The following is a 108,266-nucleotide window of genomic DNA, read 5'->3' as shown; positions in this document are numbered from 1 at the left end:
TTTCTTCACCTGGCTTTTCTGTTTCTTCACCTGGCTTTTCTGTTTCTTCACCTGGCTTTTCTGTTTCTTCACCTGGCTTTTCTGTTTCTTCACCTGGCTTTTCTGTTTCTTTTTTATTTGTAATTTGAAGTTTTACAACTTCAAATTTTTGATTAGAAATCGTAAATTCGATTTCCTTATCAGATAACTCATAACCTTCTGGCGCTTGAACTTCCTTTAAAATATAATCTCCTGGATCCAGTTCTTTCGAAGTTGCTTTACCATTTGCATCTGATGTTAATGTATCGATTTTTGTTCCGTCTTTCCAAATTTCAAACACTGCACCTGCTAATGTTTTATTTGTATCATTAGCATCTACCTTTGTAATTTCTAATTGCCCTTTAATTTCTTCTTTCACTTTTTCATTCAACACTTCTTGTTTTACTACTTCATTCGCTACTACGTTTACTTCGACTGTTACTTCGACTGCTTTGTAGCCTTCTGGCGCTTTCGTTTCTTCTAACGTATATTTTCCTGGCACTAAGTTTTCGAATTTCACAACACCGTCTTTATTCGTTGTTTTTGCTTCTCCAACTACTTGACCACTTTCGTTCTTTAGTCTAAATTCTGCGCCTTCTAGAACTTTTCCACTCTCTGCATCCTTTTTGATTACTTGTAAGCTTCCTAGTTCTTTCGCATTTTCTACTTGTACTTGTACTACTTTGTTTGCTTCCACAACGACTTCAATTTCTTCTTTCAGCAATTTATACCCTTGTGGTGCTTTCGTTTCTTTTAATGTGTACTTTCCTGGTTCTAATTTCTGAGAGATTACTTTACCTGTTTCGTCTGTTCGTAATGTCTCTACTTTTTTACCATCTTTGTACACTTCAAATTCTGCATCTGATAATGCTTTCGTTTTGTCTTGAGCATCTACTTTCACAATTTCAAATTGACCTGTTACTTTTTCATTCGTAACTTCTTGTTTTACTACTTCATTCGCTACTACGTTTACTTCGACTGTTACTTCGACTGCTTTGTAGCCTTCTGGCGCTTTCGTTTCTTCTAACGTATATTTTCCTGGCACTAAGTTTTCGAATTTCACAACACCGTCTTTATTCGTTGTTTTTGCTTCTCCAACTACTTGACCACTTTCGTTCTTTAGTCTAAATTCTGCGCCTTCTAGAACTTTTCCACTCTCTGCATCCTTTTTGATTACTTGTAAGCTTCCTAGTTCTTTCGCATTTTCTACTTGTACTTGTACTACTTTGTTTGCTTCCACAACGACTTCAATTTCTTCTTTCAGCAATTTATACCCTTGTGGTGCTTTCGTTTCTTTTAATGTGTACTTTCCTGGCTCTAATTTCTGAGAGATTACTTTACCTGTTTTATCTGTTCGTAACGTCTCTACTTTTTTACCATCTTTGTACACTTCAAATTCTGCGTCTGATAATACTTTCGCTTTATCTTCTGCATCCACTTTTACGATTTCAAATTGACCTGTTACTTTTTCGGGGATCTTTTTATTCACCACATCTACAGTTACTACTTTATTAGCCTCTACATCAACAGAAACTGAACTAGATGATAATTCATATCCTTTCGGTGCTTCAACTTCTTTTAATGTATATGTTCCAACTGGAAGTTGTTTTGATAAAGCTTCACCTTTATCATCTGTAATAATTGTTTCGACAACGTTCCCATCTTTATCTATAACATCAAATTTTGCACCTGGTAGAAGTTGACCAGATTCACTATCTTTTTTCAATAATTTAAATTGACCATTTTCTACTTTTTTCGTATTCTTCATAACAAATTCAATTATGTTTGTATTATCAATTGTTACTTTTACTGGTGTATCAACTTTTATATATCCTTCTGGTGCACTAATTTCTTTTACAAAATAATCACCAAATGGTAAATCTTTAACTTCCGCAATACCCTTTTCGTTTGTTGTAACCGTATCTACAACATTATTCTCTTTATCTATAACATCAAATTTTGCGTCTTTTAAAACAATGTTTTCATCGTTTTCATCAACTTTTTTAATTTGTAAATTTCCTTTTTCAGCTGCTGGATTTTTCCACTTTGGCCAGTTAAATTTAAAGTTATGAACCTCAAATCCATCTCTTTGGTGTAATCCTCCAACATAGGCTTGTCCATTAATAGAACCACCTTTTGTTTCTACAACTGCATTAGGTGCAAACACACTACCTACTACACCATAACCTTTAGTTGTTATCTTTGTAGCATTAGGAAATACCCAAATTACCTTACTAGCTAACTCAGTAAAAGATGAATTAGGGTCGTATGCTTGAGATGTATTAATTAAATCCGTCGCCATCCCAGTATTTCTTGTATCATACAAAATTGCACCGCCACCAAAACTCACTTCTTCTGCATCTGAATAAATAACAATAAAGTCTTTATTCTCTACATTCGGAAGAAAAACGTCTTTTACATCAAATGCTTTCTTTCCCGTTTGGCCTGAAGAGACATAAATATTAGGGTTGTTTACATCTTCACCGATTCCAAAGCTCATATTAGGTTTTGGCTTATCAGTCTGTAGTTTACTTGCATCCCCAATTACACCATCAACGTCTTTTCTAAATTCTTTAAACTTAGCATCAATCTCCGCTTGCTCTTTATATGAGATACGGTCATATGATGATTTCATTGCACCTTCTGGATCACCATCTTTTGTCATTGCCACTGTTCCATCTTGAATAATTACTTGTCCTGTTCCCGCTTTCGTAAATTGACCGCCTAGTAATAATGATGGGTATCCTTCATCTACCCAAGTTGCTCCTGCTAAGTTATGTGCTCCCGTTGCAGCCGCTAAGACTGTATAACTTGATGCATTCATATTTTTTTGAATAGCCATCGCACCCTCAATATCCGCACTCGTTGCACTATGATCTCCAAAAATGATTGCATTGTAATAAGATACATCACCTAAACCTTTTAATTCTGTTGTAGCTGCCTCTGCTTTATATGGTAAATGGATTAAAAAATTCATACATACTAGTAACACGACTATAAAACTACTACTTAATTTTTTGATTTTTTGATTAAATGATTTCCTCAAAAAATTCATTCCCCCTTTTATAATTCCTAAATTTATGAAAAGAAGTACTTTTCATATGTACCAATCCTTACTGACATTAACTTAAAATAATCCATTTAAATAAACCAAAGAAACTCTACAACTAATTAATATAATTACTACAATTCATTTTTGAGATAATACGTGAATGAAACTATCATGCGGGAGTATTTTTTTGCATACGGAGCTCAACAAAATTAATCTGGAGAATATTTCATATGGTGTAACTATTTTGGCAACATCATTCACTTTACAACAGTTTTCTAAAGGATTCAAGTGAATTGTATAGATTCCAGACACAATTCACCTTTATAGAACGCTTTCATTTTCAAAATAAAGTGAAACTTTAATCAGTGGGGGTTCTGTTCATCCCCCACCTAACTTCTTTGCTTCCGCTGAATTTTGAGGTGGGGTCTTACTGTCCGTTAAAGCGGGATAAAACTAATAAAAAAACGTAGCCAAAAGCTACGTTTTTCCTTTATCGTTTCGGTGTATTTTTATGATTTTTCAAAAACGGAAGCGGGAATTGCTTGCGGAAATGTTCTTTAATCATATATTCTACGCCGTTCTCACTATTTGAACGTGTAATCCAGTCGGCTGCTTGTTTTACCTCTACAGGCGCGTTCCCCATCGCTACCCCGAGACCCACATTTTCAATGACCTCTAAATCTTCCATGCTATCTCCAATCGCAACCATTTCATTTAGCGAAATATTCAAATGCTCTCCAACCAATTGTAATCCGCGTAATTTTGATACATTTTGCGGCAAAATTCCTATTCGTTTTGAATCACATTCAATATACTCTATATCTTGAAACGCTTTTCTTAATGTATTGAGCCCTCTTTCTTTTTCACCTTTCGTTTGGAAAAGAACATCAATTTTTGGCGCCGCGACTGGATGATCACGAAGCGCATCACCTAACGAATCTACAAATTGAACTGGATAAAATAACGGGTCTGCACTTGATAATACAGTACGTGCAATTAAGTTTGGTGTATTTCTCTCACGATTTCCGATTGAAAACCGTTCATGAGAGATGCGGACGTTACAATCAAAGTGCTCTAATACTTGCACAATGTTAAATGTCTTCTCTTCCGATAATCTTCTTTGAACATACGGCTTATCTAACGTTGCTGAAACGAAAGCACCACCATGTGTCACTAATATAGAATCTAATTTTAACGCTTTTGCTACTTTATGAGCAGATTGAAAATTACGGCTCGTAAATAATGTAACGTATACGTCTTTTCTTTTCACAAATTCAATTGTTTCACGTAATCCTTTTGCAATTTTTCCGTTGTTGTATAGTAGTGTCCCATCTATATTAAGAGCTAGTAAGCGATAAATCATGTCGCACTCCCCCTCTTCGCTGTTGTACTCTATCCATAATTTATGAAATAAATGTAGCAAATAGAACGAGTTAGAATTTCTACTGAAAATTTGGTTTACTATATACATATACACTCAGTAAAGGAGATAGTACAATGCAGGCACCTCCTTCCTTTTATGAAGGCGATACGTTAGAAGTGGCAAAGAAATTACTCGGACAAAAACTTGTTCATATTGTAAACGGAATAAAGCGAAGCGGAATCATTGTTGAAGTAGAGGCATATAAAGGTCCCGATGATAAGGCCGCACATAGTTATGGCGGCAGACGGACGGATCGCACAGAAGTCATGTTTGGTGCACCGGGACATGCTTACGTATATTTAATTTACGGTATGTATCATTGTTTTAACGTCATTACAGCACCAGTTGGTACCCCGCAAGGAGTGCTCATTCGAGCCCTTGAGCCAGTAGATGGAATAGAAGAAATAAAACTAGCGCGCTACAACAAAACGGACATTACAAAAGCGCAATATAAAAACTTAACGAACGGACCTGGCAAACTATGCCGTGCCCTCGGCATTACGTTAGAAGAACGAGGTGTATCCCTACAAAGTGACACATTACATATTGAACTCGTCCCCGAAGAAAAACACATATCATCACAATATAAAATAACAGCAGGTCCTCGTATTAATATCGACTATGCAGAAGAAGCTGTACATTATCCGTGGCGTTTTTATTATGAGGGGCATCCGTTTGTTTCAAAGAAATAAACATATGTAAAGGGAGAGACTATGAGGGGTAAACCTGAACTAAAAATAGAATCAGAAAAAGTATATAAAACGAAGAAAAATCCAAATGGAATGTTTGTAGCAAGAATACTACAAATTCCAAAAGAAGAAGATAAACTAGACTTTGTCCTTATTTTATAAAATATAAAAACGAAAAATATTACTTATAACAAAGTTTTAGTAACAACAGATAACGACTATTATTCTTTCCGACTCGCTCGTGGGAATATTAAATGGTCATCCTTATATACTGTTACAGTATGGGATGGGCTTGGGCATCAATTAGTAGAAGTATCAGCCTTAACTGGTAAAGAGAACTATTCTATTTCTGATGAGCATTGTTCCACATATCGGGAGTAACCCAAAATAAAAGAGAAGCCGAATCGGCTTCTCTTTTTACTCTGCACCTTCCGCAGTCGCAATATTATCCTCTAAGTTTTCTCTTGATAATTCAGCCGCCATAAAATCAGCTGTTTCTGGAAGTGCTAAATGCATATGAGCTTTTTGACAAATTTGGATCGTACAGTTTTCAACAACATAGTCGAAAACATGTCCGCCCCCGCTTCTCTCATCATCAATGTAATGTAAATGGAATCCAGCTACACCAATACCTTGCGCATAATCTGGTGTCCAAAATCCAGCAAGCGTACCTTCTGTATTTTCAAATGAGAAGATTGGTTGTGATTTCGTCACTTCAACGAGTGGTGTATACGGTTTTTCTTGTCTTGGAACAGTTCTCGTTCTTACTTCACGGAACGTACCATCCATTCGAATCGCATAAAATAGGTTTTTACTCGGCATTAATTCATGTAATAATGCTTCCACTTCTTCACGATTCATCGGACGCTCTATCGTATAACTCATTTCTTTCTCAAAAAACGTTACAGTCGCAAACGGTGTTGTTTCTTCTGGCTCTACTTTTTCTGCTGAACCGTCTGAACGTAAATGATAAAATTCATTATCAAACGCGATCATTTCACCATCTAATTGATCAAATGTGCCGATACCGAAATCACCACGTTCTTTTAGTTCCTCAAAGCTAATCACACCATCATATATACCATCTAATAGCGCAAGCATTGTAGATGTTTGATATACTTCATTACTCGTTTTCGTTTTTTTTGCATCAATATCCATTAATTGCGCAACAGTCATCTCAAATCTGCCTCCATTAGTTTAATTGGTTTGGTAATAATTTTTCGCTTAATTTAATGTTGTCACGATAGTCAATTGGAATATCAATAATGACAGGACCATCTGCTGCTAATGCAGATTTTAATACCCCTTCTAATTCATCAGGCGTGTTAACACGAAGACCTAACGCCCCGAAACTTTCCGCATATTTCACAAGATCAACATCCCCAAACTCTGTAGCTGATGTTCTGCCGTATTTCATCATTTGTTGGAATGCAACCATATCATATGTGCCGTCTCTCCAAACGAGATGGACGATTGGAGAATTTAAGCGTACCGCCGTTTCTAACTCCATCGCTGAAAATAAGAAACCACCGTCACCTGATACGGAAACTACTTTTTTACCTGGTTCTACTAAAGTAGCTGCGATTGCCCAAGGGAGTGCAACACCTAACGTTTGCATACCGTTACTAAATAATAATCTACGTGGTTCATAAGAACGGAAACATCTCGCCATCCAAATAGAATGGGAACCGATGTCACATGTAACAGTTGTATCGTCACTAATTAAAGAACGAAGTGTACGAATCACTTGAAGTGGATGCGTAACACCTTCTGAAGGACGATTTGGAACTTCTGCTTGTTCTGATAATTTCGCACGTAATCGTTCTAATACTGCTTCTGATTTCGTACTTAACACAAGTTTCGGTAATTTTTCTGCGATACTATTTACTGTTAAGGCAATATCACCAATTAATTCACGCTCTGGTTGGTAATCATGATCGATATCTGCTTGATGGTCATCAAGATGAATAATCGTTCTGTCCCCAAGTTTATTCCAGAATTTCGGATCATACTCAATTGGGTCATAACCGATAGAAATAACAAGGTCCGCTTCTTCTAGTAAAATATCACCTGGTTGGTTACGGAATAAGCCAACGCGGCCGAAGAAATGATCTTCTAATTCACGTGAAATCGCACCAGCTGCTTGATATGTTTCAACGACAGGAAGTTCTGTATCCGCAATTAATTCACGAACAGCTTTCGTCACTTCATTTGTGCTTGCTCTCATACCGAGTAAAATAACCGGCAATTTCGCTGCTTTTATTTTTTCTACTACGTATGTAATATCATGTGTGGGAGCGATTCCAAGCTGTGGCTTAGAAAGCGCACCGATAGACTCTACATTCGTTTCCGCAGTCATAACGTCTTGCGGAAGACTTACTAAAGTAGCGCCTGGATTTGTGGAAGTCGCACTTCGGAATGCATTTGATAATGCTTCTGGCACATTATCAGGATGCTCTACTTCTACGCTATATTTTGTGATTGGTTCGAATAGTGCAGCATTATCCATAGATTGGTGCGTACGTTTTAATCGATCTGTACGTGGAACTGCACCAGCTAAAGCAACAACGGGATCACTCTCCGCATTCGCAGTAACAAGACCTGTCGCTAAATTTGATGTCCCTGGTCCTGAAGTTACAAGACATACGCCCGGTTTTCCTGTTAATCTACCAATCGCAGCTGCCATAAATGCTGCATTTTGTTCATGACGACAAACAATTAACTCTGGTCCTCTTTCTTGCAGTACATCAAATACAGAGTCAATCTTCGCTCCTGGAATACCGAAAACATGTGTAACACCTTGTTTAATTAAACAATCAACAACAAGATCTGCTCCTTTTGTTTTTGTCTTCACGTCGTTTGCTTTTACACCTGTACTCAAACTAACCATTCCTTTGTTTCATAATTTGTGTAATAAAGATTTTAAACTTCACCTGGTTAATTAATGTGGTGAAGTATTATTTATCATTATATTACAAATGCATTATTTTTCCAACGATATGAATTTGACAGTTTTATGACACTCATTAAGGAATACGCTTACAACCCTTTATTTATCTTAAAATAATATTTTCATATTTTCTCGAAAAAATCTAAAAAACTTCCATCTCATCACGGTACCAAAATGTTTACAGTACCTTGCAAAGAACACTACTAAATGATATATTTGTAAATATTGGAACACCCATTAATTGGAATAACATTCGTAGTTAGTATATCCCCCTCTCAAAAAAGAGCGAATTCTCAGCTATAATTCATTATTTTATAAAGGGAAGTGATTACAATGAACAAAAGTGAATTTTTAAGCCAACTTAGTTCCTCCCTACGGAATATACCTAATTCAGAAAAGGAGGATATCATCTCAGAGTACGAAACTCATTTTATTAGTGGTAAACAGGATGGAATATGCGAAGAAGAAATTTCTAAAAAACTAGGAAACCCTAAAGCTATTGCTAAAGAACTTAATGTTTCCTATGCAATAAGCAATGCTGACAAGAAACGAAGCTTCAAAAATATGATAACTGCACTATTTTCTGTTATGAGCTTAAGTGTTTTAAACTTTGCCTTTATCTTTATCGCCTTTTTCGTACTACTCTTTTTATTACCTTTTCTTCTAGCACTTATCATTGCCACTCCAGTATTAATTATTTCACCTATTTTATTAATAGGATTAGGATTCTTTAAAGGGTTTCATCAAATTAGTTATTCCGATGTTTATAATGTGTTCATCGCTTTTTGCGTCGGTTTACTCATATCCGTCATATCTTACCAAATGGTCAAACATATATACGCACTTTTAGTAAAGTATTTGAAATGGAATATTGCTATTTTACAAAGACACTAATGAATGTAAAAGGAGATTAAAATGAAGAAATATACTTTATATTCACTCATGCTACTTACAGTTTTATTTCTATCAGCTTGTTCAAACAGTGCACAACCTAAGGAAGAAAACGATGTACAATCTATTAAAGATGTTACGGTTAAAATTCCGGAAACGATATTTACTTCCTCAAAAAAGAATGAAATGATTAATGAAGATGAAATAAAACAAAATATAAAAACTTATTTAGATTATAGCGGAGAGTTATACGAAAACATCGTTCCACTTTCGTCAGTCATGTCTGACGAGAAGGTTACGGAATCCGACCGAGAGAAATTACAAAAACTAATAGATTTAGCTCAACAAAACGATGCGAACTTCCATCATTTTATTAGTAACAATACGCTTCCTGATGATTACAAACAGCCTTCAAAGGAAATTCATGATTACATTTCAGCGTCTACGGCACTTTCAGTAGAACTAGAGCAAGAATTAGACAAACTCGCTGAAGATGGTAACTTGTTCAAGACTGATTTTTCTTTTACAAAGCGCTTTGAGAAAGTGAATGGAAGAAAGCAAAAAGAGATTGAAAAGTTTTTGAGGGAAAAGAACATTGAGACTGAGTATTTCAAAAAATAATTCAAATTGTATTAAAACATAAAAAAAGGACCTTCATAAAGAAGGTCTCTCCAGAATTAACAACAAATAACAAAGGACAATAAAAATCACTATATTGACAAGATATAGGACTTTTATTATTGGAGTAACTCATCACTAAAAGTTAATTTTCACTTCTCTAACGATGATTAAAACATAATAAAATGACTATTTTACTCATTGTAACTAAACACAGTTCCAGTTGACTGTCTTTCAAAACATTCTACCTATTAATACTATCTTGATATATCTAAAAATAACTGAACAACTTAATAAAAGGCAATATATTAAGTGATCAGCCCTCGCGAGTTTTATTTTGCCTTTAATTAAACTATAATACATTATCCATTCTGTTTCACCGAATGATTCCCTCGTATGAACGCAATTTTTCTTTCGGTAATTCAAAAATTTTTTGCTTACAACGATAAAAGATGTAAAACTGTAGATAAATGCGTAAAAGGCTCCTTACATGTAAGGAGCCTTCCAACAATTAATACTAATGGGGTAAGGGTAAAGCTTCGCGCTATTCAATATTTATAAAATAGGTACACAGAAAAGCGATAACTAAAACTATGTGCTGAAAAATAATAATTGAGAATTAATACATGAAATAGCGTGAAGCAGACTAAATAAATACTTAACTACAAACAAAAGTTAAATTATTTATTTCCCTGTAAGTATAGTATAAATAATACTTTTGCTATTTTCACCGAAAAACCTTATCGTTTAAACGCAAATTTGCTTCGCAAAATGTCTAACAGTACATAAATAAAAAGCACTGTCTTTAAGTAACAGTGCTTTTTATATATTCTCCAACCTTATTCATCCTCATTCTCTTTTTTCTTTGAACGTCTTCCTAATAAAAACACTAAAACTAGCAATGCAATCAGTAGTAAAGTACCACCAATAATATAGTACAAAGTATAATCCTTTTTCGCTTCTACTGCTGTATCATTTAACTTCTTTGCTTCTTTTCCTTCAATCGTGAACTTTTTCGTCCATTCCCATTTTTGATCACCATCAGTTGCTTTCATTTCGAGGCGATACGTTCCTGGTTCTAAAGCTTTATTATCCCAACTAATTGCATAATCAAAATTAGAATTTGGTGCCATTCTTAAATTTTCTTTTTTCGTTTCATGTAATACATCTTTACCTTTTTCTGTATAAACTTTTGCATCTACACTTAAATTCTTTAACATTGCTGGCTTTATATTTTGCAAATTCGCTGTCACTACGTTACGCGCATTTACTTGTCCCGGTTTTACTTCATTTAATTTCATATCTGGCTTTACTTGGGCGTCCGTTTCCCTTAAGACAACACCAATTGCATATGCATATTTATTTTCAATCTGCACTTCTTTTGCGCTTTTCTTTTCTTTATCATTTTCTTTCTCTTTAAAATAAAGTCCACCTAAAATGACTCCATCAAAACTTTCATTTGGCATTTCAACATTTACATCTAATGTAATTGTACTTTTGGCAGGAATTTTTGTTTCTTTTTTTACTTTAGCAATTTTAGAAAATGGGATTTTAAGAGTAGAGTCAAGTTGGGGATCAATCACGCTATAATCTGTAATTCCATTACTATTTGTAATAGCTGTATTTGCATGTGTTTCTACGACAACCTCTTTATCCGTATCATTCTTCATTTGCACTTGAAGCGTTTGTTTTTGTCCTGGTTCCATCTTTAAATCAAAATATGTTTGGTTTTTATCAACTTGATTCTCTGGAATTACTGCGTTTACAGCAAATTTCATTTCTGCCGCATTCGCTTTAAGATTAAAAACGTTAAAAAGAAAAACAAATACTAATAAACTACTTACTATTTTCTTTATAGATTTCATATTAAATTCCCTTCGCATTCATAATTTTAATAGACAAACGAAAGAGATAAAGATAGTAAATCTACCCTTATCTCTTTCTTAAAATTTTCCATGTAAACCAATATTACATTGGAGCGTCTTTTAATTCCCAAGTTAGAGAAGTTGTGTACTGTGCTTGTTCTTTCTTCGTTTTACCTGGCACGCTTAACTCTACGCTCTTTTTACCTTCTTCTACTGATTTACCGAAAGCATTTGTCCATGTTCCCATACCTTGCTCTTCTTGAGCTGTTAAAACATCTGATGCTTGTCCTGGAACTAATGTAATATCTTGCGCAGCTGCTGGAGCATCGCTACCTGAAGCTGAATTTGGAGTTCCATTTTTCAATGTTAATGTAGCACCTGTTAATTCTTTGCCATCAGCTGTTTTAAACTGATCATTTTGTGTTACTGACAATTTCCATCCTGCATTTGTACCACGGTTATCTGTTACTTGTACAAAATTTGGTACTTCTTTATTTCCATCTTTAGCTTTTACTGTATCTAACTTTGCATAGTAAAGTTCATTGTTACCAGAAGCTTTTTGTGTTTCAAAGTTGAAGTTTGATACATAGTCAATACTTAATGGACCATCTGTACCTTTTTCATGTACATCATCTGGATTTTCTGGATCTACTACTGGTTCTACTACTTCATCTGGATTAATTGGATTCGTTGGATCTACAGTATCTGTGTTCTTTTCAAATTTGATAAATGCTTTTGAATTCAATGTTCCTCCATCTTGCTCAGCCGCTAATGCTGATGTACTTCCTGCTAACGCTGATAAAGTTACTGCTCCTGCTAATGCTAATTTTGTTAGTTTCATATTCTTTCTCCTTTTCAATCTCTATATTTTTAATTTTCTAAACACAAAACTTATTGAGGTGTATCTTCTAAAGTCCAAGTTAATGATGTTTTATATTTTGTATCTTTTACTTTCGCAGTTGTACCTGGTACAGATAAGCTAACGCTCTTTGCTCCTTCAACATTGTCTTTACCGTAAGCAGTCGTCCATGTTCCCATACCGTTACCAGCTTCAGCGATTGTTACTTCTTGCGTAGAACCATCTGGATTTAAAGTTACTTCTTTTGCCGCTGGAGCGAATTTTTTATCTGTTGCAGAATTTACAAACGGATTGCTTAACTTTAATTCCGCACCTGTTAATTCAGTATCTGCCGCTTTAAATTGACCATTTTGCTTTACCGTTAATTTCCACCCTTTGTTTGTACCACGGTTATCTGTTACTTGTACGAAGTTTGGTACTTCTTTATTTCCACTTTTTGCTTTTACTGTATCTAATTTTGCATAGTAAACTTGGTCACTACCAGAAATATTATGTTTACCAAAATGGAAGTTCGATACATAATCGATGCTTAATGGACCTTGTGTTCCATCTTCATGGTTGTTATCTTCTGGATTTTCTGGATCATCCGGGTTTTTTGGATCTTTTGGATCATCTGGATCATCTGGATTTCCTGTTGTTGTTACTTCTTCTTCTGAATCAATTGGGTTAATTGGCTTCGTAACTTCACTATTCTCTGTGAAAGTCACATCTGTTAAAGAATTCATTTTCCCAGCTTCTTCTGCAAATGTTGGTGCTCCTGCTGCTAATACTGTTGAAAATGATACTGCGCCTGCTAATGCTAATTTTGTTAATTTCATGATTTCCCTCCATTATTGTGAGTTTATTTATTGAATAGAAACATTGTTTCTATTTTCCCTATTATTATTTCTAACTACTAGAAAAACAGCCAAGGCTACTAACATAATTCCTACTCCCACATATTGAACTGGTGAGGATGAATGCCCACCTGTTTTTGGTAGTAACTTTTTATTCATACGGTCATCTGATGTATTATCTACTACTTTAGATCCATCCGGTATAATTGAATCGGTAGTTATATCTGGATTATAACTATTTGAAAAAGTTATTCCCGCTTTCGAATTCATGCTACCTGCTAAAACCGTTTCGCAATATACAAACATTGTTAAACAAGTAAATGTAACATATATCAAAAATAAGCCTCTTCTCATTACATTCTCTCCTTTTTAAGTTTTATACCTAATCTCTCACCTTAGATATAATTTTTTAAATAGGAGCATCTGTTAACGTCCACTGTAACTCACCTTGATATTTAGTATTAATTTTCACATTGGGACCTGGGGCCACTTGCAAACGAATCCCTTGATTTTTATGCCAAGAAACATCATAATCGTTATCGTCTTTTAAAGTTTGTGATAATACTTCCGTATTTTCCATATTTAACGTATGGTTGGTGCCTTTTTTATCTGTATAAATCATCGCACCAATTAACTGATCACCATTATTAGATGTAAGTGGTTTTATTTCCTTTACACCTAAATGCCATTTTTGCTTCTTCGCTCTCCCATCTACTACTGTTACTTTTCCATCAATGAAAGAGGGGGCATATATCGTTGGTTTAGATGAAATAACTAAGTTATTAAAAGAAATTGCTTTCGGGACATTTACTAGCTTCAAAGTTCCTTCTACAATTTTTATAGGGACTTTAACTTTTGCCTCTACCCCCTGCTTCGTTTTGATTATCGCTGTAACAGTATAATCACCCGGAGTATTCGTTTTTGGTATATCCTCTAATCGTACTACAGATATCGGTTTATCTATTTTCGCATTCGTATCCACAGATAAATTTGTTACAAATTTTGAAATATCCATTTTAGATATATCAGTACCAACTTTAACAGTTTGAGGAACTGCTTCTCCTGTAGGAATACCTTTATACTTTATTTTTGCGATATCCCGATTACTTGTTTGCCCTTTTTTGTCACCATCTACATAGTTCTTAGCTTCAACTGGAATTTCGAGATATCCATTTTTGTAATACTTCATAAAATCAGTATTTTCTACCAGTGAACCCGTTACTTTAATTCTGTAAAATTTATCATTGAATTGACTTGTTCTAACTATATTTGTTTTTGCTGTAGCAATAATTTTATTATTTTTTCTTGTTACATCAAAAAAGTTACTAACATCATTATGTTCTTCATCTGTTATCTTTACATTATTAAGCTTAAAACTTGCATCTACTTCACTTTCAATAGATAACGATTTTGCATAATAAGATGTCGCGGATTGAGAAGGCACATTTTGATAGATATAATAAGAGAACTCCTGTGAATCATCTTCTGTCGTGTTACCCTCAACATCTGGTGCCGGCATCTCAACTTTAGAAATCGCATCACGTTCATATTTTAACCACCCTGTACTTCTTTCTAAATTTAAGCGAACGGGTAACTCTTCAATCTCATCAAATGTAATCGACATATTCGTATTTGATTTTTCTCCACCGCCAGTACCAACAAAGTTATTTGTTCTATTACCATTATCTTTATACGCAATAGTAGTTGTATTATACGTATATAGATTAGTTAAATAATTTCCATCTGTCCGTAAATCTATCGACTTATAGCCATTTAGCCTTTTAAAATTCCACATTGATGATACTGGTGTTGTATGCCCTGTTTTATGATTGATAAATTCATAAGAAAGTTGTGCCGCAGAACCTTTAGAACCATGATAATTTATCCTTAAAAAGTCACCTGCACTCCTTTTACTCGTAGGCTTATATATATCAATATAACCACTACTAATATCTAGAACATTAATACGTAAATCTATCCATGATCCATTATAAAACCCGACATTTTTTATCAATACGTAAGACTGTTTATTAGCATTTCCACTATTGAATCTATAATATGCAGCATAAGTACGATTTTCCCCTGATACTTCGTAACTTACGTCTGGACTCCATCTTAATTGAAATGCATATTTCCCTGGAATGGAAGGACCCGCTCCTGTCCCCTCATTAATTACTTTAACATCGGGGTATTTCAAAATACTTTGATAAGAACCAGCAGCATACTCTGTCAAAGGAATTTCCCTTTCCTCTTTTTTATCTGCCACCACTGGATCCTCTATATTTTTCCGATCTAGTTCTACTTGATGAGCATTTCCATCTTCAGCAAATTGATTTGTTTTTTCATCATAAATCTTTTCATCCATTATGGATGGTGATTTTTTATTTGTATCCTCTTTTGTTTTTAGTTCATTATTGGGAATATCATCAGGTTCATTAAAGCCTTTTTGATTGATTGAAATATCCTCAACAATTGGATTCTCATTAATAGCCTTATTCTGCTCTACTAATGAATTTTCCGCTTGTTCTATATGCTTTTTATCACTAGTTGCTTTAATTTCATCTAAAACACTAAGACTGATTTTATTTCTTTTCACCTCAGTATTTCCATTTTGGCTCTTTACTTCAAACTCAAAATCCCCAGGTTTGGTCATTTTAGCTACTATAAAAACTTTTCCTAAAGCATTGTTTGATTCTTTTTTTTCAATTCGAACCCTTGAATTCTCTACTACACTGATGGTATCAACCATTACATTTCCCGTATTTAATTTCTTTGTAACTTCTTCATTAAAATCAGCACCATCTGGTAATGAAAATTCAATTGTTTCCTCCTCACTATTTAAACTTTCAATAGTAAAGATTGCTTCTTCATTCACCTGTTTTGTACTCTTGTCAATCTCCATTATAAAAGGTGATGTGTTTTTATCTACAATTGCATATGCAGTGCTTGAAAAAACATCAAGATTACTAAATTGAGTAAAAACAAGTCCGGTAACCAAACAAACTTTTCCAATGTTTGTGATCTTAGTTTTCAAATTCCTCCTCCTCTCTTTATTGTGTTAAAGATACCTAAATTCTAGGACTAATTTCCTAATTCAATTATCCATATCATATTCTTATTAAACACTCATTCTTACGAAACATTCATATTATTTAGATATCTCTTTTTAAAGAATCAATATAACTTTTCTAATCTCTATATCACATCGATTCTATACCTAGATTAACCATTATTTCCAAATATCGAAACGAAAAACTAGAGTGTCTTCACGCAAAATGAATTGCGCTAAAACGCAATCTCGATACTTCTCTTTATAAACAAATAGGTTTCTCTTCACTTTCGTGAAGAAAAACCTATTTGTTTATCATTATTACTTTAGTAAATTACAAATCAAGCGACGGAATCAACCACAATTCTTTCGCCTTCTGCACAGCTTCCATTCGAGAAGAAACTTTTAATTTATGGAATATATCCGTTAGCTTATACTCTACAGAACGTTGACTTAAATTTAAAATTTCAGCAAGCTCTTTATTTGTCTTTCCTTTACTCACTTCTATTAAGATTTGTTTTTCATCTTCATTTAATGAAATTTGATTCGTAATTTCTCCATCTTTATTCTTTATATTCGAAATCGCTTCTTTTATTCTTAACTGTCGAATAAGCTGATAAGATAAAACTACCTCTTTTTTCACCGCATGACGAATCGAATTAATTACCTGTTCTTCTGATGAGGTTTTACTTAATACGCCTAAAACACCATTTTCTATAAGTAAATTATAATGAGAAAATATATCAAACCCTGTAAAAATAAGAATCGATGCCTCTGGATGTAACTTTATAATTTTCTTAGATAAATCTAAGCCATTCACATTAGGCATTTGTAAATCAATTAAGTATACATCATACTTTTTATCCTTAAGCAATTGCTCTACTTCTGTACTATCATGTACTACCTCTACGTGCATATCATCATATTTTTCAATTAACGCCTTCGTCCCTAACCCTACTGCGACATGATCATCTACTACAAGTACCGAAATCATATTATCACCCTTTCAATATTATCGTATCATCTGATGATTCATCTAAAATTTAATAATTATTTGTAACCCACGATTAGGTTTTGATTCAACAGTCATTTCTCCATTCAAACTTTGGATTCTAGTAACAATCCCAGACAAGCCTAATGTGTTGTAAGAATAGTTTACTTCATCTAACTCAATCCCAACTCCATTATCTATATAAGTTAAATATAAATGCTCGTCTTTTTCAAATAATCTTACTGTTACGTTTGTTGCTTTTGAATGTTTCATAGCGTTATTTAATAACTCTTGCATAATTCGATAAATTGCTTGTTCATGTTCAACACTTGGTGCAACAATTCGTTCAGGAATATCATAATAAAAGAAAAATGTCGCTTTTAAATTAATTTGTTTAAATAAATTTATGAGTGCTTGTTTTAAACCTAACTCATATAGAAATGGTGGTCTCAAATTATTACATGTTTCCCGAATTGTATAAATATGATCTAATAGTTCATCTTCAATTTCATTCAATATTTTTTTCGTTTCTTCATCTTGAACACGAGCTTTATAACTCTCAAATTTTCGAGACAAACGTATTTGATTTTGTAAAACTCCATCATGTATATCACTTGCAAGATTCGTTCTTTCTTTTTCAGATAGTTTAAACATAAGCCTTGCCAACCACATTGGTGGTTGCTCAAAATCATTTATTTCTTGTAATTGTTTTAATAAATCTTCAATTTGATTAGAGCATTCTAATAGTAAATCTGTATAATTACATAATGTTTCTATCCAAACCATTTCATCTATATTTAAATTTTCTTTTTCACTATGATTACATACTAAAATAATCATTTTTTCTCCTGAAATAGAAAGAACACACCCAAAATGATTATCCAGCTGTATGATGGAACCTACTTGATACGTGTCCAACTGATGATTAAATAATGCTTCTATTGTTCTTCTTGGAATATATTCACTCTCGAGAACATGAATAGAATGTTCTCTCTTATTTATTTCCACACAACACGTTTCTTCAATTTTCAATATATCTGATATTTCTCTTCTTATACTATAAATAAGATTGGGCAATTTATATTCATTTTTCGCTTGGTGTAAGAAACGATGCAAACTAAATTGATAATTTTTTTGATGATGATACAAACTTTTTCTTAGCTTTAAATCTATATAATCTTTAATGTATAAAAAACAAATACAGATTATAATAGAAATTATTCTAAATTTAACCCATTTTAATAAATGGTCATCGCTGTCTTCAAAGATGACCATACCTAATACTGCACAGAACATGTTAACGCCTACTGATAAAACTATATAATACGGAAGTCGCTGAATAATAAATTTAAAATTAAACATCTTCCCTGAGATTACTAAATAAAAAATACAAATCGGAATAAATAAGAAAAATATGCCTGTCGTTTCGCTACTTATAAACTCTTCTCCATAAAACAAATTCGGAATTAAATATAAACATATAAATGGAATTGCTGACACTAAAAAACTAATAATAATAATTTTTAAATATTTAAAGTAACTGCTATTTCCACTTTTAAAATAAAATCTTACTAAAAGATACACTGTAAACAAAAATAGTAGCGCACTCAAAGTAATTGTAAATAAATTAGCCCATTCATTATATTTTATGTGTATAAGAATGCTTAATATAACGAGAAATATTGATATGAAATTTAAAATTTTTAACTGTTTTGGTGTTAAAAACTTTATTTGATTATTAGAGAAGTACATTTTCATAAATCTTATAAAGAAAGTAAATACACATACTAGTGAAAGTGACGCCACAATAAAGGATAAAGTATCTTTTCTTTGAGCAGCTATAATACTAATGAAACTAACTCCAAGTGAAATTAAAAAATATAATAAATCATTTGTACTACGATTTATTTCCGGAACAAATATTAATAGGTATAATACCATTAAAAGACATACTATATAAAAACCAATAGGAATAATAAGATGATAGAAAACTTGTTTACTATAAGGCGGGTACTCTATCTCAAACTCTTTTATTTCTCCATTCCTATTTAACGTTATTTTTTTCACCTGTTCAATTGAATGGTACGATGAAACTGTAAAATGTTTAGATGGCGGTTCACCATCAATCTGTTCTATAATGTCTCCAATTTGAAAATCTCGTTTCCCTGCCCAGCTATATTTCGAGAGATCACATATAACATACTGGTCAGAATTATATTTTACCGATATTCCAGTTTCAGGATAATTTTTTATTAAGCTAGCACAGTACCAACTAACTACAATCGTTAGTAATAAAATAAAAAACTGAACCTTAAATTTCCACATTTTCTTTATCATTGCATAACTCCTTTTCGAATACACACAATCCCCAAACAAAAATAGTATTTTACACCCTTAACGAAAAATTAAAAATAACCCCACTTCATAAAAGAAGTAGAGCCCTATAAAAATACATATACACTTTCATTAGACAAGGGAAAATTATAACATAAAGTATATAGAATTTGTAAGTTCCTACCACATTCTATATATTATATTAATATAATATAACTCTAGTATTATCCGCTTGATGCGTTAAATAATACTCATTATTTTTCTTATAAATTTCAATACCTTTTGTAAGTATCTTTACATTATTTATAAAAATAGTTGAATCATTCACCCAAACATTTTCAACCAATTGCGATCCTTGATAAAAGAAATCATTTTCTATCATCATATGAAGTACATGCTTCGCTAATATTTCCGTTCTAAAACTATTTAAATCTATAAGGATTCCCATCTACTCTTACCTCTCTTTTTTATTTTTATCCATTTCGTCATTAGTAAATATAGTATATGTAAGACTTACAATTATTTCACCGAAGAACTAATGCGTCCTTACGAAATAGATAAACGATTACTGCAGGATGATCCTAAAATACTTTTACAAACTATGATTTTTTTCAATAAATATTAGGAATACTTCACCGCAATACAAATGCGTTTAAACGAAAATATACGAAAGGTTTGATTATAAATTCTTGTAAGTAACAAAAAAGACGCCCCATACAAGGGGCGTCTTCCACTATTACGCTTGTTGTTGCGCGCTATATAATTCTTCAAGTGGCTTCATGATAATTTTGTTAACGTCGCCGATTACAACATTTAAGCGTTGCTCAGTTTCCATTAACTTTGTAATTTTAGCATCTTGTTGAATGCGAACTACAACTTCTTGTGCTTGTTGGTTGTCTTCTTCAGTGATTTCTTGGCCTTGCATCATTTTTTGTTGTAGGCTAAGTTGCATTGTGCGGAACTCATCGAATAAGTTCTTTGAAGCTGCATCAGCTTGAACTGCTGCGTAGCTCTCTTTTAACGTTTTGAAGTCATCGTTTTCAGCGATTGCTTTTTGTAATTCATATGCTACATCATGAATGTTTTTTGTCATTTTATTTTTCCTCCTTTAGAAGGCTAGCGCTTATCATACGCACTGCCTTTTACGTGCATTTACATACGCACCTCTTCTTACCATATCAAACTATGCAAGAGATGTGAAGAAATTTCACTTTTATTTGTATGTACATATCTTATTATTTCAGAAACAACAGTAATAACCCTTGCACGATTCCAATCATACCGCCTAATAAGGCACCTAAATACGTAATCATTTTCAGTTCATTTTTTGTAATGGACAGCACTAAATCTTCTAGTCTCTTCGTGGAAAATGTGGACACTTCTTGCTGCACAATTTCAGCCAAGTGGAGATTATTTAGTATACTCGCTACGTTTTCTGCTCCCCACTTCAAGCCTTTCGTTACTGCACTTGGAACTACCTTTTCCATAATTGTTTCTCGAACTGGCTCACATACTTGCTGCACAGATTGATTTAAAAATTTACTTACTGTTTCCTCAACTTTAACTGCTGACAATATAGAGCTTACAATCATTTCTTTTTCTACAAACGTTTCTACTTCTTTTACATCTCTTCCTTTTAACTTTTCCCACTCTTTTTGCAGTACTTCAGTTAAAAGCTGCTTTGTGCCATCTTGCCCTAAAAACTTAATGACCTCAGGCTGCACACGATCCACTACACTTACATTCCCTAAAAACATTCCGACTAAGTTAAGCAATGTCCCCCTAGAAGCAAAGAAATCATCAATCATTTTTGAAAGACGCGCTTTCCCTTCTTCACTTTCAAAAAAACTGATTCCTCGATCTAAAATAAACGCCGAGACATTTGGGATCGCATTCTCTATTTTCTCATGAACAGAATGAGGTAAAGCTTGTTCCCATGTATATGTATAGTACTCTTCTAAAAATGCCTGAATCTTTTCTGTAATCACCTGTTCGATTTTCTCAGTTGCTTCTTTTTCTACATGCGCTACGTCCCATTTTTCTAACATGTGTCGCAGTGACTGTTCATTCGTCATTACTTTATCCACTTCTACTTGTGCCCAGTGGATTAAACCTTTTTGAAACTCTTCATTTGTTAACTTCTTGCCGATTCCTTCTGGCGTTAACAAATGTTCTACAACCATTTTCCCTAATTGAACAGCAAGTTCATCGCGGCGCTTCGGAATTAATCCTGGTGTAAATGGCACTTGAAACTTCCCAATATACATAGGACGATGAGGACGAAATAACATTTTTATCGCTAAATGATTTGTAAATCCTCCAATAATCGCTCCGAGCCCTGTCGTCGTTAACATACTTAACCATATATTCATTACAATCAACCTTTCGCTTCTCCAAAACTATAGCATATCATCATACGGACAAAAGTATAATGGTATAAAAACGTATTTGCAATATATAGCTTCGCCTATTATGCCAACATTTTGTTAGTAAAGGAGTGATTTCGTTGGTTCTCGGTATTTTAACTTCTCACCCTCATTATGAGCAAACGTATTACACCGAAATCGCTAAACGCGCTCGGCTTTATCATAATGTCGTTGCCCAGTTTACGCCGTTTGGTATTGATCCTAAAACAGATCTTATTTCTGGTCTGATTTATGATACAGATACAGGAAAATGGAAAGAGCAAATATTCCCTATTCCTTCTTATATATACGATCGTTCTTCTTTTAACGAGGAAACAAACGTCGAAAAAGCAAAGTCAATTATTCGCTCATTACACAACCGTGCTTCCACTACCTTTTTAAATAACACACTCATTGACTTAAGCGAACTACATGATGTATTTCTCACGAATAAAAAATTATCTCCTTATATACCAAAATTTGAAATAGCAACGATACACAACGTTTTCAAACTGTTATTAAAAACAAAAGATATTATTATACGTCCTACTAACGCACATTCCAATGAAAGTTTGTACCGGGTCGTTTATAAAAATAAAACGTTTCATGTTGATACGATAAATAATGCTTACCATACTTCTACTCCAATTAAACGAACTGATGAATTTATATCTTGGTACAAATCTCATATACGATCAGCACGTTACATCACGCATACAATGCTGCAACCTCCAAATCAATTAACATACCCACTCCATATTCGAACCATTTTACAAAAAAATAAAGAACAGAAGTGGAACGTTATCGGTCAGTTTATACAAAAAAGTTCATTTCCGAATCAACTTTTACTATCGGCAACCGATGATTCCTCGCTGCATGCATTTTCAAAAATTAAATACGTACTATCTAGTACCGGTGTACAATTGTTACAAGACGCTTTACAAGACATTATAAATGAAGTGTTTCAAACGCTAGATGCATCTTATTCTTCATTATTCGAGCTAGAGCTTTCCACTATTATGGATCAAAAAGGGGCAATTTGGCTTATGTATGTCAACACGATTCCCCCGTACGAACATTACATTCGTCATAGTGATTCATTAGCCGAAAAAATATATCACGGACCATTACAATTTAGTCGCTTTACACCATAAAGAAAGGGGGTAAGTCTATTTTGAAAGAGCACATATATACGTTAAATATTTCAGATGAACATCCAAATAGTATTACTTTACCTTATATTTTTTCCATCACACCACCAATTACATCCCTTTCCTTCGGCCTACGCCATGTTGCAAGTGAAGAGGTAAAAATTCATTATTCCTTTACTCGCGAAATCATAATTGGAAAACAAATTGCTGAAAAACTTTTACTGCCTCATTCCACTACTATCCATGCATTCACACAAAATGAAACGATTATTTTCGGACCATTAATCGGGATTTTCACAACTGGTTTTAACGATGACGCTTCTAATCCTTTAGGGAACCGTTCAACTTCTCTTGGCGAGTTACTAACGCCACCATTCACCTTACGACCATTTGTATTCGTTTTTGGTGTGCAACATATAGACTGGGAAGACGAAACAATTGAAGGGTATTTCTTTCAAGAGGAAAAGTGGATAAAGAAAAAAGTCCCTTTACCGAATGTCATTTACGATCGATTACCAAATCGGAAAGCCGAAAATTATAAACCGATCGTAAGAGCAAAAAGAAAGCTAGAGCATGACTATGCTATTCCTTGGTTTAACCCAGGGTTTTTTAATAAATGGGAAGTACATCAACTTCTTATGAAAGATGAATCCCTCATGCCGTTATTACCAAACACAGAAACATTTCAGCACTTCGAACAAGTGGAACGATTTCTCGGAACGTATAAATCCATTTATATGAAACCGATTCATGGTAGCTTCGGTAGAAATATTCATCAACTATTTTATTCTCAAGCAGAGAATTGCTACTACTGTCGTTATCGCGAAAATGAAGAAAATAAACTAAGAAAGTACCAATCATTAGAAACGCTTCTGAACCATGTGTTAAAAGGACATGATTTAAAAAAATTTATCGTCCAACAAGGTATTTCCTTACTTCGCTTCGATGGGCAACCTGTTGATTTTCGCATTCATACAAATAAAAATCATTTCGGCCAATGGATGGTCAGTGCAATCGTAGCAAAAATTGCTGGCAAAGGTAGCTTAACAACGCATGTAAATAGCGGTGGCGATACGAAATTGCTGCAAGAACTTTTTCCTGATTCAACGAAACAAATTCAAATTGAAAATAAATTAAAACATACAGCCTTACAAATTAGTTACGCGCTCGATGAACAAGTAACCGGAAATATTGGAGAAATCGGTTTTGATATCGGTTTAGACACGCAGGAAAACCCATGGCTCTTTGAAGCAAACTCTAAACCAGGGCGAACTGTATTCCAAGATGCCAAGTTAAAAGAACAAAGTGAACTAACGCGCCAATTATTTTACGAATATGCCATCTACTTAACTGAACACTCTTTGCGCGATACAAAAGAAAAAATGTCTCAAATAAAATCAGAGACTTCCTCAAACAACGAGCATATTCCGTCTCCTATGATTCACTCACAAATACAAAAACAAAAACTTCCACCTCATTCATAAGGTGGAAGTTTTCTATTTACACAAGTTTTACTACAAACTCTGTTTCCACGTTACATACTCCGCAATAAAAAATATGATTGCAATATTCATTTGAATTATTATGTGTCAATCCATCTACTGCACTTAATAATTCTTGGTCCATATACGCACTATAATCGTCTATGTAATCTACAGCCTTCCCATAATCTTGGAGTATACTTTGGCAATTTTGACAAGAATATGTTTGTGATTCTAATGCGTTGCAAAGCGGGCAAATTCCCATCACGATTCCTCCATATAATTGTATCTAGCTACGTATAGGAGCGTCTTGCCCCGTTCTTACTTACATTTACCTCAAAATAGCAGGATACAAAAAGAAAAATATATTTCATATCGCTCTTAGTTTTACCTTCTTTCTAAAAAATAAAACGATTACTCTTATTTCATAATTTACGAAATCACTAAGATTTTTTTACAAAATTTACAAATTATTATTTCGTATATCTTTCTAGGTAACATCCATACTATGAGTACAAACTTAATTACCGATGGATTAGCGCCAAACGGGGCGATAATCTGGTTCAACTCCAGCTAGTCCAACCAAAAAAATTTTTATAACTCTAAGGAGGATATATTCCTATGGCAAACCAAAATTCTTCAAATCAATTAGTAGTACCAGGAGCAACAGCTGCAATCGACCAAATGAAGTACGAAATCGCTCAAGAATTTGGTGTACAATTAGGAGCAGATTCTACAGCTCGTGCTAACGGTTCTGTTGGTGGCGAAATCACAAAACGTCTAGTTGCAATGGCTGAGCAAAGCCTTGGCGGATTCCACAAATAAATATATATGGCAAAAAGGTCTCAAGGCATATGCCTTGAGACCTTCCTTCATTTATTGCAACATTTGTAAAAACTTCTTCGTACGTTCTTCTTTTGGATTTGTAAATACTTCTTCTGGTGTACCTTGTTCGACAACGACACCGCCATCCATGAAAATAACACGGTTCGCAATTTGATGTGCAAAACGCATTTCGTGCGTTACAATGACCATCGTCATACCTTCTTTAGCAAGTTCTTTCATGACCTTCAGAACTTCTTGAACGAGTTCAGGATCAAGCGCTGACGTCGGCTCATCAAATAGTAACACTTCTGGTTCCATTGCAAGCGCGCGAGCAATTCCAACGCGCTGTTGTTGTCCGCCTGATAATTGGAACGGATATAAATCCACTTTATCTGCTAAACCAACTTTTTCAAGGAAATAGTTTGCTTTTTTCTTCGCTTCTTCTTTCCCCATCTTTTTCACCGTAACGAGCCCTTCCATTACATTTTGAAGTGCTGTTAAATGCGGGAATAGATTATGGTGCTGGAATACCATACCTGTTTGCGTACGAAGGTTGACAATATCTTTCTTCGTTACTTTTTGAGAGAAGTTAAGCTCTTTATTACCGATACGAATATGACCAGCGTTTGGCGTTTCTAATACGTTAAGGCAACGCAGGAATGTCGTTTTACCAGATCCAGACGGCCCGATAATAACAACAACCTCGCCCTTCTCAACTGTTAAATCTATATGCTTTAGTACGGTATTATCTCCAAAACTTTTTTGTAAGTGCTGAATTGAAATCATAAAAACAAAAACTCCTTTTGTAAAAGGATTATTTTAATGTATAGCGTTCTGAACGCTTTTCTAACATCTGTTGTACGATTGATAATAAGAAACAAATAACCCAATAAATAAGACCTGCTTCAAAATAAACAATTAAAAACTCATAGTTCATTGCCGCAATTTCCTGCGCTTTTCGGAACATTTCTGTTACTAAAATTAACGATGCTAATGAAGTATCTTTCACTAAGCTAATAAATGTATTCGAAAGCGGCGGAATTGATACGCGCGTTGCTTGCGGTAAAATAACACGTTTTAACGCTTGCGGATATGTCATCCCAATTGTGTAAGCTGCTTCCCACTGCCCTTTCGGAATGGAAAGGATAGAAGCACGAATAATTTCAGATGCATACGCACCGACATTTAATGAAAATCCAACAACTGCTGCTGTATATGGCTCAACTTCAATATTAAGAGTTGGCAGACCATAGAAAATAATAAATAACTGTACAAGAAGTGGCGTTCCGCGAATGATAGATACATAGATACGAGCAATCCATTGTAAAATACGACTACCTGAAATACGTGCAAGCGCCGTTAACGTTGCCAGTATAAGACCGATAATAAATGTAATAAGCGTTAATGGAATTGTCGTAAAAACAGCTTCCTTCAGCATAGGCATGAAGGAAGTCTGCATAATATCCATCCAAGTAGACAATCGATCTGAAATCAATGCACTACTTAGATACATTTTCACCAAACCATTTTTTCGTTATTTTGTCATACGTACCGTCTTTTTTCATATCTTCTAACGCTTTATCTACTTCTTGTACAAGCTTAGTGCTACCTTTACGGAATAAGAATCCACTTTGTGACGCTTCTTTTTCTGTATCTACAATTTTAATTTTTGCATCTTTTTTCGTTTCTAAATAATTTAATACTGATAACTTATCATTAATTGTAAAATCAACGCGTCCTGAAGCTAATAATTCTGCCGCTTGGCTAAATCCTTCTACACCTTCGATTTCTGCACCGTTTTTCTTAGCAATATCTGCATAGTTACTTGTTAAAGATTGTGCTCCTTTTAATCCTTTTACATCAGCAAATGTAGCAGGTTTATCTTTATCTTTTGCGATAACTAATGCCGCTGAAGATGAAATGTATGGTTTAGAGAAGTCGTATTTCTTTTGACGATCTTCACGAATACCAACTTCGTTTGCAACCATATCGAAACGTTTTGCATCTAAACCAGCAAGTAAGCTATCCCATTGCGTTTCTTTAAATACAGGTTTTACACCTAAACGTTTTGCAACTTCTTCTGATAGTTCAACGTCAAATCCAGTTAATTTATTGCTTGAATCGTGGAACGTAAATGGTGGGTATGTACCTTCTGTACCAATTACAAGTTCACCGCTTTGTTTAATCTTTTGTAACGCGTCTTGACTAGCTGTATCTTTTTTCTCTTCTTTACCGCAGCCGGCTACAATCCCGATTGCTAATGTAGTTACTGCAAGTACTGAAAATAATTTCTTCATGATGGTAATCCTCCAAGTATTCTGATAGGAATTTAAAAACTATATTGATTGTATGCAATCTTGAACAATTTTTCAATGAAAATGTTCTTATTTAGTTTATCCTTTTTCTTCATAATCAAACAAAAAGGAAAAATAATGCTACATACAAAAAATAAGTAACATTTTTTAATATAGCATTTATTGTACGAAAGGTAAAATAATACTTCTTATTTAATTGCCGTGATTCACTAAAAAAGAACTTGTGAAAATCACAAGTTCCTCCCCATACCTATTAAGCGCTCTGATTCCCTTCCATTTGCGTTTTGTACATATCGTAATAACGCCCGCGCTTTTTCATTAATTCATCATGAGACCCTTTTTCTAAAATCGTCCCTCTATCAAGCACGATAATTTGATCTGCACTTTTAATTGTTGAAAGACGGTGGGCAATAATAAATGTCGTTCTTCCTTTTTTCACAACTTCTAGCGCTTGTTGAATCATCGCCTCTGTTTCTGTATCGATACTAGATGTCGCTTCATCTAATATTAAAATGGCTGGGTCAAAAGCGAGCGCCCTAGCAAACGATATAAGCTGACGTTCTCCGGTTGAAAGTGTACTTCCTTTCTCCGTAATTTCTTCATTTATATTGTTCGCAAATCTTTCAGCACCTACATCACGCAATGCTTTTACGATGCGCTCTTTTGAAATATTTTCATTTTCTAAACTAACATTAGATGCTACTGTTCCGCTAAATAAAAATGGATCTTGCAGTACAATTCCCATATGTTCACGAGTTGCTTGTTTCGGCATCTCTTTTACGTCATGACCGTCAATTGTAAGCTTTCCTTTTTCAAACTCGTAAAACTGAAAGAGTACATTCATAATGGAACTTTTTCCTGAGCCAGTATGACCGACAAGTGCGACTGTCTCGCCTTGTTTCGCTTCAAATGAAATATTTTTTAACACTTCATCTTTTCCATTATAAGAAAACGACACATTATCAAACTTCACATTTCCTTGTAAGCGAGGTATACGTTCTTCTTCTACTGCTTCCCCTTTTTCCTCTAATAATTCAAAAACACGTTCTGATGCAACGCGCGATTGTTCTGAGTTAGCAAGCTGATTCACCATATTTGTAATCGGTGAGAATAATCGTGTTAAATAATCAACGAACGCATATAGTATCCCTAAAGAAATGACGCCTGTAGCACTTAATGAAGCACCGCCGAAATACCAAATTACTCCTGTGAAAGCGATATTTCTTAATACGGCTACTAAGTTATGCGAAGTTGCTGCATTTAAATTTAAAATTTTATTTTGATACTTAAAATAATCGCCATTTAATTCTTCAAATTCTTTTTTCGTTTCACGCTCTTGACGGAACGCTTGAATAATTGGCATCCCTTGAATGGATTCATTCACTGTTCCGTTAATATCAGATAAACGCGAACGCATTTTATGATTGTATACAGACGCGTACTTTCTATATAAAATAGCCCAAACAATTAAAATTGGGATGATGAGTAAACATAACGTCGCCAATTTTACATCGAGTAAAAATAGCGCAGCAAATATCCCAATAATATAGATGATACTAGAAACGAATGTTGCCAGCACCGTTACATATAAATCACGAATGGCCTCTGTATCATTCGTTACACGCGACACAATTTTCCCTGCTGGTAAATGATCAAAATACCGAATCGGCAACGTTTGAATATGAGAAAAGACATCTTCCCTCATAATTTGAATAATTTTGTTCGCTGCTTTCTGCAAGAAAAATTGCTTTCCGTATGCAAATAATGAAACGACTACTAATAAAGCAAAATAGCCTCCACCAAGTAATAATAGTCGGTTTATTTCTGGTTTATAAAACGAAAACACTTCTTCTTTCGTCAATGCTTTCGCTTTATACACTTGCACCGCCTTACCATTTTGAACGGTAATCATATCACCTTTTACAGTCCGTGCCCCTTCTAGATTTACTTTATTCGGTACAAAGTAATATTGAAAACCGACTTGCATCACGCGTACTTCTTTTCCTTTTTTCTCACCTTCCTGGAAGCGATCGCTTCGCTTATAAAAGGCGCCATTATACGAAACAGCCTCTTCACTCTTTTCTGTTTCATACCAAGGCTTCTCTATTCCAACGATATGATCGTCAATCATCGTTTTCGCGACGAAAGGACCAGCAAGCTCTGCGATGACGAAAATAAATAACATTAGCATCGCTGCAAAAATCGTCCCTTTTACTTTCATTGCGTATTGAAACAATCGTTTTGAAACGCTCATATTTTCACCCCACTATCCGCACTTTCACTTTCTCCTTGTTGTCTTTCAAACTGTTCCGCATACCAGCCTCCCTTTTGAATAAGCTGATCATGCGTACCTTCTTCTATTACTTCTCCTTCATCCATCACGAGAATCCAATCCGCATGTTGTACGGCAGATAAACGGTGCGTCGTAATAATCGTCGTCTTTCCGCTTCTCTCTGTTCTTATATTTTCAATGATCGCTGCTTCCGTACGAGCATCAACAGCTGATAAAGAATCATCTAAAATTAATATTTCCGGATTTTGAATAACAGCTCGTGCAATCGAAATCCTTTGTTTTTGCCCTCCTGATAAGGAAACACCTTTCTCTCCGACGAGTGTTTCTAACCCTTCTGGTAAAAACTCTAAGTCTTTTTTAAACGCTGCAATTTCAATCGCTTTCTCGAGTTCCTCTTCCGTCGCTTCCCTATTTCCGAATAAAATATTTTCCCTCGCTGTTTTTGAGAATAAAATATGTTCCTGCGGTACATAACCAATCCACCCAAGCACATTTTCATTCGTCATTTGATCTAACGTCACATCAGAGACTGCAATATCTCCATCTCCAAGCGGATATTGGCGAAGAAGCTGACGTACGAGCGTCGTTTTTCCGCTTCCTGTTTTTCCAACAACACCAAGCGTTTCCCCTTGTTTTAAGGTAAACGAAACCTTTTTTAAATTTGTTTCAGTTGATGAAGGATATGAAAAGGTAACATCATCAAACTGAATATAATCCGGCTCTTGTACAAGCTTTGGATGTTTCGGATCCTTTACATCTGGTTCATACGCTAACGTTTCATTTACACGGTCGAGTGACGCATTGCCTCTTTGCATAACATTGATTAATTCACCAATTGCAAACATCGGCCAAATCATCATCCCTAAATACACGTTAAAGGAAACAAGTTCACCAAGTGTCACCTTTGATTGAAATACAAGATATGCGCCATACACTAAACCAATTAAATAACTAAGACCGACAAGCATTTTCACAGTTGGCTGGAATAGTGCATCAATTCTAGCTACTTTCATATTCTTTTCGTAGACGTCATCTCCTAATTGATGAAATCTTTCCTGATCTACATTCTCTTGTACATACGCACGAATAACACGCACGCCAGCAATCGATTCTAATACTTTATCGTTCATATCACCGAACGCATCTTGCGCAACTGTAAATCTTTCATGCAATTTCTTTCCATATATATTCATCGCATACGCCATAATTGGAAGCGGTATAAGTGCCGCAAATGTAAGCTCCCAACTAATTGTAAATCCCATCATAAAGACAATCGTAAGCATATATAAACTCGAATCAACGAGCGTTAATATACCGAAACCAGCTGTCATAGCGATTGCTTTTAAATCATTTGTCGCTCTCGCCATTAAATCACCAGTACGATTTTTTTGATAAAAAGTCGGCGTCATCTTAAGTAAATGCCCCATAAATTTAGAGCGCATCGTTTTCTCAAGCACGAATGCACCGCCAAACAATTGATGTTGCCATACGAAAGTGAGGCCATACCCAACTATCGTAACCCCAATTAAAATAAGAATAGACTGTATAATAGCTTCGTTCGATAACGTTCCTGTTTTTATATTATCTATCGTAACCCCTAACACTTTCGGGGGAATAACTTCAACTATATTCACAATTAAAAGAGCTCCAATGGCGATACTATATCTCTTCCAGTGCTCCTTAAAAAACCACTTTAACTTTAGTAATACTGAAAACAATGTAATCTCTCCCTTCTCGTTCTCGTTTATCTCTCATTTCTTTATCCGCTATCCAGACCCATTACATTTACATTTCGTAACCCATACAATCTCATCACATTTTTCCACCTTCCAAAGTTTTATTTAGTAACATGGAAAATAAACAAAAAAAAGCATACCGCCGCTTGACGATATGCACAAAAATGCATAAAAGCGTACGTTACGATATACGCAACGTACGCTTTTTATAAGACAAAAATGCCCTATATATCCGCACGGGTTGCGTAATGATATAAATGTTTTCTGCCATTTAACAGAGCTAAACCCATTACATTTACGATTACAATCATTACGCACACCCCCTTCATTTATTTTCCATTTATAATCTTATAACTTTATTGAGTATTCTGTCAATTGTTTTTTTTACAAATTGAATAAAAACATATGATCCATCATTTCGAAATAAGGGAATGTTCTGTAAGAAAGGGCATACAAAATAAAAACTTCATAAGAAATCGTTTTCACAAATATTTCATTTGAAAAATGTTATCAAACCCCATACAATCACCTTATACTCACTCTTACAAGTTGCTATTTTAGGAGGACTAATCATGACAACTAGCAATACGTACAAATTTTATTTAAATGGAGAATGGAGAGAAAGCTCTTCAGGAGAAACGATTGAAATTCCATCTCCATACTTACACGAAGTAATTGGACAAGTACAAGCAATTACTCGCGGAGAAGTAGATGAAGCAATTGCATCTGCAAAGGAAGCTCAAAAATCATGGGCGGAAGCTTCTCTACAAGATCGCGCAAAGTATTTATATAAATGGGCTGATGAGCTCGTAAATATGCAGGATGAAATTGCCGATATCATTATGAAAGAAGTCGGTAAAGGATATAAAGATGCGAAGAAAGAAGTTGTTCGTACAGCTGATTTCATTCGTTATACGATTGAAGAAGCTTTACATATGCACGGGGAAAGCATGATGGGCGATAGCTTCCCGGGCGGTACAAAATCAAAACTTGCGATTATCCAACGCGCACCACTTGGTGTTGTATTAGCAATCGCACCATTTAACTACCCAGTAAACTTATCTGCTGCAAAACTTGCACCAGCATTAATTATGGGTAACGCTGTTATTTTCAAACCAGCAACTCAAGGTGCAATTAGCGGTATTAAAATGGTGGAAGCACTTCATAAAGCTGGCCTTCCAAAAGGTCTTGTAAACGTAGCGACAGGACGTGGTTCTGTAATTGGTGACTACTTAGTAGAACACGAAGGCATCAATATGGTATCGTTCACAGGTGGTACAAACACAGGTAAACATTTAGCGAAAAAAGCTTCAATGATTCCACTTGTATTAGAACTTGGTGGTAAAGACCCTGGTATCGTTCGTGAAGATGCTGACTTACAAGATGCTGCAAACCATATCGTAAGCGGTGCATTCTCTTACTCTGGTCAACGTTGTACAGCTATTAAACGTGTACTTGTACACGAAAACGTAGCAGACAAGCTTGTTGGCTTATTAAAAGAGCAAGTAGCTAACCTATCAGTTGGATCTCCAGAACAAGACAGCACAATCGTTCCATTAATCGACGATAAATCTGCTGACTTCGTTCAAGGTTTAGTTGACGACGCTGTGGAAAAAGGTGCAACAATCGTTATCGGTAATAAACGTGAGCGTAACTTAATTTATCCAACATTAATCGACCACGTAACAGAAGAAATGAAAGTTGCTTGGGAAGAGCCATTTGGCCCAATCCTTCCAATCATTCGTGTTTCTTCAGATGAGCAAGCAATTGAAATTGCTAACAAATCAGAGTTCGGTCTGCAAGCAAGTGTCTTCACTAAAGACATTAACAAAGCATTTGCAATTGCTAACAAAATCGAAACTGGTTCTGTTCAAATTAACGGACGCACAGAGCGCGGTCCTGACCACTTCCCATTCATCGGTGTAAAAGGTTCAGGTATGGGCGCACAAGGTATTCGTAAGAGCCTTGAGTCTATGACACGTGAAAAAGTAACTGTATTAAACTTAGTTTAATCTTATACAAAGAAGCTGATCTAGTTTTAGATCAGCTTCTTTTCTATATATACTTCCAAAAAACAGAGTATTTCGTTCTACTTCCGATTTGGTTTTCCAAACCGAACTAAAACATGCCATAATAATTTTAATTCTTGAAGCACTTCCTCATAAGTTCCACGATCACTCCAAGATAATGGATTGCGTTTCAAATCCGCTACAGCAGAACCGATTATATTTGCATCGATACAATGATTCCGTGCAATGCGTCTTGCTAAAGATGGCATTTTTGAACCTCTAAAATCCATTGGAACGTCGTCTACCATAAGTACAAAACCTGTGTGCCAATACAAATCCATAGCATACTTCAGGCAAATTTCTTCTAAAGTTCTTCCTACATCCGTATCCTTAAATGAAGGATCTACAACAAGCGCCTCCACGTCTTCTTTAAGAGAAATCTCTCCATGAACTTGCGCTTCAATATAATGATTAAGATTACGGGCTGGCTCTTTGCTTACTAAATCTATAAACGGCCTTTCCATGTTAGCCAGTAAATGATTAACTAATCTTGTTGGAGTCAAATTCCCTTCACCAATTGCACACTCTCTTACGAATGTCTCTTCCAAAAGAGCAGCTAAAATCATATCAAACTCCTCATAAGTCCCCTTTTCTTTTGGATCTTGATGCGAATCTAAATACGTATATGTAGAGCGAGAAGAAACTTTTGGAGATAAGAGAAAATAACATGATCCAAAACGCGGAGCCGGCCCATCTGGATGTAACATCAAATTTAGCGCCCCATACTTTGGCCGTTGATCATTCGTTACACCTTCCAATTGATATGCTCCTCCAAATATTCTCTGTTCCCAAAGGTCACGTTCACCGCCAGGATAAGCAGATACGCTTCCGTTAGATAGCAATGTTTCAAACTGACTTTTATATATTCCTTGCTCAAACAATGCTTCAGCAACACTTTTCATACTCGAATCGAGTCTGTCTGGATGAAAGTGTAAAGCGATCCTTGCATGAGATTTTAAGTTAGCCACAGCTTCTTCAAATATTTCATCTGTAATATTACACATGTTAAGTATATGATTAATTGTTGCTTTCGCCTCACGTTTTTCGTTCTCTGCATATTTTGAAATATACTCTAAAGCAAATAATTGAGACCTTGATAATTCCATAATCCAATCTCCCCTTTAATTGAAATGACCTTAATCCTTTCAATTAAAAGTGCATTTTTTCCTTCTTATGCAACTAACCTAGTGTATTGAACAAAAAGTACTTTCATACAGTCTAATTACAGATGCGAGCATTCTTTACGGGTAAATCCACACATTCTACAGAAATGTGATATCCTAGCCAACGCTCAGCAATATGTTCAAATGATAAGGCAGAGCCTGTTGTAAAAAATCGATGCTCAGGATTCAGATTGTCAGACAAAATTCCTTTGTGCTGTAAAATTGTGCTTAACTCTATCGCTGTTTCTTCTGCAGAACTAATAATCGTTACATCCTCTCCTAGTTCCTTTTTAATATAAGACTCTAAAAGTGGATAATGCGTACACCCAAGAATTAACGTATCTATATCTTCTTTCGTTAATGGCAGTAAAGCTTGTTTCACTTGCTCGGTTACATATGCTGTATCTTCTAATTGATTTTCTACAACTGTAGCTAAGGTCGGGCACGCATGACTATGCACTTTCAAATATGTATCAAGCTCATGCAATGCTTTTTCGTACATATTAGATTTTATCGTACCTACAGTTCCAATTACTCCGATTTCCCCTTTCTTCGTCACTTTAATTGCCGCTCTTGCTCCTGGATGGATAACGCCAATAACCGGAATAGAAAGTGCTTCTTGCAGCGCAGTCAATGCAGCAGCTGCAGCAGTATTACATGCTACAACTAGAGCTTTTAACGGAAACTGTTTGAGGAACTCAACCATTTCAAATACGAAAGATTGTACCTCTTCTACACTTCTTGGCCCATACGGACAACGCTCATTATCACCAATATAATAAATGCTCTCTTTAGGCAATTGTCTTATAATTTCGCTCGCAACTGTTAATCCCCCAACTCCCGAATCTAACACACCTATTACTGAATGTTTATGACATACAGACATATACTTCATCCCCTTTTCAATCATCTAGCGCTAATAACATTTATTATATTATGAAAATTCAATATTACATAATAATCCCTCATAATTTTAATCACAAACTCTTCTCTATAATCTGATTATTACTATATCCATTGACGTATAAAAATTCATTTGTTACTCTTAAATACGTTAATTTAATATTTAAATCCTCATTCGTATCTCGGTGAGGTAGAGGTTGCAATCATTAAGAGTATCATTTCCGGAGATGTAGTGGCATTGATGAAGGAATGAGAAAGGAATGGTTGCCGAAGTAAGCCCGTGTCCACCATGCACGCTTGCTGGGTCTGCTACTTAATAAGTGCAGAACTGTCACAAACGTTTCGTTTGTGGAGAGCTATCGAGAGGTATGTCGTGGGTTTCTTATAAGATAGAAAGCATGTAGCGGCAAATTACGTGCTTTTTTTGTTTTGTTTGGGACTTCTCTTCCTGACTCAGGAAGACATACATATCTCCTCGCTTGACTTGGTTATACTAACTTTGGAGGTATTTTCTATGCAACAAAAAAAATGGGGCTTTTGGGTACTCACAGCTTTCGTTGTCGGTAACATGGTTGGCGCTGGTATTTTCATGGTGCCAAGTACGTTGGCACAAACAGCAAGCCCTCTCGGTGTCACTTTAGCTTGGTTAACAACAGGATTTGGTGTTTTAATGCTAGCTCTTGTTTTCGGTAATTTAGCAATTCGTCGTCCTGATTTAACGACAGGGCCACAAAGTCATGCATATGCTTTATTCTCAACACCAAAAAAGAAAAAAATGGCTGGTTTCAGTATGGTATGGGGATATTGGGTTGCAAACTGGGCAAGTAACGTTGCCATCATTACATCATTTGCGGGATATTTATCACTCTTCTTCCCAATTATGAAAGATACACGACTACTATTTTCAATCGGTTCTTTTAATGTAGAAGTCGGAAAACTAATTACATTTACGATTTGTTCCATCTTACTTTGGGGAACTCATATTATATTAACAAACGGTGTAAGCGGAGCTGGAAAGCTAAACTTCTTAGCAACAACAACGAAAGTAACTGGATTCCTATTATTCATCGTCGTTACATTATTTGCATTCGAAGCTTCTAAGTTTGGACAATGGTACACACCGATGATCGATAAATCAGGTGTATCACACGGCCTTCTTTCACAAGTAAACTTAGCTGCTCTTACGACGCTTTGGGCATTTATCGGAATTGAATCAGCGGTTCTTTTATCAAACCGTGCTGTTTCTCCAAAAACGGTAAAACGCGCAACAGTTGCGGGATTACTTATTACAGTTGCGATTTACTTAGGAATTACAATTTTAACAATGGGTGTACTTCACATTGATAAATTACAAGCTTCTGAACGTCCATTAGCAGATGCACTAAACGCTGCAATGGGTCATGGCGGCGGGAAACTGATGGCATTACTTGCTCTTACTTCCCTATTCGGTTCCATCTTAGGCTGGATTTTATTAAGCTCAGAAGTACCATATCAAGCAGCAAAAGAAGGTTTCTTCCCTTCCTTCTTCACAAAAACAAACAAAAAAGGAAGTCCAATTTATTCATTACGATTAACAAACATTATGTCGCAAGTGTTCTTATTCTCAACATTATCAGGAACAATTGCGGAAGCTTATACATTCGTTATTACTGTATCGACACTGGCCTACCTCATTCCATATCTCGTTTCACCAATCTTCCAGTTAAAACTAGTCGCAACTGGTGAAACGTATAAAAATGAAATGCGGGCAAGAATTACAGATGGCATAGTCGCAGTGATTGCACTTTGCTACGCACTGTGGGTTATTAAAACAGGAGCAGCCGATATAAAAACATTCCTTCTCGGAATTGGTTTATTCGTAATCGGCTTTGCCTTCTATCCATTAATGAATCGTGATCAGAAAAAAAATAACGAAAAGAAAAACGGGCAAGTTGCATAACGCAATTTGCTCGTTTTTTCTTTTACAAAACATATATAATAGAACAAAGAGGTGAAAAACATGTCAATCGAATCACTATGGAGCAGCCGTTTCCAACAACATATGCAAAATATCATTACATACTTTGCACGTATGATTAACGGTTTACTATATAGCTTTATCTTTATTTCATGCGTTGGCGCATACTACTATGCTCAGTTTCTAAAAGCATCTCCTTCTAAAGGAATATCTTTACTACTCATCACGATTGTACTTACATTCATTATAACGAGATGCCCTATTCGTACATTTATTCAAAAACCTGACGCTGTCTATTTACTAGCACTAGAAGAGAAATTAACTTCTTATTTCAAAAAATCTCTTCTATACAATTACATCATTCAGCTTTTCCCATTATTATTTACGTTCCTTATTCTCGTTCCGCTTGCACTGCAATCATTACAATTAACGATACCTTTCTTATGTACAATCTTTATCATTTTAATGGTTACGAAAGCTTGGAACATATACATACATTGGATGTGGCGTGATTGTCACGAAAAAAATATATGGCTGATTATTCGTATTGCTTGTAACGCCCTAGTCATTTATATGCTGTTTTATGTAGCAAATTTTCTCATATTAGGTGGATTACTCTTACTACTTGCTTTCCTACTTCTATACACGAAAAAACAGCCTACAAAACGAATACCATGGGATTACATAATCGAGCAAGAAGAAAAAATGAACGTTCGTTTTTATCAATTTGCTAGCATCTTCACTGATGTTCCGCAACTAAATAAGCAAGTAAATAAAAGAAAATGGCTTACAACTTGGATTGAACCTTTATTACATAAAAAACGAGCAACTTTCTTCTATTTACATACACTCGCATTTTTACGCGGGAATGATTATTTCGGTATATATATTCGCTTAGGGTTGATCGGTGCCTTCGCCTTATATTTTATACCAAACATATACGTAAAAGGCGCTATCGCATATATCGTCCTATATATGATTTCTATGCAGCTCCGTTCCCTATGGAAATATTTTTCGGGAAATATTATTGTAGCATTATATCCAATTGATACTGAAAAACGACTGAATCAATTTCTTCACTTACTCTTTATATTGCTAAGCATTCAGCTCATTATATTTTCAATTGTTATACTCATTGCTACAGGTCAATTTTTACATAGCCTTATCATTATGATTGTCGGGTTACTCTGGATTAAATTTATTATTGTACCAAAAACGAAACAACGCGTTTCTTCGTTTTAACGAAAAGAATTATCTTAAAAGGCAAGGAGAAAATAAATTCTCCTTGCCTTTTTTATTTTTCCTCCACAAACAAGAATCACCGGCACAATCGATATTTTATAATTTTACATAGAAAAACGATAATACATGTTTACGTCCTAATAAAAAGGGTATCTATTAATTAACAGCGTAAAGGAGGGGCCTATATTGTGAATAAAAAAACGGAACAATTGGAACACCACGTTACGGATAATCAACGCAAACATGCTTTAACAACAAACCAAGGAGTAAAAATAGCCGAAGATGAATTCTCTTTAAAGATGGGCTTAAGAGGCCCAACCTTAATGGAGGATTTCCACTTTCGCGAGAAAATGACCCACTTTGATCATGAGCGAATTCCCGAAAGAATTGTTCATGCACGCGGAGTTGGCGCTCATGGTTATTTTCAGCTTTATGAATCGTTAGAAGCATATACGAAAGCAGATTTTCTTACTAATCCTTCAAAGAAAACGCCTGTATTTGTACGGTTCTCGACCGTTCAAGGTTCTAAAGGATCAAACGATACAGTAAGAGATGTACGCGGATTCGCCACAAAATTTTATACAGATGAAGGTAACTATGATTTAGTGGGTAATAATATGCCTGTATTCTTTATCCAAGATGCTATTAAATTCCCTGATTTTGTCCATGCAGTTAAACCAGAACCACATAATGATATTCCTCAGGGAGCTAGCGCTCATGATACATTTTGGGATTTTGTTGCGCATAATCCCGAGTCTACTCATATGGTTATGTGGCAGATGAGCGACCGTGCTATTCCGCGTAGTTTACGAATGATGGAAGGTTTTGGGGTTCATACATTTCGACTTATTAATAAAGAAGGAAAAGCCCACTTCGTAAAATTTCATTGGAAACCTACCCTCGGGGTTCATTCATTAGTATGGGATGAAGCTCAAAGGATTGCTGGGAAAAACCCTGATTTCCATCGTCAAGATTTATATGAAGCAATTGAAAAGGGCGATTATCCAGAATGGGAGCTTGGATTGCAGCTAATTCCAGAAGAAGATGAGCATGCATTTGATTTTGATATTTTAGATCCAACGAAATTATGGCCAGAAGAAGAAGTTCCTGTAAAACTAGTTGGTAAAATGACATTGAACAAAAATGTTGATAACTTCTTTGCAGAAACGGAGCAGGTAGCTTTCCACCCTGGCCATGTCGTACCAGGTATTGATTTTTCAAATGATCCTCTTCTGCAAGGAAGATTGTTCTCCTATACAGATACACAATTATCTCGTTTAGGAGGCCCTAATTTTCACCAAATTCCTATTAACCAGCCCGTATGTCCTTTTCATAATAACCAACGTGATGGCATGCATCAAATGCAAATTCATCGCGGTCAAACAAGCTATCATCCTAATGGCTTAAATAACAATCAACCAGCAACCGTGCAAGCTGAACAGGGCGGATATGAGCATTATCAAGAAAAGATTGATGGACATAAAATTAGGGGGCGCAGTAAAAGCTTTCTTAACTTTTATTCGCAAGCTAAACTTTTCTACAATAGTATGAACCCTATTGAAAAGCAGCACATAAAAGATGCATTTTGCTTTGAAGTTGGGAAGTGCAAATCAGACATGGTGAAGGCAAATGTAATTGCTCTTTTAAACCACGTCGATCGTCAATTAGCAAAGGAAGTCGCTAACATGATTGGAGCCCCTTTACCTAAAGAAAATCACGAAATAAATTCGGATGCAAAATCACCTGCACTAAGTATGTCCAACACTATTTTTAAAGCTGATTCCAAAAATGTGGCAATTCTATTGAATGGTGACCCAAGCGTCTCCCTTCTGTCCGAATGGATTCAAGCTTTTGTACAACACCGAATGAACTATAGCATCATAGATAATAAAATTCATCAATTCAATGATTCCATTAAAGTAACGGATACTTATACAACAGCAGACTCTGCACTTTTTGATGCGGTATTAGTGTTTAGTAGCGAATCTGTCATTCAACCCCCTGTTTTAGAATTTGCAGAAACTACTTTTAAACACTTTAAACCGATAGCCTATGTCCTTAGCGATCCTCATGCTTTAGACAATAGTAAAATCAAATTAGATGGAGCAGGAATTTACAACTTAACAAACACTTCAATTGAGTCATTTATAGAAGGCATTGCCCAAGGACGATTCTGGAACCGATAATATAAGGAGCGGATTAGAATGAGTAAAAAAATTGCTATTTTAATAACGGATTATTTCGAGGACACAGAATACACAGAGCCAGCAGAAGCTTTTAAACAAAAGGGATATGAATTAACAACTATTGAAACAGAAAAAGGTAAAACGGTACACGGTAAACAAGGAAAAAGTGAAATTGTAATTGATAAAGGTATCGATGACGTTTCTCCAGAAAACTTTGACGCACTCTTCATACCGGGTGGATTTTCTCCAGATATACTTCGTGCGGATGAGCGTTTCGTTCACTTTAGTAAAGCATTTATGGATGCGGAAAAACCTGTTTTTGCTATTTGTCACGGACCCCAATTACTCATCACTGCACAAACACTTGAAGGACGCGATGTGACTGGATATAAATCTATTGAAGTCGATTTAAAAAACGCCGGCGGAAACTTTCACGATAAAGAAGTAGTCGTATGCCAAAATCAGCTAGTAACAAGTAGACAACCTGAGGACATCCCGGCGTTTATTGAAGAATCGTTGCGTATATTGGGATAGTTATTAAAGATTAATCAAAGTAGCTATTTAGCTACTTTGATTAATCTTTTTATTTGTATGAAAAACAAAAAAGAACCTTATTTTTAATGATCTTTTCATACACCCTCTTTTCTCTCCCCGGAACTTCTAATCACTTTTCATAAGCAGTTCTCATATAGTGAAAATGACTATACAATTCCTATCCATAAGTTAAATAATGATTTTACACATATATAAATACAAAAGATGGGAGCCTTATTTATGAATAACAATCCACCTTCAACGCCCCCAAATCCAGCGGAAACGAATAATAATGAAGTGAGCTTACAAACGTTACGCGTCATCGGACTTATTGTACTGATTAGTGGCTACATATTAGTCACTCTTTCTGAAGTAGGAACGTTAAAAAATCTTTTACTACAACCGAGCACCACTCCAAATTTAGCTGAAGTTGATCCGTTTTAAAAGCCATATGAAAAGCGATTTCTAGCATCGCTTTTCATATCGTTTTATCCAATCTGAGAAACCTCCCCCTCATACTTCTCTCTCCCAATCGCCTTCATAAATAATAAAATACTGCTCATACCAACGATAAAGTACAGAGCACTCATGCCCCAAGATGCGATAAATGAACCTAGCATAACACCCAATGCCCCGTTCATTTTTGCTACTTGAAAGACCATTCCGTTAATCGCCATATATGAACCTCTCGCCTCATTTGGTACCATATCTGCCATAATAGATTGACGCACTGGCACATACATCATCTCTCCTACCGTTTGGAAAAGCCCTGCAATTAATAAAATCCATAAACTATTGCTCGTTCCGAGTATTGTAAATCCAATTGTATAAATGAATAAGCCTACATATAATATTTTCAAATCGTTGAAGCTTTTCAGCATTTTAATAAGAAGTGCTGAACATAATACAACTAAAATTGTATTCTCTGCAGAAATCCAGCTCAGCATGCGAATACCTGTTAAATCAAACGTAACACCATTCCCGAATAAAAAGTGCACCGTTTCAAATTCCTTCTGCAAACGTACTCCTAAATAATTATTAATTTGAAACTCTAACGATAATGTACATATACTTGCTGCACAAAAAATTAAAAATGCTTTATCTTTCATTACGACTTTATAACTATCCGCCATATCTTTTAATACATTTTTCTTCTCTACTATTTTTCTAGCTACATACACCTCTTCCATATATACAGCCATCACATATAAAGTAATAACTGCAATCACTGTTAATCCGATAAACAATTGCAATCTATAGTTCTCAAATAGTAATCCGCCAAATATCGCTCCAATCGCAATGGATAAATTAATTGCCCAGTAGTTAATGCTGTACATCACTTTTCGATTCTCAGGTGTACTCACATCAATTAACATCGCCTCTGTCGCAGGATTCATAAGTCCAGATCCTAAACTATTCACTAGCATAAAGATAAATGTTAACCAAGGTGAATCTACATAATCGGAATTTGCAATCCCCATACAAGCAATGGAAATGACTTGTATACTTTGACCGATAATCATAACCTTTTTACGACCAAGCCGATCTCCAACATACCCACCGTACAAACCAATTACTAATGAAGCTATGACATTAATAAGTAGTAACGCACCAGCAATCGCACTACCTAACTTTATTGAAAAATAAATCGCCATAAATGGAAAAATCATCGTGGATACAGTACGTGTTAAAAACGAAGTTATAATTCTAATTTTTATATTTCGATGCATACTCCAAAATCCCATTGTTTCCCCCTCCTTATGCTTACTTATTTTACTTTGAAAAAAAGGAAGAAAAAGGTTAGAATATTCTAAAGAGTTTCCCCTTTTATAATAGAAGGAAGTGTATATATGAAAATTATGGACTATTACATTAGACTAAGACTACATGCACAAGATCGACAGCATATGCGAAATAGCTTACAAGAATTAGCGGATGTTTTATATTGCAGTACGAAAAACGTAAAGATTTTATTAAAGAAAATGAGCGAGGAGCAATTAATTAGCTGGACTCCAGGGCGAGGTCGCGGGAATAAAACGGAAATTCTATTTATACATAATTTCGTAGAAGCGATTGAGTCCTATACAGATGAACTGTTAGCGCAAGAAAAATTAAAAGATATCTTTCTTCTTTTAAAAGAACCCCTACCCCTTGCACTTCAAAAAAAGATAGAAAATAAACTACATCATCATTTTGGATACGAACCTTCAAATGATATGTACGACATACTAAAAATTCCTATATCGAGAAAGATAGTCCCATTAGATCCGGCTTTTGTGGCTGTAACTACAGAAAGCCATCTTACAAGTCAAATTTTTGATACGTTAGTCGTTTATAACGATGTTACGGAAAAAATGGAACCACACATTGCGCATACGTGGGAATTAAGCGAAGACGGGCTTACGTGGACTTTTTATTTACGAAAGGATGTATATTTTCATAACGAAACAGTTTTAACTTCTAAAGATGTACGATTTTCATTTGAAAGACTAAAAGAAGTTCACTCTCCTTTCGAATGGTTAACAGCAGAAATTGTTCAAATTGAAACGCCATCACCACTGCAAATTCGATTTCATTTAGCAAAACAAAATTTATTTTTCTTACACTATGTAAGTTCCATACAACTAGCAATTTTACCGTGTGATGCAGTTATTCAAAATCACCATTATATAGGTACTGGACCTTTCAAACTTGCCCATTACTCTGAAGATAATATCGTGCTCGAAGCGTTCACTCATTATTTTAAAGAGCGCGCTTTATTAGACCGTATTGAATTTTGGGGTATTCCTGATCATGTACAAATCGATGCTGATTATGAACTACCAAATGAAGAAGAAAATGAAAGGCATAATATACAAATAGAAGAAATAGGTTGTATTTATGCTGGCTTCAACTTTACAAAACCTGGTCCTCATCACGACATTTACTTTCGAAAGGCTTGGAGAGAACTATATGATGTTGAAATGATACTTCGTAACATAGAAGGAAGACGAACAATTGCTGCATCAAGCTTTTTCCCTGAAAGAAGTCGCCAAGCTTCTAAAAGGTCTTACTCTTTAGAAAAAGCAAAAGAGTATTTAAAAAAGAGCACTTATAATGGAGAGACGATACATATTTACTTCTTCGCATTTAAAGATAGTGCAAATGATGCATATTTCTTAAAAGAACGATGTGATGGTCTAGGTATACAAGTAGAGCTTCACCCATTTCTCGTTTCAGATTATATGAACCGTTCTATCGATCAGCATGCCGATATTATTTTCATGGGAGAAGTGTTTGCTTCCAATCACGAACTTGCATTCTTAAATGTATTTAAAAATAAAAGTTGCTTCATAAACCGGTTCATGGACCCGCACTATGAAAAACAAATTAACTGTTTACTTGATACATTTTTATTAGAAGAAAATAAGGAGAAGCGCTATGAGCTCATGTATGAGATCGAAGAATTTTTACAAACAGAACACATCATTTTATTTAACTATCACGTTTTAAAAAGAAAGACATACCCTTCTTCTTTGAAAAACGTAACAATTGATTCATTCGGTTGGGCAAATTTTGCGAAGTTATGGATACAGCCGTCCACGTATTAACATGCAAGTTTTTATAAAAGGAGAAGGTACTACATCCTTAGTAGTACCTTCTTCACATACAAATACAAACTATTATTTAATTACTTCATCTAAGTGATCTTTCAAGTTCAATAAATATTGCTCAATATCCGGATTCTTCACCACATCATAACAAGCAAAACTCTTTAACGGACTCATCCCAAGAAACTTCTGCACGCGGTGTAAATGACTAAGCGTTGATTCTAGACTTTCCCCTTCAAAGAACTTCGTCTTATCTCCAAATGAATTTTCAGGTGCATTCCAAGTTGTAGAGAACATATACTCTTTCTCTGTTAATAAACCACCTGTTCCATATTCATCTGCACCTTTAAAGAACAAACCGTATTCATATACTTCATCCATATACGTTTTAAATAATCCTGGAACACTAAACCAATAAATCGGTGTTTGATAAATCACAACATCAGCCCATAAAAATTTATCTTGTTCTTCTTTTATATTGTATCCATCTTGAATCGTTGTTGTTTTCACTTGATGGTTCTCGCTTAATACCGTCACCATATGATTCACTAACGTTTTATTTAATCGTCCTTCCTTTGTACCGTATTTTTCATGTCCATTTATAATAAATATATTTTTCATCGTTTTTCTCTCCCCTACTCTATTCCTCGTTTATTAACCCAAGTTGCTGTTTCAACGTAAGATTATCTTCTAAATGCCAGTCTTCCGTAATCTTTCCGTCTTTCACATGCAAAATATCTATTGCAGAAAAGCTAATATTTTTACCGTTATGCGTTCCTGTAAAAGAAAGACGAGCTGTTACTTTATCACCGACGACTAATAAATCTTCAATCTCGCAATGTATATTAGGAACGACTTTACGAAAATTTTGTGTTGCAAACTTTAACCCTTCAACACCTTGTGGTCGCCCTTTTGGCAACGTATTATCGAAGAATTTTTCAGTAACAGTCTGCGAAAGAAGCTCCTCTTTACCTGTATCCCAAAATGCATAAAAACGCTGCGCTGCATGAACAATTTCGGTCGCTTCCATTTTACTTAGTGAAGGATCGATTGTCATTGTTTTTGCCTTTGGCATTTCTTTTAATAACTGTACTTCAGTTTTTCCCTCCACGCCACATGCTACAAGCAAAATACAAATAACAAACAAACTAAGAAATCCAAACAACTTTTTTACCCCCATGAAAATCACCTCCCCCTCATAAAAAACTTTATATTTCGTATTGCTATTGTATATACACTAACTTCCTTTATGGAAGTAGTGATATTTTTTTCATATAGTTACCAAAAGTACAGTTTTGTGATACTATAAAGCAAATTCATTCAAAAAATTTTATGGAGGCTAGTTCCATGAACAATATAGATCCAGTTGAATTAACGAAAGGTTTACCTGGCATACCTTGTCCCATCGCTAAAACGCTTGATGTAATTCGTACAAAATGGACGTTTTTAATCATTCGCGACCTTCTTATCGAAGGAACATTACGCTTTAGTGATTTACAAAAATCAATGGACGGGATTAGCCCGAAAACATTATCGCTTCGACTAAAAGAATTAGAGTCTCAAGGCATTATAACGAGAAAAGTATATCCAGAAGTTCCGCCTCGTGTAGAGTACACATTAACGGATAAAGGAAAGCAATTAGAGGGGATATTTATTGAATTAAAACGGTTTGGATTAAGCTTATAAACCAAAAAACCTTACCATCGTTAAACAGGCTATAATTAGAAGTAATTATAGCCTCATTGAAACGTAAGATTAAGAAGTTAGCAGAAGAGAAGAAACAATTACGTGAGCAATTGAAGATTGCTTATGCAGATATATACAAAAAGAATTTAGAATATGAGGGGGAACTTTGTCCACCTTTATTCTGTCACTAAGTAGCGTATAAATTTATATTTTATTAGTTTATCTTCACACTATTAAACGTCTCCATATGTGTGCATCAACTTAAGAATTCAGAATTACCCCAAAATGAAAAAAGAACTTTTTGTTACAAATTAACACAAAATGAAAAAAGAACTTTTTGTTACAAATTAACACAAAATTTCGTTCTGGAGATGATCACGAATAATAAAGTTATTGAAAAATAATAAAGTCGTTTAATTTATAATAAAATCATGTAAAAAAATAATTTAGTTTCTGTATGCGTGATTTTTCTTTTTCTATAAAAGGACATTGTGAAAAAAGTTGGCAACATCAAGAAGATGATTTCTGTATCCAACAGGAGTCATTTTTATAAATTCCATTGATATCTATTCCAAATTTTCCTTTTATTATACAAGAAATACCCTATAGAATATCCTTTTTTTATTTTATGGTGAAATATTATCTAAGATTTTTTAGAAACGGGTTTTGTTTTCGCTCAGTCTGAATATCTGTGATGTCTCCATGCCCACTTAAAACAAGTGTTTTTTCAGGCAGACTAAATAGTTTTTCCTGAATTGTTTTCATTAATCTATTTTGATCTCCTCCGATTATATCCGTTCGTCCAATACCACCTTTAAAAAGTACATCTCCTGAGATAATAATACTTTCATCTTTTATATAGTAAGATATACTTCCAGGTGAGTGCCCAGGGGTAAACAATACTTTGAATGAAAAGGAATCGATATGAATCTCTTCTTCTATTTCAATCAGATAATCTGCTGATTTTGCCGTAGTTTTAATTCTACCAGGTAAAGCAGAACGATTTAATTCTGTGTTAGTGAGCCAATCCTGTTCTGCCTGATGAAGATACAAAGGGATATTCCACTTGCTTCTTACTTCATCTACTGCCCCAATATGATCAAAATGAGCATGAGTTAAAAGAATAGCTTTGGGGATTAAATCATGTTTTTTTATGTATTGATTAATTTTGTCTGATTCGCCACCAGGATCAATTATTACGCATGCTTTATCTTCATTAGATAAAATGTATGCATTTGCTTTAAGTGGTCCTACAGGAATTCGTATCCATTTCATGTTGTACACTTCCTTTGCGTTTACATTACTGAAGTTACTATAAAATACAATTAGAACTTTACATTTAAAAACATCTTTATTCTATCTAAAACTACTATTATCATTTAACACAATATTCTTGTAAACCTTGTCGGAAAAAGAAAGGTTGTTTAATAATTATTCTACTGAAATTGAACAACTTTATTATCCCTACACAGGAGGTACTAAAAAAATTTTGCCTGATAGTAATAGGATGGGGCCTCTATATAAAAAACCACAGTTTACACTCAAACTGTGGTTTTTCGACGTACAATGATTTATCAACATCTCGTTTTATTCTTTAAAATTTGCAACTGAATCAGGATTCCCCTCAAATTATAAATTTCAAGGGGAGATCCGTTTTTTATTTACTTATATACGTACAGCTGTACCACTTACAGCAACCATTAACATTCCATCACGAACTACTTCGTAATCTACGTCAACACCAACGATAGCGTTCGCACCTTTTTGTTTTGCAAGTTCTTTCATTTCGTCCATCGCAATATCACGAGCATCTTTTAGCTTACTTTCATAAGAACCAGCACGGCCACCGACAACATCACGAACTGAAGCGAATAAATCGCGTACAATGTTGGCCCCCATAATAGCTTCACCATTTACAATATCAATATACTCAATAATTTCTTTACCTTGAATTCCAGAAGTTGTTGTTACAATCATGTTTGACACCCTCCTATTTTTTACAATCTTCAATTACATGTGTCTCTCTATCACATATGTAATTAAAAAATAGCATTAAAATTGTTTAACATATGTATCGCTATAACATATGCAAGGGATCTATTAGAAATAAGATAAGCCGCAGTAAGCATCACCGTGCCAGGTAAATATATAGCAAGATCCGAAAGTTGATTTGAATGAAGACCTGCAAAAATTATAATCGAAACGATGGATGCAATAGCAGTACCAATATATTCTGAAAAACGATTTACTAATATATGACGAAATATAATTTCTTCAATTATTGGTCCTATAATCCCAAATAGAAGTACTGTGAATATAATAGGCACCTCTGCGCCCTTTGAAAGGACCTGTTCTTGGTTCTCTAGCTGACCTATGTTTAGAAAATGCATAATAGAATTTTCCACAATTACCATAAGTAAAACCACCATAGGAACGCTTACTATTTTCAAAATTGTTTTCTCTTTAAAATAAGTAAAACTTTCAATAATTTCTTTCCTAAAGAAAATGATTCCTACAATAGCAGGTACAGTCAAACCGATGGCACTAAGAGCAAATTCTGATTCAACTAAGTTGCTGTTAGTTAAAAGGGATATGCCAAATAATATGAACAAGCCAATTTGAAGTAGTGCAAACAGTATATAAACTATTAGCATAACAAGTTCTTTTGTATTCATTTTTATAAAGCTCACTTTATTACCTCCATAATGAAATTACTTAGAATCTTTGATTTTTCTTGTTGCATTAGGTTCTCCTTCTAAAATATAATTATATAAATACCAAACCGGACGGTTCGGTTCGAAAACTAATGATACTATAAGTTTCTAATTTTTTAAACCCCTTTTATAAATTATTAATAAAATAAAAATAAAAGCAAAAATATTAAGATGTTCGCATAGTTAAGAAAAGGGTAGTTTTTAATGTTGTTGTAATAATTGAATATGAATTTGAAAGGATGTACATCATGATTTTAGTTAGTTCTTGCTTAGCTGGAAAACCAGTAAGATATAATGGTACTGCATGTTTAAACGATACAATTCAAAAATTAATTGATGAAAAGAAAGCGATACCTGTTTGCCCGGAGTTATTAGGTGGTTTTGTTACACCGAGAGAACCAGCTGAAATCTTGGGCGGAGATGGATATGATGTTTTAGAGGGCAAAGCAAAAGTAATGGAACGTTCCGGTAATGATGTGACGGAATTATATATAAATGGTGCCATGAAGACTTTAAATTTAGCACAAGAAATGCAAGCTAGCCATGTAGTTTTAAAAGAATATAGCCCTTCTTGTGGCAGTAAAGAAATTTATAGTGGTGAGTTTGTTGGAAAAAAGGTAACAGGAGTCGGCGTAACGACTGCTCTATTAGAAAGTAAGGGCATTAAAGTTATATCTGAATTAGAATTAGATAAATTAATTAATAAAATATAATATTAGAGGGCAAATTTTAACAATTCGCTTACCGAAATTATCAAACTTTATTATAAAAATAAATAGCTTGTAAAATTTCAACACACGCATTTTAATCAAATTTTTTTCAAAATGCGTGAGATTTTTTTGTGATGAAATCAATGGTTTCGCTTAAATTTTAATCAAACTTAATTTCAAACCAACAAATTCACTTATTTTACATGGATAATATAATTTGATTAACTTCTTTTCAAACTGTATTGTTTGAGATTTTCATAAGATAGGGATTGATAAGATATTTCTGTTCCGAACTTATTTATACTTACAAAAAAATCAAGAAAATAGAGGGTAAACATTACCTAGAATATTAGGATCGTTTTCATTAGGAGGATTACAAAGCATGACTAAAGTTGATAAGGTAAAAGAAAAAATTATTGAAACATCTTTATATTTATTTAATACTAATGGGATAACTCGCACATCCATTCAGGATATAATGACAGCCACTGAACTACCGAAAGGATCTATTTATCGTAGATTCAAAAATAAAGAAGAAATTGTTCTTGCTGCCTACGACAAAAGTGGTGAGATTATGTGGAGTCATTTTCATAAAGCAATGGAAAATAAAAAAACAGCAATCGATAAAATCCTTGCAATTTTCCTTGTATATCAAGATGCAGCTAATAATCCTCCTATTGCTGGAGGCTGTCCATTACTTAATAGCGCCATTGAAAGTACTGGCGTATTTCCAGAATTACAAAAAGCAGCAGCAAAAGGCTATGATGATACAGTAATGTTAATGGCCTCTCTCATAAAGGAAGGAATAGAGAAACAAGAACTTAAAGAAGATATAGACATTATATCGCTCGCTTCTTTTCTTGCCTCTTCAATGGAGGGAGCTATTATGGCAAGTCGAGTATCTAACGATAATATACACCATCAATATTTCATTGAACAAATAAAGCATCATCTTTACTCTTATTCTAAATAAGTGAGAACTTGCATCGCCTTCATTCAATTTTTATAAACTTAAATTCAATAAATACTCCTCATAAAAAGTATCTTCTGTTTATGAGGGGGAGATATTTTTTTAGCAGAGGTAGCTTACAGAAGAAATAGGGTTGTTTAATTCGAAGTACATAAACACAAAGTGGCCCATCACATACCCACTTGGACCTATGTTATCTGAAAAATGGTTAGGCAAAATATTCATTAGACGAATAGCAATTACAGGTATTTTTGAATTTGGTTTCAGTTTATCACTCACTGTATTTACATAATACGAAACTTAGGGCAAGTAATTGGAATTTCTGTACCTAGTTTATGGCTAAGTGACCAACTAAAGAAATTCAAGCTAACTTTGTATCTATATAACGAAAAAAACGCTATTCTTTTTGTAGAAAAATACAGAAAGGATGGCGTTTTGTATGACTCTATCGATTCAATATGAGTTTCATTTATTCGCTGAAGAATTACAGCGATATCTATCCCCAAGCATCCTTCAACAGCTCGCACAGGAGACGGGTTTCGTAAAACGTAAAAGTAAATATGGCGCACGTGATTTGGCCGCTTTATGTATTTGGATTAGTCAACACGTAGCAAGCGATTCTCTTACTCGATTATGCAGTCAGCTTTATACAAATACAGCTACACTCATGAGCCCAGAAGGACTGAATCAACGCTTTAATCCAGCAGCTGTCGCATTTCTTCGAGAAGTCTTTACTTCTCTTCTCAAACAAAAACTCTGTTCAAATCAATCACTTTCTGCACATATGATCTCTACTTTCAATCGTATCCGTATTTTGGATGCAACAGTGTTTCAACTGCCTGATCAATTGGCTACTGACTATCAAGGTTCAGGTGGGAGTAGTAATACGGCAGGCGTAAAAATCCAATTGGAATATGATTTACTTAGTGGTCAATTTCTTAACGTGCAGCTTGGACCAGGAAAGAATAATGATAAAACATACGGTACCATCTGCCTTGAGACCGTAGAGACCGGCGATTTGTGTTTACGTGATCTTGGTTACTTCGATTTAGGAGACTTACAAACTATTCATGATAAAGGGGCTTACTACATCTCGCGGTTGAAGTTGAATACGCGCATTTATATCAAGAACCCTGAACCAGAATATTTCAACAATGGTATGTTAAAAAAGCAAACAGAATACATCCAGCTTGATATGACACAAATGCTGTCTGGTCTAATCCCTGGTGAAACGATGGAAATCCCCGAGGCATACATTGGTCAAAATCAGAAACTTCCAGCACGTGTTATTATCCATCGTTTAACCGATGATCAAACGCAAACACGTCTGAAAAACCAAGCGATACGTGAAAAGAAGAAAGGCATTGTCATGAAGGATAAAAGTAAACGTTTAATGGGCATGAATGTATATATCACGAACACGTCGCTAGAAGAAGTACCGATGAACTACGTGCATCCATTATATTCACTTCGTTGGCAGATTGAAATTTTGTTTAAAACGTGGAAGTCACTCTTTAAAATTGATGAATGTCAAAATATAAAAAGAGAACGCCTAGAGTGCCATTTATATGGACAACTCATCGGCATTCTCCTCTGTTCTTCTACGATGTTTCAAATGCGTCAGTTTCTGCTTGAAAAGAAAAAACAAGAGCTGAGTGAATACAAAGCGATTTATATGATTAAAGATTACTTTCCATTACTGTTTCAAGCGATAGCCGTTGGCACAGAAAAACTTTTAAAAATTTTGCATCGCCTTTATCAGCTGCTCAAAAAGAACGGTCGTAAATGTCATAGGTATAAGAAGATGACCGTCTTTGATATTCTAGGGATTGTGTATAAAACGACAGTGAAGCATAGATAAGCTGCCTAGCGAAAAAATCACGTTTTAATAGGCTTCTTTAGCATGCCTATTTTTCTATCAATTACTAGTTTTGAACCAAGAATCGTTTCATATCTAGTAAGTTACTTGTTTAGCTTGATGGACATGGGGTATACACGCAAAGCAACTAAATCTTTGGCTTGTTATTTACTAGTTCGTTGCACAAACCCTACATTTCTAGCAGGATCTCGTAAAATATTAGAGGATAAAAGAATTGAATTTCTTGAGTAAATAGTTAAGAGTTCTCTATATTTTTAATTATTTCTTTTTCAATCTTCTCAAGTTATTTTATCTAAAATATGATTAATGTGCGCCACTTAATTTAACTAAAATTTTTGCTTGCGCTTTATCATGAATTAACGCTTCAAAACCTTGTTCAGCAATATTATCTATATCAACTTTGCTTGTAATAATGGATTGTGCAGGTAATCTTCCATTAGCGAGTAATTGAATGACCTCATTATAAGTTTCATTACTGTACCCCACAGATCCCAATAATTTTACGCCACTAAAGAGTAAGGAAGCAGGAGCATTAAATTGGATATCTTGAGTATGGAAGCTGATAACCATCATTGTGCCACGAACTTTAGTTGATTGAATGGCTTGATTAAATGTTGACTCAACACCTGCAGCTTCAATTGTCACATCTGCTCCATCTGGGAATAATTTACGAATTTCTTCTACAGGGTTTACTTCTTTAGCATTAAAGACATGCGTCGCACCCACTTCGGTTGCTTTGGCAAGCCGACTATCAAATAAATCAACAACAATAATATTAGAAGCACCTGCAGCTTTTGCACCTAAAACAGCAAATAGCCCAATAGGGCCGGCGCCATAAACAACAACAGTATCTCCTTCTCCTACATTTGAATCCTTAATTGATTGGAATGATACAGCTGCTGGTTCTACCATTGCTGCTACTTCTAGTGATAAATTATCTGGAATTTTAAAAATCGTTTTTTGTGGAAGTATCACGTATTCAGCAAACCCTCCGTCGATTTGTGCACCTACTGCGTCTAAAGTGATAAAACGTTCAGTTTCAGCATTTGAAGGATCTTTAAGCATCATTGGATAAATACATACTCTGTCCCCTTCTTTAAATTTTGTTACCAGGGAACCAACCTCTGCAATTTCACCAGAGAACTCATGTCCGATTACCATATTCTTATTCATTGGTACTGAATCTGGATGCAAGTATGCATGTAAATCAGAACCACAAATACCAGCCCATGCCACTTTAACTTTTACATCATTGGGTTGTAACTCTTTTGTTTCTCTTTCCTCGATACGAATATCTTTTTCACCATACCACACTGCGGCTTTCATAAAAAATCCTCCCTCAAATAATTGGAATATTATATATAATTTTCATTTAATATTAGATCGTAATTCGTTTTTTAAAGCATAACGGTAATTTTATTTTGCTCTTTAACCTTACTCATTCCTCCTTTGCTATGTTCAATAATCTATCATAGGTTTTTAAGGAAGACGATGAGCAAAAAATAATATACGTCTCGAATTGAGACATTTGTTTTAATTTGGTTCATTTATCAATAAGTTCTTAGAAATCTGAATCAACTCTTCTTTTGTATAGGAATATTCATTGCTTAACCATTTTTTTATAATCTCAAAAAAGCCACTACAGTAAAAATCACACAGTACCATTGGATAATCTGAGTTTTGGATTTTTTTCGAAAGCGGATCATTATATTCCATTGAGTTTTCATATAAATTTTCTGCACCAAATCGAATCAATTTTTCGTATAACTCAAGGCTATTATTTTTACTAGTAATATTAAAAAACAATGCACGATTAACATCTATGTATTCAATTATTTCCTCAAACAATGTATGTTCTAAATCCAATCCTTCTTTTGTTTGTTCAAAAAGATTGATTGCGATGGAATTTGATACATCGCTAAATAATTCATATTTATCCTCATAATGACGGTAAAATGTGCTTCTATGAATCATTGCTTTTTCACAAATATGATTGATTGTGATGGATGAAAATGTTTTTTCTTTTAATAAATCCATAAACGCATCTTTTATTATGTTTTGTGTGCGTAAACGTGTGAAATTACTCAATTTTAGTATCCTCCTATATTGAATCTAAGTACTGCATGAATTTGTAATTGTTTTCCTAATCCTTATCTCCTTTTAGTATGCCTAAATTAATGATAATCTGGCATTTCCCCACGAATATAATCCTTTTATGAAACTGAGATGGATCATATAAATTTGGCTCTGGCGCGAATATACCAGAGCCAAAATATTTAATTTAGTTCACTTTTTACAGGGAAAGAATGTAATCCATATATAGAACTACTATTTGAGATAGGAACAGGAAGATCCTGGTCAATAAATGAAAATGATTTATATCTTTTTATTAATTCCGTTAATACAATTTTCGCTTCTAATCTAGCTAGAGGAGCACCTAAACAAAAATGGATGCCATGTCCAAATGTAAGATGAGGATTACGTCTACGATATATGTTAAAACTATCGACATCTTTGAATTGATGCGAGTCACGGTTAGCTGATCCAACCCAAGCTGAAATGATTTGGTCTACTTGTAAAGTTTGTCCTTTTAATTGAATCTCTTTTTTTACTCTGCGTACAATTCTTTGAACTGGTGAACGATACCGCAATACTTCTTCAATTGCTTTCGGAACAAGAGATACATCCTGTTGTAATTGATCATAAACATTTGGATGTTCTATGAAGCAATATAAAGCGTTTCCAAGTAAATTGGTTGTTGTTTCATTTCCCGCTACTAAAAGTAGTTTACAAAACGGTACTATTTCTTTTCCTGAAATATTTTTGTCCGCTTCACTTTGAACTAATAAAGAAATAATGTTATTTGAATCTTTTTTGGATTTCCCTCGATTGGATTGTATAATTTCTTCAAAAAACTCTCCTAATTCATTTTCTGCTTGTAAACGTGTATTAAAAAATTCCTCCAAATAATCCGAATCATCATGACTCGGTGAACTTACGATAATATCAGACCATCTCTTAAACCTTTCCATATCCTTAGCAGAAACACCTAACATTTCAGCAATTACTATAACTGGTAACGGATAAAATAACTCTCTAACAATATCAAAAGTTTCACGATTAGATAATTGATTGAGTATATCGTTTGTGATTTGCTGGATTCTAGGTTCCCATTCCCTTAATGCTTTAGGAGTGAAAGACCGATTTACAATAGACCGAATTTGCGTATGCTTTGGCGGATCCATCCCAAGAATACTTTGTGGAAATGGAGACTTTTTCTTCTCAGGCATAATACTAGAAAAGTACTCTTTATCCTCTAAGACAGTTTTTACATCTTCGTACAAAAAAACATTCCACATGTCTGCCTGATGATTAAAACAAATAGGCTCCTTTTCTCGCATCTCTTTATACCATGCAAATGGTTTATACGGATCTTCTAAAGCCTTTTTTCCCATCAACTTATTTGTAGGAATCATAACAACTGATTGATAAGGTGTTTTCATATACAACAATCTCCTCTCAAAAAAATTTCATTACACCGAATAATATTCACCGAATGTCATTCGGTGTAATGAGGATTATACAACAAGAACCAAAATATTCAAACTACTTTTTCGGTTTTAAAATATCCGTTAATATATAAATAAGGGGGAATAGACATTGCACAAAAAAACTCTGACAAATAGAAAACAACAAGCTTTACTAACACAGAACAATATATTTCATGTGTTTTTAAATTTAATGAGAGAAAAGAAATTTGAAAATATAACAATTGAAGATATTTGTAAAAAAGCAAATGTATCAGTAGGAACTTTTTATCATTATTTCACTTCCAAAGAGGATATTTATAAAAAATTATTTCAACAAATTGAAGAAAATCTACATGTTGAATTAGAAAATATAGATCAACATACAACAATGCAAACAACTATTTTAACTTTCTTCCAATGCATAGCTGAATATACAACTAAATTAGAGTTACATATAAATCTTCTTAACGATTTCAACAAAAGGTCATTTATATATGAGCCTTCACTCATTTACGAAGCTCTAAATGGCTTTGTTTACAAAGGACAACTTGAAAAAGAATTAACAAATGATATGAGTGTAGAAGAAATAACAACGTATCTTTTTACAATTGCTAGAGGACTTATATTAGATTGGTGTCTTTTAGATGGAAAATACTCACTAGAACAGAGAATGAATACTTATATGAATTTAGCATTGAAATCTTTAAAGCCTTAAATTTTAATCAAGCCCTACGCTTTGTTGCTTCATTTTGTACATTTCATTCAGTTTTATTTTTTCCAGGTGTTAAAGCAGCTGGAATAAAAGAAAAAGCATGCCCCTTCTTTATACTGCGAGAAGGGCATGCTTTTTCTTTTTTTACAATACAACTTATAAATCCCACATCAATCCATTTCAAGATAGTTAATTTCCCTTTTCCTATCCCCTCGGAAAAGGAGAATAACAGTCAAAATACATATAAAAAATCAAGAAAATGAATATTTCATACAGGCTAGTTTTAGTACTGTGTATACTTTATATCGTTAAAAACCCATTAAAAAATGAACCACTTTGAGATATATGTCGCATTTTGAAACACATAAACATTTTTGATTATCGTTTTCCTCTAATGCCTATGATAAATTGCTATACATAGCTAGCTTACAATTATATTTCTAAAAATAATATTTCACCTTTCATAAAAAATAAAAAGGAGTTTTTAAAATGAAGAACCGAGTAAACCCAGCATTATTACCAGGCTTAGAAATGTATCCAGATCAAGATTTACGCCCAGAGTGTTTGCCAGTAATGAGAGAAGAAGCATCAAAAGTCTTCCCTCCTACCATTGTTGATGAAACTCTTTCTGTAACAAATGAAGTCATTGAGGGACCTGATGCAAATCCATTACGATTAAAAATTTATCGTCCAAAATCAAATAATGAATCCTTACCTGCTCTGTTGTGGATACATGGTGGCGGATATATCTTGGGATCTATAAATGATAACGATGATCTTGCTGTAAAAATTGCAAAAGAGGCTAACTGTATGGTCGTTTCTGTAGATTACCGTTTAGCTCCTGAACATCCTTATCCAGCTCCAATTGAAGATTGTTATGCAGCATTAAAATGGATTGCTGATAACGCGGAGACATTGAACATTGATTCGAATCGAATTGGTGTTGCAGGAGTGAGCGCTGGTGGCGGACTAACAGCTGCATTAACATTATTAGCCCGTGATCGCCAATATCCTTCTATTTGTTTCCAAATGCCGCTTTATCCAATGATTGATGATCGTAATAACACACCTTCTGCCAATGAAATTAAAGAAGGGTTTGTTTGGAATCAAAAATCAAATGAAGCTGGCTGGAAAATGTATTTAGGAGAATTACATGGAACGGATCATATTCCCGCTTATGCAGCCGCTGCTCGAGCAGAAGATTATCGTAATTTACCACGTACCTACACATGCGTTGGTCAATTGGACCCATTCCGTAGTGAAACATTAACCTATGTAACCAAACTTGCAGAAGCTGGTGTTGATGTCGAGTTCCATTTATATCCTGGAGCTTATCATGGGTTCGAAATGATGCATCCGGATACTGATATATCTATTCACGCTTGGAATGATTATGTGCGAGCAGTTAAAACTGGTTTCGCAAGAAAGTAACTAAGGTAGCTACAAAAAATTTCATAATAAAGGAGAATTTTTAATGAAGAATAGAGTTCATCCAGAATTAAGAGAAATGTTTTCTGTATTACCTGAAGTAGATAATAGTCCGGAAAATTTCCAACAATATAGGAAATGGGCTAAAGAATCTTTTACTGCAACAGTTCTATCATCGAATGATGAAGTTACTGTATCTAATCGATTTATACCTGGGCCTGAAAGAGCGCCTGAAGTTAGAGTTCGCATTTATGAGCCAACTAAAAAAACAAAAGCTTTACCTGGGGTCCTTTGGATACACGGTGGTGGATATCAAGTGGGATCACCCGAAATGGATGACAAACTTTGTGAAAAGTTCGTATTGGAAGCCAACTGTATAGTGGTTTCGGTTGACTATCGATTAGCACCGGAAAATCCATTCCCTGCACCACTTGAGGACTGCTATGCAGCTTTACAGTGGGTTTCTAATAATTCGGAAGATCTTGGTGTCGATTCTTCTCGAATTGCAATTGCCGGAATGAGTGCGGGAGGTGGACTAACAGCAGCCCTTGCCCTTTTAGCAAGGGATAGAAAGGGACCTTCAATTATATTCCAAATGCCACTATGCCCTATGATTGATGATCGTAATATAAAACCTTCTGCTTTTGAGATAACGGATTCAAAATTATGGAACAGAAAAACTAATATCTCTGGGTGGAAAATGTATTTAGGTTCAGTTTACGGTGAAGAGGTATCCCCATACGCTGCTCCAGCTCGTGCAACTGACCTTACAGGACTTCCACCAACTTATACAATGGTGGGTGAAATAGACTTATTCCGAGACGAGACAATTGAATATGCGAATAGATTAATGCAGGCTGGAGTACCAACAGAATTTCATGTTTATCCTGGTGGCTACCATGGATTCGAATTAATAGTGCCCAATGCTGAAATTAGCCAAAGAGCTGAGGAAGAATATATCGGTGCATTAAAGCGAGCATTACAAAAAACAGAAGTTTAAATATATATGAGGATTTTATATAGCATATAGTAAAAAATAAGAGAAAGAGTCTATGAAGAGAGCAGCTCCTCTGTCACTAAGTCTTATAGAGATAAAAAAGTACTGGCAATGCCAGTACTTTTTTATTATTATGCTCGCTGTTCAACATTGACTCTTTTAATAAAGAACGAGATTATTAATCCAACAATTACTACAATGATAGCAAAGATAAAGGTATTTTGAACACCGTTTGTAAAGGCCAGAACTTGGTTTAATGGATTTTCTTTATCAGATACTGTCTGAAGGAAGCTTCTTGAACCTGAGGAAAGAATTGAAATTCCAACAGCTGTTCCAATAGCACCAGCAACTTGTTGTAAGGTGTTCATAATCGCTGTTCCATGCGGGTATAGTTCAGGTGGCAGCTGATTTAATCCGTTTGTTTGAGCTGGCATCATAATCATTGAAATTCCAACCATAAGTGCAATGTGTAGTGCAACAATAAATCCTGTAGATGTTTCCAATGTTAAAGTTGAGAAACCATACAGTGCACATGCTACAATGACAAGTCCAGGAATAACTAGCCATTTAGGACCAAAACGGTCAAATAATCCCCCCATAACAGGCGAAAGAATTCCATTAATAATTCCTCCCGGTAGAAGCATAAGACCCGCTGCAAACGTTGATAACGCTAATGATGTTTGTAAGTATAATGGTAAAATCATCATCGTACAAAGCAGCACCATCATGCATACTAAAATTAAGAGAAGTCCAATAACGAACATTGGATATTTAAAAGCCTTAAGGTCTAACATTGGCTCATCCATCTTCATTTGACGAAGGGAAAATGCAATTAATCCAACGACTCCAATAACAAGAGAAAGAATAACGTGTGAGCTTCCCCAACCTCCACTTTCTCCAGCGCTACTGAAACCAAATACGATACCGCCAAAACCAATTGTTGAAAGAATGATTGAGAAAATATCGATTCTTGGCTTTGTTAGTTTTGTTACGTTTTGCATGAAGAATGTACCAAATACTAATGCAATAATTAATAATGGGAGTGAAATCCAAAAAATCCAGTGCCACGTTAACGTTTTTAGAATCAACCCTGAGACGGTTGGTCCAACAGCTGGAGCAAACATAATGACAAGCCCGATAATTCCCATAGCTCTTCCACGCTTATGTGGTGGAATAATAACAAGAATGGTGTTAAACATAAGTGGTAAAAGTAAAGCTGTTCCTACTGCTTGTACAATGCGGGCAATCATTAATACGCTAAATGTTGGTGCAATAGCTCCAATTAATGTTCCGATAATGGAGAATACAAGAGATGCGATAAAAAGCTGTCTTGTTGTAAACCATTGAAGAATTAAACCTGAAATTGGCACAAGAATTCCTAATGTTAATAAGTAGCCGGTTGTCAGCCACTGTGCTGTTGTCTCTAGAATATCAAAACCTGTAATTAAATCTTTTAACGCCATATTTAAGGCTGTTTCACTAAACAAGCCGATAAATCCAGCAATAAGAAATGACGTAATAATCGGGAGAGCTCTGATGTTAGAGTTCTCTGCTGTTGTTTGTTGATTCCCCATATTAAATTGTCTTCCTCTCTCTTACCTAATTCTTTTATTTGAATTTTCGATTTTAATAACCTTTCCTTAACACCTCGTGGCACTCCCAAATCAGCTCTTCTATTCCCGTCTGGCCTTTCAGCCTACGGCGAACGATTTCTGAGGATAGATTCTGGACTTTGAGCGCTCTTGGTGCTCTTCTTTCGAAGTATGCCTGAAAGGCTGCTTCAATGTCATTATTGTTTTTGAGCTCTTCGGCGAGAACGATTGCATCCTCAATAGCCATGGCTCCTCCTTGCGCAAGAGTCGGAGCTCCGACGTGGGCGGCGTCTCCTCCAATGACGACGCGGCCTTTGTACCATGGCTCTTGCACTGCGACTTGTTCCAATTTGTTAAAAATAACAGGGTAATCTTTTGACATATGCTTTGTAATAAAATCAAGTCCCGGAAAGCCTAAGAGAATCTCTTTGACTCTATTAAACCGGGTATCTTCCTCATCCCAGTAATCGCTGGCGCAAGGCTGGAGCACAAAGACATAGCCGGCGCGTTCAGCTAATGGTACGACGCCGATTTGCGTTTCTCCGCTTATATACATCAATGACGAATCCTCAAATTTGTAATCAGGAAGCTCGAAATAAAATCGCCACGCTCCCATACCGAGATGCTCTTTTTCTATTTCCTTTTGCAGCATCATATTCCTTACAGTTGAATGAATGCCGTCAAAACCTACTAAAATATCAGCCTTTATCTTTTCTCCGTCGTCAAATATGGCAGAGACCGATTCAGCCCTTTCTTCATAAGCAACAACCTTTTTCCCCCACTTGATATCTACACCCGCTGCATCAGCATGCTTGATGAGAATATCACTTAATGTTTTTCGCGGGATATTATTGCGCCCTGGAAGTGTGTCGTCTAAAAAGGATTCACTGACTTGAAACTGCAGATTCCCCTGTGCATCAAATGTTTTCAGCCATTTTGTTTGAAAGCCATGTTCACAACACTCTTCAAATACATCCAATTCTTTCAAGACAGCCAGTGCGTTTTGCGGCATAAGAATCCCCGCACCGGTTTTGCGATTTTCTAAAGCCGCCTCGCACAAGGTAACAGAAAACCCTACTTTACTAAGGGAAATAGACGCTGACAATCCGCCAATTCCCCCACCAGCTATCAAAATATGTTTCATATAAATAACCCCTTTTAGTTCTTTAAAAATAGTTAGGCGCCTAACTACATTACTTTACTACATCCTCAGAAAAATTGTCAATCATCTTTAAGTCAGGTTGTATTATGATATTAACTCCTTTATAATCGTGTCATAACTAACGAACGGGAGCTTATTTTAATGGAATTAAAACATTTACCTAAATATAAATATTTAACAGAACACACCGAGACGTATTCCAATATAGATGCCAGTTCTCTTGAATTGTTTTTATCTCTATTTGATATATCAAAAAAAATGAATCATGTGATGGAGCGTTACTTTGCAGGCAGAGGGCTGTCTGAAGGAAAATTCAAAATCCTGATGCTACTCTTCGACGCAAAAGACCACTCGTTAAGTCCGACAGAACTTGCAAAGCAATCAAACGTTACGAAAGCAACGATTACAGGTTTGCTGGACGGGCTGGTGAGGGACGGTTTTGTCAGCCGCACGCATCAAAATAAGGATAAACGAAAAATCAGCATTGAACTGACAAAAGAGGGAAAAGAACAACTGAAACAATTTCTACCCGGTCATTTCAGTAAAATCTCTGCGGTAATGGAAAACTACAGCGATGAGGAAAAAGAAATGTTTATCAATATCCTGGGAGATCTATTTGAAAAACTGAGCGTGTTTAAAGACTAAAACGCATTTTTTTGGTCCCACCACATCGTTATTCAGCTAAAATTTTATAGTATATAGTACCCCTAGAACGAAATTTTGTACTAACTTGTAATAAAATATTCATTTTTTCATTTTGAGGGTATTTGTATTGCTTAGGTTGATGGCGGTGAGACTAGTTCCATGAACGATATAAATCCAGTTGAATTAATGAAAGGTTTACCTGGCATACCTTGTGCCCTATCGCTAAAACGATTGATGTAATTCGTACAAAATGGACGTTTCTAATCATCCGTGACCTTCTTATCGAAGGAACATTACACTTTAGTGATTTACAAAATCAATGGACGGCATTAGTCCGAAAACATTATTGCTTCAACTAAAAGAATTAGAAGCTCAAGACATTATAACGAGAAAAGTATATCCAGAAGTTCCGCCTCGTGTAGAGTACACATTAACGGATAAAGGAAAGCAATTAGAGGGGATATTTATTGAATTAAAACGGTTTGGATTAAGCTTATAAAACAAAAACCCCTTACCGTTGTAAGGGGTTTGATTACTTCGCAAAACTTTCAGCTAACTGTTTTTCTCTCCACATAAATGTAATAGCGAGACCCACTATTAAAACAACTCCTGAAAATGCATATGGATAATGAATATTCATATCAAATAATATTCCGCCCATCGCTGGTCCTGCTATATTTCCTAAACTCGTATAAGTCGAGTTCATACCAGCAACGAATCCTTGCTCTTTTCCAGCTGCTTTTGATAAAAACGTCGTTAAAGCTGGGCGAAGCAAATCAAATGCAAGGAAAATGAAGCACGTAACGAGAAGTACAATCCAATAATTAAAGACTACAGTTGAAACGAACGCTAATACTGCACCTACAATTAAACAGATTTGAATTAACACTTTTTCACCGAATATATCAACCAATTTACCAAACATAAATACTTGCACAACTACCCCAAAGATTGAACTAATTGTAATAATTGCCGCAATATCTTTCGGTGTGAACCCAAACTTATGATCAGAAAACAGACTGAACACCGTTTCATACGCCGATAAACCGAACGCAAGTACAAATACGATAATAAATGCAATTGCATACATTGGATGTAATGATTTCTTTAAATCACCAATAAAGCTTGATTCTTTCGTATTAGAAGAAATCTCTGCAAGCTCTTCTTTCGTTAACGGTTCTTTTAAAATAAAGATCGAAATGACACATGCTATAAAAGCAATTGCAGCTGCAACGAAAAACGGTACACGTATACCGTATTCTGCAATAAATCCGCCGATTCCAGGTCCTATAATAAAGCCGGTACTAATAGCAGCAGATAAATATCCCATCGCCTTTGGACGTTCCTGTATAGATGTAATATCCGCAACATATGCCGTAACACCAGGCATAATAAACGCAGCACTAATTCCGCCTAACACCCTCGCTGCATAGAGCATCCATACATCTGTTCCTAATCCAAAAAGAAGCTCTGAAACACCAAAAATAAATAATCCAATGATTATCATTTTCTTCCTACCATAAAGGTCGACCCACCGGCCTGTAATAGGTGAAGCAATAAGCTGAGCCATTGCAAACACTGCAACGAGATATCCCATCGTCTTACCTGTTAAACCCATATCATTCATAAAGGACGGCATAACCGGAATGATTAATCCAATCCCTAAAAAAGCGATAAATATATTACTCAAAAGAATGACCAATACCATCTTTTGTTCTTTTATCGGTTTCTTCACTTTCAACACCTCTTCCCGTAAGCTCCCCTCAAAAAAATAATGCCCAAGAAGCTTTTTCTTTATCCTGCTATTTGTGGGCTAATCATGAGTAGAGATGCCCCTACTCGTTAGAATTTCACTGTATCCTTCCACACATACATACGCATTAGGTGAATGACTATCATTCAGTTTTCCTCAAAAATGAACCTACCTTCTCAGACAGGTTCATCTCACTATTTCTTTATATGTAATGCATGTGTTAAAAAATCTAGTACTTCTGCCTTTTGTAGCTCAACTTGCTCATCATCTTTATGATCATATAAATACACTTGCTCCGCTGCTGATTCAACTAGAGCGATAAATAACTTCGCTGTTCGCTCTGCGTGAACCGAATCACGAATTTCACCCGCTTCTTTCGCCTCATTTAAAAATTCACTTAGCCACATATAAAGAGGCTCATACACAGCTTCCCATTCTTTTATATGTTCTGTAGATGCAAGACCCGCATACATTAAAGCTTGTATTTCACGATATTCAGCTATGAAGTGAAACACCGCATCTATTACTTGCGTTACTTTACTTGAGAAAGGCGCATCGTTTTGCACTTTTTCTTTTACTGCAAGTATCATCTTTTCAACCATCACTTCTGCTATTGCAGGCATAACAGATAACTTAGAAGGAAAATATAAATAGAAAGTTCCTTGTGCAATGCCAGCTAATTTCACGATATCAGAAATCTTCGTTTTTTCAACGCCCTTTTCCTGAAACACTTCAATCGCTGCATAGACAATTTTCTCTTTTTTATTCATCATCTAAACCCTTTCACACGCGTATTGAATGACTGTCACTCATTTTATAAGATAATCGATTGTACTGTCAATGATAGTGAACTTTGCGAGGAAATCATTTTTTCATAATAAAATCTCCTAACAAAAAATTAGGAGATAAAAATGCCAAATACCTTTAAGAAAGAGCCTTTAACCCTGTCACGCCGCATACAATAAGAGCTACACTAATGATACGTGCTTTACTTTTCGACTCACCAAACAGGAACATGTTTAATAAAACGGCACCTGCTGTTCCAATACCAATCCAAACCGCATACGCGACACTTACTTGTAAAAATAAGAAAGATGTATACAAGAATGCAAAGGATGTAGCAAACCCACCTATATAAAGAGCCCCATTTGCTAATGTTTTATCTTTACTATACATTTTAAGACCGATTACACCGACTATTTCACTAATTGCAGCACAAAATACGAAAAACCACCCCATCTTTAAGCAGCTCCTTCCATAGTATCTTCTTTATTATCAGCTAGCTTTAAACCGATAACGCCAGCTACAACCATCACGATAAAGAATAATTTTCCTACACTGAAACTCCCGCCGAAAAGGAATACATCCATTAAGAAAGTACCTACCGTACCAGCTCCGGCGAAAACAGCATATACAGTCCCTGTTGCAAGATGTTCACACGCTTTAGAAAGGAAGTGAAAATCAACAGCGATAACTCCTAAAATAATAATCCAATGCCACCAAGTATTGGCTGTATTAAAACCAAACACCCAAAAAATTTCAAAGATACATGTTAATATGACATATAACCAAGCTTTATTTTTCATACCTCTCACCTCTTATGACTGACTATCAGTCATTTTTGTTTTAAAAAAAATATGCTCTTTCATCCCTACTATATATAAACAACTATCATCCTCATTTACCTTTTATATTTGTTCCGTTTTCAAACTAACTACATCCTTCCAAAGAAGAAATGACTGAATGTCATTCATATATATTGTACATGAATATTTTAAAAACTGTCAATGCCGAAAGTTTATTTAAAATTTCTTTCATCCGATTTGTATATTTCCTAATAATCTGTCAATACTGCTAGTAACATAATATTTTCTCCACTCCCCCTTGGAGAGATCCCTTGAATAGAGCAGTTAGCTTTTGCTAGCTGCTCTTCTTTATTTGCCAACACACTATGAGATCAAATCCATGTTTATCCTATAACTAAGGAGCGAATTTTGTTTTCTATTTATTTTCCAAAGAGGCCTTGTATGCAATAATTTTATTCTCAAGCATCTTCTCTGTAATTACTAAATTTTCTCTTTGATCTTGAATAGATCTCCTATGATCTTCTAGGAGCTGTAAACGAGCTTCTGTTGTATGCTCCCCTTCTGTATATAATCTAGCGTATTCTCTTATTTTCGCTATTGGCATTTGCGTTTGTTTTAATTTCATTACAAACTGCAACCACTTTATATGTGACTCTTCGTAAAGTCGATTTCCATTTGTATCACGATTTGCAATTAATATATTTTCCTTTTCATAATAACGTAGTGTATGTGTGCTCACGCCTAATAATTTTGCTACCTCGCTAATTGTGTACATACTAAAACTCCCTCCACATGCTTACCCTCATATATTTTACGGCCTTATCAAATTTATAAAAAAACATTTGACTTAGAGTATACTCTAACAAATAAAATCTAACCATAATAAATTCATTTGAACTTAGGGGGATTTTATATGAAATACACGGTTATTACTGGTGCAAGTTCTGGAATCGGTTATGAAGCGGCTTTAGCCTTTGCATCTCGCGGAAAAAATTTAGTACTTGTAGCTCGAAGACAAGAAGAGTTAAACGAATTAAAATTGAAAATTAACGAAATGAATCCAGCATTGGATGTTGTCATTCGAAGAACGGATTTGTCCATCACAGAAAATGTTTATAAGCTTTATGAAGGCCTACAAACTTTTCAAATTGAAACGTGGATTAACAACGCAGGTTTTGGTAATTTCGCCTCAATTGCTGAACAAAATTTAAATAAAATCGAAACGATGTTACATGTAAATATAGAAGCACTAACGATACTTTCTTCTCTTTTCGTTCGAGATTATTCCGTGGTTGATGGCACACAACTTATTAACGTTTCATCAGGCGGTGGATACACAATTGTTGCTGATGCTGTTACGTATTGCGCTACGAAATTCTATGTAAGTGCATTTACAGAAGGGTTGTCTCACGAATTGAAGGAACAAGGCGCAAAATTGCAGGCAAAAGTTTTAGCACCTGGTGCAACTGAAACAGAATTTGCAAAGCGTTCATTTGATATTGATGAATTCCAATACGATAATGTTGTACCGAAATTCCACACTGCAAAACAAATGGCACAATTTATGCTCGACCTTTACGATAGCGATAAAGTTGTAGGGCTTGTCGATGGTTCTACTTATAACTATGAACTTAAAAACCCCATTTTTAAGTTTGCAGTAAGAAAAACGAATTCAAGTTCTTAATTTCCCCTAAAACACAGATGCCCACTATTACGTAAATAATAGTGGGATTTTTTCTGTCTGAAAAATTCACCCAACATACCGAATCATCGCCACCTCATCACAATAATCAACCTTTGGACAATGCCTACAATCAATCCATACTTTCTCTGGCAATGCATCTCTATTCACAAAATCAAACCCGCACTTTTGAAAAAATTCCGTTTCATATGTTAAAGAAATAACTCTACTCACTTTTATTTTCGCAGCTTCATTCATGACATGATTCACTAACATACGTCCAATCCCTTTTCCTGCATATGTATGCGAAACGACTAACGACCGGACTTCTGCTAGATCCTCCCCTAATACATGTAAACCAGCAACTCCAACAATTTCTTCTCCATCTTTCATAACATATAAACATTGTAAGTATTGATAGAGAGATAAAAGAGAACGCGGTAAAACCACTCCCTCTTTTGCATAAATCTCAATAAGACTATAAATTTCTTTCACATCACTCGTAACTGCGTTAAAGATTTTCATATTCTATCCCCTTGCCCCCAATATTAATATTTATAACTCGAAATGAATTTTAATACATAATTTTATATAATAATACATCTCTCCTTCCCCCTCGTCAATCACTTTTCTTACCCTTACACAAACAAAAAACCAAGCGATCTAATCGATGCTCGGTTCCTCATTTCGTATCGGTAATACCGTCGAATATTTAATTTCACGAAGTGCTAAACTCGTCTGTATCTTTGTAATACCAAGCTTATTCAGCTTTCTAATAAACTGCTCTAATTCTTTACGATCACGATTTGCAACCTTTAATAAATAATCATACTCTCCTGTTAAGCAGTGACATTCTAACACTTCAGGCATCGCTTCTAATTCTTTTTCCAACACTTCAAGTTTATCCGATTGATGAATATTCGTACTCATAAAAATGAAGCATAACAAATCAAAACCAAGCTTTTCTTGATTTAAAATAGCTACTTGCTTATCAATGAACCCTTCTCCATCTAATCTTTTTATTCTTGCATGCATTGCAGCTGGTGATAAATTAACACGTCGTGCAAGCTCTGCATTACTTACTTGTGACTCCTTCTGTAATATATCTAAAATTTGTACATCTAAATCATCCAACACTTTAATAACAGACGACTCCATTATAATTCCCCCTTATTTCTTACCGATGATTATTCGAAAAAACACCTTATAACTTATATAAAACTGAACATCTTTCTTTAAATATCATTTATAACAAAACATTTTATCGATTTTTATCCATTATACAAAAGAATATATTACACAATAAAGAAAAATGCTAAAATTATTTACAATTCACATTGATTACAACAAAGGGGATTTTAATATGCCTTATTTTTATGTCTTTTTACTATTACTAACGAGCTTATTATGGGGAGGAAACTTTGTCGTTGGAAAATCACTTGTTGATCACGCATCTCCAATGACACTTACAAGTTTAAGATGGATGATTGCGATTGTTTGTTTATTACCGATGGTATGGTTTAAAGAAAAGAAAATCATTCCACCACGCGCGGCGATACTTCCGTTAATATTGATGGGAATTTCAGGGGTTGCTCTTTTTAACATCTTTCAATTTTTAGCATTAGAAAAAACATCCGCAACAAATGTAGGGCTTATTTCTACATTAAACGCGATTTCTATTGCACTATTTTCTGTCTTATTTCTAAAAGAAAAAGTAAATACACTTCAAATTCTATCCATGATTCTTTCATTCTTTGGGGTTATCCTCGTCCTATTAAAAGGTAACTTTGCACTTTTATTTTCATTACATTTTAATAGCGGCGATTTATGGATGATTGCGGCTGTTTGCATTTGGGGAATCTATTCTGTTTGTAGTAAATGGGCAACAAAAACAACGACACCACTCATGGCGACGCTTTACTCTGGTATTTTCGGCGTTATTTTATTACTACCATTTAACATAGGAAGCTTCACTGTTACAAATATCAACACTTCTTTTATAACATCACTTTTATATACTGGACTCATTTCCACAGTTCTTTGTATGGTATTTTGGAATGTTGGCGTACAAAAATTAGGAGCAACTACATCCGGCATTTTTCTAAACTTCAATCCCATTTTCACAGCTATTTTAGCATTCCTTTTCCTCGGAGAAGAATTAACGTGGATTCAAATTTTAGGGACAATGATCGTTGTGACAGGATGTTATTTATTTTCCCATTTCAAAACAGTTGCTGTTCAGCCAACTAGAGCTTTAATGCGAAAACATTCTTAATCCAAAAACATCGCCAGCGAAGTGGCGATGTTTTTATTTACGTTTCATTTCTTTCACATACTGCTTTTCTTCTTCTGGCGATAAACGTTCTGTCGCCTTTCCAGTATCACCACCTTGAATTTCCCACAAAAAGTTATGCTCCTCAACCGTTTGTGAAAAATCCCCTTTCTCCCAGCGCTCCAAAGTAGAAAGTAACTCTGACTTATATTTAAAATTCGTACCGCTTTCTACTGCGTTCTTCGCACCACGAATTTCCTTATTTGTCATTTCAATAAATCCCCATTTTTCAGAGGATTTCACTTTTTGATGTACCATCCTATGCATTGTAGAAATAATTTCAGCTTCACTAACTTGTTGCTTCTCTTCCTCTGCTTTCTTTCCTTGTTGTCCCATTACTTTTTGCGCTTTAAGACTCTTCTCCTCTTCTTCTATATAATTAATACCTTTAGTAACACCGAATACAGCTCCTATCGCAATTACGATCACTGTAATTGTCCCTATAATCCATTTTTTCATATTATGTATTCCCCATTCCCCTAATAATCACATAAACAAATGGAATCGCCTGCACACAGTCGATTCCATTTGTTTCCTTATTTTATTTTAAACCTTAAGCGCTTCTCGCACAATATAACTATCCACACATTGCTTGAATTTTATGATTTTTCCATTTTCAAGTTGCCATATATGAACAAATTCTGCTTCAAATGATTTTCCCGTTTCTTTATAAACTCCTGAATACATACCTTCAGCAATAATTACATCTTTTTCACTTACTTCATGATACGTATTTACACTTGCTTTATAATCATCCCATTCTGATCCTAATTGGCTAAATACATTTTCCATTATAGCTTCTACACCGATATAAGTTCCCCCGTACGGGAATCCTTCTGCCTCTGTCCATTCTACTTTTTCAGAGAGGGCTTCTGCTAAATGTTTTGCATTCGAAGAAGCTGATCCTTCATATGTACTTCGAATAATTTCTAAATTTGATTTAGACTTAGACATGTTACTTCCTCCCGTTTTATTTATTTTTACACAAGATGTAACACATGCAGTTACATCTTGTGTAAAAAAATATTAAATTGTTTTATTCTTAATCTATAAGTTGTAATCATTATAGTTACAATCGTTATTCAAGTCAACAATTTATAAATAAAATCTACTTCGTTTTCATTACTTTCTCTTTTATGAAACGGTCTACATATCCTTCTGCTTTTACAACGAATAAATACGCACCCATTGATAATAATGCAAGGTCTAATTCATATCCTGGATTCTTTCCATCTCCTAATAAACCTGCTGCTCCATTTACCTTTACGATAGCTCCAGCTAAAATAAGAGCGAATAACAATCCTACATACTTTACGCCTAAACCGATAATTAATAATATACCACCAACTAATTCAACTGTTGCTACGCCATACGCTAGACCACCCGGTAAGCCAATGCTTGTAAACCAGCCTGCTACGTTATCGATACCTGATTGAAACTTCGCTAAACCATGTGTAAAGAACGTTACTCCTAACACGATACGAATAATTAAATTCCCAATATATTGATTCATTTTTTTCTCTCCTTTTTGTTTTGTTATGGTGAACTTTTATTTACAAGTCAAAACAATACGGTATTTCATTTCATTCGTCAAATACTTTTTTAAAGAAAACAAAAAACATTATCCCTTTTACGGATAATGTTTTCCTACAAAGTAGCGTTAATTCAAGCTTTTACTCTATCGCACAAAAAAGTTGAAACATTTTTCCAGCGCCAACATACGGCAATAAAGAAATATCCTCTTCTACAACCATGCCAACAACGTTCACTTTCTCATCTACAGGCAAATCATGTATAGCAACTTGCATCTCTCCTGCATATCTACCGTACAATTCATTATCAATTGTAATGCTGCCTTTCTTTCTTACAATTGCATTCATTGGCTGTAAAATCACTTTATGTTCTTCTCGTGATTCTACAGACCGAATGACATCACGGGCTGGATCCAGCCTATTTGTATGCACTTGCTCCACCACTTTTAATACTTCATTATCAGTTATAAATGATTTGTAACGCAATGGAATAATCCCTCTACTCGCACTCGCTATCTCTTGTACACTTTCTACACTTCCGCTTATATCCCCGATTAACACTTTATCAACACCACAATGTTGTACAAGTTCTAAGTACGCTTCGAGCGGTCTCATATAACGATGCTTTTCTAGCGTCGGTAAGCCTTCATATAGTGGACCACGCTTTTCACCATCTCCCGGAATAAATGCCATCGTTTTTATTCCGCACTCATGCAAGTATTGGTTTTGTTTTTGTAAAAAGGACTTTGCTAGTCCTGTTTCTGGACGCGGGTAAAAATTATGCCACGCTTCTACATTCTCGACCCGTATCTTTTCAGTAATTAACTCTTTCCAAAATGAATCTGTAATCGTGCTCGCATTTAAAGCTACTTTCATCTTGTGAGATACGCGTGCGATTTCTTTTGGCGCAATGCCGTAGTCCATTCTTAAGCCTGTAATGCCCCAGTCCAGTAGATCCTCCACATTTTCATACGTCATCCCTAAATGGTGTAACGATTTTGGAGAAACATCGACCATTAATTCCATGTTATTTTCAAGAGCTTGTTTCCCAAGTATTTGAATTAGCTCTTTATACGTACCAGGGTCATCTTCAGGAATGTGCAATGATGTAAAAATAGATGAAAACCCGTTTTCCTTCGCTACTTTTAGCCACTCTTCTTGCTTCTTTACTCGTTCTTTTGCAAGGTAAATTGAAACTCCAATCATATGAATCTCCCTTTCTATAAATAGAAAAAGAGAAAGGAATCCCTTTCTCTATATGTTTTCTGCCATTTCTTCTTTAAATCCGAAGAAGTACGTAAAGATGAATCCGAACGTATATGCCACTACTAATCCAAGGAAATATAATAAATATTTATTATCAGCAATTAACGGAATTAACGATAATCCTGATACACCAATTCCGAGTGCTGCTGTTTTCATAACTGCTTGGAACGCACCGCCAACTGCTGCTCCTAAACAAGCTGTAAGAAACGGTTTCCCAAGTGGTAATGTAACCCCGTATAATAACGGTTCACCAATTCCTAAAAATCCAACTGGTAATGCCCCTTTAATTACGTTACGCAGTCGTTTGTTTTTTGTTTTTACAAAAATAGCAATCGCTGCTCCTACTTGCCCAGCGCCAGCCATTGCAAGTACCGGTAATAAAGGCGTTACGTGCGTTTGATTAATAAACTCCATGTGAATCGGTGTTAAACCGTGATGTAATCCGACCATAACGAGCGGTAAAAATGTTCCAGCAAGTACTGCCCCAGCAAACGCTCCGCCAATACTTAAAATACCATTAATTCCGCTCGTAATTCCTTCAGATAAGAAACCTGCTACCGGCTGAATTGCTAACATCGTTACGATACTTACGACTAACACAGTAATAAGCGGCGTTACAATAATATCAACTGCATTTGGTACAGCTTTTCGAACTTGTCTTTCCACTACAACCATAAGCCACGCTGCAAAAATAACTGCAAACAATCCGCCCCGTCCGGGTACGAGCGCTTCACCAAATAACTTTACGTTCGCCATCGCCGGATTGAAAATTAAAATACCAGCAATTGCCCCAAGAACTGGTGTCCCGCCAAACTCTTTCGCTGTATTCCAACCGACTAAAATGCCTAAGAATGTAAAGATACCGCCGCCAATAAGTAGTAACATTTGTAGCCATGTTGCATTCGGATCAGCGCCTGCGTTTTTCGCAAAGTTAGCAACCCCGTTTATAATACCTGACGCAACAAGACCCGGAATTAACGGAATGAAAATACTTCCTATTTTTCTTAAAAAGTTTTTCACCGGTGTATTATTTTTCTTCTTAATCTCTGACTTCATCTCTTGCCCAAGATCTTCAAGGCGATGATCTGCCACCTCACCAATTCGCAGTCCCGTTAAACCTTCCATCTCTGCTGCTACTTTATTTACCGTTCCCGGACCAACGACAACTTGAAGCGTCTCATCTTCAATAACGCCCATAACCCCTTCAACCTTTTTCAAAAGGTCCATGTTCACTTTACTTTCATCATGAAGCGTTAATCGTAGTCTCGTCATACAATGAGCAATGCCACGAATATTTTTTACTCCCCCAAGTTGCTCTGAAATTTCTTTCGCCATTCTCTCTTCTTTCCTCATAATAGAATCCCCCTCCCTATTATTTATAGTGCCTTCTTCACAAACCCTTTCGCTTCTTTTAGTTTCTCCAGTGCTTCCCCATACTCACACTGCAATAACACCATAACAATCGCAGCTTTCACGTTACGTTCTGCTTTTTCATAATGCTCTGCCGCTACTTCATAACTAACACCTGTTGCTTCCACAATAATTCGTTTTGATCGTTCTATTAACTTTTCATTTGTAGATTGAACATCTACCATCAAGTTTTTATATACTTTCCCTACACCAATCATAGATGCTGTTGAAATCATATTGAGCACTAGTTTTTGCGCTGTACCAGCTTTCAAACGCGTTGATCCTGTTAAAATTTCTGCGCCTGTTTCTACTTCCACGTTTAGTTTTGCATATTTACTTATTTCAGCATTTTTATTACAGGAGATACTAGCTGTACTCGCTCCTACGCTATTCGCGTACTTCAAGCCACCAATAACATAAGGAGTTCGACCACTTGCTGCAATTCCAATCACTGTATCTTTCTCATTTAATCCAATACTTTTTAAATCTTCTTCTGCTAATTCTTCGCGATCTTCTGCACCTTCTACCGCTTTAGTAAACGCTTTCAATCCACCTGCTATAAATCCTTGCACCATTTTATCGTCTGTGCCAAATGTCGGCGGACATTCCACTGCGTCCAAAATACCTAAACGGCCACTCGTACCAGCCCCAATGTAAATTAATCGGCCCTCTTCTTCGAAAGATTTAATAACAGTCTGCACAACTTTTTCAATCTGCTCTATTTCATTTTCAACTGCTAATGCAACAGTTCGATCTTCTTCATTCATACTTTGCAAAACTTCTTTTATGCTCATCTCATCTAAATTCATCGTCTTCTCATTGCGATGTTCTGTCGATAAATTTTCTAACATATTCCCACCTACTTTGAAATTTAATTTCATACTTTCATTATAACTTTAAGAAATTTAAAATCAATATCACTTTATTATTTTATGAAATTTAATTTCTTTTCATGACGAATTTATGTCCGTCCGTATGCAAAAAAGATGGGTTTCCCCATCTTCTCATTTCAGCTTCCGTAATCGCAAAGCTTCTTCTCTTGTTTCCATAAATTGATCTAGCACTTTATTACCAATGCGATTAAAGGTAATCACATATAGAGCATCTATCATGTTCAATTGCGTCATTCTTGAAGCAATACTTGCAATGCGATGATCTTGTTCTACATCTGGCATACAAAGACGAATATCCGCCTCTTTATATAACGGTGATGATTGATCAAGCTTTGTAATCGCAATAACTGTTGCACCCTGTCTCTTCGCATATTGCGCCATTTCAAGTACATCTTTCGTACGACCAGATGTTGAAATCGCCACAAATATATCGCCTTCTTTTAAATTCGTCACAAGCGGCAACATCATATGAAAATCAGATAGCATCATTGCAGTAAATCCGAGTCTTGTAAATTTATAAGCCCCGTCCATTGCTGGAGTTGCTGATCCACCTACTCCGTAAAATATAATTTTATCCGCATTTACAATACGATCCGCTGCTTTCTCAAGCTCCTTCTTATCAATAGCCGTAACGCTCGCCTCAATTGCAGCTTTATTCACATACGTAACTTTATTAAACAAGTCGTACGGGCCATCTTCCGTATTCATCACTGAAAAATCATTAATATTATAATCAGCAATCGTTAATTCACGAACGAGCGCGATTTTAAATGCTTTAAAGCTCCCAATCCCAATCGACTTACAAAAACGAACAACACTCGCTTCACTTGCACCTGCATTCGTTGACACTTCTTTCGTCGTTAAGTTCGGAACAATCTCTGCATTCTCCATTATGTACATGGCAACCTTTTTTTCAGCTGGTGAAAATTGATCCATATTACTTTCAATTTTAAATAGTAATGTTGAAGCTTTCACTATTTAACCTCCACTTCTTACGGTTGCGTTCACTTATTTTCTCTTGCTTCAAGAAGGTAAAAACCATCATCGCCAGGAGGATGAAACACATTTACAATGCGATTCCCTTTTTGATAAACAGTTCTTTCCCCTTCTGTCCACTTCTTTTCCCAACCGTTCATCCAAATCGCAACATCAGGTAAAAAAGCAGTATATTTCAGCTTCTGATCGTACTCACCATCTGCTTCTTCTGAAAAAATAGAAACCGGAAAATCTTTCACTTTTGATTCTTTCCATGCAGTAAACGGTGTACATACTGCAATAAGTACGATTACACCGATAACCTTCTCCTTCGTAATCTTCACACTTTCCTCTCCTTGTCATATCACATACATAGATTTTACCATAATTACAAACCTTTCATGCCACATGACTATTGCTTGTTCCAATAAAAAAGAGCTTACCTACATCAGGTAAGCTCTTCCTCTCTATACAAAATACTTCTTCAAAAGAGGCGGCGTAATAATCGTCGTTAATATAACTACAATAACAATCGCTGTAAAATTTTCTTTCGCTAATAAATTCGCCGTAAGTCCATTCGCTGCGATGATAAGTGCTACTTCTCCGCGCGACACCATTCCTGCACCGATACTAATAGAAGATTGCAGGTTGAATCCTGTTAGTCTTGCTCCTAAACCGGATCCAATTAACTTTGTGAAAATCGCAATAAGCGTCATGATGATAATGAACCAAAGTTGGCTTCCGATACCTTGAAATGTAATTTCCATTCCGATACTTACGAAGAACACCGGTACAAATATTGCATACGCAATCGGTTCAATTTTATGTTCTACTTCGTGCTTATACTCTGTTTGAGAAATGGCAATTCCGGCTGCAAATGCTCCAATAATGCCTGCAATTCCCATCATTTCACTGTAATAAGAAAAAGAGAAGCAAATAATAAGAGCCGCGCTAATTAACGCTTCTGTTACACGAAGCGGCACGAGCATTTTCATAATCCAAGGAACAACTTTCCATGCAATAAAAACAATGCTAACAAAGAAGATAATTTTCTTTACGATAACAAGTGTTATATTCACATCTTGCGTTCCTAAAAAGCTCATAACAAACGCTAATAAAATAACGACGATGACGTCATCAAATACGGCAGCACCTAAAATCGTTGTACTTTCTCTCGTATTCATTTTCCCTAAATCTCTTAGCGTTTGCACTGTAATACTAACTGACGTTGCGCAAAGTAATAATCCTAAAAAAATGGCATGAGATTGTATTAATCCAAACAGCAATCCTGTTACATAACCACCGATGAAAGGAAAAATAATTCCACCAGCTGCTACTGCAAATGACGATTTCAAATTCCGATTTAACTCTTCTAAATCTGTTTCAAGTCCAGCCATAAACATAAGTAGCAAAACACCAATCTCACTCAGTTCATCGATTAATTCAGAACTATTTATAATACCAAGTACAGCTGGACCGATAATAATACCGATAATTAATTTACCAAGTACAGAAGGCTGGCCAAGCCTCACGCTAATATCACCAGCTAATTTCGTACAAAGTAAAATGACGACAAGTTCAAAATAAAATAACATAACATCTTCTCCTACTTTAATCAGTTGGTTTTCTCCATCCGAATAGATTGGTAACCCCCCGTCCATTCCTGCAAGTAGTTTCTCCTATTCATCCGCATTTTATTTGTCATATTTTTATTTGACAAAATATTCTGAATTATATTAAGATTAATCCAGCAATTTTAAAAAACTATGCACCATAACTGTACCTCCATTTACTTACATACTCTTTTCTAGTGGGCTCATACTACATTCGCAGTTATGGAAATGAAAAACGGGGGGAGAGTCCAAAGTGAAATCATTATTACGAAAAAAGGCGATTACTACTGAATCACCACGACAACTACAAAGAACATTAACCGCACTTGATTTAACGTTTTTAGGAATTGGCGCCGTAATTGGGACAGGGATATTTGTATTAACAGGTATTGTTGCAGCGAAGCATTCTGGTCCTGGTATTATGCTATCATTTCTTATTGCTGCATTTACTTGTGCTTGTGTAGCCTTTTGTTATGCCGAATTTGCTTCTTCTATTCCTGTCTCAGGAAGTGTGTATACTTACGCATACATGACAGTCGGTGAAGTCGTCGCCTTCATCGTCGGATGGTGTTTAATGCTCGAATATTTACTTGCCGTCGCGGCAGTAGCTGTCGGTTGGTCTGGTTATTTACAATCTTTACTACAAGGGTTTAACGTTCATCTGCCCGCCATAATCGCCTCGGCCCCTGGCGTAGGAAAAGGTGGTCTCATCGATTTACCAGCTGTTTGTATTTTACTACTCATTACAGGTCTTTTAAGTTTTGGTATACGTGAAAGCGCACGCATTAATAATATTATGGTTCTTATCAAGTTAGCCGTTATTATCGCCTTTATCGTAGCAGGCGCAAAATATGTAAAGCCTGAAAATTGGACGCCGTTCATTCCATTCGGGTACGACGGTATTATTACTGGAGCTGCTACTGTATTCTTCGCCTTCTTAGGCTTTGATGCAATCGCAACCGCTGCGGAAGAAACGAAAAAACCACAGCGCGATTTACCAATTGGCATTATCGGTTCCCTTCTTATTTGTACTGTTTTATATATGATTGTATCTTTCGTTTTAACAGGTATGGTTCCTTATACACAATTAGATGTTTCTGATCCAGTTGCATTTGCCTTACATTTCGTTGGCGAGGATACAATTGCAGGACTACTCGCTGTTGGAGCGATGACTGGAATGACGACCGTTCTCTTAGTCGTTATGTATGGACAAGTTCGCGTTTCGTATGCGATGAGCCGTGACGGTTTACTTCCAAAAGCGTTAGCACGTGTAAATAAAAGAGTGAAAATCCCTTTATTAAACACGTGGATTACTGGTGTTGTTGCCGCTTTATTAGCAGGACTTTTAGATCTGCACGTATTAGCGAATTTAGTAAACATCGGGACATTAACAGCCTTCACATTCGTTTGCTGCGCAGTACTTATTTTACGAAAAACACACCCTGACTTAAAACGCGGATTCCGCACACCTTTCGTACCTGTACTACCAGTTGTCGCAATTCTTTGCTGCTTATATTTAATGATCAATTTGTCTAAAACGACATGGATTAGCTTTGCCGTTTGGCTTATAGTCGGCTTATGCTTCTATTTCTTCTACTCTAGAAAGCATAGTCACTTAGCTACCGAAAAAACGAATGATGAAAAGAAAAAAGCATAACAAAATAGCTCGCCGTTTTAGCGGCGAGCTATTTTTCTGTACTATTATATTTTTTCGTTAACGATTGTAAAATGAAAAATATGCCGATGCAAGCTGTAAACGATGCCCAATTTCCTATTGGCGTTGCGTATTTCACAATTCCAATACCTACAAGTAATAGGAAAATAATCACCTGATATATGAGCTTCCACTTTTGCATATATTCCCTCCTTTACTTCGTTCCCTTCTTTTTCTTCTTCCATGCATTTAAACTATCAAAGAAGAAATTAATAAATAACGTGCCTAAACCCGCTAATAAAAACGTCATTAAAAATAGAACCCATATACTTTTTTCTTTTAAGAAATAATATCCTACAAGGAGCACAACCGCGATCCATACATATTCAAGAATTCTTTTTAGCTTTTTCTCTTCCAAATTATTCGCTCCTTCATTCTATGCTATTTTTAGTATAACAAAAAAGAAGCCTATCATGATAAGCTTCTTTTCTTCTCTCTTATTTGTTTATGCTTTTTTCAACAAGTGAAATCGTATACTCTAATGTACGATTCATCGTTTCTACCTGTGTATCTTTTACTTTTACATCTTTCACTACAGCTTCGGCCACTGTAATTTTTTGACTCAGTGCTTTCACTGAACCGTCCGTTACATTTGCATCTTGCGCTTTTTTCACTACTGCTTTTGCAGATTCAATATTGATTTGTAATTTTTCTTTCGGTGTTTTCGGTTGTTCTACTACTTTAGATTGTACAAATGTTACATTAGCTGTTTTTAATTCGTTATACGTTTGAACGATTTGCTCTCCCGTACTCCCTACATTTTCAAATGCTTGCTTTGCATTATTATAGCTTTTCTCTAATTCTTGAAATGCTTCCTTTGAATATTGACCTGGCTTATCACCAAATTCATACGTACCAGCTAACACTTCTTTCACTTTTCCAAGCTCTTCATATAACGCGTTCACTTGCTCTAACTTTGTGCGGTTAGAAAACTCATTGTACGCCGCTAATACTTCTGAAGAACTTAACGCTTTACTATATAATCTCGCAAGCGCAATTTGTCCGTTCAACGGAATACCACCATTTCCTTTGCTATCAGGGTCAGCTCCAAATGCAAATGGTACGTTCGGATGAGACACTTTCCCTGTAGCTGGTTGGCTATTTACTTTTTTACCATCGACATAAATAGCTACTTCGCTTCCGTTATACGTTCCTGTTAAGTGATATGTTTTGTTTGCTTCTAATTGAACGCCAACGCGTTTATAACTGCCGCCAATGTGAGCCCATAATTCAACATATCCACTTCCTGTAGATTCAAAACCAATTCCGCCACTCTCTGTATTTTGCAAAATACCTTGTCCGCGAATTTCATTCATTGAAAATACAGTTTCTAGCGTGAACGTATTTGCTACTTTCTCTTTTTGTGCTGCTGAAAATGGAAGGTATCCAAATGTATTAGCTTGTCCATTCAATTTCATTACATTTGTTTTTAAAGCTTTATCGTATACAATAGATACATTCCCTTTCACATCGCCCTTCGTTCCAAACGATGAATTATCTTTAAATGTACCATCTAAGAAATTCACATCAAAAACATCTGCCTTTGGCACTTTTACATTCGGATCAATATTATCTTTTTTCGTAGTAACTTCTGCCGTTAACGGCTGCGCACTTTCATTACCGAACGAATCGATTGCAACTACTTCAAGCATATATGTTTTTCCACCATCTAACCCTGCAAGCGTAAACGTAAGATCTTTCGGCACTGGATCACGATAAAACTCTGAGAATGCTAACAATTTATTCTTTATTTCTCCCGTTTGCTTATCTCTAGCTTGTACACGATAAGAATGTACAAGAAGGTTGTCCAATGCTTGTGGAAATGTTACTGTTGCCGCATTTTCTGTTACATTTGATACCGCAAGCTTTGCATCCTTAGCAAAGTATGGCTTTTCTTTATCACGATCTTCTATATGAGTAAATGTGTCTTTCTTTGCTGGTAATTTAATTTTCCAAGGCTCGCCTGTCCAAGAATTTGTATGGAAATCACGGCGATTGATCGTTACTTCTTTATCGTCTACTTCTACTAATAAGCCTTGGCTTAATGTGCTAGCTCCTGGCGGGATATTCCCTTGTACTTTACCACCTTCAACTTCCATGTAACTTATAGAAGATGTACCAACTGATGTAAAGTCTTTTTGATGAATCGATCTTGGATCATCTAACGGATAATGTGAATGACCTGAAAACGTAATAGCCTGCGGATATTCTTTTAATACCGTATTAATTTTTGCGCTATCTTTTGTTCCCCATTCATGACTACCGTAAACTGTCTCTTTAATGTGTTGGTGTAAAAATACGAAAATTGGTTTTTCTGGATCATCTTTTTGTGCCTTTGCCATTTCTTCTTTTAACCAATTAATTTGCTTGTCCGAATAATATCCATGAGTTGTCCCGTCCTCTGGAGACATAACAAGGAAGTGATACCCTTTTACCACTTTATGATAATAAATTGATTCCATTCCTGTCTTTTCTAAGAAACGCTTCTGTGCGCCCTCTACAGATAAACCGTTCCAATAATCATGATTTCCTAGAGAATTCATTCGCACTGCATCTTTATTTGCATTTTCATTATACACTTGCATAAAACGATCATATTGTTGCAGTGATCCTGAATCAGTAAAATCTCCCACAATTACAAACGCATCTTGTTTAGGTGCAAGTGTATTCAGTTGCTCGATTGCTCGTTTCCAGCGAAACGTATCATCTGTTCCACTATTCTTAATATGTACATCACTTACAACCGGAAAAACGATCTTCTTCTCACTCGGTGCCTTTTCTTGCTTCTTCTCTTCCGCTTTAACTGATGTACTCCACGGAAATGATACAAATGCTAATACAAAAACCATTAATAATCCAATAAGACCTTTTACTTTTCGCAAAACCATTCTGTCCACGTGAATCCTCCTCATAATAATCGATTCATTACAAGGGATATTTTATCTAAAGCATATTAATGTCGTTTAAATAACAAATGAATTTTATTAGATTTTTGTAAATATACAGTTAATTAAAGGTTAAGTTCAACTTTCTTCTTACTATTGTATACAACCACTTTTTGTCTAAAAGAGTCTGAGCATTCTTTTCCCATGTCTATCCACATATAATCTTTTCTATAACATGAATAATAATTTAAGGTTTCAGCCTATTAGACAATCTTAATTTTTAACAATTTCTTCTTTTTTTTAACACATCGGCCATGCTTCCACATTTAATAGTAGTAAAAGACTACTTAAAAAGGAGGGGGTTGTATTGAAGAATAAAAAAAACATTGGCTGTTTTGCTCCTTTGTCTATCATTTGCCCAGATCCTTGTCCACCTCCCCCTCCTCCAGATCCAGATTGCGAGCGAGTAACAAATGAATTTGCAGGAAATTTCCTTATAACGAATAACAACATTCCCTCCGCCAAAGATGAATCACAATCGATGATACTGTGGCAAAGTGATGGAATGCTGCCTATATCAGGCACTGTCTCGGTTTACAATAGTACTAGCAGCACAGAAGCAATTACCATTGAAATCGTTGGAGCAGTAACCAATATTTTCACTGTGTTTCCTGGTAATACAATATCGTACACAGGAAAAGACTTACAGTCAGTTAATATTGCTAATATCCAACATAATCCTTCACTATATTTAGAAGGCAAGTACTGTTGCCAATTTACATGTTGTTTATAAAATACCAATCTTATTACTTCCTCAATTAAAAAAGCATACCATTTGCGGTATGCTTTTTATGAAATCGGATAACGTACTGTAATACAAAACTCACCTTGATTAACAGTTGTTCCTGTTGTAGTAATTCGAACAGTCGTAAAATATCGTACAGTGAAAGTACCACTACTTTGTGGTTGTACGGTAATTGTATCAATTACTGTAGCACCTACTAAAAAATCAACTGTAATTGGAGCCGCACCTACATCATATTTCACGTAACCTGAACCATATACTTCTTGCGTGATATTATTTGTATATACAATTTGAGTACCAGCACCTGTAATAGACCAGTCTGTACATACTTGATCTTGTACAAGCGTTTTATTAGAACAACAAGACAAACTGGAACTTCTCATTCCCATTTTAATCCTCTCCTATTCTGCTATGAAAGTGGATAACGTGTTGTAATACAAAATTCTCCCTGATACGTTCCAGCAGGTGTTGCAGGTAACACAACTTGTATAATGTCAAAACGCCGATACGTAAACCCGATACTCGTTCCTGGGTTTAATGTTTGTGTATCTATTACAGTACCAGCAGAATCAAGCGCCTCTACAGTAATTGGTCCTGGTCCAACATCATATTTAACAAAACCAGTCCCCACTACGTTTTGGTTAATATTATTTGTATAGAGAACATTATCAATTGCTGTTGCAACTACAGTAGCAGACCACGGACTACACACTTTATCTTGCACATAATTTTTATCTGGACAACAAGTTAAAGCTGACCCTGAGCAATCACAAGACATAGTTGTTTCCCCTCTCTCTTTTATATTCCCTATATGTGTATGTCCCTCAGAGTCTTTTGCCTGTACTATTCATTTATTTTCAAAAAATATTCAAATGACTAAATAGATTCCGTTCTGTTCCTTTTCTTCATAAATTTATAGATTAAAATACCACCGACAACGATAACTACGACTAGTAATATCGGTAACATATATTGCCCCACAACATCCGCAGCCTTTTCCCAATGTGGACCTAATTTCATTCCAAAATAGACATATAAAGTCGTTAACGGGAACATTGCTACAAATGTATATATACTAAATTTCCATATGTTCATTTTCGCCATACCACATGGAACAGAAATAAGCGTTCGAACGCCAGGTACAAAGCGTCCAACAAATGCTACAACTGGTCCATATTTCTCAAAGAAATCATCTGCTTTTTGAATTTGTTCTTCTTTAATAAAGAAGTATTTCCCGTACTTTATTAATAGAGGACGACCACCGTAATAACCGAGTGCGTATAACGTTAACGGTCCTGTCGTTCCGCCAAGTGTTCCAGCTAATACAGCTAGCCAAAAATTCATATCACCCTCGTATACCCAATACCCAACCATAGGCAAAACGACTTCTGCCGGAATAAATTCAAACGTTAAAGCCAATACAACTCCAAAATAAGAAAACTGCTTTAAAAACTCAATTATATCTAAAATAATTTGCTCCATATTTTAACTCCTATCCTACGTTTACGTTATGCTTTTCTTGTAATTGAACTGGCGCCATTTTTACAATTCGGTTCAAAATAAATAACACAATTCCAATATCATCTAAAATACCGATGAACGGTAAGAAGTCTGGAATTAAATCGAGCGGCATCGCTACATAACCAACTAAAAAAGCAATGGATAAGATTTTCTTCTTTATTGAAACCTCTTTTGAAGTAAAAAAGTCAAATAGGAATGGAACAAATCGGCGAACATGAAATACAACTCTTAATCTACTAATAAGTTTTTTCATTTTTATTTCTCCTCTCTTTGTATACAAAAAGGCCCCTACCAAATATGGTAAGGGTCCTAAAAAAGACAATAAGGGGCCTTTACCATTGCTGGTAAAGGTCTCACTAACAACGAAACGTTGCCAATAAAGCCGAGGGTTTCTCCCTGTAATGACGACTTTACTGTAATAAGTTACTCCCCTTTATATACACAATTTTATACAATCACATTAAAATATTTTGGAGGGCTTGTCAATATATTTTATATTCCAATCCCTTCTGTAAAAAACAAAAAACGTATAGGAAATTTCTTACTATCTCATAATATACATAATCATTTTTGAATGAAAGGAGAGATTTCATTTGCATACCGTATGGAAAGGTGCACTTTCACTTGGACTATTAAATATAGGAATTAAACTATATAGCGCCGTAGAAGAAAACGACATAAAATTTTTAAGTCTCCATAAAGAATGCTTAACACCTATTAAATATAAAAAATTCGCTCCCGATTGTGCGGATGAAGAAGTCGATGATAAAGATATTGTAAAAGCCTATGAATACGCCCCCCATAAATACATTATTATGGATGAAAAAGAATTAGCTGCGTTGCAAAAAGCTCACGAACCACGATCTATTCGTATTATATCTTTTGTTCAAAATAACGAAATTGATTCTATTCTCTATGACCGCTCTTATTTTATAGGCCCTACCCCGGGACATGAAAAATCGTATTTATTATTAAAAGAAGCCCTTGAGCGTACAAATAAACTTGGTCTTATCCATATTTCCATTAGAAAAAAACAACATTTAGCTATTATCCGTAACTTTGAAGATGGACTTATGTTGCAAACTATTCACTACCCTAATGAAATTCGCGATATAACAAATACACCTAACTTACCAAGTAATGAAAATTATCCTATCCAAAAACAAGAACTCACCGCAGCAATCAACTTAATTCACCACCTTACAAATCCTTTTGAACAAGAAATGTATACAGATGAGTATAAAGAAGCCCTTACCGAATTAATCGAAGAGAAAATTGAACAACAGGAAAAAACGGAAACAATCTCTCCTGCTCCAAACATCATCAATATCATGGAGACATTACAGGCAAGTATTGAACAAGCAAAAATAAAAAGAGAAAATAAAACAGAAAAAGAGGCCAAATAAAATTGACCTCTTTTTCTTTAAAGCGGATTACATTTTGGCATTTCGAGTCCAGATGATTGAGCTAATTTTAATAAATAATAACATTCTTCCCTTGCCATATGATCTGCCATTCTCGCTGATAATACACTTAATACTTCATTCGACAACTCGAGTTCTTCCACTTCATGTAAAAAATGTGAAAATAATTTTAATTCAAGTGAAACATCTTTTGTAAACTTCTTTAATGCAGGAAAATGATGAAGCTCTGTTCTTAAATACCCCGTCATTTCAACTGCCTTCAAATAAAACTGTTCAAAGTGCTTCTCGAATTCTTCACTTTTCTCTTTTAATCTTTTTTCAACAAGATCTAACCCACCAGAAATAGAGCCTGCATGACCAGCTGCATCTGTTAACCAAACGAGATGATAATGAAGTTCATGAAAAACAGGTGGAATTTCCCCCTTCTTCAAAAACTCTAAAACCGTTATATACTCTTCCACTTCGTTTACCATATGATTAATAAAAGTCGGCGTAAAATGAATAGTAATTTTCCCTTCCAACTGTTTCTGTATAATATTTAATTTAAACGTCCGAATCTCCTTAGCTGCTTGTTCCGCCTCTTTGGAAAATGCCACGAGATTCACATTACGAACTTTATTTAACAGATTCGTAAATGTTTCAACAAAATAAGTAGCTTTCTTTATATCTTCTTTTTCCTTTGGAGCTAACGCATCAAGTAAAAATTGCGCATGATCACTCAGCACTTTTAGCCAAAATTGATGCTCAAACAACGCACTTTCTTCATAATTTCTCTCCACCAAATCCCCTCCGTCTATTCATCCTTCTCTACCACTTGAAGTTTATATCCATCTGGGTCTTGTACTACAATACTCTTTGCACATTCATTTTCTGTATATAAAATTTCATAAAACGCTAGCTTCTTTTTCAATTTCTCTATGTCAGAAATCGTAAATGTTAAATCCTCACATGAATCTGTAACACTTTTTTCCCGCCCGCCTAACATGCGATTCATAACAAAACTAATTCTCGTTGAATCGGCATCATACCAAACCCCCGTTACATCTAATTGTGGTCTTTCTAAACTAGGTTTAATTCCTAAAATCCCTTCGTAAAAATATAACGTTTCCTTTAAGTTTTTCACTTCCAATACAATGAATTGTTTCACAGTCTCCACATTCATTCCCCCCGTACCTATTACTTTTTTATATGTGTCATAAATGCTCATTATGTCTGAATACAATACGTAGTAATGAACATGTAAGGAGGTTTATTCGTGAATAAATATATGAGATCATTCGTGCCCTATCATAGTCCTCAAGATCCTTGCCCTCCTATCGGAAAAAAATTTTACTCTACTCCTCCTAATTTATTTTTAGGCTTTCAACCGCCAAACTTACCACAATTCACGCCAAAAGAAGCGCTACAAAAAGGGACTTTATGGCCTGTTTTTTATGACTATTATGAAAATCCTTATAAAAAAGGGCGGTGACTACTGACGTGACTCAATCGCTACCAGAAGAATATTATGAGCTGTTACTGGAGCTTCAAGAACTAGACTTTGTACTAGTCGAACTCACTCTTTATTTAGATACACATCCAGATGACACTGCCGCGATTAATCAATTTAATGACTTTTCCTATAAACGAAGAGTATTAAAACAAAAGATGGAAGAAAAATACGGGCCACTCCAACAGTTTGGAAACAGCTATTCTAATGCCCCTTGGGAATGGAGCAAAGGTCCTTGGCCATGGCAAATATAAAGGAGAGAAACTATGTGGATTTATGAAAAAAAATTACAATACCCTGTTAAAGTAGGAACTTGCAATCCAGCACTTGCAAAATTATTAATTGAACAATACGGCGGTGCAGATGGAGAATTAGCTGCTGCACTCCGTTACTTAAATCAACGTTATACAATTCCTGACAAAGTCATTGGCCTCCTTACTGATATTGGTACAGAAGAATTTGCTCACCTTGAAATGATTGCTACAATGGTTTATAAGCTGACGAAAGATGCGACTCCTGAACAAATGAAAGCTGCTGGTCTTGACCCTCATTACGCTGATCATGATAGTGCACTCCACTACCATAACGCTGCTGGTGTTCCATTTACTGCAACCTATATACAAGCTAAAGGTGATCCAATTGCCGACCTATACGAGGATATTGCGGCTGAAGAAAAAGCACGCGCAACATATCAATGGCTTATTAACTTATCAGATGATCCAGATATAAATGACAGCCTACGCTTCTTACGTGAACGAGAAATCGTCCATTCACAACGTTTCCGAGAAGCAGTTGAAATTTTAAAAGAAGAACGTGATAAAAAAATATTTTTTTAAAACACGTATCCTAGTGATATGTGTTTTTTTACGCTATAAGTTAAATCCTTCCTATTAAACATATAAATAGTATATTTATTCGATTTAATGCATTATTTTTTAATTTTTTCAAAATTCCCTATTGCTTTCTAGTCATCAGACCTTTAAAATAATAACAGTTACTCGACAAATTATTTGAATTTTCGACAAAAACACTCATTAGGAGGATTTTCTTTATATGCGTACAACTTTAAAACCAGCGCAAATACTTTCGATTAGTTTACTACTATTCGCAGTTTTCTTCGGTGCTGGTAATATGATTTTCCCGCCCCTTCTCGGCCTTTCTTCCGGAGAAAATATGTGGATTTCCATTACAGGATTTATTATTACAGACGTCGGTTTATCTTTACTAGCTATCGTCGCTGTTGCCCTTGCCGGTGGTAGTTTTAACACTTTAGCAAGCCGTGTTCACCCAAAATTCGCAGCAATATTTGCTATCATTATTTATCTTTCAATCGGCCCACTATTTGTTATTCCACGAACTGGATCTGTATCTTACGAAATTGGGATTGCACCACTTTTCCCAGACCAATGGTACTCTATGTTAGTTTTTAGTGCGATTTTCTTTACAGTCGTCTACTTCTTATCATTAAATCCATCAAAATTAGTAGATCATATCGGAAAAATATTAACACCAATTTTACTTGGAATTATTGCGATTATGGCAACAAAAGCAATTCTTTCACCAGGAACATTTGCAGAACCTGTTGGTGACTATAAAGAAATTCCATTTTTCAAAGGATTTCTTGAAGGATTTTTAACGTTAGATGCAATCGGTGCACTTGTATTATCAACGATTGTTGTAAATGCAATTCGCCAAAACGGTATACAAGAGAAGAAATCAATTGCGAAATATACAATTATTTGCGGAAGCATTGCCGCTCTATTTTTAACAATTGTGTACTTCTTACTCGGTTATATCGGTGCTTCAAACGGCAACTTAGGACAATTCGAGAACGGTGGTCAACTATTAGCGACTGTTATGTACCACTTCTTTGGGACAAGCGGTAATGTTTTATTAAGTATCGCCATTATCTTTGCTTGTTTAACGACAGCAATCGGTGTTGTAAGTGCATTTTCCAACTATTTCGCAACAGTACTAACAAATGTTTCTTACAAAAGGCTCGTACTATACGTTTGTATTTTCAGCTTCGTGATTTCAAACTTAGGTTTAAGTTTATTAATCAAAATTACATTACCTGTATTAATTATTTTATATCCAATTACGATTATTTTAATTTTCGTATCATTTATAGATAAATATACGAAACGTAAACCTTCTGTCTACATCGGGGCAATGATCGCAGCATTCCTTATTAGTTGTATTCATGCACTTGATAATGTGGGAATGATACCAAGTTTTATCGCTAATATCGTACACACGATTCCTTTTTATAACTTAGGAATCGGTTGGATCGTTCCGGCAATAATTGGTGGTATAATCGGATACTTTATTCCGCAAACAGAAGCTGAAGGCGAAGTTTCTACAAAATAAAGAAAAGCAGCAAGCATGAGATACATGCTTGCTTCTGTTTATTTTCACATCGTATGCTTAAAAGTAAATAACTCTTCTTTCGACTGCACAACAGATTGTTCCTCTTCTACAACACCCTTCTTTAGCTCTCCTCCTAACCTTACTTTCATCATCGCCTCTTCGATACTTTTTACAATCATATTTCCTGAAAAAATAGTAAGTCCAAAAAATGTAATCGGAACGAGAGGGATCCACGGATTCACTGTTAATGACCTAAAGTATACTCCAATTAAACCTGACCATTCATGCGTATAAGATTCCACCTCTTTTATTTGTCCACCAAACATTACAGTCCCACCAAAGAACACTTCAAGTAATCCTAAGTGCAGTAAAATAGTAAGAGTCTGCGTAAACTGCTGAAGAAATACGAGTATAAACGTCATATAGAGGTGCGGAAAAAGATGTTTTATAACAATATGTCTTCTCGATCCACCTAATATGCGTGCGGCATCAACAAATTCTTCCGTTCGCAATTTACGAACTTCCTTCGCAACATACAGTGCAATAACTGGCATTACAAGCAGTACAAGTAATACCACTTGAAACGAAGCCCTTTCAAAAAAGGTTGTTGTCTCCTCTCCGCTTCCAAATGTATTTGCAGATTGAAGAAAAAAATACGCAATCATAACTGTCGGAATAACTGTAAAACTATCAAAGAAAGCCTCAATTTTTGAAAATCCTCTTTTTATGTACGTTCCGAGTACGACACCGAAAAACACACCTATTACCATTCTAAGTGCCGCAATTAAAATAGATATACCAATCGTCCACTTCGCGCCCTCAATGACTAAATGTAACAGGTCATACCCTTTCCGGTCTGTCCCGAGTAAAAATTGTAATGAAGGTGGAAACGGTGGCACTTGTGGATTTTCATCCGCATCATATTGCAATGTAACTTGTCTAATATGTCCATCATTCCATAACGTATTTCCGATGCTCAAAAGAACTAATAGGAGAAGAAACCCAATACTTATCCAAAATCTTTTATCACGTTTTATATACGTCCACATATTATAATCTCTCCTTCATCGCAGCCGGAATGAGATAATGAAACAATTTAAATAAAATAAAAATCGGAATATATATAAGAAGTACACTAACAATGAAAACCTCAACTCTAATACCGAAATACGATTTCAAAAACATAAAAATACCACCCGTATTAAAAATCCATTCTATAATATATAAATTAGATAACATAAAAAAGATATTCGTTTTCGCAAAGAATAATGTACTAAGCAACACATTTCGTAAAATATGGCGATTTAAAATATGAAAGCGCCCCAGCCCTTTCGCCTTAGCAAATAGTACATAATCTTTTTCTAGTTCATTTTCAAAACGAAGCACGATCATTTTTACAAACATAATCGTAGTCGGGATGCTCAAACACAATATTGGCAACCCCCTAATCGAATCGCCTCCAATTGAAGCAATTTGAAAAGGTAAAAAACCTGTTTGTTTAAAAAACCATACAACTAAAATTTGTGATACTAAAATAAGAAGGATATCTGGAATGGATTCTAGGAAGATAAGAAATGATTTAATTCGATGTTGTATACGCGGTGAACTACTCATAATTACATAAACAATACAAAATGCTACAAATAATGAAATGAAAAAAGCAGCTAAAAATATAATAATTGTTTCTTTATAATGGACAAACAACTGTGGAAATAAAAATTTATCTCCCACATATTTAAAATTGGAGATGTCCATTAAATTCACAAACACTTCTTGTAAACTCTTTATGTACTGTGATGCATGCAGCTCAAATCCATAAAATAGTTTCGGCAATGTCCCTAAACAAATAATACCCAAAATCGAAATAAGAAATTGAAACGTCACTTCCATCCCATTCAAAAATACTTTTTTGACCATTTTCGCCCTTCTCTCTCTATAATTTACCTCTTAATTTTATTCTTAATTTTCTGAATTGTAAATATTTAATATATAAAAAATCGCTAGGTTATGACCCTAACGATTCTTTGTGTAACTGTTTTTCTCTTTTCGCAAACGGCATATACAAAATAAAACATCCAATAAGCGCAGCTATTTCTAATGAAATAATATAGTAAGGATGTGGTCCTAACATATCAAGTAATGAAGCTGTTTCTGGCTTATGAGCTAAAAACATATAATTACCACCTGTTTTGTAATTTACAAACGAAACAATCGGAATCAATATGTTTAAAAATATCATTGTGCGTTTAATAGATTGTACTGTCGGACGATATCCTTCCACCCAAGTCATAAAGAGCGGTGCCCAAATGAGCAATATATGCGCGATAAAATATTCAATGAACCGAAAATGCGGAAAAGCATACTGCAAGTTTGGCGTTAAAATGGCTTGTGATGCACCAATAATTCCTGTAAAAAATACAATCTCATATATACGGTAACTTTTCGTTATGATCATAATTGACGCTAACAACAAACTAATCGTACATAACTCAAACGGTAATGAAGTGGCTAGCTCAAAAATCCCTGCTTTCCACTCCCACATATGAAGTCCAATTTCACTCCCTATAAATAGAAATGCAATCGCATATCGAACCGTTATATTCCACTCATTTTGACGTAATACATCTTGGTATTGATATAAAAAAACGATTCCCACCAACAGAATAAATAATATAATGGCATGTTGCCTTGAGTAGGGAATAAACGGTTTTAATGGATGCGCACTAAAATAAGCTTCCATCTTCCTTCCTCCTCTCCTTCATACAATATTATTGTAAGAAAAAAAACACGCGTCAATTCATTTGCTTACACTGGGACAAGCTCTACCTTACATTTACATATTCATACCTTACAAAACTGTAAGGTTATTGTAAGCTAAAACGATTTGTCAGATTCTTTCCCTCTTCTATACTTAATGTAGATACTAAAACGAACGAAAAGGTGATAAATAGATGAAGAAGAAAAATAAAGTGTTAATTACTAGTGTAGTAGCAATCGGAATTGCAGCTGGATCATACTTTGCATTTGCTGGCGGCGGTTCAGAAGTAGCAATGGCATATAGCGGATATAAAGTAACAGAAAAACAGATTGAAAACGCGCAAAAATTTGGCGGTGAAGTCATTCCAAACGGAATTGAAACAATTTCATTTGATCCAACAAAAGGTACGTATGAATTAGCTGTAAAAAAAGGTGATGAAGTAAAAAAAGGGCAGCTTCTATTTAAATACAATGACCCAACTGCGAAACAAGGTGTAACTGAAGCAGAAATGCAAAAGAAAATCGCCCAAAAAGAAGTAACATTATTCCAAAAACAAATTGATGCAGCGAAACAAAAATTACAAAAAGATAAAAATGCAGGTCTTCCTGCTGAAGCATTAAAAGCATCAGAAATCGAGGTACAACAATTAGAATCACAGCTTGAAATGAAAAAGTTTGAAGTGGAAAAAGCTGATGAAATGATTAAAGCAGCAAAAGAGAAAGTAAACACACTTTCTGTAACGAGTCCTGCTGATGGCGTAATTGATGATATCGTAAAAGTCGCTGACGAAAAAACAGGTATGAGCGGTATTACACTTCGTCATGCTGGTCCATTTAAAGTAAAAGGTCAACTTTCTGAATATGAGCTTGCTAGTATGAAAGTTGGGCAAGAAGTTACTGTTTCATCAAAAACCGTTGCTGGTAAGACTTGGACAGGAAAAGTAACAGAAATCGGTTCTACTCCATTAAAGAGTATGGACGAAAACAAAACAGTTTCTAACTATCAATTCACTGTCACTTTAGATAATAGTGAAGAATTACAAAACGGCTTCCACGTTTACGTAACAAGTAAATCTGGCGAAGCAACTGGTACAATTGTTCCGAAAAGCAGCATCGTGAAAAAAGGTGATAAAAATGTTGTGTTTGTTGTAAAAGACGGTAAAGCGAAAGAACAAACAGTTACTGTTGAATTCGAGACTGATAGCGAAGCAAAAGTTTCTGGAGTGAAAAAAGGAGAGGAAATTATTTCTAAACCTGAAAAAGACTTAAAAGATGGTATGGAGGTTGTCGCCCAGTGATTAACTTAAAAGGCATCACGAAATCCTTCCAAAATGGTGCAGAGTCCGTTCAAATATTACACGGAATTGACGTAACACTGAACCAAGGAGAATTCACTTCGATTATGGGACCTTCTGGTTCTGGTAAATCAACATTAATGAACATTATTGGTTGTTTAGATAAACCGACGACAGGTACGTACGAACTAGCTGGTCAAAACATTTCAAACATGTCTGAAACAGAACTTGCACACGTACGTAATAAAGAAATCGGATTCGTATTCCAAAACTTTATGTTATTACCGAGACTTTCAGCACTTCAAAATGTAGAGCTCCCTCTTATTTACGCTGGAGTCGATAAAAAAGAAAGGCGCGAGCGCTCATTAGCTGCTTTAACAAAAGTAGGTTTAGCTGATCGTGCTACTCACCTGCCGAACGAATTATCAGGTGGACAAAAACAGCGTGTCGCTGTTGCACGCGCAATCGTAAATAACCCGAAGTTTATCTTAGCCGATGAACCAACGGGGGCACTTGATACGAAAACAAGTACACAAATTATGGACCTCTTTTACGAATTAAATAAACAAGGCTCAACAATCATTATGATTACCCATGATCGTGAAATTGGGGAAGCAGCAGCACGTCAAATTGTAATTCGTGACGGAAATATCGTCCAAGATTGGAGAGGTTAATTTTGAACACGAGTGAAAATATACGCATGGCCCTTTCCTCTATCTTTGCTCATAAAATGCGTTCTATTTTAACGATGTTAGGTATTATTATCGGTATTAGTGCCATTATTACTATCATTTCAATGGGTGATGGTACAAACGCAAAGTTTAAAAAAGAGTTAGGCCAAGGGAAAGATAACGAAGTAACGATTTACTACAACAATCCTGACTATGGAACAGATAATGCCAAAATTACAGCTGATATGCTAAACCGACTGCAAACTGTACCAGGCGTTAAAGATGTATATCCAGATGTAAGTATGAAAGTAAAAGCATCTGCTGGTTCAAAAGATGTAAATCTTGATTTAAAAGGCGGAACAGGCGCCTTTATGACAGATTCGAAGATAAAATTAGTTCACGGTCGTGAATTAAACGACAGTGAGCTAAACCAAGCAATCCCTGCTGTTATATTAAATGAAGAAGCTTTCAACAAATTATTTAGTGGTTGGGAATCAAATCAATACGCAGATATAAAAGGAAAGCCGTATAAAATAGTCGGTGTATACGAAACGAAAAATGACTTTGGAATGCCTATGCCTGAGGGTTATACATCACTTGAAAACGCGCCTGTCATTTCAGGAGTAACTGAGTATGACTCTGTAAGATTAACAATGACCTCTCCGGCCGAACGTAAAAGTGTAGAAAAACAAGCCGTTTCTGTTTTAAACGAAATGAAAGCTCCTAAATTTGAGCACAAATTCGAAGCACAAGACTTAGGTGAATTTACGAAGCAATTAGATGAATCAATCGGTATGATGAAAATGGTATTCGGTGGTATTGCCGCTATCTCCTTACTTGTTGGTGGTATCGGTGTAATGAACATTATGCTTGTATCTGTAACAGAGCGTACACGTGAGATCGGTATTCGTAAAGCTCTTGGTGCAACGCGTGGTAAAGTATTAACACAATTCTTAATTGAATCTTGTATTTTAACAGGACTCGGTGGTTTCATCGGTTTCATGCTCGGTATCTTCTTCGCTTGGATCGTCTCCATCTTTGCTGGATGGCCACTCGTTGTCTCAAAAGAACTTGGACTTCTTGCAGTAGGTATCTCCATGTTAATCGGTATTATATTCGGTCTACTACCAGCTAACAAAGCTGCAAAACTGGATCCAATTGAATGTTTACGATATGAGTAAAAAAGAGGTTGCCTACGTGCAACCTCTTTTTCTATACCAAAAGAAATGAACAACTTTATTATGTGCATCATCTAAGCAAATCTCAAATAACAATATTCGTGTATTAAAAGATTAATTAAGAATTCTTATTTTCACCTTTTTGCGTCCCCACTTAATAGCTTCTCTTTCAGTCGGGAAAAGTACATCAATTATTTTCCCTTTAATAGCACCACCCGTATCACCGGCAATGGCTACACCATAACCCTCAACATCTACTTGCGTTCCTAATGGAATTACTTTAGGATCAACAGCAATTAACTTGATATTTGGGTTTTTCCCTATATCAATACCATATGCAGTAATGCGTTCATGTGGAGGACTGTTCTCTACACTATACGCTGTAGACTCGAAAACCATTTCAATGCCACCGTTTGGATTAATCCATTTTTCCCCTTCATAAGAAATAATCTTTAACCAGCCACTTGTTGTACCATCAATAACAAGCACCTCTTGTGCTGAAAAAGCTTGGCCTCCATTTCCTTTTGTGGATACAAATGATGGTTCATTGTACGTGTAGAATGATTTTTCTACATACTTTTTCTCACCATTTGGATTGATCCATTTTTCTCCTTCATAAGAAATAATCTTTAACCAACCACTTGTTGTGCCATCAATCACAGGTACCTCTTGCGCTGTAAAGACTTGGCCTCCTCCTCCTTTTGGGGATACGAAAGATGGCTCATTGTACGTGTAGAATGATTTTTCTACATACTTTTTCTCACCATTTGGATTGATCCATTTTTCTCCTTCATAAGAAATAATCTTTAACCAACCACTTGTTGTACCATCAATCACAGGTACCTCTTGCGCTGTAAAGACTTGACCTCCTCCTCCTTTTGGAGATACGAAAGATGGCTCATTGTACGTATAGAATGATTTTTCTACATACTTTTTCTCACCATTTAAATTAATCCACTTCTCGCCTTCCCAAGTTTGAATTTTCCACCAACCATTGTTTCGTTTTTCCCTTATAAGAATGGTTTGAGGCGGATATTCCACGCCTCCATTTGATTTAACTGATGTAAAAGAAGCTTCATTATATGCATAAAATGACTTTTCTACATTTTCCTTCGTATCCGCATTCGCTAATACACCCGTCATTACACTATGTTTTAACATATATATCACCTATATCCTTTCGTATATTTCAATTAATAATCTCTGAAACAATGAATATTTCATTTTAGAAAATTCATTGTGGTTTTTCATAACTATCAAAAACAGCTATCAAAATTGATAGCTGTTTTATAATCTATTAAATCACTTTATTTAATTACCCTTATAAACATCTTAAAAGATGTTTATATGCTAACGTTGCTAACTTATTTTTGAAATCTACCATAACCAAGGAAATGTTTTTGATTATATGAACTAAACACATTTCCTCTTACAACACCCGTCTGTTCACTTCCTGCATGAATGAACTCACCGTTTCCAAGATAAATCCCCATATGTGATGGGCCAGGTGTATATGTGTTTTGTAAAAAGACTAAATCTCCAGGCTGCGGATCATTAATTTTAATTACCATCGGCCAATATCCTGCTACACTATTCCTTGAAATACTATACCCATTATTTTTATATACATAGTATATGAAACCACTACAATCAAAGGAATTAGGCCCCGATGCTCCAAAGACGTATGGCTTCCCTAATTGTTTTAGAGCTAATTCAATTACTCCTGAGACCTCAGAAGCATTTGGATTAATCCATTTTTCTCCTTCATAAGAAATAATCTTTAACCAGCCACTTGTTGTACCATCAATAACAAGTACCTCTTGTGCTGAAAAAGCTTGGCCTCCATTTCCTTTTGCAGATACAAATGATGGTTCATTGTACGTATAGAATGATTTTTCTATATACTTTTTCTCACCATTTGGATTGATCCATTTCTCTCCTTCGTAAGAAATAATCTTTAACCAACCACTTGTTGTACCATCAATAACAGGTACCTCTTGCGCTGTAAAGACTTGGCCTTCTCCTCCTTTTGGGGATACGAAAGATGGCTCATTATACGTGTAGAATGATTTTTCTACATACTTTTTCTCACCATTTGGATTAATCCATTTTTCTCCTTCATAAGAAATAATCTTTAACCAACCACTTGTTGTACCATCAATAACAGGTACCTCTTGCGCTGTAAAGACTTGACCTCCTCCTCCTTTTGGAGATACGAAAGATGGCTCATTGTACGTATAGAATGATTTTTCTACATACTTTTTCTCACCGTTTGGATTGATCCATTTTTCTCCTTCATAAGAAATAATTTTTAACCAGCCACTTGTCGTCCCATCGATAACAGGTACCTCTTGTGCTAAAAAGGATTGGCCTCCTCCTCCTTTTGCAGACACAAATGATGGCTCATTATACGTATAGAATGGTTTCTCTACATACTTTTTCTCACCATTTAAATTGATCCACTTCTCGCCTTCCCAAGTTTGAATTTTCCACCAACCATTGTTTCGTTTTTCTCTTATAAGAATTGTTTGAGGCGGATATTCCACGCCTCCATTTGATTTAGCTGATGTAAAAGAAGCTTCATTATATGCATAAAATGACTTTTCTACATTTTCCTTCGTATCCGCATTCGCTAATACATCCATCATTACACTATGTTTTAACATATATATCACCTTTCCTTTTCTTCTACTTAATTTATATAAAGTAACGATCCCATTAATTTCAAATAATACTTAATAAAAAATACAAAAGGCCACTTAAATAAGTTGGCCTTTTGTATTATCTAATTACTACATGTTCTTCACGAATCCAACGATTCCCACCAATATCAACATGTCCATCTTGACGCCCAAATAATCGATACGGCTCGCTACCATCGACAAAACCAGTATCTTTTCCATTCGGTCCATCGTAATGTCTAATTTGATAACCAGAAGGATATTTTGAATAAGCATAAAACCATTGAACATCGAAATGCTCTAATTTTGCCCATTGTTGATCCCCGCCGAAATTAATCATATATTCTGGGATCCACCAAGCTTTATAAATTAAATATGGGTTTTTATCTTTAATAGAATTACCTGAAAATATAAAATCAGTTGGATTTGTATTTAAGTTCACCTCATATCCAACAGGATATTTTGAGATAGCGATCCCAATACCTACCGGTCGACTTTTTTGCCCATTGTTATCACCATTTCCATCAAGAAACCAAGATAATGACTTGTTACCAATTAAATAATTCAAATCACATTTACCAATACCAGATACATTTCCTGTCTCAGTATACTGCCAAATGTCACAAGGATAAGCTGGTTTATTCCCGCCATAACGTGGAATCCATGTAAAATCAGCTTTAATATTTGCTGCACCAAACGCTTCATAAGTATGATGCCCTACGTATAAACCAACTTTTTTTGCTCCTAAACGGCGTAATTCATCGATAAATGCTTGCGTCCCACTTTGCATATCACCCATTGTCTTAACCTCAACGTCTGCAACCCAAAATAATGCACCTTTGTCACCTCGCGCCCAAAAATCTTGCGCTTCTTTCTTAGCATCCGCAACAGACGTAAAGCGGCAAAATGCGTAATTTCCATACGGTACTTTATAACTTTTCATAGCTTGAACGTATTCTTTATACATAGGATCTACGTAATTTGAGCCATCTTGCACCCTAGCAATAACTAAATCAAGCTGTGGAGCCGCTACACTCCAATCTATATTACCGTTCCATTTTGAAATATCTACAATGTGTCCCATTACTTCATTTCTCCTTTTTATGTTCTTGTTTTTGTTCATTATTTAAAACTTCAACAGCACTGATTAATATTTTCGGAATCTTAATCCCTATACGACCAGCATTTTCTAAAACTGATAATGCTTCATTTCCTATAAAGAAAAAGATTGTTGCTTCTCGAATTCCACTATTACTACCAAATAATGAATCTAGCTGTGCTGCAACTCCAATTAATAAAAATAACATCACCTTTTTAGCAATGCCCTTAAAGCCAACTTTACTTTTCAATTCTCCGCTATACCCTGCTGCAATCATTCCAGACAGATAATCAATAACTGCTATTATTACCAATACTTTCAATGCAACATCAAACCCTCCAAAAAAATACCCACAAAAAGCTCCGAATGTCGCTCCAAATATCTTTATTAAACTAGCAATATGAGCCACGTTCCTTTCTCTTTTTTCAAATAAAAAAGAAAGACAAATGTCTCTCTTCGCTTTTTATTAAATCACTAAGATTTATTTGTATAGGAGGGATAGTTTTTATCTTTAATAACCTTTTCCATACTAATTAATTTTTAATTAGGCTACGCTTTGCACCTTTATAGTTATTCACTTCTATATTTTTCCAAATTTGTTGATTCAGGAGAAGTGTATACATATTTTCTTCCTTTATCATACCTCCTTGTACTACTCTTTTACCTAATACACCAAAAGCTATTTCGCTACTTTAAATGTATTAAGTTTGAGAGTATATAAACTTATTCAACCCTTAAAAATACTATCTTCTCATTCCTAAACTTGCTTAAATGTAGGAGGTTAAACATACATGAAATAAAAAATATTCATTTGTATATTTAGCTCAGATAATATCTACAAAGTTGAGTAATACACACACCACACAGGAGTACTCTTACCTCCAAGGCCCCGCTGGTTATCTACGCGAACAAAGTGCATGGTGACCTATGAAAGCATCACTGTACGATAACCCGAGTGCGTCCTATTCTGGTGGAACGCTTATTCACCAGAAGGGATTTTGTTTTCCCCTTCTGATACTAAGATTATCATTCATCCATATTTATAAATTCCCCTTAATTATCCCTCTCTTCATCGGAAATTTCTCCTTCTACTATCTTTATTGATTATGTAAATCTATTGAAAATATCTCACTATTTTCCCATTCGGATATAGTAAACCTTTACTTATGATGCTCAAATCACCCCTAAAGCCGTAGCAATTAAGCGAAGAGCATTCTTCTTCTTTTCATAATAAGAGTCTTTCTTTATTAACAATTCATTATAAATATAATCATCTCTTAATTTTTGATCGCTTAAATACTTCATCTCAATAATGTTTCTCTCGTCCTCATCTAAGCTATACTTTAAAGCTTTTTCAACCTGTCTATACTTCATTTGATTAATCTGCTTAGTATTACAAATTTCAGGAAACAAATCAATTTCCCCCTGCTGTTGCACAACATCATCTCCAAAACGCACCTTTAATGCACGATGTTCCTTCAAAATACTTATAACTACTTTTTGTATTTTCTTTTCTGTTTCTTTATCCATAATTGATAATAAAATTGGTTGTTCCAAATTTAAAACCTCCTAAGAATATAATTTATTTTTGTATAAAATTCTTCTTACTAAAAAAACAATCTATATTTATTGGAGAACATAATTCAATCTGCTTATTAAAACAAAAGCATTTTTCTAATGAGAATCTATTTCTCCTAGCTTAGTTTCATACAGTGAAACCAAATACTTAAAAATTTTTTTATGCTATGAAAAGTTTTGTATTCCCTTTCTTTAACCTTACGTATTTCACAAATTGAAGGATCAAACAGTTCTTTACATAGCTTCAAATTATATCAACCCTTTCCTCTTTACGTTTTCTATCTGAAAACTTTATAATAAAAATAAGAGTTATTTTTGGAAACTCGTTTAAAGGGGAGACAATATATAATGGAAATAAAAGATAGATTAAAACAAATTAGAATACATAATAAGCTAAGCCAAGAACAATTCGGGAAAGAGGTTGGCTTAACAAAAGGAACTGTTTCTAAATTTGAAAATGGGAAAGCCTTTCCTGGACGAGAAACATTAGAAAAAGTTTCAAAAAGATTTAATGTTACTATTGACTACTTATATGGAGAAAGTAAAGAAATAGATTTAAATGCACACAAATATAAAAAGTTTAAAGAAATCATGGAATGGCTAGAACCGTTACCAAAAGATGAAAAAGATATAGCATTAGAACAAATGCTTTCTATCGCTCAGGCGCTAAATAAAAATCATACGAAACCTGAGAAGAAATAGCCTATTTATTTAGAAGAATGGCTATTTCTTTTAATTTTTTCTATGTATTCATCTAATTTCTCTGGGGCTATCTTTACTATCGTATTTATAAATAGCTTAACGATTTCCTCTTTTGTCATCTCCAAAATCCTCCATCACCTTTAACAGGATAATGATTTCTTACTGAACTACTTTCCAACTTATCATTACTAAATTTTCTTTATTTAATCTCCCTCCTATATATACTCATTTTCATAACTATTTGTATATGTTAAACCACGCACCTAATTCCCAAAAAATACTACAAAATATCTTTATGAATATTTTACCACCAATCGAACTTTTGTTCTATATTTAGTTTATAATTCTTTAAAAAACAGCGTATAATCATTCTATTATTTGTAATTCGAAGCAAATCTCCACTATTTTTTATTGTATTGAAGAATAATTCAATTTTATCAACGTTTTATTAAAAATATGAATCTACAGGAATTCACGAACCAATTCATAACAATATCGTCCCTTTAAATCATGTTTCTTCTATTATATATGTTTCATGTTGCGATTATCTTTTTATCCTTGCAACTTTCATTTCGCATTACCACTATCCTACAATCCTATTATTGCAAAAATAATATGTGACACCCTAAAATCAAGGCGTAATTTTTTCCATACCTCGACTTATTTTGTAACAATTATGGCGATTTTTCATTAAATTTCACCTCATTTATATTCCTCCACAGCAAAAATAGTTGTTTTTACATAACTAATAACCTATTCCAACAGCAAGATAAGTCGTTTGTGTAACACTTAAGAAACAATTACGTAATACTACAGAAACATTATTAACCTATTAGAAATTGAAATACTACCCTTTTTATGTATCGTATGCTCTAACCTCCCCTAAAAACTATAAGAAAGCGCTTTTAGGATATTACTGGAATTATTACAGAATATTAATGACCCGTTACGAAAGCTTTGTAATTCTATGTTTTTCGCAAATAAGAAAATAATGGTTGCTATAATGAGGTCAACGAAAACAAATGCAATGGAGGCTATTATGAAAAAATTTATGGGTATAGCAACAGCAGCGGTTTTTGGTCTTGGGATTTTCACAACATCTGCTAAAGCAGAAACAATCGTAACGACTGATGTACTAAATGTACGAGAAAACCCAACTACTGAATCAAAAGTTGTAGGAAAATTATTAGATGGATATAAAGTTAACGTTTTACATACAGAAAACGGATGGTCAAAAGTGAAATTGAATAGCGGTAAGGAGGCTTTCATTAGCGCTGACTACACAAAAGACACTTACTACGTAACAGCTAACGTATTAAACGTACGTGCTGGTGCAAACACAGACTCAGAGATTCTTGGGAAATTGAAACAAGATGACGTAATCGAAACAACACACCAAGTTGAAAATGGTTGGATCCAATTTGAATATAACGGAAAAACAGCTTACGTTCACGTTCCTTACTTAACAGGTAAAGCTCCAGTTAAAGTTCAACCAGTAGTTAAAGCTGAAAAAACAACTACAGTTCAAGATACAGCTAAAGCCGTGGCAACAACTAAAGCTCGTGAAGTAGCTGAAACGCAAGCAAAAGCTAAAGCGGAGGAAGCAACTAAAGCTCGCGAAGCAGCTGAAGCTCAAGCAGCGGCTAAAGCTCGTGAAGCAGCTAAGGCTCAAGAGACAGCTAAAGCTCAGGCAGAAGCTAAAGCTCAAGCAGCAGCTGAAGCTCAAGCAGAAGCTAAGGCTCAAGAAGCAGCTAAAGCTCGTGAAGCAGCTAAAGCTCAAGCAGCAGCTGAAGCTCAAGCAGCGGCTAAAGCTCAAGAGGCAGCTAAAGCTCGTGAAGCAGCTAAAGCTCAAGCAGCAGCTGAAGCTCGTGAAGCAACTAAAGCTCGTGAAGCAGCTGAGGCTCAAGAAGCAGCTAAAGCTCGTGAAGCAGCTAAAGCTCAAAAACCAGCTACACAACAACCTGTTGCAAAAGAAACTGAAACAAGTGCACCATCATCTTCTCGTGAGTTACGCGTTGTAGCAACAGCTTACACAGCAGATCCACTTGAAAATGGTTATAAAGCAGGCGACCAAGTAAAATCAGCTTTAGGTCACAACTTAACAGCTAATCCAAATATGAAACTTATTGCAGTTGACCCAAGTGTCATTCCATTAGGTTCAAAAGTATGGGTTGAAGGTTACGGAGTAGCAATCGCTGGTGATACTGGTGGAGCTATTAAAGGAAATAAAATCGACGTTTTAATGCCAGATAAAGGCACATCTAGTAACTGGGGACGTAAAACAGTTACAGTTAAAGTATTAAACTAGTTTGTAAAAAAAGAGTCAGTCTCATTGAGGCTGACTCTTTTTTTGATGCTTACATTCTTTCTCTTGGAAGTAAGCAATATTATCTCGAAGCCACTTCCTCTCTAACATAAACAAGTTCCCACGTTTTTTGTGCACTTTGTCAAACGTCTGTAAAACTTCTTCATGATTAGCAAACTTATGTAAAAAATGAAGTGCAATGATAACCTCTGATTCATCTGTAGACTCTACTTCATTTTTACGTCTCCTAGAAACAAGAACAAAGCGATAAATCATTTAACTGCCTCGCTTCTTCATACGCACATTGCCGAACTCCTGCTTCTTCGTCAGCCATCCGTCTTAATAAATCATCTATATACTCTTCCATCTCCTTCTCTCCCATCCAAATTAAGTCTATCTCTTTGCATTCTATATACGATAAACCACTATTTCACCAGAAAAAAGAGGATGCCACGGCATCCTCTCCTTGTACTTCCCTATTCCACACAAGTAAACTGCGTCCAAGCTCCTACATAATCTAGTAAGAATAACTCTTCTTCTGCAATTGTACCGACAATATTTTTTCGTTCATCTATCGGCATTTCTTTTAGAATGATTTGTAATTCGCCTTTATACTTACCAAATGAGTTGTTACCAATTACAACTTGGCCTCTTTCCTGTCGTACACTTTCGCGCACCGGGAAGTCATAGTCTTTGTACTTTTTACGTACTTCTGTAGAACGTACCATATATTCTGTTATGTCACCGCGTCTTACGTGTAATTCTTGCAGCGTAGCTCTCTTCTCTACTTCAGTCGCCTCGTCTACAAAGTTTACTTTCAGCTGTAACATGTAACGATTTAAGTTTCCTAGTTTCTCTAACTCTTCTTCACTCGCATAAGCATTTCCTATAATCACATCATCAATTAACCCTGTCGCCCATAAATGTTTCGCTTGTACTTCAATCGGTAAGTTACGATGCTCTTCTAATGTACATAATCCGTCGTTAATATCCCATGGGCCGATGTTAGCTGCATGTGACGTAATAAACGCTGCCGTGCGAATACCCTGTTTTTTAAAGCGTTCACTACAGCGAATGAAATAATCGTACGGAAGTCCAGTAAATTTTTGCGGATAGAAGTTATGACAACCAATTAAAGCTGACTTATTTGCCTGATGCGAAAGAATATTTTCTAAGTACGCAATATCGTTACTTACGTTCAGCTCAATTTTTAAGCCGTACGGATTATTCGTCATTTTCGCTTCAGTTAATCCGTCAAACCCTAAATCTAATCGAATACCGTCTGCACCTAACTCTGCGAAAAATGATAGATCACTATAACTAATACCGAGCTGATCAAAGACAGCCGGAGCTACATCTAAAATCACTTCCATATTGTTATCTTTTGCGTGATGAATAATTTCTTTAAATTCAGCTACAATCTCTTCTTTCGGACGATTCACAGACAATAAACAAGTGAATATTCTTGAAAAACCGTGGCGTGCCGCTGCCGAAATGTATGCCATATCTTTTTCTTTCGTTGAATGCTCTGGATAAAGTGAAATTCCTAATTTACGCTCCATGCTTTTGCATCTCCTTCACACGTTGTATTAATGCCATGCTCGTAAATCTATATTTTGCAGATAAACATGTTGCACATAAAATCGTTGGTACAATAATTACGTACGGTGATTGTAAGCTTAGCATTACATAGGCACCCATTGAACTACCGATAAATACAATTGATACTAGTAGTAAAACTAATAAAGATTTACTTTGTACCCATTTTGAATAATGTGCAATACACTGCCCCGCTACAAATGTAATTAAGATGATAATTGCTCCGAGCATTCTGTTTTCTCCTCTCCTGCTAATTGTTGTTTCTCATACATTTTGAAGAACGGATAGTAAATAACGAATGAGATAACAAAGTTAACAAGTACAAGTACACCAGCCATAATTGTCCAGTCCGTACTAATAATCGCTGCAATTGGCGCTAACATCGTAAATGGCAATTTCGCCATCATCATCGGAATCATACCTGAAACAACTGCGAAATATGATACTGTCGTTGTAACTAACGGTGTAATTACGAACGGAATAATTAAGATTGGGTTCATTACAATTGGTGCCCCGAAAATAATTGGTTCATTAATATTGAATAAGCCTGGCACGAATGATAATCTACCTAACTCTTTTAAGAACTTAGATTTAGAGAACATAAACATAATTACTAAAGCTAACGTTGAGCCTGATCCACCAATCCATACGAACCATTGAATAAATTGCTCTGTAAATAAGTTTGGTAATTGATGTGCATTTCCTGTAGCTGTGAATACTTCCATATTTTCAAGAATTGCAGAATCCCACATTGGACGAATGATCGGTCCTAAAATCGCAGGGCCATGTATACCGAATGACCAGAAGAATACGATTAAGAATACTGTTAATAAACCGCCGAATAAATTATTTCCTACTAATACTGATTTTAGTGGTGCGATTAAATATGTGATTGTTGTATTTACATCAAATTTCAAACCGTAGCGAATGCCCCAGAATAAAAGAATAACTGCTAACGTTGGAATTAATGCTGCAAACGAATTTGAAACTGCTGGTGGTACACTATCTGGTAATTTAATTGAGATATTATGCTTAATCATAAAGTGATAAATTTCTACTGCAATTAAAGCTGTAACAATTGCGCCGAATAAAGATGTTGCACTTAATGTTCCTACTGAAATGTATCTACCTGCATCAATAACACCTGGTACGGCTTTCGTAATTTGAATGGGTTCAACTGATGCTAGTAAAAAGGCGAGTACAGATAATAACCCTGCACTTAACTGATTGAGCTGATAAAAATTCGCGAGCGAAGCGCCTACCCCAAATGCTGCGTATAACGCCATTAGTCCTACTGTAAATCGGAATGGAATATCTAAAATATGGCGAAACGGTGCAATCCATTCCATATATGCATCAATTGGTAAGTTTAAAAAGATAACGAAAAATGATCCGACAATCGTTAACGGTAATGTAGAAATAACCCCGTTTCGAATTGCTAATAAATGTCGCTGTCCGGCAATCTTTTGTGTTGTTGGCATAATCTTTTGTTCCATAAAACTCATAAAGCCATTCATCAAAACCCCTCCTCTTTCTCTTTTCTATGAAAGAATGAAATAAAGTTATAACATTATAATGTTTATATTTAAAAAAATATAATTATGCTAAAACTAATTGTTCTGCTTGTTTCAATACTTTCAAACCATCACACATGCCATAATCTCGTTGGTCTATAATCGCAACTGGTATATTGTATGAATTT

107 protein-coding genes, 3 pseudogenes and 1 riboswitch (1 of these 111 running past the window's edge) are annotated in these 108,266 nt (G+C 35.2%); of the genes and pseudogenes, 38 read left to right on the top strand and 72 right to left on the bottom strand.

Annotated features, from left to right (window positions below):
- Both ACTFR9_RS25540 and ACTFR9_RS25535 read right to left on the bottom strand, forming a co-directional pair.
- A partial coding sequence (locus ACTFR9_RS25540) for a SpaA isopeptide-forming pilin-related protein (protein WP_440049036.1) occupies window positions 1-3,073 on the bottom strand: 3,073 nt, incomplete at its 3' end.
- A gap of 487 nt (window positions 3,074-3,560) precedes the next feature.
- On the bottom strand, window positions 3,561-4,433 hold the full coding sequence (locus ACTFR9_RS25535; protein WP_440049035.1) for a Cof-type HAD-IIB family hydrolase: 873 nt from the start codon (window positions 4,431-4,433) through the stop codon (window positions 3,561-3,563).
- 134 nt (window positions 4,434-4,567) lie between these two features.
- On the opposite strand from ACTFR9_RS25535, the gene ACTFR9_RS25530 reads away from it, so the two are divergent.
- Together ACTFR9_RS25530 and ACTFR9_RS25525 are read left to right on the top strand one after the other, a co-directional pair.
- The gene (locus tag ACTFR9_RS25530; protein ID WP_001148814.1) at window positions 4,568-5,185 is read left to right on the top strand and encodes a DNA-3-methyladenine glycosylase; all 618 of its coding nucleotides are present in this window, start codon (window positions 4,568-4,570) and stop codon (window positions 5,183-5,185) included.
- 21 nt (window positions 5,186-5,206) lie between these two features.
- Window positions 5,207-5,563: pseudogene (locus ACTFR9_RS25525) on the top strand (hypothetical protein).
- A gap of 36 nt (window positions 5,564-5,599) precedes the next feature.
- On the opposite strand, the gene alsD reads toward ACTFR9_RS25525, so the two are convergent.
- Window positions 5,600-6,358 carry an alpha-acetolactate decarboxylase gene (alsD, locus tag ACTFR9_RS25520; RefSeq protein WP_076855673.1) on the bottom strand — a complete coding sequence of 253 codons (759 nt, stop codon included), beginning with the start codon at window positions 6,356-6,358 and terminating at the stop codon, window positions 5,600-5,602.
- Window positions 6,359-6,374: 16 nt separating this feature from the next.
- Window positions 6,375-8,063 (bottom strand): acetolactate synthase AlsS, encoded by a 1,689-nt coding sequence (gene alsS / locus ACTFR9_RS25515; RefSeq protein WP_000103507.1) that lies wholly within the window; start codon window positions 8,061-8,063, stop codon window positions 6,375-6,377.
- Between the two features lie 402 nt (window positions 8,064-8,465).
- Between alsS and ACTFR9_RS25510 the strand changes: the two genes are divergently transcribed.
- Window positions 8,466-9,026, top strand: a complete 561-nt coding sequence (locus ACTFR9_RS25510) for an HAAS signaling domain-containing protein (protein WP_076855672.1) — start codon at window positions 8,466-8,468, stop codon at window positions 9,024-9,026.
- 21 nt (window positions 9,027-9,047) lie between these two features.
- The gene (locus tag ACTFR9_RS25505) at window positions 9,048-9,644 is read left to right on the top strand and encodes an NDxxF motif lipoprotein (protein WP_076855671.1); all 597 of its coding nucleotides are present in this window, start codon (window positions 9,048-9,050) and stop codon (window positions 9,642-9,644) included.
- Window positions 9,645-10,480: 836 nt separating this feature from the next.
- Here ACTFR9_RS25505 and ACTFR9_RS25500 read toward each other — a convergent pair.
- The 10 genes from ACTFR9_RS25500 to ACTFR9_RS25455 form a co-directional block, all read right to left on the bottom strand.
- Window positions 10,481-11,506, bottom strand: a complete 1,026-nt coding sequence (locus tag ACTFR9_RS25500; protein WP_000835829.1) for a DUF916 and DUF3324 domain-containing protein — start codon at window positions 11,504-11,506, stop codon at window positions 10,481-10,483.
- A gap of 103 nt (window positions 11,507-11,609) precedes the next feature.
- Window positions 11,610-12,347, bottom strand: coding sequence for a WxL domain-containing protein (locus tag ACTFR9_RS25495; protein ID WP_000778945.1), 738 nt, complete (start codon window positions 12,345-12,347; stop codon window positions 11,610-11,612).
- Between the two features lie 50 nt (window positions 12,348-12,397).
- Window positions 12,398-13,183 carry a WxL domain-containing protein gene (locus ACTFR9_RS25490; RefSeq protein ID WP_000778936.1) on the bottom strand — a complete coding sequence of 262 codons (786 nt, stop codon included), beginning with the start codon at window positions 13,181-13,183 and terminating at the stop codon, window positions 12,398-12,400.
- A gap of 27 nt (window positions 13,184-13,210) precedes the next feature.
- Entirely contained in the window at window positions 13,211-13,555 is a 345-nt protein-coding gene (locus tag ACTFR9_RS25485; protein ID WP_001252493.1) for an LPXTG cell wall anchor domain-containing protein, read from the bottom strand.
- 55 nt (window positions 13,556-13,610) lie between these two features.
- Window positions 13,611-16,235 carry an adhesive domain-containing protein gene (locus ACTFR9_RS25480; protein ID WP_076855670.1) on the bottom strand — a complete coding sequence of 875 codons (2,625 nt, stop codon included), beginning with the start codon at window positions 16,233-16,235 and terminating at the stop codon, window positions 13,611-13,613.
- Between the two features lie 349 nt (window positions 16,236-16,584).
- Window positions 16,585-17,244 carry a response regulator transcription factor gene (locus tag ACTFR9_RS25475; protein WP_000626495.1) on the bottom strand — a complete coding sequence of 220 codons (660 nt, stop codon included), beginning with the start codon at window positions 17,242-17,244 and terminating at the stop codon, window positions 16,585-16,587.
- A gap of 42 nt (window positions 17,245-17,286) precedes the next feature.
- The gene (locus ACTFR9_RS25470; RefSeq protein ID WP_229136805.1) at window positions 17,287-19,578 is read right to left on the bottom strand and encodes a sensor histidine kinase; all 2,292 of its coding nucleotides are present in this window, start codon (window positions 19,576-19,578) and stop codon (window positions 17,287-17,289) included.
- A 199-nt stretch (window positions 19,579-19,777) separates the two neighbouring features.
- Complete coding sequence (locus ACTFR9_RS25465; RefSeq protein WP_000511817.1) at window positions 19,778-20,023, bottom strand: hypothetical protein; 246 nt, start codon at window positions 20,021-20,023, stop codon at window positions 19,778-19,780.
- A 288-nt stretch (window positions 20,024-20,311) separates the two neighbouring features.
- Window positions 20,312-20,668, bottom strand: coding sequence for a YlbF/YmcA family competence regulator (locus ACTFR9_RS25460; protein WP_000164606.1), 357 nt, complete (start codon window positions 20,666-20,668; stop codon window positions 20,312-20,314).
- A 142-nt stretch (window positions 20,669-20,810) separates the two neighbouring features.
- The gene (locus tag ACTFR9_RS25455) at window positions 20,811-21,947 is read right to left on the bottom strand and encodes a DUF445 domain-containing protein (protein WP_142242807.1); all 1,137 of its coding nucleotides are present in this window, start codon (window positions 21,945-21,947) and stop codon (window positions 20,811-20,813) included.
- A 134-nt stretch (window positions 21,948-22,081) separates the two neighbouring features.
- On the opposite strand from ACTFR9_RS25455, the gene ACTFR9_RS25450 reads away from it, so the two are divergent.
- Both ACTFR9_RS25450 and ACTFR9_RS25445 read left to right on the top strand, forming a co-directional pair.
- A complete protein-coding gene (locus ACTFR9_RS25450) occupies window positions 22,082-23,134 on the top strand; it encodes a YheC/YheD family protein (protein WP_076855668.1) in 1,053 nt (350 codons plus the stop codon).
- Window positions 23,135-23,154: 20 nt separating this feature from the next.
- Entirely contained in the window at window positions 23,155-24,615 is a 1,461-nt protein-coding gene (locus tag ACTFR9_RS25445) for a YheC/YheD family endospore coat-associated protein (RefSeq protein WP_061185597.1), read from the top strand.
- Window positions 24,616-24,631: 16 nt separating this feature from the next.
- Here the strand turns inward: ACTFR9_RS25445 and ACTFR9_RS25440 are convergent, their stop codons facing one another.
- Complete coding sequence (locus tag ACTFR9_RS25440; protein ID WP_000510467.1) at window positions 24,632-24,877, bottom strand: hypothetical protein; 246 nt, start codon at window positions 24,875-24,877, stop codon at window positions 24,632-24,634.
- Between the two features lie 356 nt (window positions 24,878-25,233).
- Here ACTFR9_RS25440 and sasP point away from each other — a divergent pair, with 356 nt between their 5' ends.
- Window positions 25,234-25,437 carry a small acid-soluble spore protein, SasP family gene (gene sasP / locus ACTFR9_RS25435; protein WP_000013338.1) on the top strand — a complete coding sequence of 68 codons (204 nt, stop codon included), beginning with the start codon at window positions 25,234-25,236 and terminating at the stop codon, window positions 25,435-25,437.
- A gap of 51 nt (window positions 25,438-25,488) precedes the next feature.
- Here sasP and ACTFR9_RS25430 read toward each other — a convergent pair whose 3' ends face one another.
- The 5 genes from ACTFR9_RS25430 to ACTFR9_RS25410 form a co-directional block, all read right to left on the bottom strand.
- Window positions 25,489-26,223 carry an amino acid ABC transporter ATP-binding protein gene (locus ACTFR9_RS25430; protein WP_000623602.1) on the bottom strand — a complete coding sequence of 245 codons (735 nt, stop codon included), beginning with the start codon at window positions 26,221-26,223 and terminating at the stop codon, window positions 25,489-25,491.
- A gap of 28 nt (window positions 26,224-26,251) precedes the next feature.
- Window positions 26,252-26,950 carry an amino acid ABC transporter permease gene (locus ACTFR9_RS25425; RefSeq protein WP_002170323.1) on the bottom strand — a complete coding sequence of 233 codons (699 nt, stop codon included), beginning with the start codon at window positions 26,948-26,950 and terminating at the stop codon, window positions 26,252-26,254.
- Window positions 26,937-27,734: an amino acid ABC transporter substrate-binding protein gene (locus ACTFR9_RS25420; RefSeq protein ID WP_061131389.1), complete on the bottom strand. Its 798-nt coding sequence runs from the start codon at window positions 27,732-27,734 to the stop codon at window positions 26,937-26,939. Before ACTFR9_RS25420 ends, ACTFR9_RS25425 begins: the two co-directional genes overlap by 14 nt.
- 271 nt (window positions 27,735-28,005) lie before the next feature.
- On the bottom strand, window positions 28,006-30,006 hold the full coding sequence (locus tag ACTFR9_RS25415) for an ABC transporter ATP-binding protein (RefSeq protein WP_229136804.1): 2,001 nt from the start codon (window positions 30,004-30,006) through the stop codon (window positions 28,006-28,008).
- A complete protein-coding gene (locus ACTFR9_RS25410; protein ID WP_061185594.1) occupies window positions 30,003-31,763 on the bottom strand; it encodes an ABC transporter ATP-binding protein in 1,761 nt (586 codons plus the stop codon). The genes ACTFR9_RS25415 and ACTFR9_RS25410 overlap by 4 nt, the downstream gene beginning before the upstream one ends.
- 590 nt (window positions 31,764-32,353) lie before the next feature.
- On the opposite strand from ACTFR9_RS25410, the gene gapN reads away from it, so the two are divergent.
- On the top strand, window positions 32,354-33,793 hold the full coding sequence (gene gapN, locus ACTFR9_RS25405; protein ID WP_076855667.1) for an NADP-dependent glyceraldehyde-3-phosphate dehydrogenase: 1,440 nt from the start codon (window positions 32,354-32,356) through the stop codon (window positions 33,791-33,793).
- A gap of 77 nt (window positions 33,794-33,870) precedes the next feature.
- Here the strand turns inward: gapN and ACTFR9_RS25400 are convergent, their stop codons facing one another.
- Both ACTFR9_RS25400 and racE read right to left on the bottom strand, forming a co-directional pair.
- Window positions 33,871-34,956 carry a DUF3626 domain-containing protein gene (locus ACTFR9_RS25400; RefSeq protein ID WP_076855666.1) on the bottom strand — a complete coding sequence of 362 codons (1,086 nt, stop codon included), beginning with the start codon at window positions 34,954-34,956 and terminating at the stop codon, window positions 33,871-33,873.
- Between the two features lie 112 nt (window positions 34,957-35,068).
- Complete coding sequence (gene racE / locus ACTFR9_RS25395; protein ID WP_000109652.1) at window positions 35,069-35,899, bottom strand: glutamate racemase; 831 nt, start codon at window positions 35,897-35,899, stop codon at window positions 35,069-35,071.
- A 200-nt stretch (window positions 35,900-36,099) separates the two neighbouring features.
- A riboswitch (Lysine riboswitch) is annotated at window positions 36,100-36,283 on the top strand.
- Window positions 36,284-36,430: 147 nt separating this feature from the next.
- On the opposite strand from racE, the gene ACTFR9_RS25390 reads away from it, so the two are divergent.
- The 5 genes from ACTFR9_RS25390 to ACTFR9_RS25370 all read left to right on the top strand — a co-directional run bounded on the left by ACTFR9_RS25390 (window position 36,431) and on the right by ACTFR9_RS25370 (window position 42,279).
- Window positions 36,431-37,855, top strand: a complete 1,425-nt coding sequence (locus ACTFR9_RS25390; RefSeq protein ID WP_001186312.1) for an amino acid permease — start codon at window positions 36,431-36,433, stop codon at window positions 37,853-37,855.
- Between the two features lie 60 nt (window positions 37,856-37,915).
- Complete coding sequence (locus tag ACTFR9_RS25385) at window positions 37,916-39,115, top strand: ABC transporter permease (protein ID WP_076855665.1); 1,200 nt, start codon at window positions 37,916-37,918, stop codon at window positions 39,113-39,115.
- 188 nt (window positions 39,116-39,303) lie between these two features.
- Window positions 39,304-41,301 carry a catalase gene (locus ACTFR9_RS25380; RefSeq protein ID WP_001036524.1) on the top strand — a complete coding sequence of 666 codons (1,998 nt, stop codon included), beginning with the start codon at window positions 39,304-39,306 and terminating at the stop codon, window positions 41,299-41,301.
- Window positions 41,302-41,319: 18 nt separating this feature from the next.
- Entirely contained in the window at window positions 41,320-41,835 is a 516-nt protein-coding gene (locus ACTFR9_RS25375; RefSeq protein ID WP_074540870.1) for a type 1 glutamine amidotransferase domain-containing protein, read from the top strand.
- Between the two features lie 240 nt (window positions 41,836-42,075).
- Window positions 42,076-42,279 (top strand): hypothetical protein, encoded by a 204-nt coding sequence (locus ACTFR9_RS25370; protein ID WP_001063858.1) that lies wholly within the window; start codon window positions 42,076-42,078, stop codon window positions 42,277-42,279.
- 44 nt (window positions 42,280-42,323) lie between these two features.
- Here the strand turns inward: ACTFR9_RS25370 and ACTFR9_RS25365 are convergent, their stop codons facing one another.
- A complete protein-coding gene (locus ACTFR9_RS25365; protein ID WP_000508186.1) occupies window positions 42,324-43,580 on the bottom strand; it encodes an MDR family MFS transporter in 1,257 nt (418 codons plus the stop codon).
- Between the two features lie 105 nt (window positions 43,581-43,685).
- On the opposite strand from ACTFR9_RS25365, the gene ACTFR9_RS25360 reads away from it, so the two are divergent.
- Complete coding sequence (locus ACTFR9_RS25360) at window positions 43,686-45,425, top strand: SgrR family transcriptional regulator (RefSeq protein WP_229136803.1); 1,740 nt, start codon at window positions 43,686-43,688, stop codon at window positions 45,423-45,425.
- A gap of 72 nt (window positions 45,426-45,497) precedes the next feature.
- Here ACTFR9_RS25360 and ACTFR9_RS25355 read toward each other — a convergent pair whose 3' ends face one another.
- Window positions 45,498-46,046 carry an NAD(P)H-dependent oxidoreductase gene (locus tag ACTFR9_RS25355; protein WP_000789188.1) on the bottom strand — a complete coding sequence of 183 codons (549 nt, stop codon included), beginning with the start codon at window positions 46,044-46,046 and terminating at the stop codon, window positions 45,498-45,500.
- Between the two features lie 19 nt (window positions 46,047-46,065).
- On the bottom strand, window positions 46,066-46,605 hold the full coding sequence (locus tag ACTFR9_RS25350; protein WP_000538339.1) for an ester cyclase: 540 nt from the start codon (window positions 46,603-46,605) through the stop codon (window positions 46,066-46,068).
- 167 nt (window positions 46,606-46,772) lie between these two features.
- Here ACTFR9_RS25350 and ACTFR9_RS25345 point away from each other — a divergent pair, with 167 nt between their 5' ends.
- Both ACTFR9_RS25345 and ACTFR9_RS25340 read left to right on the top strand, forming a co-directional pair.
- The gene (locus ACTFR9_RS25345; protein ID WP_001059468.1) at window positions 46,773-47,111 is read left to right on the top strand and encodes a winged helix-turn-helix transcriptional regulator; all 339 of its coding nucleotides are present in this window, start codon (window positions 46,773-46,775) and stop codon (window positions 47,109-47,111) included.
- A 56-nt stretch (window positions 47,112-47,167) separates the two neighbouring features.
- Window positions 47,168-47,302, top strand: coding sequence for a hypothetical protein (locus ACTFR9_RS25340; RefSeq protein ID WP_255256530.1), 135 nt, complete (start codon window positions 47,168-47,170; stop codon window positions 47,300-47,302).
- 448 nt (window positions 47,303-47,750) lie between these two features.
- Here ACTFR9_RS25340 and ACTFR9_RS25335 read toward each other — a convergent pair whose 3' ends face one another.
- From ACTFR9_RS25335 to ACTFR9_RS25325, 3 genes are all read right to left on the bottom strand, one after another.
- Entirely contained in the window at window positions 47,751-48,386 is a 636-nt protein-coding gene (locus ACTFR9_RS25335; RefSeq protein ID WP_046952051.1) for an MBL fold metallo-hydrolase, read from the bottom strand.
- 390 nt (window positions 48,387-48,776) lie between these two features.
- A complete protein-coding gene (locus ACTFR9_RS25330; protein WP_000637509.1) occupies window positions 48,777-49,088 on the bottom strand; it encodes a YbjQ family protein in 312 nt (103 codons plus the stop codon).
- A 62-nt stretch (window positions 49,089-49,150) separates the two neighbouring features.
- On the bottom strand, window positions 49,151-49,801 hold the full coding sequence (locus ACTFR9_RS25325) for a CPBP family glutamic-type intramembrane protease (protein ID WP_000008142.1): 651 nt from the start codon (window positions 49,799-49,801) through the stop codon (window positions 49,151-49,153).
- A gap of 272 nt (window positions 49,802-50,073) precedes the next feature.
- Here ACTFR9_RS25325 and ACTFR9_RS25320 point away from each other — a divergent pair, with 272 nt between their 5' ends.
- From ACTFR9_RS25320 to ACTFR9_RS25310, 3 genes are all read left to right on the top strand, one after another.
- Complete coding sequence (locus tag ACTFR9_RS25320; RefSeq protein WP_000604767.1) at window positions 50,074-50,538, top strand: DUF523 domain-containing protein; 465 nt, start codon at window positions 50,074-50,076, stop codon at window positions 50,536-50,538.
- A gap of 379 nt (window positions 50,539-50,917) precedes the next feature.
- Window positions 50,918-51,508, top strand: coding sequence for a TetR/AcrR family transcriptional regulator (locus ACTFR9_RS25315; RefSeq protein WP_000169642.1), 591 nt, complete (start codon window positions 50,918-50,920; stop codon window positions 51,506-51,508).
- A 436-nt stretch (window positions 51,509-51,944) separates the two neighbouring features.
- Entirely contained in the window at window positions 51,945-53,366 is a 1,422-nt protein-coding gene (locus ACTFR9_RS25310) for an IS4 family transposase (RefSeq protein ID WP_000175817.1), read from the top strand.
- A gap of 321 nt (window positions 53,367-53,687) precedes the next feature.
- Here ACTFR9_RS25310 and ACTFR9_RS25305 read toward each other — a convergent pair whose 3' ends face one another.
- From ACTFR9_RS25305 to ACTFR9_RS25295, 3 genes are all read right to left on the bottom strand, one after another.
- Window positions 53,688-54,710 carry a 2,3-butanediol dehydrogenase gene (locus ACTFR9_RS25305; RefSeq protein ID WP_000642452.1) on the bottom strand — a complete coding sequence of 341 codons (1,023 nt, stop codon included), beginning with the start codon at window positions 54,708-54,710 and terminating at the stop codon, window positions 53,688-53,690.
- A gap of 207 nt (window positions 54,711-54,917) precedes the next feature.
- A complete protein-coding gene (locus tag ACTFR9_RS25300; protein ID WP_000064552.1) occupies window positions 54,918-55,472 on the bottom strand; it encodes a TetR/AcrR family transcriptional regulator in 555 nt (184 codons plus the stop codon).
- Between the two features lie 188 nt (window positions 55,473-55,660).
- Window positions 55,661-56,887, bottom strand: coding sequence for a cytochrome P450 (locus tag ACTFR9_RS25295; RefSeq protein ID WP_000856909.1), 1,227 nt, complete (start codon window positions 56,885-56,887; stop codon window positions 55,661-55,663).
- Between the two features lie 157 nt (window positions 56,888-57,044).
- Between ACTFR9_RS25295 and ACTFR9_RS25290 the strand changes: the two genes are divergently transcribed.
- A complete protein-coding gene (locus tag ACTFR9_RS25290; protein WP_000549137.1) occupies window positions 57,045-57,629 on the top strand; it encodes a TetR/AcrR family transcriptional regulator in 585 nt (194 codons plus the stop codon).
- 43 nt (window positions 57,630-57,672) lie between these two features.
- Here the strand turns inward: ACTFR9_RS25290 and ACTFR9_RS25285 are convergent, their stop codons facing one another.
- Window positions 57,673-57,810: a hypothetical protein gene (locus ACTFR9_RS25285; protein ID WP_000871114.1), complete on the bottom strand. Its 138-nt coding sequence runs from the start codon at window positions 57,808-57,810 to the stop codon at window positions 57,673-57,675.
- Window positions 57,811-58,115: 305 nt separating this feature from the next.
- Here ACTFR9_RS25285 and ACTFR9_RS25280 point away from each other — a divergent pair, with 305 nt between their 5' ends.
- Complete coding sequence (locus ACTFR9_RS25280) at window positions 58,116-59,057, top strand: alpha/beta hydrolase (protein WP_000797646.1); 942 nt, start codon at window positions 58,116-58,118, stop codon at window positions 59,055-59,057.
- A gap of 43 nt (window positions 59,058-59,100) precedes the next feature.
- Window positions 59,101-60,054 (top strand): alpha/beta hydrolase, encoded by a 954-nt coding sequence (locus ACTFR9_RS25275; RefSeq protein WP_000797638.1) that lies wholly within the window; start codon window positions 59,101-59,103, stop codon window positions 60,052-60,054.
- Between the two features lie 128 nt (window positions 60,055-60,182).
- Here ACTFR9_RS25275 and ACTFR9_RS25270 read toward each other — a convergent pair whose 3' ends face one another.
- Both ACTFR9_RS25270 and ACTFR9_RS25265 read right to left on the bottom strand, forming a co-directional pair.
- Entirely contained in the window at window positions 60,183-61,625 is a 1,443-nt protein-coding gene (locus ACTFR9_RS25270) for a DHA2 family efflux MFS transporter permease subunit (protein ID WP_000528112.1), read from the bottom strand.
- 52 nt (window positions 61,626-61,677) lie between these two features.
- Window positions 61,678-62,787, bottom strand: coding sequence for an FAD-dependent oxidoreductase (locus tag ACTFR9_RS25265; protein ID WP_000680551.1), 1,110 nt, complete (start codon window positions 62,785-62,787; stop codon window positions 61,678-61,680).
- A gap of 159 nt (window positions 62,788-62,946) precedes the next feature.
- Here ACTFR9_RS25265 and ACTFR9_RS25260 point away from each other — a divergent pair, with 159 nt between their 5' ends.
- Together ACTFR9_RS25260 and ACTFR9_RS25255 are read left to right on the top strand one after the other, a co-directional pair.
- Complete coding sequence (locus tag ACTFR9_RS25260) at window positions 62,947-63,450, top strand: MarR family winged helix-turn-helix transcriptional regulator (RefSeq protein WP_000420689.1); 504 nt, start codon at window positions 62,947-62,949, stop codon at window positions 63,448-63,450.
- Between the two features lie 159 nt (window positions 63,451-63,609).
- Window positions 63,610-63,949: pseudogene (locus tag ACTFR9_RS25255) on the top strand (winged helix-turn-helix transcriptional regulator).
- A gap of 33 nt (window positions 63,950-63,982) precedes the next feature.
- Here ACTFR9_RS25255 and ACTFR9_RS25250 read toward each other — a convergent pair.
- The 5 genes from ACTFR9_RS25250 to ACTFR9_RS25230 form a co-directional block, all read right to left on the bottom strand.
- Window positions 63,983-65,185: an MFS transporter gene (locus tag ACTFR9_RS25250; RefSeq protein ID WP_000742937.1), complete on the bottom strand. Its 1,203-nt coding sequence runs from the start codon at window positions 65,183-65,185 to the stop codon at window positions 63,983-63,985.
- 212 nt (window positions 65,186-65,397) lie between these two features.
- Window positions 65,398-65,976 (bottom strand): TetR family transcriptional regulator, encoded by a 579-nt coding sequence (locus ACTFR9_RS25245; protein ID WP_001996782.1) that lies wholly within the window; start codon window positions 65,974-65,976, stop codon window positions 65,398-65,400.
- Window positions 65,977-66,127: 151 nt separating this feature from the next.
- Window positions 66,128-66,442 (bottom strand): DMT family transporter, encoded by a 315-nt coding sequence (locus ACTFR9_RS25240; RefSeq protein ID WP_000539674.1) that lies wholly within the window; start codon window positions 66,440-66,442, stop codon window positions 66,128-66,130.
- 2 nt (window positions 66,443-66,444) lie between these two features.
- The gene (locus ACTFR9_RS25235) at window positions 66,445-66,789 is read right to left on the bottom strand and encodes a DMT family transporter (RefSeq protein ID WP_000790625.1); all 345 of its coding nucleotides are present in this window, start codon (window positions 66,787-66,789) and stop codon (window positions 66,445-66,447) included.
- A gap of 415 nt (window positions 66,790-67,204) precedes the next feature.
- Window positions 67,205-67,564 (bottom strand): MerR family transcriptional regulator, encoded by a 360-nt coding sequence (locus tag ACTFR9_RS25230; protein ID WP_000288070.1) that lies wholly within the window; start codon window positions 67,562-67,564, stop codon window positions 67,205-67,207.
- Window positions 67,565-67,702: 138 nt separating this feature from the next.
- Between ACTFR9_RS25230 and ACTFR9_RS25225 the strand changes: the two genes are divergently transcribed.
- A complete protein-coding gene (locus ACTFR9_RS25225; protein ID WP_061403318.1) occupies window positions 67,703-68,473 on the top strand; it encodes an SDR family NAD(P)-dependent oxidoreductase in 771 nt (256 codons plus the stop codon).
- Between the two features lie 66 nt (window positions 68,474-68,539).
- On the opposite strand, the gene ACTFR9_RS25220 is transcribed toward ACTFR9_RS25225, so the two are convergent.
- Entirely contained in the window at window positions 68,540-68,995 is a 456-nt protein-coding gene (locus ACTFR9_RS25220; RefSeq protein WP_000689149.1) for an N-acetyltransferase, read from the bottom strand.
- Window positions 68,996-69,133: 138 nt separating this feature from the next.
- The gene (locus ACTFR9_RS25215) at window positions 69,134-69,628 is read right to left on the bottom strand and encodes an Lrp/AsnC family transcriptional regulator (protein WP_000446103.1); all 495 of its coding nucleotides are present in this window, start codon (window positions 69,626-69,628) and stop codon (window positions 69,134-69,136) included.
- 205 nt (window positions 69,629-69,833) lie between these two features.
- Here ACTFR9_RS25215 and ACTFR9_RS25210 point away from each other — a divergent pair, with 205 nt between their 5' ends.
- On the top strand, window positions 69,834-70,745 hold the full coding sequence (locus tag ACTFR9_RS25210; RefSeq protein WP_046198840.1) for a DMT family transporter: 912 nt from the start codon (window positions 69,834-69,836) through the stop codon (window positions 70,743-70,745).
- 33 nt (window positions 70,746-70,778) lie between these two features.
- Here ACTFR9_RS25210 and ACTFR9_RS25205 read toward each other — a convergent pair whose 3' ends face one another.
- From ACTFR9_RS25205 to ACTFR9_RS25165, 9 genes are all read right to left on the bottom strand, one after another.
- Window positions 70,779-71,261: a DUF6241 domain-containing protein gene (locus ACTFR9_RS25205; protein ID WP_000758765.1), complete on the bottom strand. Its 483-nt coding sequence runs from the start codon at window positions 71,259-71,261 to the stop codon at window positions 70,779-70,781.
- Window positions 71,262-71,348: 87 nt separating this feature from the next.
- On the bottom strand, window positions 71,349-71,756 hold the full coding sequence (locus ACTFR9_RS25200) for a nuclear transport factor 2 family protein (RefSeq protein WP_076855661.1): 408 nt from the start codon (window positions 71,754-71,756) through the stop codon (window positions 71,349-71,351).
- Between the two features lie 154 nt (window positions 71,757-71,910).
- On the bottom strand, window positions 71,911-72,315 hold the full coding sequence (locus ACTFR9_RS25195) for a DoxX family protein (RefSeq protein ID WP_001077756.1): 405 nt from the start codon (window positions 72,313-72,315) through the stop codon (window positions 71,911-71,913).
- A 160-nt stretch (window positions 72,316-72,475) separates the two neighbouring features.
- Window positions 72,476-73,540: a DUF871 domain-containing protein gene (locus ACTFR9_RS25190; protein WP_000580607.1), complete on the bottom strand. Its 1,065-nt coding sequence runs from the start codon at window positions 73,538-73,540 to the stop codon at window positions 72,476-72,478.
- A gap of 48 nt (window positions 73,541-73,588) precedes the next feature.
- Window positions 73,589-74,953, bottom strand: a complete 1,365-nt coding sequence (locus ACTFR9_RS25185; protein WP_001224327.1) for a PTS transporter subunit EIIC — start codon at window positions 74,951-74,953, stop codon at window positions 73,589-73,591.
- Window positions 74,954-74,976: 23 nt separating this feature from the next.
- Entirely contained in the window at window positions 74,977-75,861 is an 885-nt protein-coding gene (murQ, locus tag ACTFR9_RS25180; protein WP_000892365.1) for an N-acetylmuramic acid 6-phosphate etherase, read from the bottom strand.
- Window positions 75,862-76,014: 153 nt separating this feature from the next.
- Window positions 76,015-76,878 carry a MurR/RpiR family transcriptional regulator gene (locus tag ACTFR9_RS25175; protein ID WP_000648163.1) on the bottom strand — a complete coding sequence of 288 codons (864 nt, stop codon included), beginning with the start codon at window positions 76,876-76,878 and terminating at the stop codon, window positions 76,015-76,017.
- A gap of 29 nt (window positions 76,879-76,907) precedes the next feature.
- Window positions 76,908-77,222, bottom strand: coding sequence for a hypothetical protein (locus ACTFR9_RS25170; RefSeq protein ID WP_061536179.1), 315 nt, complete (start codon window positions 77,220-77,222; stop codon window positions 76,908-76,910).
- 123 nt (window positions 77,223-77,345) lie between these two features.
- A complete protein-coding gene (locus ACTFR9_RS25165) occupies window positions 77,346-78,473 on the bottom strand; it encodes a cation:proton antiporter (protein WP_000899800.1) in 1,128 nt (375 codons plus the stop codon).
- A 271-nt stretch (window positions 78,474-78,744) separates the two neighbouring features.
- On the opposite strand from ACTFR9_RS25165, the gene ACTFR9_RS25160 reads away from it, so the two are divergent.
- Window positions 78,745-80,148 (top strand): amino acid permease, encoded by a 1,404-nt coding sequence (locus ACTFR9_RS25160; RefSeq protein WP_046198846.1) that lies wholly within the window; start codon window positions 78,745-78,747, stop codon window positions 80,146-80,148.
- Window positions 80,149-80,176: 28 nt separating this feature from the next.
- Here ACTFR9_RS25160 and ACTFR9_RS25155 read toward each other — a convergent pair whose 3' ends face one another.
- From ACTFR9_RS25155 to ACTFR9_RS25145, 3 genes are all read right to left on the bottom strand, one after another.
- On the bottom strand, window positions 80,177-80,347 hold the full coding sequence (locus tag ACTFR9_RS25155) for a hypothetical protein (protein ID WP_001174836.1): 171 nt from the start codon (window positions 80,345-80,347) through the stop codon (window positions 80,177-80,179).
- 12 nt (window positions 80,348-80,359) lie between these two features.
- Window positions 80,360-80,563, bottom strand: a complete 204-nt coding sequence (locus tag ACTFR9_RS25150; RefSeq protein ID WP_000391504.1) for a hypothetical protein — start codon at window positions 80,561-80,563, stop codon at window positions 80,360-80,362.
- A gap of 79 nt (window positions 80,564-80,642) precedes the next feature.
- Entirely contained in the window at window positions 80,643-83,102 is a 2,460-nt protein-coding gene (locus ACTFR9_RS25145) for a LamG-like jellyroll fold domain-containing protein (protein WP_440049034.1), read from the bottom strand.
- 355 nt (window positions 83,103-83,457) lie between these two features.
- On the opposite strand from ACTFR9_RS25145, the gene ACTFR9_RS25140 reads away from it, so the two are divergent.
- Complete coding sequence (locus tag ACTFR9_RS25140; protein WP_000791313.1) at window positions 83,458-83,883, top strand: S-Ena type endospore appendage; 426 nt, start codon at window positions 83,458-83,460, stop codon at window positions 83,881-83,883.
- A 56-nt stretch (window positions 83,884-83,939) separates the two neighbouring features.
- Here ACTFR9_RS25140 and ACTFR9_RS25135 read toward each other — a convergent pair whose 3' ends face one another.
- From ACTFR9_RS25135 to ACTFR9_RS25120, 4 genes are all read right to left on the bottom strand, one after another.
- Entirely contained in the window at window positions 83,940-84,284 is a 345-nt protein-coding gene (locus ACTFR9_RS25135; protein WP_000525809.1) for a DUF3992 domain-containing protein, read from the bottom strand.
- A 20-nt stretch (window positions 84,285-84,304) separates the two neighbouring features.
- Window positions 84,305-84,673, bottom strand: a complete 369-nt coding sequence (locus tag ACTFR9_RS25130) for a DUF3992 domain-containing protein (RefSeq protein ID WP_001277521.1) — start codon at window positions 84,671-84,673, stop codon at window positions 84,305-84,307.
- Between the two features lie 98 nt (window positions 84,674-84,771).
- A complete protein-coding gene (locus ACTFR9_RS25125) occupies window positions 84,772-85,377 on the bottom strand; it encodes a DedA family protein (RefSeq protein WP_000435019.1) in 606 nt (201 codons plus the stop codon).
- Window positions 85,378-85,387: 10 nt separating this feature from the next.
- Entirely contained in the window at window positions 85,388-85,669 is a 282-nt protein-coding gene (locus ACTFR9_RS25120) for a YkvA family protein (RefSeq protein WP_000733844.1), read from the bottom strand.
- Window positions 85,670-86,009: 340 nt separating this feature from the next.
- Between ACTFR9_RS25120 and ku the strand changes: the two genes are divergently transcribed.
- Window positions 86,010-86,822: a non-homologous end joining protein Ku gene (gene ku / locus ACTFR9_RS25115; RefSeq protein WP_073535885.1), complete on the top strand. Its 813-nt coding sequence runs from the start codon at window positions 86,010-86,012 to the stop codon at window positions 86,820-86,822.
- 17 nt (window positions 86,823-86,839) lie between these two features.
- Here the strand turns inward: ku and ACTFR9_RS25110 are convergent, their stop codons facing one another.
- Window positions 86,840-87,619 carry a DUF2935 domain-containing protein gene (locus ACTFR9_RS25110; RefSeq protein WP_073535886.1) on the bottom strand — a complete coding sequence of 260 codons (780 nt, stop codon included), beginning with the start codon at window positions 87,617-87,619 and terminating at the stop codon, window positions 86,840-86,842.
- Between the two features lie 14 nt (window positions 87,620-87,633).
- On the bottom strand, window positions 87,634-88,047 hold the full coding sequence (locus ACTFR9_RS25105; RefSeq protein WP_139264451.1) for a VOC family protein: 414 nt from the start codon (window positions 88,045-88,047) through the stop codon (window positions 87,634-87,636).
- A gap of 48 nt (window positions 88,048-88,095) precedes the next feature.
- Here ACTFR9_RS25105 and ACTFR9_RS25100 point away from each other — a divergent pair, with 48 nt between their 5' ends.
- From ACTFR9_RS25100 to brnQ2, 4 genes are all read left to right on the top strand, one after another.
- On the top strand, window positions 88,096-88,311 hold the full coding sequence (locus tag ACTFR9_RS25100; RefSeq protein WP_001046258.1) for a spore coat associated protein CotJA: 216 nt from the start codon (window positions 88,096-88,098) through the stop codon (window positions 88,309-88,311).
- 8 nt (window positions 88,312-88,319) lie between these two features.
- On the top strand, window positions 88,320-88,583 hold the full coding sequence (locus ACTFR9_RS25095; RefSeq protein WP_000194490.1) for a spore coat protein CotJB: 264 nt from the start codon (window positions 88,320-88,322) through the stop codon (window positions 88,581-88,583).
- Window positions 88,584-88,595: 12 nt separating this feature from the next.
- Entirely contained in the window at window positions 88,596-89,165 is a 570-nt protein-coding gene (gene cotJC, locus ACTFR9_RS25090) for a spore coat protein CotJC (RefSeq protein WP_000265273.1), read from the top strand.
- Window positions 89,166-89,382: 217 nt separating this feature from the next.
- The gene (brnQ2, locus tag ACTFR9_RS25085; RefSeq protein WP_061536183.1) at window positions 89,383-90,699 is read left to right on the top strand and encodes a branched-chain amino acid transport system II carrier protein BrnQ2; all 1,317 of its coding nucleotides are present in this window, start codon (window positions 89,383-89,385) and stop codon (window positions 90,697-90,699) included.
- A 44-nt stretch (window positions 90,700-90,743) separates the two neighbouring features.
- On the opposite strand, the gene ACTFR9_RS25080 is transcribed toward brnQ2, so the two are convergent.
- The 3 genes from ACTFR9_RS25080 to ACTFR9_RS25070 form a co-directional block, all read right to left on the bottom strand.
- Window positions 90,744-91,748 (bottom strand): ABC transporter permease, encoded by a 1,005-nt coding sequence (locus tag ACTFR9_RS25080; RefSeq protein ID WP_193635852.1) that lies wholly within the window; start codon window positions 91,746-91,748, stop codon window positions 90,744-90,746.
- Window position 91,749: 1 nt separating this feature from the next.
- Window positions 91,750-92,616, bottom strand: a complete 867-nt coding sequence (locus tag ACTFR9_RS25075) for an ABC transporter permease subunit (protein ID WP_193635851.1) — start codon at window positions 92,614-92,616, stop codon at window positions 91,750-91,752.
- A gap of 88 nt (window positions 92,617-92,704) precedes the next feature.
- On the bottom strand, window positions 92,705-93,439 hold the full coding sequence (locus ACTFR9_RS25070; protein ID WP_000388673.1) for a YwaF family protein: 735 nt from the start codon (window positions 93,437-93,439) through the stop codon (window positions 92,705-92,707).
- Window positions 93,440-93,650: 211 nt separating this feature from the next.
- Here ACTFR9_RS25070 and ACTFR9_RS25065 point away from each other — a divergent pair, with 211 nt between their 5' ends.
- Genes ACTFR9_RS25065 through ACTFR9_RS25055 form a run of 3 tightly spaced genes read left to right on the top strand, consistent with a single transcriptional unit; the run spans window position 93,651 to window position 96,603 of the window.
- Window positions 93,651-94,754, top strand: coding sequence for an efflux RND transporter periplasmic adaptor subunit (locus ACTFR9_RS25065; RefSeq protein ID WP_000728818.1), 1,104 nt, complete (start codon window positions 93,651-93,653; stop codon window positions 94,752-94,754).
- The gene (locus ACTFR9_RS25060) at window positions 94,751-95,425 is read left to right on the top strand and encodes an ABC transporter ATP-binding protein (protein ID WP_000609099.1); all 675 of its coding nucleotides are present in this window, start codon (window positions 94,751-94,753) and stop codon (window positions 95,423-95,425) included. The genes ACTFR9_RS25065 and ACTFR9_RS25060 overlap by 4 nt, the downstream gene beginning before the upstream one ends.
- A gap of 26 nt (window positions 95,426-95,451) precedes the next feature.
- On the top strand, window positions 95,452-96,603 hold the full coding sequence (locus tag ACTFR9_RS25055; RefSeq protein WP_001996759.1) for an ABC transporter permease: 1,152 nt from the start codon (window positions 95,452-95,454) through the stop codon (window positions 96,601-96,603).
- A 111-nt stretch (window positions 96,604-96,714) separates the two neighbouring features.
- Here ACTFR9_RS25055 and ACTFR9_RS25050 read toward each other — a convergent pair whose 3' ends face one another.
- From ACTFR9_RS25050 to ACTFR9_RS25030, 5 genes are all read right to left on the bottom strand, one after another.
- Complete coding sequence (locus ACTFR9_RS25050) at window positions 96,715-97,761, bottom strand: 3D domain-containing protein (protein ID WP_277713302.1); 1,047 nt, start codon at window positions 97,759-97,761, stop codon at window positions 96,715-96,717.
- A 203-nt stretch (window positions 97,762-97,964) separates the two neighbouring features.
- A complete protein-coding gene (locus ACTFR9_RS25045) occupies window positions 97,965-99,266 on the bottom strand; it encodes a C40 family peptidase (RefSeq protein ID WP_095842583.1) in 1,302 nt (433 codons plus the stop codon).
- Window positions 99,267-99,381: 115 nt separating this feature from the next.
- The gene (locus ACTFR9_RS25040; RefSeq protein WP_095842582.1) at window positions 99,382-100,365 is read right to left on the bottom strand and encodes a glycoside hydrolase family 25 protein; all 984 of its coding nucleotides are present in this window, start codon (window positions 100,363-100,365) and stop codon (window positions 99,382-99,384) included.
- Between the two features lie 4 nt (window positions 100,366-100,369).
- Entirely contained in the window at window positions 100,370-100,789 is a 420-nt protein-coding gene (locus ACTFR9_RS25035; protein WP_000930103.1) for a phage holin family protein, read from the bottom strand.
- Between the two features lie 764 nt (window positions 100,790-101,553).
- The gene (locus tag ACTFR9_RS25030; RefSeq protein ID WP_000437483.1) at window positions 101,554-101,937 is read right to left on the bottom strand and encodes an ArpU family phage packaging/lysis transcriptional regulator; all 384 of its coding nucleotides are present in this window, start codon (window positions 101,935-101,937) and stop codon (window positions 101,554-101,556) included.
- Window positions 101,938-102,306: 369 nt separating this feature from the next.
- Between ACTFR9_RS25030 and ACTFR9_RS25025 the strand changes: the two genes are divergently transcribed.
- Both ACTFR9_RS25025 and entC read left to right on the top strand, forming a co-directional pair.
- Window positions 102,307-102,660 carry a helix-turn-helix domain-containing protein gene (locus ACTFR9_RS25025; protein ID WP_000402994.1) on the top strand — a complete coding sequence of 118 codons (354 nt, stop codon included), beginning with the start codon at window positions 102,307-102,309 and terminating at the stop codon, window positions 102,658-102,660.
- 916 nt (window positions 102,661-103,576) lie between these two features.
- Entirely contained in the window at window positions 103,577-104,968 is a 1,392-nt protein-coding gene (entC, locus tag ACTFR9_RS25020; RefSeq protein ID WP_139303372.1) for a cell wall-binding protein EntC, read from the top strand.
- 21 nt (window positions 104,969-104,989) lie between these two features.
- Here entC and ACTFR9_RS25015 read toward each other — a convergent pair.
- The 5 genes and pseudogenes from ACTFR9_RS25015 to ACTFR9_RS24995 form a co-directional block, all read right to left on the bottom strand.
- Window positions 104,990-105,223, bottom strand: a pseudogene (locus ACTFR9_RS25015) (hypothetical protein); the annotation flags it as partial.
- Window positions 105,224-105,441: 218 nt separating this feature from the next.
- A complete protein-coding gene (locus tag ACTFR9_RS25010) occupies window positions 105,442-106,527 on the bottom strand; it encodes a DUF871 domain-containing protein (protein WP_101218509.1) in 1,086 nt (361 codons plus the stop codon).
- A complete protein-coding gene (locus tag ACTFR9_RS25005) occupies window positions 106,517-106,795 on the bottom strand; it encodes a hypothetical protein (RefSeq protein WP_000900037.1) in 279 nt (92 codons plus the stop codon). Before ACTFR9_RS25005 ends, ACTFR9_RS25010 begins: the two co-directional genes overlap by 11 nt.
- On the bottom strand, window positions 106,771-108,081 hold the full coding sequence (locus ACTFR9_RS25000) for a PTS sugar transporter subunit IIC (protein ID WP_001013054.1): 1,311 nt from the start codon (window positions 108,079-108,081) through the stop codon (window positions 106,771-106,773). The genes ACTFR9_RS25005 and ACTFR9_RS25000 overlap by 25 nt, the downstream gene beginning before the upstream one ends.
- Before the next feature lie 82 nt (window positions 108,082-108,163).
- Window positions 108,164-108,266 carry the end of a PTS sugar transporter subunit IIB gene (locus tag ACTFR9_RS24995; protein WP_000275647.1) on the bottom strand. The gene runs 203 nt beyond the window's last position, so only the last 103 of its 306 coding nucleotides appear in the window; the start codon falls outside the window, past its right edge — the gene reads right to left on this strand; its stop codon occupies window positions 108,164-108,166.

This window comes from Bacillus cereus group sp. MYBK222-1, assembly GCF_051916425.1.
Lineage (GTDB): Bacteria > Bacillota > Bacilli > Bacillales > Bacillaceae_G > Bacillus_A > Bacillus_A paranthracis.
Note: the sequence above shows the minus strand (reverse complement) of the source record. Positions and strands in the feature narration are given on the sequence as shown.

What these genes read in the sequence shown, in the direction of transcription:
- ACTFR9_RS25430 (WP_000623602.1), bottom strand. Translation starts at nt 26,223, where the DNA reads ATGATTTCAATTCAGCACTTACAAAAAAGTTTTGGAGATAATACCGTA.
- ACTFR9_RS25375 (WP_074540870.1), top strand. Translation starts at nt 41,320, where the DNA reads ATGAGTAAAAAAATTGCTATTTTAATAACGGATTATTTCGAGGACACA.
- ACTFR9_RS25050 (WP_277713302.1), bottom strand. Translation starts at nt 97,761, where the DNA reads ATGTTAAAACATAGTGTAATGACGGGTGTATTAGCGAATGCGGATACG.
- ACTFR9_RS25295 (WP_000856909.1), bottom strand. Translation starts at nt 56,887, where the DNA reads ATGAAAACACCTTATCAATCAGTTGTTATGATTCCTACAAATAAGTTG.
- ACTFR9_RS25530 (WP_001148814.1), top strand. Translation starts at nt 4,568, where the DNA reads ATGCAGGCACCTCCTTCCTTTTATGAAGGCGATACGTTAGAAGTGGCA.
- ACTFR9_RS25005 (WP_000900037.1), bottom strand. Translation starts at nt 106,795, where the DNA reads ATGCTCGGAGCAATTATCATCTTAATTACATTTGTAGCGGGGCAGTGT.
- ACTFR9_RS25535 (WP_440049035.1), bottom strand. Translation starts at nt 4,433, where the DNA reads ATGATTTATCGCTTACTAGCTCTTAATATAGATGGGACACTACTATAC.
- ACTFR9_RS25010 (WP_101218509.1), bottom strand. Translation starts at nt 106,527, where the DNA reads ATGGAGCGTAAATTAGGAATTTCACTTTATCCAGAGCATTCAACGAAA.
- ACTFR9_RS25335 (WP_046952051.1), bottom strand. Translation starts at nt 48,386, where the DNA reads ATGAAATGGATACGAATTCCTGTAGGACCACTTAAAGCAAATGCATAC.
- ACTFR9_RS25265 (WP_000680551.1), bottom strand. Translation starts at nt 62,787, where the DNA reads ATGAAACATATTTTGATAGCTGGTGGGGGAATTGGCGGATTGTCAGCG.
- ACTFR9_RS25275 (WP_000797638.1), top strand. Translation starts at nt 59,101, where the DNA reads ATGAAGAATAGAGTTCATCCAGAATTAAGAGAAATGTTTTCTGTATTA.
- ACTFR9_RS25510 (WP_076855672.1), top strand. Translation starts at nt 8,466, where the DNA reads ATGAACAAAAGTGAATTTTTAAGCCAACTTAGTTCCTCCCTACGGAAT.
- ACTFR9_RS25465 (WP_000511817.1), bottom strand. Translation starts at nt 20,023, where the DNA reads ATGGGAATCCTTATAGATTTAAATAGTTTTAGAACGGAAATATTAGCG.
- ACTFR9_RS25045 (WP_095842583.1), bottom strand. Translation starts at nt 99,266, where the DNA reads ATGTTAAAACATAGTGTAATGATGGATGTATTAGCGAATGCGGATACG.
- ACTFR9_RS25320 (WP_000604767.1), top strand. Translation starts at nt 50,074, where the DNA reads ATGATTTTAGTTAGTTCTTGCTTAGCTGGAAAACCAGTAAGATATAAT.
- ACTFR9_RS25420 (WP_061131389.1), bottom strand. Translation starts at nt 27,734, where the DNA reads ATGAAGAAATTATTTTCAGTACTTGCAGTAACTACATTAGCAATCGGG.
- ACTFR9_RS25165 (WP_000899800.1), bottom strand. Translation starts at nt 78,473, where the DNA reads ATGTTATTTTATTTTGAACTTGTCGTCATTTTACTTTGTACGAAATTA.
- ACTFR9_RS25305 (WP_000642452.1), bottom strand. Translation starts at nt 54,710, where the DNA reads ATGAAAGCCGCAGTGTGGTATGGTGAAAAAGATATTCGTATCGAGGAA.
- alsD (WP_076855673.1), bottom strand. Translation starts at nt 6,358, where the DNA reads ATGACTGTTGCGCAATTAATGGATATTGATGCAAAAAAAACGAAAACG.
- ACTFR9_RS25485 (WP_001252493.1), bottom strand. Translation starts at nt 13,555, where the DNA reads ATGAGAAGAGGCTTATTTTTGATATATGTTACATTTACTTGTTTAACA.
- ACTFR9_RS25345 (WP_001059468.1), top strand. Translation starts at nt 46,773, where the DNA reads ATGAACAATATAGATCCAGTTGAATTAACGAAAGGTTTACCTGGCATA.
- ACTFR9_RS25350 (WP_000538339.1), bottom strand. Translation starts at nt 46,605, where the DNA reads ATGGGGGTAAAAAAGTTGTTTGGATTTCTTAGTTTGTTTGTTATTTGT.
- ACTFR9_RS25195 (WP_001077756.1), bottom strand. Translation starts at nt 72,315, where the DNA reads ATGAATCAATATATTGGGAATTTAATTATTCGTATCGTGTTAGGAGTA.
- ACTFR9_RS25330 (WP_000637509.1), bottom strand. Translation starts at nt 49,088, where the DNA reads ATGATTGTAACAACAACTTCTGGAATTCAAGGTAAAGAAATTATTGAG.
- ACTFR9_RS25130 (WP_001277521.1), bottom strand. Translation starts at nt 84,673, where the DNA reads ATGTCTTGTGATTGCTCAGGGTCAGCTTTAACTTGTTGTCCAGATAAA.
- ACTFR9_RS25210 (WP_046198840.1), top strand. Translation starts at nt 69,834, where the DNA reads ATGCCTTATTTTTATGTCTTTTTACTATTACTAACGAGCTTATTATGG.
- ACTFR9_RS25505 (WP_076855671.1), top strand. Translation starts at nt 9,048, where the DNA reads ATGAAGAAATATACTTTATATTCACTCATGCTACTTACAGTTTTATTT.
- ACTFR9_RS25205 (WP_000758765.1), bottom strand. Translation starts at nt 71,261, where the DNA reads ATGAAAAAATGGATTATAGGGACAATTACAGTGATCGTAATTGCGATA.
- ACTFR9_RS25370 (WP_001063858.1), top strand. Translation starts at nt 42,076, where the DNA reads ATGAATAACAATCCACCTTCAACGCCCCCAAATCCAGCGGAAACGAAT.
- ACTFR9_RS25490 (WP_000778936.1), bottom strand. Translation starts at nt 13,183, where the DNA reads ATGAAATTAACAAAATTAGCATTAGCAGGCGCAGTATCATTTTCAACA.
- ACTFR9_RS25240 (WP_000539674.1), bottom strand. Translation starts at nt 66,442, where the DNA reads ATGGGGTGGTTTTTCGTATTTTGTGCTGCAATTAGTGAAATAGTCGGT.
- ACTFR9_RS25355 (WP_000789188.1), bottom strand. Translation starts at nt 46,046, where the DNA reads ATGAAAAATATATTTATTATAAATGGACATGAAAAATACGGTACAAAG.
- ACTFR9_RS25315 (WP_000169642.1), top strand. Translation starts at nt 50,918, where the DNA reads ATGACTAAAGTTGATAAGGTAAAAGAAAAAATTATTGAAACATCTTTA.
- ACTFR9_RS25500 (WP_000835829.1), bottom strand. Translation starts at nt 11,506, where the DNA reads ATGAAATCTATAAAGAAAATAGTAAGTAGTTTATTAGTATTTGTTTTT.
- ACTFR9_RS25365 (WP_000508186.1), bottom strand. Translation starts at nt 43,580, where the DNA reads ATGGGATTTTGGAGTATGCATCGAAATATAAAAATTAGAATTATAACT.
- ACTFR9_RS25270 (WP_000528112.1), bottom strand. Translation starts at nt 61,625, where the DNA reads ATGGGGAATCAACAAACAACAGCAGAGAACTCTAACATCAGAGCTCTC.
- ACTFR9_RS25080 (WP_193635852.1), bottom strand. Translation starts at nt 91,748, where the DNA reads ATGTGGACGTATATAAAACGTGATAAAAGATTTTGGATAAGTATTGGG.
- brnQ2 (WP_061536183.1), top strand. Translation starts at nt 89,383, where the DNA reads ATGCGTACAACTTTAAAACCAGCGCAAATACTTTCGATTAGTTTACTA.
- ACTFR9_RS25230 (WP_000288070.1), bottom strand. Translation starts at nt 67,564, where the DNA reads ATGTACACAATTAGCGAGGTAGCAAAATTATTAGGCGTGAGCACACAT.
- ACTFR9_RS25000 (WP_001013054.1), bottom strand. Translation starts at nt 108,081, where the DNA reads ATGAATGGCTTTATGAGTTTTATGGAACAAAAGATTATGCCAACAACA.
- ACTFR9_RS25125 (WP_000435019.1), bottom strand. Translation starts at nt 85,377, where the DNA reads ATGGAGCAAATTATTTTAGATATAATTGAGTTTTTAAAGCAGTTTTCT.
- ACTFR9_RS25025 (WP_000402994.1), top strand. Translation starts at nt 102,307, where the DNA reads ATGGAAATAAAAGATAGATTAAAACAAATTAGAATACATAATAAGCTA.
- ACTFR9_RS25415 (WP_229136804.1), bottom strand. Translation starts at nt 30,006, where the DNA reads ATGAGCGTTTCAAAACGATTGTTTCAATACGCAATGAAAGTAAAAGGG.
- murQ (WP_000892365.1), bottom strand. Translation starts at nt 75,861, where the DNA reads ATGTTAGAAAATTTATCGACAGAACATCGCAATGAGAAGACGATGAAT.
- ACTFR9_RS25475 (WP_000626495.1), bottom strand. Translation starts at nt 17,244, where the DNA reads ATGATTTCGGTACTTGTAGTAGATGATCATGTCGCAGTAGGGTTAGGG.
- ACTFR9_RS25215 (WP_000446103.1), bottom strand. Translation starts at nt 69,628, where the DNA reads ATGGAGTCGTCTGTTATTAAAGTGTTGGATGATTTAGATGTACAAATT.
- ACTFR9_RS25390 (WP_001186312.1), top strand. Translation starts at nt 36,431, where the DNA reads ATGCAACAAAAAAAATGGGGCTTTTGGGTACTCACAGCTTTCGTTGTC.
- ACTFR9_RS25070 (WP_000388673.1), bottom strand. Translation starts at nt 93,439, where the DNA reads ATGGAAGCTTATTTTAGTGCGCATCCATTAAAACCGTTTATTCCCTAC.
- ACTFR9_RS25065 (WP_000728818.1), top strand. Translation starts at nt 93,651, where the DNA reads ATGAAGAAGAAAAATAAAGTGTTAATTACTAGTGTAGTAGCAATCGGA.
- ACTFR9_RS25460 (WP_000164606.1), bottom strand. Translation starts at nt 20,668, where the DNA reads ATGACAAAAAACATTCATGATGTAGCATATGAATTACAAAAAGCAATC.
- ACTFR9_RS25055 (WP_001996759.1), top strand. Translation starts at nt 95,452, where the DNA reads ATGGCCCTTTCCTCTATCTTTGCTCATAAAATGCGTTCTATTTTAACG.
- ACTFR9_RS25135 (WP_000525809.1), bottom strand. Translation starts at nt 84,284, where the DNA reads ATGGGAATGAGAAGTTCCAGTTTGTCTTGTTGTTCTAATAAAACGCTT.
- ACTFR9_RS25360 (WP_229136803.1), top strand. Translation starts at nt 43,686, where the DNA reads ATGAAAATTATGGACTATTACATTAGACTAAGACTACATGCACAAGAT.
- ACTFR9_RS25470 (WP_229136805.1), bottom strand. Translation starts at nt 19,578, where the DNA reads ATGATAAAGAAAATGTGGAAATTTAAGGTTCAGTTTTTTATTTTATTA.
- ACTFR9_RS25200 (WP_076855661.1), bottom strand. Translation starts at nt 71,756, where the DNA reads ATGTCTAAGTCTAAATCAAATTTAGAAATTATTCGAAGTACATATGAA.
- ACTFR9_RS25225 (WP_061403318.1), top strand. Translation starts at nt 67,703, where the DNA reads ATGAAATACACGGTTATTACTGGTGCAAGTTCTGGAATCGGTTATGAA.
- ACTFR9_RS25040 (WP_095842582.1), bottom strand. Translation starts at nt 100,365, where the DNA reads ATGGGACACATTGTAGATATTTCAAAATGGAACGGTAATATAGATTGG.
- ACTFR9_RS25220 (WP_000689149.1), bottom strand. Translation starts at nt 68,995, where the DNA reads ATGAAAATCTTTAACGCAGTTACGAGTGATGTGAAAGAAATTTATAGT.
- ACTFR9_RS25245 (WP_001996782.1), bottom strand. Translation starts at nt 65,976, where the DNA reads ATGATGAATAAAAAAGAGAAAATTGTCTATGCAGCGATTGAAGTGTTT.
- ACTFR9_RS25385 (WP_076855665.1), top strand. Translation starts at nt 37,916, where the DNA reads ATGTCAATCGAATCACTATGGAGCAGCCGTTTCCAACAACATATGCAA.
- ACTFR9_RS25105 (WP_139264451.1), bottom strand. Translation starts at nt 88,047, where the DNA reads ATGAGCATTTATGACACATATAAAAAAGTAATAGGTACGGGGGGAATG.
- ACTFR9_RS25185 (WP_001224327.1), bottom strand. Translation starts at nt 74,953, where the DNA reads ATGAGGAAAGAAGAGAGAATGGCGAAAGAAATTTCAGAGCAACTTGGG.
- ACTFR9_RS25235 (WP_000790625.1), bottom strand. Translation starts at nt 66,789, where the DNA reads ATGAAAAATAAAGCTTGGTTATATGTCATATTAACATGTATCTTTGAA.
- ACTFR9_RS25260 (WP_000420689.1), top strand. Translation starts at nt 62,947, where the DNA reads ATGGAATTAAAACATTTACCTAAATATAAATATTTAACAGAACACACC.
- ACTFR9_RS25495 (WP_000778945.1), bottom strand. Translation starts at nt 12,347, where the DNA reads ATGAAACTAACAAAATTAGCATTAGCAGGAGCAGTAACTTTATCAGCG.
- ACTFR9_RS25310 (WP_000175817.1), top strand. Translation starts at nt 51,945, where the DNA reads ATGACTCTATCGATTCAATATGAGTTTCATTTATTCGCTGAAGAATTA.
- ACTFR9_RS25075 (WP_193635851.1), bottom strand. Translation starts at nt 92,616, where the DNA reads ATGGTCAAAAAAGTATTTTTGAATGGGATGGAAGTGACGTTTCAATTT.
- ACTFR9_RS25190 (WP_000580607.1), bottom strand. Translation starts at nt 73,540, where the DNA reads ATGATTGGAGTTTCAATTTACCTTGCAAAAGAACGAGTAAAGAAGCAA.
- gapN (WP_076855667.1), top strand. Translation starts at nt 32,354, where the DNA reads ATGACAACTAGCAATACGTACAAATTTTATTTAAATGGAGAATGGAGA.
- ACTFR9_RS25120 (WP_000733844.1), bottom strand. Translation starts at nt 85,669, where the DNA reads ATGAAAAAACTTATTAGTAGATTAAGAGTTGTATTTCATGTTCGCCGA.
- ACTFR9_RS25440 (WP_000510467.1), bottom strand. Translation starts at nt 24,877, where the DNA reads ATGGGAATTTGCCCGCTTTGCAACGCATTAGAATCACAAACATATTCT.
- ACTFR9_RS25155 (WP_001174836.1), bottom strand. Translation starts at nt 80,347, where the DNA reads ATGCAAAAGTGGAAGCTCATATATCAGGTGATTATTTTCCTATTACTT.
- sasP (WP_000013338.1), top strand. Translation starts at nt 25,234, where the DNA reads ATGGCAAACCAAAATTCTTCAAATCAATTAGTAGTACCAGGAGCAACA.
- racE (WP_000109652.1), bottom strand. Translation starts at nt 35,899, where the DNA reads ATGTCTGTATGTCATAAACATTCAGTAATAGGTGTGTTAGATTCGGGA.
- ACTFR9_RS25455 (WP_142242807.1), bottom strand. Translation starts at nt 21,947, where the DNA reads ATGAATATATGGTTAAGTATGTTAACGACGACAGGGCTCGGAGCGATT.
- ACTFR9_RS25425 (WP_002170323.1), bottom strand. Translation starts at nt 26,950, where the DNA reads ATGTATCTAAGTAGTGCATTGATTTCAGATCGATTGTCTACTTGGATG.
- ACTFR9_RS25400 (WP_076855666.1), bottom strand. Translation starts at nt 34,956, where the DNA reads ATGGAATTATCAAGGTCTCAATTATTTGCTTTAGAGTATATTTCAAAA.
- cotJC (WP_000265273.1), top strand. Translation starts at nt 88,596, where the DNA reads ATGTGGATTTATGAAAAAAAATTACAATACCCTGTTAAAGTAGGAACT.
- ACTFR9_RS25280 (WP_000797646.1), top strand. Translation starts at nt 58,116, where the DNA reads ATGAAGAACCGAGTAAACCCAGCATTATTACCAGGCTTAGAAATGTAT.